Origin of the sequence: Allobosea sp., assembly GCF_035999205.1 — a bacterium.
Classification (GTDB): Bacteria; Pseudomonadota; Alphaproteobacteria; order Rhizobiales; family Beijerinckiaceae; genus Allobosea.
Window position 1 is genome coordinate 1 of record NZ_DASYHA010000019.1, and the last position, 109,996, is coordinate 109,996.

The following is a 109,996-nucleotide window of genomic DNA, read 5'->3' on the forward strand; positions in this document are numbered from 1 at the left end:
ATGTTGTAGGCGCCTGACCAGGCAAAGAGCAGCCCTGCCGCCGCGAAAACCAGGAGGGCCGCAGCGACGGTCAGCGCGAGCTTGCCGGGCGTCGCCAACGTCCAGCCGGCGATCCGCCTAGCCCGCGCGAGCGGAGACATCTGGACGGGTCCGGGCTCCATCGAGCCGGTTGACCATGCGTGCGGCCAGCGCGACGCCGACCACTAGGTAGCTCATGGGACAAGCGGTCACCATCAGCAACCCGGCGAGCTGCTGGTCATCCAGACTCGACGGTCCGGTGGTGCACAGCGCCAAGGCGAGACCGGGCAGGCTGTAAAGATCGCGTGGCGCGAAGATCAGCAACGCACCTAGCAGGCAGGCGAGCTTCCCGGTCAGGAGTAGCGACCCAAGCACGCTCCAGCCGCCGCTGCGGGCGGCGCCGATGATCGCATGCCAAAACCACACCGCTCCGCCAGCGAGCAGCGCCATCAATCCGATCTGGGCCAGCGTCGAAGCGGCCGCGAGTTGCTGGAGCGTCGGCGTATGCCAGGCCCAAAGAACGACCAGCTGCACTGTCGCGGCGGTCAGAAGGGAGCCGCGCCGCCTGGCGCGAGGCTGCGGCAGAGCCAGCGCCAGGATCGGAGAAAATATGTTCATCACGGCGAGATGCTGCAGCATCTGCAGCGACAGCGGACCAAGGCTGAGCAAGGGCACGCTCGCAAGTCCCGCGACCGCGAGCACGCCGCTACCGACTAGCACGGCCAGGGTGACGTCCTGCGCGCTGTCTGAGATCTGCGGATTACGCAAGCGAAGCTCTCCCCAGCATCGACAACCGGGAGCCGACGCGATGGTTCCCCCTTCGCGTTTGATCGAGGTCGCCGCGAACCTCTGCGCGACCGCCACGTTGCCCCTCACACAACCCCAGCCTGGATACGGAGGCCTGTATGACGCGCTCCCACTAGCTTGCTCTCCTCGTCGGCGCCGCCGTCTCGGCGCTGGCTCTCGCCTCCTGCAGCGACAAGCCAATGCCCGAGGAGGCAGGGTATGGTCCGAATCCGACGCTGCCGGAGCCGAAATCCTCGTGGCTTCCGACAATCAGGGTCGCCAAGGCGGTGGGCTGGAGGGAGGGCGAAAAGCCCACTCCGCTTGCCGGCGGGCAGGTCTCCGCCTTCGCCACCGGCCTGCAGCATCCGCGCTGGCTCTACGAATTGCCCAACGGCGACATCCTCGTCGCCGAAAGCGACGCGCCGCCCAAGCCGGAGGAGAAGAAAGGTGGCGTCCGCGCCTGGGTGCAGGGACTCTTCATGCAGCGCGCCGGGTCCCGGACCGCTAGCGCCAACCGCATTAGCCTGCTGCGGGACGCGGATGGCGACGGCGTCGCAGAGATGAAGAGTGTCTATCTTGAAAACCTGACCTCGCCCTTTGGCATGGCGCTCGTCGGCGACCAGCTCTACATCGCCAACGCCGATGCGGTGGTGCGTGTGCGCTATGTCGCTGGCGAGACGAAGAACACCGCCAAGCCTGTCAAGGTCGCGGAGTTGCCGGCGGGTCGCAATCACCACTGGACCAAGAGCCTCGTGGCCAATGCGGACGGCTCGCGTCTGTATGTCGGCGTCGGCTCCAATTCCAACGTTGCCGAGAACGGCATGGCGGAAGAGGAGAACCGCGCGGCGGTGCTCGAGATCGATCCGCAGAGTGGCGCGACTCGGCTCTTCGCGAGTGGTCTACGAAATCCGGTCGGCATAGACTGGAATCCAGTCACGAAGGAACTCTGGGTCGCGGTCAACGAGCGCGACGAGATCGGCGATGACCTGGTGCCGGACTACATGACCTCGGTCAAACGCGAAGGATTTTATGGCTGGCCCTACAGCTATTACGGCCAGACTGTCGACAAGCGCGTGGATCCGCCGCGGCCCGACCTCGTCGCGAAGGCAATGAAGCCGGACTATGCGCTGGGCTCCCATACCGCGTCTCTCGGGCTCACCTTCGCCAAGGAAGGCCAGCTAGGCCCGCGCTACGTAGGCGGTGCCTTCATCGGTCAGCACGGATCCTGGAACCGGGCTAGTCCGGTCGGATATCGCGTGATCTTCGTGCGGTTCGAGGAGGGTAAGCCGACGGGCCTGCCGCAGCCGATTCTCACTGGTTTCCTAAACGACCAAGGCGAGGCGCGCGGCCGCCCTGTCGGCGTCCTCGTCGACCGCCGTAACGGCGTCCTCGTCGCCGACGACGTCGGCAACGCGGTCTGGCGGGTCATTCTACCATCGGGCTGAGCGGTCGGCAGCGGACCAGCACACTGCCGGATGAACGTTATCCTTGCCGACACCGATCTCGGCAGAACGGGCTCGGCACATGCGTTGCTATAGTCGAGCGGTGTTCCCGCCTGTTGGACGAAGCGCGCATCAGTCACCACCTCAGCTAGCGAAAGTAACAGCGATGCGCCTGTCGACACGCTCCTATCGCTTCGACACAAGCGGTGTCATGGACTGTGACATGGAGGACAGCGGCGGCCTTGTCCGTCTGACCTACGGGATCGAACGCACGCTCAGCTAGAACGAAATCGCGCACTTTAGGTGATCCTGCGGATCGTTTTCGAGTTTCGCGTGTTGTGCCCTCGCGCGCAGTTCGGCGTGAGGAGCAAAAATCATGACAGTTCGGCAGACAGCCATATCCGTTGCAGCTCTCCTTGTGATGGCGGCGCCAGCCCTGGCGCAGTCACGCTCGCTTGGCCCATCGACCGGGACGGTGAGGATTGAGCAGGTGCAGGCGGGCTTCATCGCATCGGGTGAGGTCGGCGGCGGAACCCTGAAATTCGCTGGCCGATCCTACCCGATCACGGTCGGCGGGCTTGGTGTGGGGTCGATCGGAGCGTCAAAAACTGCCGCGTCCGGCACCGTCTACGGACTCAAGAATGTGTCGGACTTTCCGGGCGCTTATCTCCAGCTCAAGGAGGGATGGGCAGTCGGAAATCAGGGCCGTGGCTATACCTGGCTGCGCAATGACAAAGGCGTGACATTGCGCCTGACCACGCGACGGCAGGGCCTTCAATTGTCGCTTGGCGCAGACGGCGTGCTCATCGGCTTTAAACAATAGCCTGAGCGGCGTTTGACGGGCGACGCCCGGTTCCGGCGCGCTTCACCGAAAGGAGACCACCCATGACCGTTGAGGAACGCCGTGCGATGATCTCTGCGGCCATAGGGTGCGTTCTGTTCGGGTTGTATTGGTGGTTTCGATGAACGCCCCCCACCTTACTTTGTTGCACGCGCATAGTACCGCGCGTCGCGCTCGGGTTGGTCGCACTGGTGATGTGGCCGAGTGTCAGGTGCCTAGGCCGATCCCTTGGCCTCCAATGCCGCACGCTGTTTCACCAGGTCGTCCAACGCCGCCTGCTGCTCGCTGAGCAGCGACGAGATCCGCTCCTCAGAAGCAGCGCCAACAGATGCCGTTGCCCGCTCCATCAGTTCCGAGATGTTGCGCCGGGCGAGCGCTATGCGATCGTCGAGTTCCTGCAGGGTGGCTTCGCTAGGCATCTGCCTCTCCGTCCGTCACTTGTTGATGAGCGTCTATCCTACTGCTTCGCTACTTTCGTCTGCCGACCTGATCCTTGCCTGCATCTTCCGCCAAGCTCTTCTTGAGCGCTTCGAATAGGTTGACGACGTTCCCATCTTTGGCGGCGGCCGGAGAAGGCGATTTGGCTCGGCGCGCGCCTTTCCGCTTGGAAGCGATGAGCTTGAGCAAATGCTCCTGGACTGGATCCTTGACCATTGCAGGAGACCAGTCTTTCGACTTCGCTTTGATGAAGCTCTGCGCCAGTTCGACCAGCGCGGTCTCCGGCTTCAGCTCGTCGATGCCACCAAAGTAGGCCGTTTCGTCACGCACCTCGTCGCCGTAGCGCAGAGTCCAAAGTACGATGCCGTTGTCTCGCGCCTCTAACATGACTGCGCGTTCGCGGCGGCCTAGCACTAGTCTGGATACGCCAACTACCTTACTCGCGGCCATGGCGTCACGGATGACGCAAAAGGCCTCCTCGCCGACCTCGTCATTGGGCGTCAGGTAGTAGGGACTATCGAGATAGACCCACGGGATCGAATCTCTCGTAACGAACATTTCGATGTCGATGGTGCGGACGGATTCGAGCGCGACAGACTCCAGATCCTCGTCGTCAATCAGGACAAACCGCTCCGGCTCGGACTCGTAGCCCTTGGCGATGTCTTCGTCGCCGACAGGCTTGCCGCTATCTGCATCGACGTACCGACTGACAACTCGATTGCCGGTCTCGCGATTGAGCGTGTGGAAGCGCACCTTCTCGCTTTCCGATGTCGCAGGCGCCAGTGCGACGGGACAGGTCACCAAGGATAGCTTGAGATAACCCTTCCAATAGGGACGGGGTGCCATGACGCAACTCTCTGCAACGCAACGAACTGGCGACTCAACGCCGCCAACGACTTCCCGTTCCGTGACCTTGGAACCCATTCGCAGCACGAGGATTGAATCGCCGGGCGTTGCGTTACGGAGCTTGGGCTAATGTCAATTCGGGCGAACTGGAAGGGCTTCCTCAGGTTCGGCGAAATCAGTTGCCCCGTCGCACTCTACACGGGCGCGAGCACATCTGAACGGGTCAGCTTCCAAACGATCAACCGAGCCACGGGACATCGTGTGAAGCGCGAGTTTGTCGATCCCGAAACGGGAAGGGTCGTCGACCGTGACCACCAGATCAGAGGCTTCGAGATCGACACGGACCAATATGTCCAGCTGGAGCCGGAAGAGGTCGCGCAGGCGGTTCCAGAGGCAGACAAGAAACTCTCCGTCTCCGCCTTCATCTCATGCGCTGATATCGACACGGTCTACTTCGATCGCCCCTACTATCTCGCTCCATCGTCGACAGTGGGGCAGGAAGCTTTCGCTGTCATCCGTGAGGCTCTGCGAGCCAGCAAGGTCGCGGCACTCGCGCATGCGGTCCTATTCCGGCGCTATCGTTCACTGATGATCCGGTCCGAGGGTTTCGGTCTCGTCGCCCACACCTTGAATTTTGACTACGAGGTACGATCGGCTGCGGAGGCCTTTGCCGACATTCCAAAGCTCAAGATCAAGGGTGAGATGCTCGATCTCGCTCAACACATCATACGGACCAAAATCGGGAAGTTCGATGCCGCTTCGTTCGACGACCGTTACGAGTCGGCGCTTTCCGACCTGATTAGGGCCAAGATGGCAGGCAAGACGATCAAGCTCACAAAGAAGGCAGCCTCGCCAAAGCCTACGGATCTCATGGCGGCGCTGCGCGCAAGCATTGGCTCAACGCCGCCTCCACCGAAGCCACGTAGTGCGAAGAAGGCCGCCTGATGCGACGATCGCGAATTCAAAGATCACACATCGGCAGAGGCTGGCCTCAAGCTGAGGGAAATGTCCGCTTTCGACCCTTAACGGACTTTTGCCGAGCCGCAGCTATAGCTCCATTGGAGTGGGGCTTGGGTGGCCATGAAAGTCATTGCAGACAACAGGATCGTGTACGACCTGTGGTTCAAGCGAGAGTACTCATACCGAGCGGAAACCGAACTTCATATTGGTGTCTACGAGACCAAATCTCATGCGAGAGCAGCCATCAAACGCCTGAAAAGCAAGCCAGGATTCTGCGAGTTTCCAGAGGGATTCGCCATCGAAGAGCGAAGGCTCGGTATGACGAGTTGGCAGTACGGCTTCATTACCAAGTTCGAGCCGAGGATTGCTGCCGACTATCGACCCATTCCATTCGATCTGCCTGCATTTGACGTGTTTACGGCCCCAGACGAGCCACCAGCGAATGACCGCTAACGACCCATAGCCGACCTATCGGCCACCGCCGTCACTCGTCTTCGCGCCCAACTCTGCGCCGGCGCTCCTCGCGCTTTGGTTCAGCCGGCAACATCTCCGACTTGCCGCCGTCGATGACGGTCAGCCCCGTCATGGATGGCGGCAGATCGGGCGGCCGCGGGGACAACAGGTCCGGGCAATAGCCGCCGCAGCGATGCCCGTACTTCTGCGGCTTGCGGGCGGGGTTGTGCGGATCCCAGGGGCAGCCGCCGATGAAGACCCGCAAAAGCCGACCGAGCAAGGCATCAGAGCCATACTTCGCCGCGAGCACAGCAAGGCGCGCGTCGCCACCGCGTTCGCAGACATGGCAGCGGAAGCGGATCACCACATAGGGATAGTCGCGCAGCGATGTGTCGACGGTGGGTAGCCTCGGCTTGCTCACGGTTCATCGTCGACCGCCATGGGCCGGGCACCTGCGGAGAAGAAACCGCGCAGGAAGCCCCGTGAGGTTGAGCGATCGGCATCCTCCATCAGCACGGTCAGGTCGTGCAGGAGAGCCCTGATCGCGGCACGCTCGGAGCCATGCTCGGCGACCAGATCATTGATCTCGGCCTCGATTTCAAGCTCTGGCGACAGGTCGTCGGCCTGCTGAGCGGCTGGCTGCGCGGACATCTATTGCGTTCCCTGAAATGAGAACATAATGAGAACAAACAGCAGCCCGGAGTCAAGCCATGGCGACCGTCGACACCTTCTTCCTCCAGCCCTTCAAGACCCACCGCAAGCGACTGGTGCCCGGCCAGCGCGTCCCGGCAAAGACGAAGCATCATGCGCTCAATGAAGGCGAGCGCATGGGCCGCACGGCCGAGGGCGTCGCAGTCGTCCATGTAACCGCCGACGACGAAACCGGTGAGGTCAGCGCCCTCGACGTGCTCGCGCGGCACGGCGCGATCCCGGAGGAATTCGAAGAGCAGATCCGGGCGCTGTGAAGCGGACTTCGCGAAGAACCTACAATGCGGACGGGGCCGAGGCCCGGCCGGCAACGGTCGGAGGAGAGCGCGCCCTCGGCTATCGCCGCGCCGAGATCTGGTGCAGCCGCTGCAATCACCGTGGCGAGGTGAGCACCGACGGCATGCCTGACGAACTGCCCATTCCCGACATCTGCCTGCGCTATCGCTGCTCGCGCTGCGGCGGGAAAAAAGCTGCTGTCTAGAATGAGCATCGACGAGTTCTACGATGTCCTCCAGGCGAAAACAGAATGAGCCACGGCGAGGGAAGGCCGAAATCCTGAGGAACCGGTCTGGACGGGCATGGTTGAGCGGCGCGGAGGACCGCCATGCAGATCAAGACCGAAGACGAGTATCAGGTTGCGCAGGACCGGATCGCCGAGCTCGCCGGCTGACTTGAGGACACCCGCGAGCAGCAGGAACTGGTCAAGCTCGAACTGGCCGGCCGTGGCTTCGCCAAAGCGAGACCCAGGGCCGCAGCAAAGCATCGCCGCCCTGCGCTACGAATTCAGCTTCTGGTCGTGAATGAAGTCGACTTCCTCAGTCGCTGGGTCGGCTGGGTCGGGCAACTCGAAAGCGCGACACTCAACCAACGGGATTTTCAGCCACGCGCCGGACGCCTCGAGACCCTTAGCCTCCGCGTCTTTGACCAGAGCCGAGATCAGGCTGTCGGCTTCTTCAGCGACCATCGCGATATGCGCATTGACGCCAACGACATCATCATCGCCGGGCTCCTTCATTGACCTGATGCACGTAACCTCGGCCAGACGGCTAGCGAACCCGCGCGCCAGACATGCGATGGGATCGACCGACTCAGTCCAGCCGTGGAGCGAGCTATACGCGCGGTATGAAACGCGATCTGCGTCCGGCGCGAGCCCGGCACGAGCGAGCTTGGAGCGCAGTTCCGCAACCTCGTACGAGAGCCGGTAGATCGCTCTTTCAGCGCTGGTCTCGATTGTTGCCGCCTCCTCAGGGACATCCAAATCGAAGGATGGCTGCCGGGGATCCTCTCGCCGCGGCAAGCGGCTCCTGACGACGTGGGCCGAAGGTCCGGATCTCAGGTAGCGCTGAGCACACATGACACAACTCCTACTCGACGGAGTCGGAAACGGAACCATGGGCGAATCGTTCCGCGTGGGTCATGGATCGCCAACGGCCCAACCGAGAGATCAGCATGCCCTTCCCACCCGACAACCCGCCTCGCGTCTTCTCGGTCCTCGCCGGCCGGGAGGTCAGCACCTGGTCGGAGGAATGGCAGCATGAGTGCGAGGTGCGCTTTCTCGCGGGCCTGCCACTCACAAAGCGCAACCAGGTTCTCGACGGGGTGAAGGACGAATTGCGCGGGATCAGGAACATCCGCGGCGACGCGGCGGTTGTGAGACTGCGGGCCGAGATCGATCGCTACGCGACACTGGCCAATCACTGAAACAAAATGGCCCTGCTCGCGAGACAGGGCCAAGTTTGGCAACGCAGCCGGTCCGTTTCCGACTGGTCCCCGGGGGTTGAATCCCGGGGACCTCTACCAACGTCAAGCTGCGAGAAAAGTTGCGGCGCCGCCTATAACAACACCGTGAACGAATAAGGCCCGCGCTGCTCTCCCAGCGAGGCGGGCCAGTGCGAAACACCAGCGGTCCCCGAGGGCTCGACCTTCTGGCTTGCCGCCGAGGCGTGCCGGTCTCGGCGAATCCGGTTAAACGCGCGACTTCCCTCATGGTTGCGGCAGCCGGTCACCTGCGAAGAAGCGATCGACTGCTCGTCCGCCAAGCGGCAGGCTTGGGTCTTCCCGCCAGAGCTCAAGAATGATTGCGGCAAGGCGCGACCTTGCCCTCTTCTGCGCCACCCGACCGATCGTATGGACGCTGTTCACGCCGATCCAGGCTGCATCGAATGCGTTGGCAAGCTTGGCGAGTTCATGCGGTTCAGCAACGATCGAACGAAACGGCATAGCCCTATTATCTCACGGCCGGGGAGACAAAGGCGCAGCCCCACTGAAGCGTGACCGGACCCGCCGCGGTTGGCGGCCGGAAGGACGCCCCCGCGCAGTCACCGAACCTCGCCGCATTCGGTGACTACTAGCCAACGCGCTGCCGGGCTTAGGGTTCAACTCGTCTCTGCTTGAGCTCAACTTCGTCCAATGCCGACGCCGTAGAGGTCGCAACCAGATAGGCGAGTCTGGTGCGCTCCGTCGGTCTTCCGGGATGGCGTCTTTGAGTTCACGCCAAGCGGCTTCGATCACGGCGAAGGCCGGCGCTAGATCCACTGGTTCCTTCATGGACGAAAAGGGCATGCCCTCCCTGAAGATTGACGACGATTGCCAAAAATCCAGGTTCAAGTTACTCCATCACAAACCGAAAATGGGCCGGCCCCGCCGAAGCGAGACCGGCTCGTGTCGCGCGCTGATCAGGGATCGATATGCTCGGGCATGGCCTTGAGTTCATCTTTGGTCCAGGTCGTGACAGCATGAACGCCGCCACTCTCGTCGCGCATGAATTCGAGCTGATTTAAGGGCACTGCGACCGGCTTTGCCCCGATACCAAGGAAACCTCCGACATCCACCACGATCAGACTAGTCGGTCCGACCCCGTGCACGTGCGACACCGAGCCTATCGTTTCGTCGCCCGGCCCATAGATCGTCGCCCCATTGAGGATGTCCGCTGTCAGCTCGGTGCTGGATAGCCGGATATGCCTGGAATGGTCCATGATGCGTTCCCTTCGTCTGTAAGCCTAAGGAACGTGCGGAGAACCAAGCCGTTCCCGTTGCCGAATGCAAAAGGCCCGGCCGCGCCTGAGCGGGACCGGGCAAGTCTGCCATCCGACCGCTGTCACACGCCGGCCGATCGTCGGGGGAGGTGAGAAATCCCGGCGACGCCTGATCAACATTACGAAAGTTGGATTGGTTCGATCGTCAAGTTCAGAGCTTGTCGATCAGCTTCGCGAACCGAATGAGCGATACTTGATGTTTGATCTTTGAAGGTTGAGCCAACTCTGCCCTGATCGATCTCAACGCCGCAGCGGCGAGCGTGTGCTGCTCCGCGTTCGACGATCCAGACTTTGCAACCAGATCGGCAATAGCCCGCATTTTGCCCAGATCGCCCGTTGCGCAACAGGCTCGCACTTTCAGTTCAGAGGCCGGCATTTCGTCATCTCACATACGCGATGGCACCAACTTTTACCTACCGCCCAACCGGAGCGGCCGGTAAATCCGCGGTCCGCATCGGTTGGGGGTAGCTTGTGCGGCACGCCGGCCATTGGGTGGAACTGACGGGCCGCGCGGCGCAGGCAAGCCCGCGCTGGGTAATAACTGCACTTCCCGCGAGCTGTTCCCACGACCGGAACAGCACTGCAACAAAAGGGTCCGGCCCTTCTGCGCCGGCGTGCGCGTGTCCTTCGGGTAACCCTGGGTGTCGACGCCGCCGACATAGGCGACGCCGAGAGTGCCGGTGTTGTGGTTGGCGACATCCGAACCGCCCTTGGCCTCCGGACGCCCGGGCCTGACTATTCCGTCAAGCATAACGGCCCAGTGATAGCCGATATCCTTCCAGCCCTGGCCGATGTGCCAGCCGCGGATTGTCTCGACCGAGACGTCCCTGCTCTCGGGTGTCGCCGTGCAATGGATGATGATCTCGTCAATTCCGAACGCCTGGATCACTGTCCTCGTCTTCGGGCAGGCAACGCCGTCGATCGTCAGCGAATAGCCGAGCGAAAGCAGCGCGGCTTGCACCTCGCTAGTATTCATGTTGGCATGTCCTACGGGGGTCGAACGGCCGTGACAGCGGCCTGTGCGGTGGAGTGTCAGATGCTGAACATCAGCAGTGACATAGGCGCCTGGCTTCGCTCTGCGTTCGCAGTTGCGCTGGCGTCGTTCCTGGCAAGTGCGGCCGCGAATGCAAACCCGATCGTCTGCAAGCTCTGCGGTTCAACGTCCATCAGTATCCGTCATTGGCCGCATGAGCATGCGATCGTTCGTTGCGGCCGATGCGGCGATAAGTACGCAACGCTTGGGCAAATGCGCGACCGTTTGGCTACGGCCGAAAAGCGCCCTCGCCAGCGTTTTGACAACGACAACTATCGCGTTCCACTAGAGTGGTAGGCACCTACAGACCCAACTGCGCAACACCCGACCGGCCTCGCAGTTCCGTCACAACAGGGCACTATCTCTGGTTTGGACTCGCCCAGCGAGGCATTTGCCAGTCAGCCAACCGACATTGGCGAGAGGGACTTTGAAACTGGAACAAATCATCTAATCAATAATAGAAAATGCTTTTTCCATCCGACATACACCAACAAAAATATCAACTCGGCTGCCTCGCGAACGTCTGTAAATGTCTTTGCGCCGTCTTGGAAAGATTGTCGTACCTTCGGGCATCCGTTTAATCGCCCCGTCATCCAACCTATTCATAGCTCGTGCTCCACCCACGTCTCGCCAAGATTCTAAGCAGAAGGTGACGGGCTGCGTGCGTGGGGTGTTTCGGCCAAGATTGCAAAGATTCCGCCCGAGACCCGAACGGCATTAGACCGGCTGCACTTTACTCTCTCTTGTCTGGAACGAATGGCGCTGCAGGCGGTTGCTCTCTGTGGCGACGACGCAGCAGGCCCAGCTCTATGACGATCGAAACCCGCGAACAGTATCAAGCCGCGATCGAACGCTTGCGAGAGCTTGGCGATACGCCGACTGCTGGTCCGGACCAAGATGAGTTCTTCGACATAAGCGCAGCGATGGTCGAGTACGAAACTCGCGGCCATCCCGCGCTCCAGAACGGAGATGAGTGATGCTGATCGAGAAAAAGGTCATCGTCCGCTGTCCCGATGATTACGAACGAGGCTTGGATCGCATAGCCGAGCTCGGAACGCCGCCGGAAGGCTCAGCAGAGGAGGAAGAACTCTTCGCGCTGATCGAGGCCACAGAAAAGTGGGACGCCCGGCACGATAGAGACGACTGGGAGTAGACGCCTCAAGAAAATAGGCGTCCGCCTAAGGTCCGTGAGGAACCAGTTTCCCAACGGCGCAGTTACCCCGGCATCTGCGCTCAAGCGCGTCTGTGAATGGGGGCTGTCATGGACAGTATTATCTATCTTGTCGGTCTGGTGGTGGTCATCATGGCCATCCTGTCCTTCCTCGGCCTGCGGTAAGGAATCTCGTCATGTCACTCGGTTCAACCGACGTTGTTGTCGTCGCCCCGCCCAGCACTCAGGCTCAATCCGGTTCGTATCTCGAATGGAGCCCAATCCTTGGTGGAGCCGTCCTGTCCGCGGCCATATCAACGATCATGGCGGCCTTTGGCTCGGCCATCGGTCTATCGCTCGTCTCAGTCGATACGTCGCGATCCACCAGCATAACTGCGCTGGCGATTGCCGGCGCGCTGTGGGCACTCTGGATCACCATTTCAGCCTGCGGCGCGGGTGGCTATTTGGCCGGTCGGATGCGCAAGCCCCTGGCGGATTCCAGTGCGACTGAGCGCCATGTGCGCGATGGCGCTCATGGCATTGTGGTCTGGGCGGTCGGCGCACTTCTGGTCGCCTTCCTTACGTCGTCCTCGCTTGTCGGGGCGGCGAAGACTGCAGCGACCGGGGCTGCTGTTGCGGCTGGTGGAGCAGGCGCTTTGATCAGCCAGCAAGCCGATCCCTTGGCTTCTGCCGTCGACTCCGTCATGCGGGCCAATGGCACGGAGCCTGTTACGCAGGGCGAGCGCGACGAGGTTTCGCGCATCCTGGTTCGCAGCCTGGCGAATGGCAGTCTCGATGCTGCTGATCGCGGATACATCGCCTCACGGATGGCAGCTCGCATGAACATCCCGCAGGCCGAAGCTGAGAAGCGGATCGACGATGCTTACGCCCGGCTGAGCCAGGCCAAAGAGAGTGCCAAGCAGGCAGCCGAGAAAGCACGGAAAGCTGGCGTCCTTGTCGCGTTCATGACGGCGGCCGTGCTGTTGGTCGGGGCTGCTGCTGCGTATCTCGCGGCCATGCTGGGCGGCCGTCACCGAGACGAAGAGATCGACTTCTTTGCTCGCTAAATGATGGAACCAGTTGATCGGCAATTTTGTTATCAGCACGGCGCCCACCCTCCTCCCAACGCCGGGTGCCTGCCTGCTCTCCATTGGATCGCGTTGCCACGGATGTACTGGCCGCAGCCAATCGGAGAGCGCGCGAAATTCCCGGTAGCCCGGACCCTAAAAGTCCTGACCTTGGTCAGAGGCCCGTCGCCAGCGTGCGGCGGGCTCATCGTTTGGAGTGTCGATGCCCGAGGCCGCGTCTCACAGCATCCGCGATCTGCAACTCCTGCTCGGCGCCCTCCGGGCCGCCGCCGGAGATGCAGTAGCCGCGCTCGATACGGAGCCAGACGGTCCCGCGTCTGATGGGTTCCACGAGGCGAACCAACGGGTTCTTGTTCTCGCTCGTGAGCTTGCGGCCGTGCAGGACGGTGGGGAGAAGTGAGGTTTGAAACGGCTGTTCATTCCTGTTTCCAGGCTTGACCGACTTATCGTTCGGGGAGTCACGAACAGTGTCGACTCGCGCCCCGTCGCATCAGCGAACACCGTCGGATGGCTTTGCGATGCAAGGGTGCTGTTGACCATCGGAGCGGTCTGGTGGGCGGTCGAGCGGAGAAGTAGTCGGAGAAGAAGGCCTGCCACCCGCTTCACCACCACAATTTTGATCACGACGGCGCTACATCACGCGATCAAGCGCATGGTTGCTCAACCAAGACCCGACCGTGGCGCCGACAACCCATCCACGCTCCGCACTGGCCGGCCCTTTGACGCAATGCCTTCCGGTCATGCGATGCACGCCGGGGCCGTTGCGTCACTTATCTCAACCGAGCTGAGCCCCTCGAAGGGAGTGTGGACGGCGGCGGCGGTGATGGCCGCGACGCGGGTTTTGGCCTTGGCGCACTGGCCATCAGGTGTGCTGGTGGGCTTCACGTTGGGGGCTGTCGCGGCGATGTGCACGCGATAGCTTGCCGGCTTCGTCACGATCCGTGCGACGAAGCCGGTTTAGCCCTAGCGCCGCTCAGGCTGCCTTGCGGTCGTGAAGACCTTCTTGGACTTCCTCGATAATCTTCGCGACGAAAGCCGGCAGGTTATCGGGCTTGCGTGAGGTGACGACTCCCTTGTCCGCGACGACCTCTGCGTCCTGCCAGTTCGCCCCGGCGTTGATCAAATCGTGCTTGATCGTCTTGTAAGAGGTGAACTTGCGCCCCTTTGCAATCCCGGTATCGATCAGAAGCCAAGGCGCATGGCAGACTGCGGCTACGACCTCACCCTGATTGAAGAACTCCTTGATCAACTTCAGCGCCGCTTCGTTGCCGCGCAGGGTATCCGGATTCATCTGTCCGCCAGGAAGGACAATTGCATCGTATTCGGATGCGTCGACCTGATCGAGCGCCTTGTCGACCTTGGTCGAGCGCCCCCAATCCTTGTTGTCCCATCCCTTGATTTCGCCGCTCTCCGGAGAAGCCACGTGAACAGTGGCGCCGGCCGCCTTCAGCTTCGCATGAGGCACCTCCAATTCGGATTGCTCGAAGCCGTTGGTGGCGAGGATGAGGATGTTCTTGCCTTGCCTGCGAGCTGGCTCATTGCGGCTCTCCTATTGTGGAACGGTATGGAGACCAACAGAACAGGAAGCGATGCGTTCCGATCTTTCGCTTGCTCACACGGGCGGCAAAACGCCGCTTGCTCACCAATCGGCACCGCGTAGAGCCAGCGCAGCCAGAACGCCCACTCTGATCGCCTCGAGGCCGCGGGAGAAGACGTCAACCTGGGAACAGTAGTCCCTTTTTCGCGTTGATCTCCGCCGGAGATTGATCCGGTCGCATCAGTTCGCTGGTCGCGTCAACGAGATAGGAAATTCCATGCGTCTAACAACCCTCACCCTCGCTGCTACACTGCTCTCGGCGGCAACAGCCTTTGCTCAGAGCGCGCCCACGCTTGCCCAGGCGCCCGAGTTCACTGCGGTGAACCAGGCCTCGGCACTTGGAAGCAGCCTCAAAGGCCTGAACGTGAAGAACGCTGGCGATGAGACGGTGGGAGAAATCGAGGACTTGGTCGTCGTCGGGAATAACCTCGCTTCTTACATCCTTTCGGTCGGCGGATTCCTCGGGATGGGCACCCACTATGTCGCCGTCTCGCCCGGCTCCATCGCCATCACGTGGAACGAGTCGGACAAGAAGTGGCATGCCCGGATCAATGCGACCAAAGATCAGCTCAAGGCTGCTCCTCAGTTCAAATATGAAGGCCGATTTGCGAAGTAGTCGCGAACGCGCGCTGCCCGCTTCCTTCCCGACTTTGATATTGGCCCCCGCTCTCATGGGGGCCATTTCGCGCGTGGAACAACGAAGCGGTTGCGAAGTCTCTCTAAGTGGGCGCGGTGAGCGCCGCCCCAAACGGAGGGCATACGATGAGCACTTCCCACGATACCGATATTCAGGCGACCAACGCACGCGCGGCTCAGCAAGGCGAGGTGGAGGGTGGGGACGCCATTCGGCCTATGCGGGCCGACAAACACTCTTCCCTCAATCCAGCTGTCGAAACACCAATCGAAGGGCGTCAGGGCTTCTTGGGTAGGCCTGTCCTAGCGGTGCTCGTCGGCGGCTTATTTCTCGTTGGCGTCGCTTGGCTCATCGTGCATTACGCGGTGCCCTGAGATGATCAGAGCTACGCTCGCTAGTCTCGCGGGGACGCTAATTGCGAGGGATGTGGCGAAGGGCAACATACCTGAGAGCCTCTCGGTGCCGTTGACGTTGTTGGCAGCAAGGCTGCCCGCGCCGGCACTGATAGCGGGCGCAATCGGTTATGGCCTTTATCGTTTGAACGTTGAGGGGCGAGCCCAGCGCGCGAAGGATTTCACGCCCAAACGGAGGGCGAAGGTCGCAGTCAAATCTACAATTCGGAAAAGCAGATACGACCGGAAGCGCGCATGACTATCACGACCGAGACCGAATATCAGGCCGCGCAGGAACGCATGGCGGAACTGGCAGAATGCCTTGACGACAGCCCCGAGGAGCAGGAGCTTATCAGCCTCGAACTGGCCGCCGCGGTCTGGGAATCGAAGAAGCAGGTCGGCTAGCCCGCGACGGGATCACCTGAACATAGAAAATGCGCGGCCTCGCCAAAGCGAAACCGCGCCAACACACTGCCTGACTTGTGGTTCAGTTGCTGTGGTCGCGTTCCCGGAACCGAAGCAGGATATTCCGCTTGAGGTCATTTTCGTCCAGCGCGAGGGGCGTAAAGCTGGCAACGAGGTAAGCTAACCTGGTGCGTTCTGCCTCCCAGCGGTCTTCCGGAATGCTGTCCTTTAGATCACTCCATGCGGCTTCGATCACAGCGAAGGCCCGCGCCAGATCCACCGGATCCTTCAATGATGAAAAGGGCATTGCCCCCTCCCCAAGATTGACACGACGCGCAAGAATTTAGGAGCGGCATGCGATGTCGCAAGGGTACCTGGGACCGGAAAAGGACCTCCGGCTCTCGAAGGAACGACGGCCCGAGTGGAGGGAAGAAAACGCCGAAGGAGGGTGCTTTCGTCGATGCGGCGCGTTGTGCAGGGCTGAGCGACAGCGTTGGAGCGTCAGATGCGGCGATCCGGGCTCGCCGTCGGGCGGGCGCCTGACTTTGACAGTTGGACGTAGTCGAACAGACCCATTGTCTACGAGCGCGGCTCGTGTGAATGCTGCCAGCATGGCTCCGCTGGAATTCGTGCGTCATGGCTCGTGAGGTTAGACGCAGCGTTCCAACGCGGCTGATCATGCTCGCCCTATTCGCGATCATTGTTGTTCCGGGCGTGCTTTTCTCAGCCCTCCTGCTGGCTCGTTTCGCCGAGTCCGAGCGCGGGCGATACCGTCAGGAAGCGCTGGAAGTTGCCCACACTGCCGCGGCCGCCGTCGACCAGCATCTGCGTGGCTGGCAAGCCACGTTGCAGACCTTAGGAACCTCGGAAGCCCTTCAGGACGGCAATCTGGAGGCCTTCTATCGCCAAGCCACGGCCGTGAAAGCCTTCATTGGCGTAGATGTCGGCCTGCGCGAGCTTTCCGGACAGCAATTGGTCAATACGCGCCGCCCTTGGGGTACGCCGTTGCCACTCACGCCACTCCCTGGTGACGATGAGGTCATTGCGGGCAGGCGACCGGTCGTCTCCAATGTGTTCCAGGGGGCCCTGGCGCAGCAACCTCTGGTCGCCGTTATCGTACCGATCCTGGTCAGCGGTGTTCCTCGATATCTCCTGCACGTCAGCGCGGAGACCAATCTGGTCGCCGATGTCGTTCGGCCGATCGCCACTCGTGATTGGCTCGTTGCGATCGGCGATCGAGCCGGGGTCTATGTCACCCGCTCCGAGGAGCATGCCCGGTTTTCTGGGCAACCAGGTGTCCCGGCCTTCCTTGCTCAGGCTACGGGATCCGACGGTGTCTTCGTCGGGCGGAGCGCCACCGGAGCTGAGGTTCTGGTCGGCTACGCTCGCTCGGAGCTGTCTGGCTGGCTTGTGGCGGCCAACATCCGTCAGACCGTCATAGAGCGGCCTTTGTGGAGGGCAATTGTCCTTCTGCTAGCAGGCGGGGTTGCGTCACTGTTGCTCAGCTCGCTCGCGGCGCTCTTTCTCTGGCGGATGGTCGCCACCCCACTCAGATCGCTGACAATGGCGAGCGTGAATATGGGGCGTTCACTCGAACCTCTGACGATACCGACCCGCTTGCGTGAATTCATAACACTTCGAGACGCCCTATCCGATGCCTCCCAACAGCTGGCTGCGAGGAATGCCGTGCTTGAGGAGAAAGTTCGGGAACGAACTGCCGAACTCATGGAGGCGCACGGCAAGGTTAAGGCTGAGGCCGAGGAGCGGCACCGGGTTGAGGCAATGCTTGCTCAGGCGCAGAAAATGGAGGCCGTCGGTAATCTGACCGGTGGCGTTGCGCACGATTTCAACAATCTGCTTCAAGTCATCGGCGGCAACCTCGAACTCGTCGGCCGCGAGGCCGAGCTGTCGGACAAGGCTCGCGCTCGCTTGCAGAATGCGATGACCGGCGTAAGCCGTGGGGCACAGCTTGCGTCTCAGCTCCTGGCATTCGGGCGCCGACAAGCGCTCATGCCGAGGGTGATCAACGTGGGCCGCCTGCTTCGCGGCATGGATGACCTGCTACGGCGCTCGCTCGGGGAGGCCATCGAGATTGAGACGATTATCGCAGGAGGGCTGTGGAATACCTTGGCTGATCCGACCAACGTCGAGAACGCACTGCTTAATCTCGCGATCAATGCACGCGACGCGATGGAAGGCACTGGCAAGCTCACCATTGAGGCAGGTAACGCGTACCTCGACGAAGCCTATGCTCGCGCCAACACCGAGGTTGCGGCTGGGCAGTACGTGGCGATCAGTGTGACGGATACCGGCTCGGGGATGGCCCCGGAGATTCTGTCGAAGGTGTTCGAGCCGTTCTTTTCGACCAAGCCGCAGGGCAAGGGAACGGGTCTTGGACTGTCGATGGTGTATGGCTTCGTGAAGCAATCCGGCGGGCATGTAAAAATCTATAGCGAGCCCGAACACGGGACGACGGTGCGCCTCTATTTGCCGCGGTCGCAAATGGCCGAAGATGTCATCATGGAGAGATCGAGCGGTCCGGTGACAGGCGGCCACGAGACGATCCTAGTCGTCGAGGATGATGCTGCGGTTCGCGATACGGTCGTCAGTCTACTGATGGAGCTGGGCTATCAAGTGCTGACGGCGGAAGATGCCGCCCGTGCTCTGGCTGTGATCGAGAGCGGCATCGCGATTGACATGCTCTTCACTGACGTTGTCATGCCTGGCACTTTAAAAAGCCCAGAATTGGCACGCAAGGCGAAGCAACGCCTGCCGAATCTGAGCGTCCTCTTCACCTCCGGGTATACTGAGAACTCGATCGTCCACGGCGGGCAGCTCGATAAAGGGGTTAGCCTCCTATCAAAGCCTTACACGCGCGACGCTCTAGCACGTAAAGTCCGCGAGGTCCTTCAGAACGGGAGCCCTGCTGCGACATCTGACGCCGTCGACGATTCTACGGAACGTCGCTTGACCGTGCTGCTCGTTGAAGACGACGCTCTAATCAGAATGGATTCGGCAGACTTGATCGGTGCCATGGGGCACGTTGTTGTCGAGGCCGGGAGCGCGCGAGAAGCGATGCAGATTGCCGCGACGCAGGAGATCGACCGCCTGGTAACCGATGTCGGACTACCGGATTTCAGCGGGATCGAATTGGCGAGGCGCCTCCGCGAGACACAACCTAACTTGCCTGTCGTGTTCGCTACAGGACGGGGGCAATTGCCGGGCGTGACTCTCGACAATCGCACGAAGGTTGTGGTCAAGCCCTATCAATCGGCGGACCTCGAACGCGCCCTGGCCTAGTTGCATGGTCGGATCGCGCCGCTGTTTTGCCGGCGCTCTTGTCGATCTAGGGCTTCTAGGACCTCCCGGCGGCGCGTGGAACCGGTCATCCGCGCATCGGTTGTTCGTGCACGGCAGTTGAAGGAGGACCGAACATGCCCCGCATGGACAATCCCGCAGTGGCCAGTTTGAAAATCGAACAGCGAGCGCAGCGGCAGGCTGCCCGTCGAAAAGGAGCCGACGGCGAACTCAGCGATGCTCTCAAAGCGACGTTCCCGGCAAGCGATCCTGTTGCAGCGCAAGCCCCTGTGACGGCAGGAGGTGCGCCGACGGATTACATCTATTGGATGGGAGAGGAAGCAGAAGAGCTCAAAGAGATGGCCGGGGAAGGCTTTGGTAACCTGGAGCAGTTGCTGTCCGATGAAATCCGCGCACGTCCGTTGAGGGCGATTGCATGGGCTGCTGCAGCGGGCGCAATCGTTGGCTTTTTTGCAGCCCGATAGATAGTGGGACCAGTCGCGCTCTCATTTTCGTGTTTGCGACCGGTTAGGCGCTCGACGCGCTCCATTCCCGCATCAGGATGAGATACGGCGCGGGCAATGTTGACCTGGCGAACACCCGAGCGCCAAAATCGGGGGCCGTTGTGATCCCTGCAATGCACGAGCGCGCGCTTAATCGGATCCGTCCGGAAGCGGGCACGACGATCACGGTTTCAATCGCGCCGCTTTGAGAAAAGATGGGAGTGAACAGATTAGCGGCCGCTGCGTTTGCGAACTGGAGTGAAGAGAAAATCCAGTCCGGGAGCGTGGCATGCGGTTCTCCGTCAACGGGGCGTCTATCGAGATCGATGTCGATCCTCGAACATCCCTGCTTGATCTTCTACGCGATCATCTCGGCCTGACCGGCTCGAAGAAAGGCTGCAATCAAGGCGCCTGCGGAGCCTGCACCGTGCTGGCCGACGGGCAGCGCATCAATTCTTGCCTCGCCTTGGCAGTGCAGTATCAAGACCGCGATATCACCACGATAGAGGGGCTCGGCGAGCTCGATGCGCTCGCTCCGCTCCAGCAGGCTTTCATCGAGCATGACGGCTTCCAATGCGGCTATTGCACGCCCGGCCAGATCTGCTCGGCGGTCGCGATGGACGAAGAGCTGAGACGCGGCTTGCCAAGCCATGTCACCCAGGATCTCGGCGCCGACGCGATCGAGCCCAATCGAGACGAGCTACGCGAGCGCATGAGTGGCAATCTCTGCCGCTGCGGCGCCCATAACGGCATCATCGACGCCATCAAATCCGTCTTTGGGGAGGCCGCGCGATGAACCCGTTCAGCTACGAGCGTGCCGTGGACGTAGCCGATGCGGTGCGCCGCGGAGCCGTGCCCGCGGCCAAATATCTCGGTGGCGGCACCAATCTTGTCGACTTGATGCGCGAGACAATCGAGCGGCCGCAGAGGCTCGTCGACGTGACCGGACTCTCGACGGAGATCGCGGAGGATGACGATGGCGGGCTCGTTATCGGCGCGGCCGCTCGCAATACGGCTTTGGCCGAACATCGTCTCGTGCGCAGGCGTTACCCCATGCTCGCGCGCGCGATCCTGTCGGGAGCGAGCGCGCAGATTCGAAACATGGCGACTGTGGGAGGCAATCTGCTTCAGCGCACACGCTGTAGCTACTTTTACGACGATGACGGCTCACGCTGTAACAAGCGCGAGCCCGGCGCGGGCTGCGAAGCCATCGGCGGCTTCAGCCGCAACCATGCCATCCTCGGCGCTTCCTCATCTTGCATCGCGACCCATCCTTCGGACATGGCCGTCGCCCTGGTGGCCCTCGATGCCGTGGTGCATCTGAACAGCACCAAGGGGGAACGCAACGTTCGGCTGACCGAATTCTATCGGTTGCCAGGCGAGCGGCCCGATCTGGAGACGCAGCTCCAACCCGGCGAGTTGATCACCAGCATCACGCTGCCCGCTTCGTCGCTCGCAGCGCGATCCAACTACCGCAAGGTGCGCGACCGGGCGAGCTACGCCTTCGCTCTCGTCTCGGTCGCCGCAGCGCTCTCGGTCGAGGATGGCCGGGTTTCGGATGTGCGGATCGCCCTTGGCGGGGTGGCCCATAAGCCCTGGCGAGCCCGGAAGGCCGAAGAAGCTTTGCGCGGCGCGCGCGCCGATGCGGCCGCCTTTTCCGTCGCGGCTGAAGCCGAACTCGCCGGGGCAGAGCCGGTGAGGGACAACGGCTTCAAGATCGAACTTATGCGCCGCACGATGGTCGCGACACTCGAGAAGCTGGCAGGAGACCTCGCATGAGCATCATCGAAGACGCCAAGCAGCTTGCCCAGGGCGTGGCGCAGGCCGCTATGGCCAAGGCCGTCGCGCTCGCGCCCGATAGCTGGATCCCCGGCGGCGAGCCAGACCCGATGATCGAGCACCGCCACGGACTTATTGGCAAGCCTATCTCGCGGCTCGACGGTCCGCTCAAGGTCACCGGTAGCGCGCCCTTTGCGGCGGAATTCCCGATGCACGGAATGGTGTATGCGGCCATCGCCTATAGCACCGTCGCGAAGGGCCGGATTGCAACCCTAGACACCACCGCGGCCGAGGCCTCATCGGGCGTCGTCCTGGTCATGACGCATCGCACTGCTCCGAGACTGAAGCCAACACCGCTGTTCATGTCGGCGGCGAAAGCCGCGGGCGGTGATAATCTGCCGGTAATGCAGGACGAGCGCATCCATTGGAACGGCCAGCCGCTCGCCGTCGTGCTCGCCGAGACGCAGGAAGAGGCCGATCACGCCATATCGCTGATCCGCGTCACCTATGAATCCGAAGCGGCAGAAACCGATTTTGCACAGGCGGAGGCGCGCGGCACGCGGACGGCAGCGTTCATGGGCCAGCCGCTGCACGACGCCAAGGGCGATGCCGAGGTGGCCCTCGCCGAGGCGCCGGTCAAGGTTGATGCGGTCTATACGACGCCACGCCATAATCATAACCCGATTGAGCTCCACGCCGTCACGCTAGCCTGGCAAGGCGAGACGCTTCGCGTTCACGACACCCAGCAGATGGTTGCCCATGCGGCCTGGACGCTGGCGCAGGTTTTCGAACTCTCCGAGGAGCAGGTTGTCGTGACCTCACCCTTCGTCGGCGGGGGCTTCGGCAGCAAGACCCTCTGGCAGCATCATATCCTCGCCGCCGCGGCGGGGAAGCTGGTCGGCCGGCCGGTGCGCCTCGTCCTGTCACGCGAGGGCGTCTACCGCGTCGTCGGCGGCCGTTCGCCAACAAAACAGCGGGTGGCGCTCGGCTCTGACCCCCACGGCAGGCTGACCGCCCTCATCCATAGCGGCGTGACGGCGAAGACACCGCATAACGGTATGCCCGAGCCCTTCATCCTGCCGACGCGCAGCGCCTATGCCTCGGAGACGATCCTGCTCGACGTGCAGCAGGTTGAGCTCGACATGCTGGGCAACACCTTCATGCGCGCGCCAGGCGAGGCCGTTGGCACCTTCGCACTCGAATGCGCGCTGGACGAACTCGCCCACGAACTCGGGATCGACCCAGTCGAATTGCGCATCCGCAACGAGCCGAAGGAGGACCCAACCTCGGGCCTGCCCTTCTCGGCGCGCCATATCGTAGAGGCGTGGCAGGCAGGCGCCGAGCGCTTCGGCTGGAGCCGGCGCAACCCCCAGCCCGGCGCGGTGCGAGACGGCGAATGGCTCGTCGGCATGGGCTGCGCGACCGGCACCTATCCCTATTATCGCATGCCCGGCGGCGCCGCACGGCTGACGCTGACGCGCGACGGCCAAGCGATCGTCGACATTGCCGCCCACGAGATGGGTATGGGCACGGCCACGGTGCAGACGCAGGTCACAGCTGAAAGGCTCGGCCTGCCGATGGAAAAGATCCGCTTCAACTACGGTGATTCCACGCTGCCAGGTGTGGTGATGGCTGGCGGATCTCAGCAGACCGCCGCGATCGGCGCGTCCATGATCGCGGTCTACAATAAGCTGGTCGCTGAGCTCCTGACGCTCGCCGGCAATGACTCGCCGCTGGCCGGATTGAAGGCGGAGGACGTTGGCGCCCGCAATGCGGGCTTATGCAAGCGCGACGCGCCCGAACGCTTTGAAACTTACGCCTCGATCCTAAGCCGCGCTCAACGCGAAGCCCTCACGGTGGAAGCGGCGCCACCGCAGCCACTCGAAATCATGCACTGGTCGATGCACAGCCACGCCGCGATGTTCTGCGAGGTCCGGGTCAACGCTGTCACGGGCGAACCGCGGGTCTCTCGCTTCCTCGGCTCCTTCGATTGCGGCCGCATCCTCAATCCGAAAACCGCCGCGAGCCAGTTCCGAGGCGGCATCATCATGGGGATGGGGCTCGCCCTGATGGAGGAGACCCAGTTCGACGAGCGTAACGGGCGCGTCATGAACCCGAGCCTCGCCGAATATCACGTGCCTGTTCATCTCGACGTGCCGGAGATCGACGTGATTTGGACCGACATCCCCGATCCGCACACACCGATGGGCGCGCGCGGCGTTGGTGAGATCGGCATCACCGGAACCGGCGCGGCGGTCGCCAACGCGATCTTCAACGCCACCGGCAAGCGCGTGCGGGATCTGCCGATCACCCTCGATAAGCTGATGTGATCCGCTGCCCCGACCTCCCGCAACGCCAGTTCAAGGACATCCAGCCATGCCGCAGTCAGCTCCGCCCATCGCCCCGCTCAGATACCATGTGGCTGTCGAGCAACCGGAAGACGGCGAGGCCACAACGGCCGAGGAATTGCTCGCAACCCTCCGTTCGATCAGCGAGACGACATATGAGAACGGTGGGCGTCCGCTCCGCAGCGTGCATGCGAAGAGCCACGCACTTCTCCATGGTGAGATCGAGATTCTGCCGGGTCTACCGCCAGTGCTCGCGCAAGGCCTTTTTGCGACGCCTGCGACTTATCCGGTGGTCATGCGAGTTTCGACCATTCCCGGCGACGTGCTCGACGACAATGTCTCGCTGCCGCGCGGCTTGGCCCTGAAGATCATCGGCGTGCCTGGAGAGCGGCTGAGCGGCTCGGAAGACGAGACGACGCAGGACTTCCTGATGGTCAATGGGCCGGTTTTCGCGACGCCGACCGGGAAAGCCTTTCTGAAGAACCTGAAGCTAGTCGCGGCCACGACTGATAAGCTCGAGGGCGCCAAGAAGGTCGTCTCCACGGTTTTGCAGAGCGTTGAGAGCTTGATCGAGGCGGGTGGGTCAAAGAGCGCCACGTTGGTCGCATTGGGTGGGCATCCGGAAACAAATCCGCTTGGCGAAACCTACCACACGCAGGCCCCGCTGCTTTACGGCGACTACATCGCCAAGTTCGCGCTCTTTCCCGTGTCGCCGGAACTCGCGGCTTTGACGAATGCCCAGGTTGATCTCGCCGATAAGCCGGATGGGCTTCGCCAGGCAGCCAACGAGTTTTTCAGAGACAATGGCGCGGTATGGGAATTACGAGCCCAGCTCTGCACCGATCTCGAAACAATGCCGGTCGAGGACTCGACGGTGCAATGGTCCGAAGAGAAAAGCCCGTTCATCACCGTGGCGCGTGTGATCGTCGAGCCGCAGGAGGCCTGGAGTGAGGCAAAGTCGAAAGCATTCGACGATGGGCTTTCCTTCGCGCCTTGGCATGGTCTTGCCGCCCATCGTCCGCTCGGATCGATCATGAGGCTGCGCAAACCCGCCTACAGGATGTCCGCTCGGTTCCGAGCCGAGCGAGACGGTTGCCCGATAATGGAACCGAAGCGGCGCGAGGACATTCCCGGCTGATGCCGCGCCCGCTGAAAAGAAGGTTGCCCGATCACCACGATCGCAAAGGCGATGCAGGTCTGCGTCTGCGCTGTCATGCGCGCCGCTGCGGAACTGTTTTTGTGGGCTCTGAACATCTCCCCGGGCAGATCGCTGCGTCGGATCATAAATGGGCGCCGAGGGGCGTGTGATCAAAGCTCAGACAGCGTGAATATCTTCGAGCGTCGCCCGGAACTCGGCGACGAAACCTGTCGGCGGATAGCTTTTCTCAACGCCGCCCTTACCGACCAGGCCAAGCCGAATGAGGCGGGTTCCGAAGCTCTTGACCTCCGGTTCCGAGATAACGGGCCCGTCGCGCTCCTCCCAGTTCATAATCATAGTGGGATCGCCGCCGTCCTCGACACGCCATGACAGGAGTACCCTACCGTTTGGAGCGGACAGGGCTCCGTATTTAGCCGCGTTCGTCGCGAGTTCGTGCAGCAAAAGCGAAATCGACAGCGTGGCGCGCGGGCCGAGCTCGATGTCTGGACCGTCCGATTCGATGCGCCCCTCGGTATCGTGGAGGTTGAGAAGTAGGCGAACGATCCTGCGGAGCGGAGCTGCCGTCCAGTTCTCCTGCATCAACTGGTCATGCGCCGTCCCAAGGGCAGCGATCCGACGTGCCAGCGCCTCGACGGCGTCCTGTTCGGTGACGCCCTTCAGAGTCTGGCTGGCGATGGCCTGGACCATTGCCAGCGTGTTTTTCATTCGGTGTACAATTTCCTTGTTCAGGATCGTCTGCTGCGCCTGAGCCTCGTCGCGCTCGCGCAGTACCCGCCGTAACTCCAGCTGCCGCATCACCTGCCGTGCCAACACACGCAAGGTCGTTTCCTGGAGCGGGCTGAGCGGCCGCGCCTTGAAGTCGAGCACGCAGACCGTGCCAATCGGATACCCGTCAGCCGTCTTGAGTAGCGCGCCGGCATAAAACCGCAGACCAGGCTCGCCCGTTACAAGCGGATTGCAGTCGAAGCGGGGGTCCTTCGTAGCGTCTTGAACGACCAGGAAGTCTTCCTCGAGTATCGCCTTGGCACAAAAGGACGAGTCGAGCGGCGTCTCACGAACGCCCAGTCCCACCTCGGCTTTGAAGAACTGCCGGCCGTCGGCAATGAGATTGACCACGGCGATGGGCGTCTCGCAGATTTTCGAGGCGAGTTCCGCAATCTCGTCGAAGTCACTCTCGCGCGGAGTATCCAGCATGTCGTAAGAGAAAAGCGCTTCAAGGCGCGCTACCTCCTTCACATCTTGCGCCACAATCCCTTGCCTCACCCGCCACCTGTCTTGGCGGCAACGTTAGCAGGCGAAATCGATACTGCCGACTGGTAATGCGCTGGCGATCTGCCGCGACGGTCCGGGGAAGTTTTTTTTCGGAAACAGAATCCGCGATTGGCCGCGTTTCGATTGAACTCTTTGGCGGTATCTCGGTTGGCTCTCCAAGCATAGGAGGATGCCATGAGCGCCAAGGCAAAAATGATCCATGAAGACGGCCTGCCGGGCAATGAGCACGAACTTGACCCCAAGCCGGCCTGGCAGCCTCGGTATCCTGGCTCGGGGCGCTTGCACGGCCGGGTTGCCCTGATCACTGGTGCCGACAGTGGCATCGGCCGGGCGGTCGCTGCACTCTATGCGCGCGAGGGGGCGGACATCGCGATCGTCTATCTTTCTGAACATGAGGATGCCAAGCAAACGATCGGCATCGTCGAGCAGGAAGGACGCCGCGCCATCGCGATTGCCGGCGATGTCGGTGACAAGACCTTTTGCGAGGGCGCGATCGATTCGACGATTGCTGAATTCGGCCGTCTGGATATCCTCGTAAACAATGCCGGCGAGCAACATCCAGACCAGGACATTCGCGACATTACCGAGGCCCAACTGCGGCGGACGTTTCAAACAAACATATTCGGCATGTTCTTCATGACTCAGGCAGCTCGCCCGCATCTGAAGAAGGGCGCCGCGATTGTGAATTGCACGTCCATCACGAGCTATCAGGGCTCACCTGAATTGCTGGATTACAGCTCTACAAAGGGCGCCATCACATCGTTCACCCGCGCGCTCTCCGAAAATCTCATCGGTGATGGCATTCGCGTCAATGCGGTCGCGCCGGGTCCGATCTGGACGCCGCTCAATCCGATGGGCGGCGCCAGCCCGGAGAAGCTGAAGCATTTCGGGGAAGGCACGCCGATGAAGCGCCCTGGGCAGCCGAACGAGGTCGCGCCGAGCTTCTTGTTCCTAGCCTGTGAAGATGCCAGCTATATCTCGGGTCAGGTGCTACATCCGAACGGCGGAACGATCGTCAACGGCTAAATCTGGAAGGGCAACGTCCGTCCTGTTCGGTTTCGACCGCGACGGGGGCTAGCGCATAGCAAATGACATTCACGGGCGGCGTTGGCATAGCTATGCTCGCGCGCCCGCGATTGATGGCAAAGCGAGACCGGACGACCTGCTCGATGACCATCCCACCGCTATCTGTCACGGGCGAAGCAGCCAGGTTCGAAAAGCTCCGTAACCTCGACATTCTTGACACCGCGCCGGAACCAGCCTTCGATGGGCTGGTGTCGATCGCGAGGACGGTCTGCAACACGCCGACCGCGTTGATCAGCCTGGTCGACAAGGACGGGCAGTGGTTCAAGGCACGCAGCGGCTTCGAGCCCTGTGAGACGAACCTCGACAGTTCCGTCTGCGCGCATGCTCTTCGGCACGGTTCGACGCTGATCATCCCCGATCTGTCGCTCGATCTCAGAACCGCCGCCAATCCGCTCGTCACCGATAACCCAGGTATCCGCTTTTACGCCGGGGCTCTGCTGAAGACGTCGGACGGCCATGCCATCGGCACGCTTTGCGTCATCGATACCGAACCTCGCCCGAAAGGCTTGAACGCGGCTCAGGTCAAAGTTCTGGAGGGCCTTGCCGATCAGGCCGTTGCACTGATCGAAATGCGGATCGGCTCGCTTTACCGGGAGGCGAGCAACGCCCTTGAACGGGAGAGCGCGGAACGGTCGCAAGCGGCGACTGAAGCGGGGCGGGTCGGCATCTTCGACATCGATCTCGCGACGAACGAGATCACGCCCTCCGCAGAGATGTGCCGGATCTTCGGCGTCGAACCCGCACCAGCTTACGATGCGGGCGTCTTCGAAAAACTTCTGATCCCGGACGACCAGGGCAAGCAATCGAACCGAGACGATCGAACAGCTGGCGTCAGCCAGCTTATGACCGAGTACCGCATCAAACGCGCACATGACGGCGCACTGCGCTGGATCGCCCGTCGCGGTGGCTTCATCACCGGCGCAGACGGCTCTCCGCTTCGCTTCACAGGGACGGTGTCGGACATCACCGAGCGCAAGCTCGCCGAACTGCGTCAGCAGGTGTTGATCGATCTCGGCGAGATGATCCGGGAGGCTGAAAGCGTCTCCGAAATTGTCGGCGAGGCAGCGCGGATGCTCGGCGAGAATTTGAGCGTGAGCCGGGTGGGCTATGCGGCGATCGACATCCCCGCCGACTTGTTCGACGTTCAGTCGGATTGGTGCGCTCCGGGCATAGAGAGTCTCGTCGGCCACCACAGCCTCGCGGCGTTTCATGGCACGGCCAAGTTCCTGCGCACGGGGCAACCTTTGGTCGTGTCAAACATTGCGGCCGCGCATTGGCTGCGCGGCGACAGCGAGGGCTACGCTGTCATCGGCACCAACGCCAAGATCAAGATCCCGCTGATGCGGCGAGCTCAGCTGATCGGCTGCTTTTTCGTCCATCACGAGACGGCCCGGACCTGGACGCCGGCGGAGGTCGCGTTCGTCGAAGCGGTTGCCGAGCGTGTCTACGCCGGTGTCGCCAGAATCCGGGCGGAGGAGGAGCAGGCGCTTCTCAATCAGGAGCTCAGCCATCGCCTGAAGAACACGCTCGCCATGGTTGCCGCCATCGCCAAGCAGACCTTGCGTGGTGTCACAGAGAAGGAAGCGGTCGAGGCCTTCCACGCCCGGCTGCTCGCTCTGGCCAGCGCCCATGACGTCCTGCTCCAAAACAGCTGGTCTTCAGCGCGCATCCGCACCGTCATCGAGAGCGGTCTCGCGCTGCATGCTAAGTCGGAGCGCATTTCGGCCATTGGACCTGACGTCAAGCTTGGTCCCAAGGCAGCTCTTTCGCTATCGATGCTGCTGCATGAGCTCGCGACCAACGCGATCAAGTACGGCGCCCTCTCGGTGCCCGAAGGCAAGATCGAGATTGCTTGGTCGGTCGAGCGCGAGACCAGCGAGGCGATGCTGCGACTGATATGGCGCGAGATCGGCGGTCCGCCCGCGATTTCACCTGAGCGCAAGGGTTTCGGGTCGCGGCTGATTTCGTCCGGCCTGGTCGGAACCGGCAAGGCAGAGCTCAGTTACGATTCAACTGGGCTGGTGGGGACTTTCCTGGCTCCGTTGAGTCTGCTTACCCAGCATTGAGGCGCCCCATGGCTACCGCGCAGGTCCCCGCCAGACAGATCGTCCTCGTGGTCGAGGACGAGCCAATTCTGATGATGGACGCGGTCGATCTGATTGAACAGGCCGGCTTCGAAGCAGTCGAGGCCACGAATGCTGACGAGGCTATCAAAATCCTGCTTTCGCGCCCTGATATCCACATCCTGTTCACAGACATCGACATGCCTGGATCCATGGACGGCGTGAAGCTTGCCCAGATTGCTCGCGACCGCTGGCCGCCGATTGAAATCATCATCGTCTCGGGACACCGCACCGTGCACGAGGACGACATGCCGGATCGCGGCCTGTTCTTTGCCAAGCCGTATAGCCCTCGGGCGGTCAAGGCCGCATTGCAAAGTTTTGTGGCATAATGGACTTAGAACCACCGTCACTGGTCAAGGCGAAATGCGCCAGTCTCGGACGTTGGCTCGCGGTCCGGAACCGGACGTTGTCGACCACTCTCTGCGGCCCGGGTTTCCAACAATGACATAAACACGCCACGCGAAAGGAGCATGATCGATCCTGCAGTTGTCTCCATGCCTCGTTTGGAAATGACCGCTAGCGGCGCGTATTGACGCCGCCAGGTGGAGACACTCGATGATCACCGGAAAAGGCTCGCTCCTGCTGCGCCGCGCGGGCAGGATTGCCGTCGACTACCAGTTCGGCGGTGACTACGACGACACTCGGACAGGCTACCTGCTCTGTGACACCACCGAAATAGATCCATCTGCACTTTGGGGGCGTCTGACGTTGCAATGCGAAGACGGAGCCGAGGTTGTCTTTGCGGTCGTAAATTTCAGCGACCGCCATTTGGCTGTTATCGGCCGGGTACTGCCTCCAGACGACTTGGCCGCCGCTTGAGCATAAGAGGACTGTAAGCGAGCCCAGCGTGATCCGTTTGGCCAAACGCCTCTGCTTGCGACCTGCGCTTGCTTCGCCCGCTGACGTCTCGGGTATTGTCGCGCCACAAGCTGATGTCGCCGCCTATCCCGAGAGCGGACGCCTGCGGCTCTGACGCGAGATGTCGCCTCCAGAACCTCCTACGCTAGCGGAGTTTGGCGATACCGATGCCGTCGAGCTTTGCACGATCCTTTATGGACTCTTCGCTGCGGGTCATTGCTTTCGCAATCGCCTTCAGGGCCATGCCCTTTCCAGCAAGCAATTTCAGTTTCTGGAGCTCCTCAGAGGTCCAGGGTTGGCGGTGCCGTTCAAATCGCTCGGTCACAATCCGCTCCTGCAGCGTGCTCGCACTTGATGATCTGATCTATAACAGTACCGCGATGAAATTGACCGAATTGTACCGAGGTCAACCACCGGGTCGCGCCAGGAGCAGAATTTGGGTGCTTGCCGGGGACCGAACCTTCGCAAACGTTGGTCCAACCTCGAACGCCGCCTTCCGGGTGACCAAACTCCACGGTCAACGCATCCGCGCAGCGAAAAAATGCCGCATTGCAATGCCGCGGAAGGATCAATTTTCCAGTGAGTAGTTTCGCAGGCGCGCCTTGGCCCTGCCTGATTGCGCTATGGCGGTAGAGCGCCCCAGACCAGCCATCGGACATTTAAGAATGACGTCGATGTCTACCAAAATGCGCGTCGCCGTCATGGTGGCGATCTTCATCCTGACGACACCCGCCACGGCTCAAAAAATCACGACTGAAGGCATTGCCCGATCAGCCAGCCTCTACGCCGCAATCTTGGAGTTCTGTCCGCCAACTCAGCGCGTCAATATCGAGTTGGCGACCAAGGCGGCGAAAGCGATGACCGACGCGGCCAATGAGGTACTCGGGCCGGAAGCCGGTCGAATTGCGCTCGATAGCGAGCTGAAGCGAAGGTTCGACGAAGTTCGCGGGCAAGGCGCTGTGGTTTGGTGCGCTAACCAGATCAGGCAACCTGCCAATGCGCGACTTTTCGATCTGATGCCTCGGTGATGGCTGGGCGGCGCCACTTCCTGACATTGGGATATTGCCGGAAAGCGGACCGTCCGATTGCTGAGGCCGAGTGGCCACTCTCGGTCCACAGCCGACGCTGGAAGGATCCACGTTCAGCTTCTTCGCAAAGCACCGTTGGCCATTCGGGAGGAGCGGGCTCGACCTAGGTTGCTCCCGGGGGGCAGCAAGGCGCGCCTTCGTGTCGATCCTATGGTCCGTTAGATGTCCAGGCTGAAGCGGTTATAGCGCAACGCTTTGATAAAGTTGTGCAGCTATTTCTGCGCTGGGAAGGGCGATTGGCTGGACAATAGCGATGCGGATCGTGTCAGGCGATGAAGGGGACTCCGGGACCGTTCAGCTCTCGGAAATTCTCGGAGCCTTGAGTCACGCTCTCGACCTTACGGAGGGCCAGCCCGTCGGGCATTGCGTACGGGCTACATGGATCGGCTTTCACGTCGGCCGCAAAGTGTCCCTGCCCGAACTACAGCTCTGGGAACTCTACCACACGGTGATGCTGAAGGATCTCGGCTGCTCCAGTAATGCGGCGCGCATCTGCGAACTCTATCTTTCGGACGACCTCAGCTTCAAGCGCGACTTCAAGACGGTTAGCGACAGTCTGCCGAAGGTGCTCGGCTTCGTATTCTCCCATACCGGCCTAAAGTCGGGACTAGCCGAACGCTTTCGCGCGGTGCTCAACATCCTTCAGAATGGCGGGGCCATCGTCCAAGACCTGATCCAGACACGCTGTCAGCGCGGCGCTGAGATCGCTCGACAACTGCGCTTTCCGGCGAGCGTTTGCGAAGCCATCCACGCCCTCGACGAACACTGGGACGGCGGTGGACGGCCCGACCGTGTCGCCGGCCCAGCGATCCCCCTCTATGCCCGCGTGGCGCTCCTCGCGCAGGTCGTGGATGTGTTTCACGCGACAGCGGGCCCCGCGGCCGCCATCGCGGAGGTGCGAGCGCGCTCGGGTACATGGTTCGATCCTCAAATCGTCGCCTCCTTCGAGGCGGCCGCGGCCGAGCCCGGATTCTGGGAGACCTTGGCCTCGGAAGGCATCGAGGAAGCTGTCTTCAAGCTGGCACCACCCAGCCCGATCGTCGTCGACGAGGACTATCTCGACGACATCGCCCGTGCGTTTGCTCAGATCATTGATGCCAAAAGCCCCTTCACCTCCGGCCACTCCGAGCGGGTCGCGGTCTACGCAGACATGATCGCGGCCGAGCTCGAATTTACCTCGGAACGTCGTCGCTGGCTTAAGCGAGCTGCCCTCCTGCACGATGTCGGAAAGCTGGGTGTCTCCAACACGATCCTCGACAAGAACGCGAAGCTGGATGATGCGGAGTGGTGGGCAATGCGCAACCATGCCGCGTTATCAGAGACAATTCTGGCCCGCGTGCCTGCGTTCCGCGAGATGGCCGTGATCGGCGGCAGTCATCATGAGCGTCTGGACGGAAAGGGCTATCCGCGTGGCTTGATGGGCGATGCGATAGCGCCCGAGACACGTATCGTCTCCGTGGCCGATGTGTTCGACGCGCTGACTGCCGATCGGCCTTATCGCGCGGCGATGCCGTTGGATCGCGCACTTGGTATTATGCGGGCGGATGTCGGCACGGCTTTCGATCCGACCTGCTTCTCTGGAGCGGGCATTGGCCGCGATCGAGGGAAATCTCGCTCGCGCAGCTTAAACTGCGCCACAAACCCCACAGGCTACTCCCCGCATCGCGCCAAGGAGTGGATGCAGATCCATGCCGACGGGCCAAGCGTATAGATTGCGATGTCTCCCCGGCCTCAGGCGACTATGACGACCGGAATTGCCCGACGCACGATCCTACCGCTACTCGCCGGGCTTACGTTGCCTGGCTGCGCAGCCCTACGCCCCGGCGGCGTGAACGAAGGCGCGCGTGATGTGGCTTATGGTCCGCATCCCCGACAGCGGATGGACATCTATGTTCCGTCCGGCGGCGGGAACGCGCAAAAGCCGGTGGTCTTCTTCATCTATGGCGGCTCATGGGCCAACGGGGCCAAGGAAACCTATTCGTTTGTCGGAGACGCGCTTTCTGCACGTGGCTTCGTCACGGTGATCGCGGATTACCGCTTGGTGCCCGAGGTCCGCTTCCCGGTCTTCATCGAGGATGGCGCGCTGGCGCTGCGCTTCGTGCGCGACAACATCGCCCGCTCCGGTGGAGAGCCGCGAGCGCTGCACGTGATGGGGCATTCGGCCGGCGCCTACAACGCGATGATGCTGACATTGGATCAGCGCTACCTTGCCGCTGTCGGAATGCGTGCAAGCGATATCCGATCCACTGTCGGTCTCTCCGGTCCTTACGATTTTCTGCCCTTCGACATCGACGTGACGAAGGCGGCGTTTGGAGCCGCTCGCGACCCCGCCCGGACGCAGCCGATCAATTTCGCACGTCGCGACGCGCCGCCGATCTTTCTGGCAACAGGATCGGAGGACACGACTGTTCTGCCGCGGAACAGCGAGCGCTTGGCGCAGGCTCTAAAGAGTGCAGGTGCCAAGTCGGTCTCGCTGAAGATCTATCCGGGACTAGGCCACGCCGGCACAGCGACCGCGCTTTCAAGGCTATTGCAGTGGCAGGCGCCCACGCTCGACGATGTCGTTGCGTTCTTGAAGGCGGCATAGCGAAATTCAAGCTATCTGTGTGCGCCAGGAGCGGAAGTTGGCGGGTGGCCTGAAAGCGGACCCACACAGCGATGCGCGCAATGAGTTTCCGAGCGCCAGCGATCCCGCCCCTTCGGACAACAAAATTTACACGGATGAGCGCGCGAAAGCAGCTTGTTTAGGCACAAATATTAATAATTGGTTAAAATATCGCCTTGCTTGCACCGCGCAATGCAGGCACCGTGCAATTGTTGCGATGCAGCATGATGGTCTATCTCGATGCCTGACGTCTTTTCTCTGATTGACTGGGGCAAGACATGTTTCATTCTAAACCCAGTAGTTTTGAGAACGCAAAACGCGTTGCTTTTGATATTCTAAAATCGAATTCTGATAGAATTAATACTCTGCGTCGATCAGCGTTTGAAAATTTACGTCGAGATAATTATTCCAGCATACTGAAGGCATTCAGCTTAGTTGTGGCAGGAATTCTATCTATCCTGATGCTGACTGCCGCGCTGCCGCCAGTTATCGCTGACCAATCCGATCGGGCAGTGATCAATGCCCCGATTTCTTTGCTGACCGCACCTATCTCCGGCACGATCGACTCGATACGCGTTCGCGCGGGTGAGGAGTTGCAGAGTGGCGCTGTCGTCGCCACGATCTCGAATTCGCGAGTCGATCGCACCACGCTGATCCAGCTTGAAAGCAAGATGGCGGAGACGCGCGAACGCAGCCTCGCCGCTCAGCGAAAATATCAATCCAACCTCGCCTATCTGGCGACGCTCGATCGGGCCATCGCGTCCGAGAAGGAGCAACTGACCAACATATTCAATCAGCAGATCATCGAGCTGAAAGCCAAACTATCGGCTTCGATCTCATCGGGACTGGAGAAAAAATCGGTTGTCGATCGCCAGACCGAGCTGGTCGCCCGGAACATCGCGAGCGCGCAGGTGCTGAAGCCCAGCGAGCAGCAATACCGAGCAGCCCTGTTCCAGAAGGATGCCGAGACCGCGAAGCTGAACCAGAAGATGATCCAACTGGAAGCGCTGTCCAAGAGCATCTTCGTCGGCGACGAACTGGTCGGCTTGGCAACTCTTGCGCAGAAGACACGCGACGTCGGATTCGATGCCGAGCGATTGAAGATCGAGCATACCGAACTGGAAGCCAGCCTCGTGGACCAGCAAAAACTGCTGGATGCAGAGCGGACGCGCCTTGCAAGCCTGTCCGGCATGTCGGTCGCGGCGCAGAGCAGCGGGGAAATCCTCGCCGTCGGAGCAACTGTCGGCCGCCACGTCAATGCCGGCGACGCGCTGGCCTCGGTCGTGAGCTGCGAGGATGCGTTCGTCGTGGCCATTTTCTCCTATCGCCAGGCGCAGAATCTCGGTGTCGGGAACCGGTTGCGCATTGAGGGAGATCGCCTTGGCAGGCGCTTTGGAACAGTGCGCGAGGTCTTGCCGAAGACCAGCGAGAAGACGGACCAGCAATATGCGGTGCCGTTCCCGCAGACCGAGCGTCGCGAACTCTATGTGCTGATCGCGCCCGATCCCGTCGAGAGCCAGCCCTCGGAGCGGCCCGGGCGCTCGGTCGCGACGGCCTGCAATGTCGGACAGTGGGTCACGGTGACACGCGTGAACGGATGGGTGCCGTCCACCTCTGTGGTCTGGCGGTCGCTTTCCAATGCGATCGGCGGCATCTTCGGTGGAGGCCAAGCCGTGGCCGCGCCGGTATCACGCACCAAGGCTAAAGACTAAGGCCATGCTCCGTTGGGCCGCGCTGGCGACTGTCCTGACGTTGGCGACCCTGACGATGACTGCCGAGGCGCAGGAGGATCGCCACGCGCTCGGCAAGCCGATCTGCCGGTCACTCGCCTCAGCGGTCGATGCCGCCTCTAAGGACGGTCAGCCCGTCTTTCTGGCTAGCTACCAGCCCGGGCCGTTCGAAGGCGCAGTGCCACTGCCGCTGCGAAGCTCAGCCTTTTCCTACGACAATGCGCTTGCCGTCATTGCGCTGGTCTCCTGCGGTGCGCTCGATCAGGCTCGCCGCATCGGCGAGGCGTTCGTCCATGCCATCGACCACGATCGCGGCTTTCGCGATGGACGGATCCGCAATGCCTACCGGGCGGGCATCGTGCAACCGGTCGTGCTGCTTCCAGGCTGGTGGGAGCCTGCGATCAAGGGCTGGGCGGAAGATGGCTATCAAAACGGCACGGCTACTGGAAACGTCGCTTGGGTCGCGCTGGCGCTCCTGACGCTGGCAGACACGACCGACGATGCGCGTTACCTGGCGGCAACAGGAACGCTGATGAATTGGGTCAAGGCTCACGCGGCGGGCACGGCTGGGGCGGGGGTTGCCGGCGGTGTCGATGGGTTCGATCCCGTGCAGACGCGGCTGGCCTGGAAATCTACAGAGCACAATCTCGACGTCTACGCGGTGACGCTCTGGTATGGCCGCGCCACGGGCGACCAGCGCTTCGCCGGTCTGATGCGCTCATCGCGAGCGTTCCTGGACGAGGCCTTTCTGGAGCAGCCCGGCTGCTTTGCGCTTGGCCGGGAGCCGGACGGGCGCATGAACGGGTCGGTTCGCGTCGCGCTGGATACGCAGCTCTGGCCGGTCCTTGCGGTCCCGGACGGCCCACCGGCCTGGCGGCGGGCGCTGGCCTGCGCCGAGACGCGCATGGCGGTCGCCGGCGGGTTCGACTTCAACGAGGACCGAGACGGCCTTTGGGTCGAGGGAACAGCACAGGCCGCCCTGACCTACCAGGTCGTCGGGCAGCAGAAGAGTGCCGACGAGCTGTTGAATGGCCTCGCTGCCGAGCTCGCACCCTCCGGCTGGCTCTATGCGACGCGGGAGGAGCGGCTGACGACGGGGCTGAGGATCGGGCCGGGCAGCACGCTCGAGGACTTCTTCTATTTCCGGCGGCCTCACTTGGGAGCCACGGCCTGGGCGGCGCTGGCCGCGAACCGCTGGAATCCCTTCATCTCGCGGCGGTTCGGGTAGATCGATGTTTGAGGCCCCCAGCGACGTCGTCACGGTCCTGATCTTCGATCTCGGAGTCATTCTCGGATTTTATCTGCTGTGCCTCCTGCTCAAGCCCGAGCGGATGCTCGACCGCATCCTGTTCTCGACGGTTACGGCAGGGTTGATCGTGATCTATACGATCTGGCGCTGGACCGACACGCTGCCCGAGGCCGGCACGGCAGTCGAGCGCCTGTGGCCGACCATCTTCTTCGCCTGCGAGTTCATCGCGATCCTCTACACGCTTCTGTCCATCATGATCCTGCTGCGGCGAATCGATCGTTCTCCGGAAGCCGACGTCGCGCTCGAACTCCGAAACTCGCTTAACCGCTGGCCGGCGGTCGACATCTTCATCTGCACCTATAATGAGCCGATCGAGGTTCTCGAGAAATCGATCCTGCTGGCCTTAGCGATCGATTACGAACCCAAGACCGTCTGGGTTCTCGACGATACGCGTCGCCCATGGGTCGAGCAGCTGTGTGCGGAGGTCGACGCTCGCTATCTGAAGCGCGCGAACAACCACGGTGCCAAGGCCGGCAACCTGAACAATGCCCTGCGCGCCACATCCCTCGAGACCGACGCGCCGCTCATTCTCGTCCTCGACGCCGATTTCGCGCCGCAGCCGAACATCCTCAAGCGGATGGTGGGGCTGCTCCACGATCCGCAGGCCGCGGTCGTCCAGACCCCGCAGTTCTTCTACAATGCCGACCCGATCCAGCATAATCTGATGGTGCAACGCAGCTGGGTCGATGATCAGCGCATCTTCTTCGACGTTTTCCAGCCCGCGAAGGATGCCTGGGGCTGTGCCTTCTGCGTCGGCACCTCGTTTCTGGTGCGGCGCGACCGGCTGGAGCTGATCGGCGGCTTTCCCGACGAGGCGATCTGTGAAGACCTCAATCTGAGCTACACATTGATGCGAAAAGGCTATCGCACGCATTGGCTCAACGAGCGCCTCAGTGTAGGGCTGTCGGCGGAAGGCCTGCCGGAATACATCTCCCAGCGGATGCGCTGGTGCCTTGGCACCGTCCAGGTGGCGCTGCTGAAGGACGGGCCGATCTTCGGGACCGGATACAGCTTCATCCAGCGTCTGCAGTTCGTGCATGGGCTGCTGAACTGGTTCTGTAAGCCGTTCATCGTGCTGATGCTGATCGCCCCGGCGATCTACTGGTTCGTGGGCTTGCCGGCGTTCGAGGCTGATTACCTGACCTTCCTACGCTACGGCCTTCCGGCGTTGATCTCGTTATGGGCTTACAACGGCTGGGTCTCCCGAGCCCGGACGTTGCCGATATTCATGGAGGTGACGCATACGATCACCGCTCTGGCGATCACCGTCACCCTCGTCTCGGCGATGATCCGACCCTTCGGGCGGCCATTCAAGGTTACGGACAAGGGCGGCGATCGCTCGCTAATGGTCGTCCGCTGGAAGATGGCTGCGGTCTTCGGCAGCATGACGCTGCTGTCGGCGACCAGCGTCGTCTGGGCCTATATCAGCCCTTACTCATCGAGCGAGATCTCTCCAATCGATTTCTTCAATCTGTTATGGGCGGGCTTCTCGATGTTCATGACATTCGTCGCATTCCTCATCTGCTTCGAACTGCCCCGAGAGGAAGAGCGCTTCGTGATCGAGGCCGGCAGCTTCATCTGGCACGACGGACGATTCAGCGCATGCACGATCATCGATCTGTCGACGCGCCGTGCGCGGCTGCGCTTTGACGGCGAGAGCGATGGAATCAAGACGGCGATCCGCTTTCGGATTCTCATTCCAGATATCGGCTGGGTCGCAGCCTCGGCGCGCGGCGGGGCGGGCGACATCCGCGAGTTCGTGCTGCATCCGGAGCCTAACGAGCATCGTCAGCTGGTGGTCCAGCTGTTCTCTGGCCCAAGGACCAATATTGCCGCGACGGCTGACATCAACGGCGCGTTCAGCGGGCTTTACAGGCGGGCTTTCGGCATTCGCCAGAGCTGAGTTTGTCGGCCACGGCTTCAATGCCTGACGCGAAGTGAAGATGCAGGACGTCTTCGACCTGACGGTTTGAAATGTGCGGCGATCGTCACGGAACCACTTTACAAGCAGCGCGGCTCGCCGGGAGCCGTCCATCAGATGATGGCCCATGGCTGCCTGTACCCGCTTCAATGAACGCCTGATCAATTCACTTTCGAAGAAGCGCCGCATATTGGCACAAAGCCCGATGCGGCACTCGATTCCGATCACCGTCGGTTTTGGCGCGCGATGGCAAGGCCCGTCCCCGGGAATTGGCGCGAATTGACTAGGCGACAGCGGCAACCCCCCTGTGCCCGCCGGGCTTCATGGAAGAGTGCGATTTTGAAGAGTGTGGTTTTCGTGGCGCGGTCGAAGGGGCGGAAATGCGGCGCGTCTGGATCGTGTGGAACGCCTGCACCACGGCCGGGGCGCCATATGCAAACATTCGGTTCGTGCCGGGAATCCACCCAAGCCGGTCATTCTCAGAGCGGCGGATGCTGGAGGTCGCGGTGCGCCACTAGCCGACATTGGCTCGCCGCCCGAAACCGGACATTCCAAACTTGCAGGCTGAATGGCCATCTCGACCATTTGCGGTCGCTCAGCGTGTCCACTTCCGGAACAAATTGGACGCTGACCTCGTCCGCTTGTTGGTGGCTCGCTACCGGTGGAGTTCACGAATGTACGCATCGAAGCCATGGCCATCAGCTGGCCTCTCCGTGGTTTCGATGGCCGGCGTTCTCTGGCGCGCCATTTCGCGCAGGTCCCGCGCGGACTGCCCGTATTGGAGCTTGAAGGCGCGGGCGAAGTGATCGCCGCGCGAGAACCCGAAATCCGAGGCCACATCAAGGATGCGTCGCGTCTCCCTCGGGTCGGACAGCGCTGTCTTGATGCGGTCCAGCCGCCTGACCTGAATGTAGCGCTGCACACCGCCCTCATGGTCGAACACCCTGTAAAGCGTCCTACGGGACACGCCCACAGCACTGCAGATCGCGTCCGGCGTCAGCTCTTCCGAGCCGAGGTGCGCGTCGATAAAGCGTTTCGCGCGGCACAGCACGAGCAATTCCAACCCGGGACGAGCAGCTTCGATGTTGGCGAGCGAGGGAGCCAGGCAGGCTGCCAGCATCTCGCAGGTAGCGTTGCTGAGAGCCTTTTCCTCTCCTCTTGGCAGGTTCGGCAGCCTCCGCGCCAGCAGATCAATGTAGTCGGCGAGCAGGGCCGCATAGGGGCCAGAAGGTGCACGCCCGTGCAGAGCTCCGATGTTGGGGAGGCGGTCATCGAGCAGTGATCGGGGCAAGAAGAGCGCGACCAGATCGGAGGTCGGTTCGTCGCTGACAAGTTCGCAGGAGAGATCGAGCACGGAGACCTGCCCTGCAGCTCCCTCGAATTCGCCCAGCGCCGTCTGCGCTCGCCAGCCGCCCGTCCGATACAGGTTCAGGACGATGTGATCCATGCCGTCACGGCGAACCCGCGCAGCAGATCTGAGATACCGCTGCTCGCCGAGCCTTGCGTCGGTGACGACCATGTCGCCGAGCTGAAAGGCCCGCACATCTGCGGCAAAGGGTTGGCTACTGTCTTCGACGGGCCGTTCCACATCGAAGACCACGGCGATGCTCTCGCGCCATTCCTCGAACTGCCGGGTCGAGAATTCACTGCTGTCGATGGTCGAAGACTTCACAGCAATCTCCCGGCATGACGCAAAATCGCGGGCGGTTGGCACGCTGAGTCAACTTTTTGGCACGGACGTGGTCTTGCGGCCGGGTGTGGCGTCGTTAGGCTCCCACGCGATCAGCTTACCTTGCGACATATCGAACCGCTCCGCTCTGAACAGAGGGCTGCCATGTCGATCACGCTTGATGCAGTCCAGCCGCTGACGCGCATCGAGGCGTGGGTGGCCCGCAACCATCCCGACCGCCTGCCGATCTTTCGCCCGGCAGCCGCGGCGGCTACGGTGGAACGGATCGAGAGCAAGCTCGGGAGACTGCTGCCACCGGATGTGCGGGCTCTCTATGCCGCGCATGACGGCCAGCCGGAAGGGGCGCCGGCCCTCTATCTCAACCAGCGCTGGCTACCGCTCGATCTCGTCGCGGTGGCCTGGGAAGATCTCTGCCTGCGCTACGACAATTCGGACGCTCTGCGCCTGGTCGCGAACGGCAATGGCCGGTCAGCCCTCAAGGCGGTGGCATGGTCCTCTGATTGGTTGCCGCTCTTTGGCGCACCGCGCGGCGACCATTACTGCATCGACCTGCGCCTGGAGCGCCCCGAGCGTTACGGCCAGATCATCTGGTTTCTCTACGACCGGCCGGAACGCACGGTCGTCGCACCAAGCCTTTCTCACTTCCTGTCGCGCGTCGCGACCGGCCTCGATGCCGGCGGTTGGCATCTGGACGCCGGTTACGACGGGTTGAGCGACTGATGAATGTCGGCCGGGTTACAAAAGGAGACCACGATGAAGTTGAAGACAAGCTTGCTCGCTGTGGCCGCGATGGCTTCAGTTCTTTCGATCTCCCCCGTCATGGCCCAGGACGCGTCGCCCCTGGTCAAGCAGCTCAACAACGGCAACTGGCTGCCCCAGGCGGAAGCCGAAACGTTGCGTGACGAGCTGTTCTACCAGCGCGCGGTCCATGCCTACATCACCATGCTGCCCGCGCTGAACACCATCGGCATGCGCGACGGCTCGGAGGCGGCCTTCGGCAAGGGCTACAACGTCCTGCCGATGTGGAAGGACCGGATGGACTCGCGCACCTGGGTGCCGACGCCCAATGGCGACGTCATCTATTCGATGAGCTATCTCGACCTGAAGGAGACCGGCCCGCTCGTCGTCGCGGCTCCGCCGAACATCATCGGCATGTTCACCGACTTCTTCCAGCGCACCATCACCGATGTCGGCCTGATAGGGCCGGATCGGGCGCGCGGCGGGCTCTATCTCCTGCTGCCCCCGGATTATGACGGCGAGATCCCGCAGGGTTATTTCCCCTTCAAGTCGAAGACCTACAACGTCTTCCTGTTCTTCCGATCGGTCATGGGCAAGGGGCCGACCGCACCGGACCCCAAGGCTGCGGTCGCGCTCGCCGAGCAGACGCGCATCTACCCGCTTTGGGCGATGGAGAAGGACGTCAAGCCGATGCAGCTCCCGAACGCCAGCGGCAAGCGCATCCATATGATGTACCCGGTCGACAACAGCTACTGGACCAAGCTTAAGGCGTTCGTAGACTACGAGCCGGTTTCGGCGATCGACCCTGAACTACGCGGGGTGCTGGCCTCGATCGGCATCGTCAAGGGCCAGCCCTTCAGCCCGACCACGAAGCAGCAGGATCTTCTGAAGAAGGCAGTCGAGACCGCGCCGAAGATGATCCTGGCCGAGCGCCAGCTCGGCCGGCCGGACGGGCGCGACCTCTATTACAAGGACCGGCAGTATTTGAACTCGTGGGCCGGCGCCACGGCCGAGTGGATGCAGGATAGCTATCTCGACGTGACGCAGCGTGCGAGCTTCTTCCAGGTCGCCTATTCCTCGGCCTCCGCGATGGTCATGCGCACGCTCGGCGCGGGTTCCAAGTATCCCTTCGCGCTGAAGGATTCGAAGGGCGAGTTCCTGAACGGCTCGAACAGCTACAAGCTACGTCTGCCGCCGGATGCACCCGCGGCGCTGTTCTGGGCCGTCACGCTTTACAACGTCACCGACGGGACGATGGTCGAGACGCCGCAGCTCATGCCATCGATCAACAGCCTGAACGAAGCGGTGGCAAAGAACGCCGACGGCTCGGTCGATCTCTGGTTCGGACCGTCAAAGCCCGCCAATGCGCCGGACACGAACTTCATCCAGACCGTCAATGGCCGGAATTTCCTGGCCATGGTCCGCCTCTACGGCACCGGCGTCTCGTTCTTCGACCAGAGCTGGAAGCCCGACGACGTCGTGAAGCTGAATTGATCGCCGACATCACAGGGGCTCGAGGTAACGCTCCCGAGCCCCTTTCTTGACGGCAAGATTGGAGTGTCTCGATGAAAATCTTCGATGATCTGACCACCACGCGCCGCGACGCTATGAAGGGCAGCCTTGGTGCTGCGTCTTTGGCCGCGATGGGAACCGGCGTCGCCGTTCCTGTGGCAATCACGATGGCGTCCGTCGCCGCCACGACCGATGCGGCGCAGGCGCAGCCTGCTTCCGGCGGAGCAGCGAGCCTGACGCAGCCTGCGACGAACATCGACATGCACCCTGGCTATGCGCGCGCATCCGCGCAGATGGCCTATCTCTGGGGCTGGCCGATGGTGAACATGATCAATCGGCGCAACCGGATCACGCAGGCGCCGTACCCGGGACTGGTCGGCGGCATTCTGCCGGCGGCGCCGCGCGGCCAGATCGGCATGCTGCACGATTACATCGAGCCGTCCGAGACCTTCGTGACCTGTCCCAATCAGGATGTCGTCTATGGCCTCGGCTTCTTCGATCTCGACGAGGAGCCCGTCGTCATCCAGGTGCCGAACTTCGGCAACCGCTTCTGGGTCTATGCGCTTTACGACCAGCGCACCGACCAGTTCGGTCGGCTCGGCAAACCTTACGGGACCAAGCCCGGCTTCTATCTGCTGGTCGGCCCGAAGTGGAAGGGCCGCAAGCCGGCCGGCATAACCGAGGTCGTTCGCAGCTCGACCCGCCTCGCCAATGCCATTCCGCGCATCTTCCAGGACGATACGCCCGAGGACAGGCGTGCGATCCAGTCGGTCATCAACCAGGTTCTGGTCTATCCGCTCAAGGACTTCACCGGCAAGATGAAGACGATCGAGTGGGCGAAGGTGACGAATATCCCAGCCCCGCCGCAGGACGCCAGCAGCGGCGAAACGAAATGGGTCGTGCCGGAGAAGTTCTTCGACCAGTTCGGCGAGGTGCTCGACAATGTCGATCCGCTACCCGGCGAGGAGGCGATGTATGGCCAGTTCCGCCTGCTGATGACCTTGGCGGCGAAGGATCCGGAGCTGAAGAAGCTCCTCGTCGAGACGGCGGTGGAGTCGGAGGAGAAGATCATCCATCCGTTCTTCCTCTGGAAGAACAACGGCCACGCGGCCGGCAACGGTTGGAACCGCTCCACCAACAACGCCCAATGGGGCATCGATTACTACAACCGGACCGGCACGTCGAAATCGAACATGTTCGACAACCGTCCGAACGAAACGCAGTATTTCTACACCGATTTCGACGGTGCGGGGGGCCAACTCACCGGCGGCACTAGTTACGAGATCACCTTCCCAGCCGGACAGGAGCCACCGGTCAACGGCTTCTGGTCGCTGACGCTCTACAACGACAAGCACCTTTTCCACGCGAACCCGCTCAAGCGCTACTCGCTCGGCACCAAGAACAAGAACCTGAAGCGCAATGCCGACGGTTCACTAACGCTTTATGCAGGCGCGAAATCTCCCGGAGGCGACAAGGAGACCAACTGGATTCCTGCTCCGGATGGAACTTTCTCGCTCTACATCCGCGCCTATTGGGGCAAGCAGGGCATCCTCGACGGCTCGTGGAAGCCGCCGGTCATCAGGAAAACGGGCTAAGGAGCATCCGACGGGCGCCCTGCCGGATTCTCTTGGCAAGGCGTCCGCTTCCGGGCAGTGAACTGATGTCCGCTTCCGACCCAATCCAAGTCCTTGCGATTGGATTTCGGCCACTCGTCGGCCCTGCGCCAATTGCTGACGTTGGGCCATTGCGGGGAAGCGGACATTCCGAATTCTGGCCCATCTCCGGCTTCGACGCTGTTGGTGTCCCGGCTATTTGACGCCAAGGCGTCGGAAAGTCACCTTGACGCCATCTAAGGAACTGAAAGCCGCTGAAAGTCAGATCCGGAGGGCGTGATGCTTAGGTCAATCATAGCGGCCTTTCTGTCGTTTCCGATGGCAGTATCCGCTCAAACCTCACAGCTCAGCGACCAGGAGATCAGCGACGCTTACATCTACCTGCTCGGCCGTCTCCTTGTGACGCGCCAGCAGCAGCTCGATTTCCAGAGTGGCTTCAAGTGGAACGAGCTTGTGCATCAGAAGCCCGGCGCGGTCGATTGGCCCAACCCCAACCTCGACGTGGCCTATTCCGAGGCGTGGGTCGCCGTCGACGACAAGAGCTGCACTGTCGTTTCGGTGCCAAAGGTGGAGAAACGCTACTTCACGGTCCAGGTTCTGAACGGCTGGGGCGAAACGCTCACCAATATCAACGAGCGCCTCTTTCCGACGCGGCCATCGGGCGAATTCGCCCTTTGCCTGCGAGGCGCCAAGGCCGAGATTCCCGCCGATGCCGTCCGCATCGATCTTCCCGTCAGGCTTGCGCGCATCCTGGCACGGGTTGAGCTGGGCGATGACTGGACCCAGGCGGTCGCCTTGCAGAACCAGTTCAAACTTCGGGCGACCGGCAGTCCGGCGCTGCCGGACATTCCGAAGACGCCGATCTTCGAGCTCCAGCAATTTCCCGGCGTCGAGGCCTTCGATGCGGCGGCGGTCGCTCTCGATAGCGAGCCGGACATCAATACTGGCCTGGAGCCGATGCGAGAGAAGGTCCGGGCGATCGCCAAGCTGGCCAGCGCCCCGGGCGAACGCTCGCGCATCGATCAGGTCATCCGTACCAAGGCGTTCGCTGACTTCGGTGCTGCAGGTGCCCGGATCGGCCACGGAACCATTCAAAATCACTGGGCTCGTCCGGGCGTCGTTGGCGAATACGGCATCGATTATCTGACACGGACTCTCGTCAATTACGGAGGCATCTGGGCCAACATCAAGCCGGAAGTCCTCTATTACCGCTCCAACACCGATGCCTCCGGTGCCCAGCTCAATGGCGACAATGTCTACACGCTCACCTTCCCGAAGGAGGGACTACCGGCCAAATTCGCGAATTATTTCTGGTCGGTGATCGCGGTCGACGGGGAGCGCTTCCGGGTTCTGCCCAACGCCAAGAACCGCTTTCTTCTCAACCGCGAGACCAAGCCGGAACTGAATGCCGACGGTTCGCTGACGCTGTACTTCGCCGATCAGAAGCCGGCCGACGCGCCCGACGGGAACTGGCTGCCGACGCCGAAAGGGTCGGTGTACCGCCTGACGTTCCGCTACTACGGCCCGACCGAAGGCGTGGCGAACGGCACCTATTATCCGCCAGCCTTGGTCAAACGCTGACTATAGCGCAGAGTCCATCATGGCCACGCGCCGTCTCGCCATCGCCCTGATCGCTCATGCCGCCTTTGCGTCGGTGAACGGAGCTCTGGACGCTATTCCTGCGATCAAAACGTAAGGATCCGCAAACATGGCAAGAACAGCTATCTTGGTCGCGAGCGGCACGGTCCTGGCGTTCTTCGCGGCTCAGGCTCTGGCCCAGACTACGGTCCAGCCTTCACCCGCGTGGACGCTCGCCCTGCCATCCGGACCGGATGCCCGCGTCAAGATTACCGAGCCATATGCCCGGATGGTCGCCCGCGACGCCTATTTCTGGGCCTGGCCCATGGTCAACATCTACAATCGGCGTCTCGCTTTCAAAGCGGCGCCCGAAGTCGGACTGATGAATGGCGTGCTGCCCTTCGCGCCTCTCAACAGCCTGGCCATGCTGCATGACTATGTCGAAGCACAGCAGCGCTGGGTCGCTTGCCCCAATCAGGACGTCGCCTATGGCGGCGGTATCGCGGCCTTGGACGAGACACCCGTAGTGATCCAGGTGCCGGACTTCGGCTCGCGCTTCTGGGTCTACCAGATCGTCGATCTGCGCACGGATGGTTTCGCCGAGATCGGCGCCATGTACGGAACCAAGCCGGGCTTCTACCTGCTCGTCGGTCCGAACTGGAAGGGCGAGGTACCGAAGGGCGTATCGCAGGTGTTCCGCGCCAAGACGAGCACCGGCTTCGTCGTGCCCCGTGTCTTCATGGACGACAGCGCGGAAGACCGGCAGGCGATCCAGCCGGTGCTGTCGGGCATCGACATGTATCCGCTCGCCCAGTTCGACGGAAAGATGAAGGAGCGCGACTGGCGCAAGCTCCCGACGTTGAAGTCGCCGACCGGGGACGATGGCGCGAACGAGACCAGATGGGTCTTCCCCGACAAGTTCTTCGACGAATTGCCGGCCGTTCTCGCCGATGCACCGCCCCTTCCAGGAGAAGAAGCGCGCTACGCCCAAATCCGCGCCGTCCTGGAAGCGGCCAGGGCGAACCCGGCGATCAAGGCCGCCCTGGCTGACGAAGCCGCGAAGGCCGAGAAGGAGCTGATCGACCCGCTCCTCCAGTTCCGCAATTGGGGCCTCCAGGTCGGGAACAACTGGAGCACGACCGCCAACAATGCCACCTTCGGGACTGACTATTTCTCACGCACGGCGGTGGCGAAATCGAACATCCTGGTCAACGCGCCCCGGGAAACAAAGTACTTCTACCAGGACCTCGATGGTGCGGGCGCACGGCTCAATGGCGCCGGCCGCTACACGGTCACTTTTCCAAAGGGCCAGACGCCTCCGGTCGATGGGTTCTGGTCGCTAACCCTCTACGACGCGCAACACTTCTTCGTGCCCAACGACATGAAGCGCTACTCGCTCGGGACCAAGAACAAGACGCTGAAGTACAACGACGATGGGTCATTGACGCTGCATGTGCAGGCCGAGCCGCCCGCGGAGGCGCTCCGGACGAACTGGCTTCCGGCGCCGAAGGGCGATTTCACGCTCTATCTGCGTGCCTACTGGCCCAAGACGCCCGTCGTTGACGGAAGCTGGGTGCCACCCGCCGTGCAGAAGGCAATGTAATCGATCTCGGCGGTCTGAACGCCGCCAAGCGCCACAAGCTGACTCTCAGCCTCTGCCCGAAAGCAGACCTAAAGCTCGGCCGCACGAGCTCCGCTTACGCCGCGCTACCCAAGCGGTCCAGCAACCATGCGATCCCCCCATCCGCAATTGCAGCGTTAGGCGCGACCGCATTGAGCCGAAAGCGGGGCAGAGGCAGTGGCGCGTCCAGGCTCACCACACCAAAGCGCGGGCCGTGGAGTGCAGCAAACCGCCTCGGTATCGCCGAGATCAGGTCACCCTCGGCAAGCGTGGCGAGCGCGAACATGAAATTCGGAACGGTCAGCGCGGTCCTGCGGGAGCGCCCGATTCTGGCGAGAGCCTCGTCGACGAAACCATACGGGTCGCCACTCAGCGAGACCACGAGGTGCTGTGCCTGACAGTATCGTTCCAGCGTGGGCTCTTCGGCGAATGGGTTTCCTCCACGCATTGCGATCACGAAGTCCTCTTCATAGAGGAGTTGCTGATGGAAGCGGGCCGGAATGCCATCGCTGGGTATGATGGCGATGTCCAGGGACCGCGTTTCCAGATCGACGAAAGCCTCCCGCCAGGCTCGATCCGGAGTGGTTTCCCCCTGCAAAGGCAGCAGCTGACGCACACTGATCTCGAGCCCGGGCGCGTCCTCGCGCAGGCTTTGCAGCAGAGGCGGCAGAAAGACCGCCGAGACGCCGTCAGGCGCGCCGATGCTGAAGCGGCGCGTCGATGTCGCTGGATCGAAGGGTGCGGCCGTCGAAACGATGGCGCGCACGCGCGCTAGCACATCCGCGATCGATGCCGAGAGTTCGACCGCCCGGTCGGTTGGGACAACGCCCTTCGGCGTTCTGATGAAAAGCGGATCATTGAGCAGACGGCGCAGTCGACCTAGCCCGTGGCTGACAGCGGATGGGGAGAGGCTGAGCTGTTCAGCCGATCGACCCACATGGCCCTGATCGAACACCGTTTCGAACAGGATCAGCAGGTTGAGATCGATACGCGAAAGGTCAATCTGATTCAGCATCTAGCTGAAATCATATCATTGGATTCATTGTCTTCAAGCTGCGAGCCTCCTTGCTGAAGCCTGAGCAGTTTTGGCTTTCGAACAGAACCGGCAGGAGAATCCCATGCAAAGCACCCGACGCGGACTTGTCTTTTCGGCCGGCGCCGCCGGGCTTCCATGTCTTCTGGCCGGGGCAGCCCGATCGGAAGGGAACGCTTCAATCGACGCTGCGGTGACGGATCTGGTGCAGCGATCGGAAGAGGCGAACGCTGCGCTGTTGCGTGGCGATGTCGGTGCCTACCGGGCGCTGATCACGCTCTCGGACGATTTCACGTTGATGTCCCCCTTCGGCGGCAAGCCGTCTCGCGGACGGGACATCACCGACGAGACCTGGAATGCGATCAGCCGGTTCTTCAGGAACGGCAAGCTCAAGCAGCAGGTCATCCAGGCCTACGGTTCGGCCGACATGGTGGTCCTTGCTCTGATCGAGCATGCATACGCCGAGGTCGGTGGCTTGCCTGCGCAGGACTGGCCGTTGCGCGTCACCCTGGTCTATCGACGAGAAGACGCCGAATGGCGGCTGGCCCATCGTCATGCTGACCCGCTTGTTCCACCAATCGCGTTGGAGCGAGCGGCGGCTCTCGCGCGAGGCAGTTGAGACCGCCAAGACGGTTCATGGGCCGCCTGCGCCAGTTGCGGACATTGTCATCGCGCCCGTGCCATGAGTCAGAGCGACGGGCGGCTTGGTTCCCCAAAGGCCAATAGCGGCACCGCTTAACGCAGATAGGGTGACAGGCTTTGGAGATACCCATGACTCCAGAGCAGTTACGCGGACTGGAACGGCTGCAGCTCCGCTGGCCGGAGCGGCGCTACGCTCTTGCTACCGTCAGCGAACCGTTATTGCTGGAGCTCTGCGCAGACTATGAAGCCGCCTCCGTCGCAATGGCTCTCTGGGCACAAAAGCCGGGACTGAGAGATCTTGGCGTTGTCGAAGAGTACCGGCGCCTTCTCAAGGAACTCGAAGACGAACTAGAAGCTGCGCTGGCGCCAAAATGACCGGGACCTTGGATAGCGTGGTGCGTCGGCGACGTCAGCCAACGACCCTTGGGGGGCGTTGGCTGACAGGTGAATATGGCACGGCGGATGCCCGCCGTGCCAAGTGTCATAGGTCTGTTTGCTCCGAGAGGAGAAGCGCATCGTCAACCTCGATGCCGAGGTAGCGTACGGTGCTTTCCAGCTTTGTATGGCCGAGCAAAAGCTGACAGGCGCGCAGATTGCCGGTGCGCTTATAGATCAGCGCGACCTTCGTTCGGCGGAGACTGTGAGTTCCGTAGAGTGCCGGATCCAAACCGATTAGAGCCACCCAGGTGTCGAGGAGACGACCATACTGGCGCGTGGTGATATGGTCGCCAGGTCGGCTGCGGCTCGGGAAGAGCCAGTCATCCTCGCGAGAACCTCGCTTTCTAAGCCAGGCGTTAAGAGCTTCCCGGGCTGAGTCCGTCAGTTCAAATGGTACCGGCCGTCCGGTCTTCTGTTGAACGATCGCGGTTCGGAGGCGAACAGTGCCTCCGAGGACAACGTCTCCGACCCGAAGGCGAACAAGATCGCAACCGCGCAGCTTGCTGTCGATTGCCAAATTGAACATGGCGAGATCGCGAGTACGCCCTTCATGCTGAAGCCGCGTCCGCAAGGCCCAGATGTGCTTTGGCTTCAGAGGTGGTTTCGGTCCGATGATGCGCCCGAGGTTCCAAGCCTGATGGGGTAGTTGGTTCTGCGCTTGGATATCCATGGCAGATCCCCCTCTTGGGATGCCGCATCCACGAATACTCTATCAAAGACGGGTGATGCTCTCACGCCTCTTGGCCGAAACCGCAGCGAGGAGCGCGCCCTGCGCCATAAGTCGACATAGGTGCTTGTCCCAAAAGCAGACATCGAGTGCCGCTCGGTGGCTCGATTGAAGCGGTCGGCCGTGGATAGTGGTAGCTAGAGTATCTTTGCGAATGATAGATCGGCGACCTGGAATTAGTTCTGTCAGATAACCAGACGTTGAAGGTGCGCTTAATGCTGCGCAGTCGCCGAAAGCCTCAATACCGATCCTAGTCGAAATCGAGAACCGCAGGATCTCCCCGTCATCGCTGAGCGTCGGAGCTTCCATAGAAATCAGTCCGCTTCCGAACATCCTGAACGATCTTGTCGGCGAGGTTTTGCGCGGCCGGGGACAGGTTCTGTTTGCGTAGCGTTATCATTGCCATACTGCGCGTGATGCGCGGCTCCGTCAGATCCAAAACAGCCGTCGCGCTGAGAGTGGTTTTTTTCAGCCGCGACGCCGGCTGTACGGCGACTCCCAGGCCCGCTTCCGCCATGGCGATAACCGTCTCGGCCTGGATGAACTGGTAGCGCGTCGATATCTCCAGGCCCTGCTTCTGCAAGGCATCCTCGAGGAGCCTGCGGACTGCCGTGGCCTGGGTCTGCACAAGCATCGGAAGCCGCGACAATTCGGCGAGGGTGATGCTGTCGCGGGGGCGATCGAGAAAGTGATGTGGTACCAAGGCCTGGAGGGGCTCGACCATCACGGTCGTGAAATCGAATGTGGCGTCTTCGTCCTCGGGGCCAACAGCGAAGTCGACTTCCTTGTTCCGCAGCGCCTCGTAGAGGTCCCGCGATGTCAACTCCCTAACCGTGACGGCTATGCCCGGATAGGTCCGCACGAACTCGGTCAGCACCGGCGGCAGGTGGATCGATGCCATATGCGACGAGCAGGCCAAGGATAGCTGGCCCCGCTTGGCATCGCTCTCCTCACGGATGCGCCGCAGACCGAGATTGATCTCGTAGAAGGCCTTCCGCGCGCTGTCGCGGAGATGGCTCCCTTCCACGGTGAGCTTCACGCTGCGAGTCGTCCGCTCGAAAAGCGGGACACCCAGTTGCGCCTCGATCTGCATGATTTGGGCGCAGACCGCCGAATGGGAGCGGTTGAGCGTCTCTGCCGCAGCCCGGAAGCTGCCCTTTTCGGCGACCACCAGGAAAGTCTGGAGAACCTTCATGTTGATGCTGCCGATGACGTCCATTGCGCCGGTCTCCCGCTGGTTAGAAAACCCAACCAATCTGTAGGATTTTGCGAATTGTATTACCAGATGGGAGCGCTACCCTTCTAGGGTCGCGAAGCGATTTTCGGATGAAGCTGGCCCGAACAAGTGGCTCAGCACGCCCGGCCGGGGAGAAGACGATGGGATCGAGGACAATCGGCAGGGATCGCCGGGCAGCAACTGCACTCGGGCACGGAAGCTCCTGGCGGAGTTCCGGGACCTACGGCAAGCGAACGGCCGCACCCGCCAGTTACTGAGCGGCTACTCCAGACCGACATCGCCAATCGGCCGGATCGATTTCCGGATCGCACCCTCCTGTCACAAGTCACGCGGACATCGCCGTCATGGTCTACCATCATCTCTATTCGAAGTTCGCCAAGCAGGACCATGTCCGGGCCGGCGTCATCGGCGCGGGGGCCTATGGCACCGCTATCGTCACCCAGGACCCCCATACGCCGCTTCTCAGCGTTGTTGCGGTTGCCGACATTTCATTGGATGCGGCCAAGGGCGCCTATCTGAAGGCCGGCTTCGAGCCCTCGATCATCGCTTATGCCGACAGTGTCGAGACAGCGGACGACGCGATCCGGGCCGGCAAGCGGATCTACACGGACAAGCCGCTGCTCGTGACCGAGCTGTCCGCGGTCGACATCGTCTGCGAAAGCACAGGAATTCCCGAGGCGAGCGCCGTCTACGCGCTGAAGGCGATCGAGAACCGCAAACACGTCGCCATGATAACCAAGGATTGTGACGTCACCGTCGGTCCGATCCTCAAGAAGCTCGCCCGAGAAGCGGGGGTCGTCTACACGCCGGTCGATGGCGACCAGCATGGGCTGTTCATCCAGCTGTACGAATGGGCCAAGTCGGTCGGTCTGACGGTCATCAGCGGGGGCAAGGCGACGGATGGAGAATTCATCTACGACGCCGAAACGGGCGTCGCGCGCATCGTCACCGACAAGCCGATCCACGCCCCCTACCAAGCGTCGATCACGATCGATCCCGCAGATCGCAAATACCTCGAGATGATCCCGGCAGGTTGCGCGCCGGAATATGTGGCGCGACGGGCGACGATTCTCGGCGGGTTGCCGCAGCCCGGCTCGTATGATCTTTGCGAGATGACGATCGCCGCCAATTATACCGGCCTGTCGCCGGCGCTCGACACGCTCGTTCACGCGCCCCTGCGCATCACCGAGATTCCGGTCGCCTATTGCGAGCAGGCCCATGGCGGATTGTTCGACCGCTCTGGCAAGATCGACCTCGCCACCTGCCTGCGAGCCCCTGCGGAATCGGGCCTCGGCGGCGGCGTTTTCCTGGTCGTGCGCTGCGACAACGCCTATTCCAACCACATCCTCGCGACGAAGGGCCAGATCGCCAATTACGACGACACCGCTGCCGTTATCTACCGGCCCTATCATTTGTGCGGCGTCGAGACCTCGACCTCGATCCTGATGGCCGGACTCTTGGGCATCGATACCGGCTCGGACGACTATTTGCCGCGCTACGATCTGGTGAAAATCGCAGCCCGCGACATTCAGGCCGGCGAGGTCTTCGGCAACGACCACAGCCCGCAGCTGACCGCGCGCATCGTGCCGGCCCAACCGGTCGCGCTCGGCAACGCAGCGTGCTCGCATCTGCTCACCGGCAACCGTGCCTCCGTGGATATCCCGGCTGGGACCCTCGTCACCTACGACATGGTAGAAGAGCCCACCGACTCCTTACTCTGGAGCCTGAGGCGGCAGCAGGACCAGGTTTTCCTGATGCAGAAGCGAGCCGCCGCTGCCCCCCATTTGGAGAAGGCGTGATGGCGGCTGCGCCGCGGATCGTTTTGTATCACGCGACATCCGTCGCGATCGAACCCGTGCTGGGGGCGATGGCGCGGCTGTGGCCGAGCGCCGAGCCGGTGAACCTGCTGGACGACAGCCTGCCCGTCGACCGCGCGAAGGACGGGGTCAATCTGTCCGAGGACTTGACGGAGCGCTTCGTCGAGTTCGGCCGCTATGCCCACCGGATCGGCGCGGACGGCATTCTCGTGACCTGCTCGGCCTTCGGGCCGGCGATCGAACGCATGGCGGAGGCGCTTCCCATCCCGGTGGTGAAGCCCAACGAGGCCATGTTCCGCCAAGCCATTGCCAGCGGCGCCCGCATCGGGATGCTGGCGACCTTCGCGCCGGCACTCTCGACGATGTGCGACGAATTCGACGCCTTCGTTTCGCAGGCACGAGCGGCGGCAACCCTCGATACGATCGTCGTGGCTGACGCCATCGATCTTCTGAGGGCAGGAGACGCCGACGGTCACAATCGGCTGGTCGCGGACCGTGCGCCCGAACTGGGAGGGCACGACGCCATCATGCTCGCCCAATTCTCGACCTCGCACGCGGCGGACGCGGTGCGCGCGGCCGTAGCGGTTCCGGTACTGACGGCGCCGGACGCTGCCGTGGCCCGGATGCGGGAGCTCGTCTCAGGCGGGTGACGCCTTGCCAAATATCCCGCTGCCGGACTTCGTGCGATCAGTGCGGACGCCGGGAGCGACCCAGGCTCGATCCGAGCCCATCAATCAAAGCCCCCGATAAAGGTGGGTTGCAACCGTGGAGGAAAACAGATGCTGAGCTTCTTGAAGACGAGCTGCGCTGCGATTGCGTTTGCCACCCTGGCGGCGACGTCTGCGCTCGCCCAGGCGACGACTACGACCTATCCGGCAGGCTACTCGGATATCGTGGCCGCCGCGAAGAAGGAGGGTAAGGTCATTGTTTATTCTCCGACCGATTCCGGGCCGGCAAACGCCCTGATCAAGGCATTCGAGACGAAGTATCCGGGCGTCAAGGTCGACTATAACGATCTCTCGAACACGGCGATCTACAACCGCGTCGTGAGCGAGTTCGCTGCCCGCCAGGTCGGCGGCGATGTCGTCTGGTCGGTGGGGCTGGACCTGCAGGTGCGCCTGGTCGAGGACGGGCTTGCCGAGCGTTACGCTTCGCCCGAGGCATCGCACGTGCCGGGTTTCGCGAAGTACAAGGATTCCGCCTACCTGACATCGATCGAGCCGGGCGTGATCCTCTACAACAAGCGCCTAGTGCCTGCAGCTCTCGTTCCGAAGAACCTGACGGAGCTGACCAAGCTCCTGAAGGACCATAAGGACGTATTTCAGGGCAAGGTCGCGAGCTGGGATCCCGAAAAGTCCGGGCAGGGCTATGTCGCAATGAAGGACGACATGCGCCATAATCCCGGCTTCTGGCCGTTGATGTCGGCCTTCGGCGAGGCCGGCGGCAAGATCTACTCGAACTCCGGACAGATGCGCGAGAAGGTCGTCTCCGGCGAGGAGATCATCGCCTTCTACGTCAACGGCGCCTATGCGGCCGAATGGGTCAAGGCTAACCCGACATTGGGGATCATCTACTCCGACGATCGCACCAGCGCCGTATCGCGGGCCGCGCTGATCGCCAGGAACGCGCCGCATCCCAACGCGGCCAAGCTCCTGATCGACTTCATGCTGTCGGCGGAAGGGCAGAAGGTCATGGGCCAGGCAGGCCTTCCTTCGGTTCGCAGCGACGTCGACGGTGTGCCCAACTTCAAGAGCCTGAACGAGCTCGCCAATGGCAAGCTGCAGCCGATCGCGCTGGACGCGACACTGCTCGACAATCTCGACAAGACCAAGCGTGCCGACTTCTTCTCTCGCTGGAAGCAGGCGATGCGCCGCTGAACGCCGCCATCATGTGACGCGGAGAAGGGCTTTTTAATGCGTGCCGATGGCGAGGCCTTGGTTTTTCGCAGGACAACGATCGGCCTGCTCGGAGTGCTGGTTCTCTCTCCCGTCGGGCTGATCATCTATCAGAGCTTCCTCGATGGGCCGTTTTTCTTCCCTACGACGGGGTTCAGCCTCTCGGCATTCGGCTATGTCTTCTCCGATCCCGATTTCTATCGGGCCTTGTGGACGACGGCGGTCTTCGCCGTCGGCCTGGTTGCCATCGCGGTTCCGCTGGGGGCGGCGCTCGCCTTTCTTTTAACGCGGACCGACATCAAGGGGCGGAGCTGGATCGAGCCCGTGGTGCTGGTGCCGATGTTCCTGTCGGCGCTGGTGCTCGGCTTCGGCTACACGGTCTCGGTCGGCCCTTCCGGCTTCGTTTCGCTCGCGGTGCAGGACGTGCTGGGTTTCGTGCCCTGGAACATCTACGGGCTGCCTTCGCTGATTATCATCGGCGGCTTGAGCCACGTGCCCTACGTCTATCTCTACGTCTCGTCGGCGATGCGGAATCTCCCGGCCGATCTCGAGGAGGCGGCGCGCACCATGGGCGCAAGCCTGCCCAGGATCGCGATGGAGGTGACGTTGCCGCTGGTGCTGCCAGCGCTCGTCTACAGCGCGGCGTTGAACTTCCTGCTTGCCTTCGAAAGCTTCGGGCTGCCGCTCGTGCTCGCCGATCCCAGCGGCGTGCTCGTCCTGACAACCTATCTCTACAAGCTCACGACGCTGCTGGGCGTGCCGTCCTATCATCTGATGGCGGCTGTCGCCGTGCTGCTGCTCATCGTCACCCTGCCGCTCGTCGCGATCCAGCGTCGCCTGCTCGACCGTTCGCGCCGCTATGCGACGGTCGGTGGCAAGGGCGGCAGGCCGACACGGGTCAAGCTCGGGACCGCCGGGCAGATCGTCGCTCTCGCCGCGATCGGCCTGTGGCTGGTGGTATCGGTACTGCTCCCGATCAGCGGGATCGCGGTCCGCGCCTTCGTCGACTCGTGGGGGCAGGGCGTCGACCTGCTGGAACATCTGACGCTCGCGAATTTCCAACAGCTGTTCAAGATTTCGAGCCTGTCGCGCGGCTTGGTCAACACGGCGCTGATCGCGGTGTTCGGGGGAGCGATCGCTGTTGCCATCTATCTCGTCGTCGCGCTGGCCGGGCATCGCAACGCGAGCTTCGCGGCTGTGGCGCTCGACTACATGGTCCTCCTGCCGCGGGCCCTGCCGGGGCTGGTCATCGGTCTCGCCTTCTTCTGGCTCTTTCTGTTCGTGCCATTCCTCTCGCCGCTGCGCGCAACGCTGGTCAGCCTGCTCATCGCCTATGTGGTGGTCGGCCTGTCCTATGGCTTGCGGATGATCCAGAGCACGCTGCTTCAGGTCTCGCCGGAGCTCGAGGAATCGGCCCGCACCAGCGGCGCGAGCCTGCGTCGCAGCTGGACCGAGATCGTGATCCCGATCGTCCGGCCCGGCCTCTTCGGCGCCTGGGCGATGATCATGATCATCTTCCTGCGCGAATACGCGACGGGCGTCTATCTCATGACCAGCGGCACCGAAGTCATCGGCTCGCTGATCGTCTCCCTTCTGGCCAGCGGCGACCTCGCCACCATCGCGGCCTTGTCCCTCATCAGCGTCACGTTCACGGCCCTCGGCCTGGCTGTCGCGTTCCGCTTCGGAGCCTATGGCAAATGACGGATCTTCACGTCGAGAACATCGAGCTGAGCCTCGGCTCGGTCCCCGTCCTCAAGGGCGCGAGCTTCGAAGGCCGTCGCGGCGAGATCGTGGCGTTGCTGGGCGCTTCGGGCAGCGGCAAGACCACGCTGCTGCGGTCGATTGCGGGGCTCGAACATCCGTCGAAGGGGCGGATCGTCATCGGCGGCAAGCCTGTGCTCGATGTTGACCGGCGCCTGAGCCTGCCGCCCGAACAGCGCGACATCGGCCTCGTGTTCCAGTCCTATGCGCTGTGGCCGCATCGGACCGTCGCCGAAAACGTCGCCTTCGGGCTTAAGCTGCGCGGCGTCGCGCCGGCGGAGATCGGCCGGCGCGTCACAGAGATGTTGGGCCGGCTCGGGCTGGGGCATCTCGGCGAGCGCTATCCTTTCCAGCTCTCGGGCGGTCAGCAGCAACGAGTCGCGATCTGCCGCGCGCTGGTCTATGAACCGCGCGCCATCCTGCTCGACGAGCCCCTGTCGAACCTCGATGCGAAGCTGCGAGACGAGGCCCGCTACTTCATCCGCAGGCTGATCCTCGATCTCGAGCTCTGCGCGGTCATCGTGACCCATGACCAGAGCGAGGCCTTGGCGATGTCCGACAAGGTGATCCTGCTCAAGGACGGCGCCATTCTCCAAGAGGGGACACCGATCGACATCTACGAGAACCCGCGCGACCGTTACGTCGCTGAATTCCTTGGCTCGAACAACCTGCTTCACGGTGAGGCTCGTGAGCAGCCGGACGGCACAACGACGATCCACGGGGGCGGCTGGCAACTGACGGGAACCAGACAAGATGGGGCCGCTTCCCGTGACGCGGTCGCAGTGATCCGCGTCGACAAGGTACGGATGGCTGATGGCCCGGGCAGGAACCGTGTCCCGGTCGAGCTCGAAGCCAGCATCTATCTCGGCCAGCACTGGGAATACCGAATGTCGCTGGGGGGAGCGTCAATGCGCGGATTCGGCACGCGATCTCTTACCTCAGGGCCGGCGTGGTGCGAGTTCCCGCCCGAGTGCGTGTGGATATTCGGCGCCTCGAAGTCGGCTTGATGGAAGCCGCCTTCGCTGCGACGACGCGCAGATCGCTGCCGCCTCACCTAACGCGGGAGTGGCGCCATTTGCCGACATTCGGTGCATGCCAGAAGCGGCCTTTCGACGGCCCCCTCATTTGCTGCTGTTCTCGTCCTGCGCGGCGAACACGTTGTGCGCGTAGGCGTCAAGAATCTGCTCCGAGCGAGCCAATCTCTCTTTCGCTTCCTCAGCGCGCGGGGCGCCATAGAAATCGAGCTTCTGGATCTTGGCGATCCACGTCCTGAACTTGCCCAGCTCCTGCTCGTTCTCTTCGAGCTCCGCGAAGGTGAAGTGTTTGACGCGCGTTTCCTCGGCGATCTCCACCTCCAAAGCGATGCACTTGTCGATGAACTCCTTGTACTCGTCATCGCGATCGGCATTGAAGCGCGCGACGATCTTGTCCTGCTGTTTCTGATCGAGCCCGACGGTCGCGAGCAGGAGGGCTTCGCCTTCGGCCTCGGCGATCTCGTTCTCAAGCATTTTCAAGCGTCGCAGATGGTCGTCGGTCTTGGGCAGGAGGCAGACGCCGCCCTGCAGGTAGATCGCGCCCATCCCCTTCAGCTTGCGCCAGATCGAGACGCGCTTGCGCGCCGGCTCGGCAGGGACCTTGTAGGTCAGCAGCAACCATTCGAGAGAAGCCATCATACCTCTTGATTGTTACGGCCGTTACATTTTAATGTGCGGCGCATAAGCTCCACGTTATGCGACTGTGACATTCTTCGATGTCGAGAGCTAGCGGTGCCTGCGTTTGATCTCTCATCGGAAAGGGCCGAGGCGTCATGCTCCCATCCACGATATCGTGGGCGACGGCCGCTCCCGCCGTCTCCGCCGCCTTCCTCGCCTCGCTCGTCGAGGTCGTCGAAGCCTTCACCATCGTCCTCGCTGTAGCCACGGTGCGGGGCCTGCGGCCCGCATTGACCGGTGCGGTCGCCGGGCTCGGCCTGCTCGCGGTGCTCGTGTTCACGTTTGGGCCTCTGCTGGATCGCATTCCACTGCAGGCTCTCCAGCTCATCATCGGCGTGCTCCTTCTCCTGTTCGGATTGCGGTGGCTGCGAAAGGCAATCCTGCGGAGCGCGGGCGTCATCGCCCTGCACGACGAGGCACTGGCCTTCGCCAGGGAAGCGTCGGAGCTGCGCGGTGCAGCCGCCCGGGACGAGCGGCATCTCGACTGGATCGCCGGTCTCGCCGCCTTCAAGGCGATCGTTCTGGAGGGGATCGAAGTCGTCTTCGTCGTCATCGCGGTCGGCGCCGGGCGGGGCCTGCTCTGGCCGGCAGCGCTCGGCGCAGTCGCGGCTTGCGCGCTCGTCCTCGCGATCGGCATGCTCCTGCGCAGCCCTTTGTCCCGCGTCCCGGAGAACACGCTGAAGTTCGGCGTCGGCGTCATGCTGTCGGGGTTCGGCGTCTATTGGACGGGCGAAGGTCTGGGCGTGACCTGGCCCGGCCATGATTTCGCGATCCTCGGTCTGGTCGCCTTCTTTCTCACGTTCGGATTGGCGCTGGTTCCGATCGCCCGCGCGCCCGTCAATTCCTGAGCATTCTGAAAGGACCAGCCTCATGAACATCTTCCGTCTGATCGTAAGCGAGTTCATCGGCATGTTTGTCGATGACGAATTCCTTGCCGTCTCCATCCTCGCGGTCGTCGCCGCCTGCGGCCTCGTGGTCTGGTCGTTCCATGCCGGATCGCTGGCGGTCGCACTTCTGCTCGTGATCGGAATAGCGGGCGTGTTGATGTCCAGTGTCGTGAAGGGCGCGGCGAAGTGACGAGCTCCGCGACGCGGTCCGCCTGCATGGGCGTGGTCGCAGCCATCGCGATCGCAGCCTTCGCTGGTCTCGCCTTCGCCATGCAGAGCGGCGCGATCCTCGGCCTGGACGACGCGATCACAGCCCTGTTTCGCGTGGCAGGGCAGCCGGCGCAACCGATCGGTCCGGCATGGGTCCAGGAAATGGGACGGGACGTGACCGCATTGGGAAGCCTCGTCTTCCTCGGCTTCGTGGTGGCTGCCGCATTGGGTTATCTGGCGCTGACCGGTTATATGTCTGAGGCGAGAGAGCTCCTGCTGTCGGGGGCCGTCGCTACCGTCGCCGCGTTCGGGCTGAAGCTCGTCTTCGAGCGGACGCGGCCGGACATCGTGCATCTGGCCCGAACCTTCACATCCAGCTTTCCGAGCGGTCACGCGACCCTGTCGGTCGCCATCTTCTCGACGCTCGCACTCATCGTCTCGCGCCATCAGCGATCCGGCGCGGCGCGGGGCTATATCTGCGCGGTCACGACCATCCTGATCGCGGCGGTCGGAATCAGCCGGGTCTATCTCGGCGTCCATTACCCCAGCGACGTGCTCGCCGGGTGGGCGCTCGGGCTCCTCAGCTCGATCGCGAGCGCGTCGATTGCCGGAGCGCGAAGTCCGATCAGAGCCGACGCCTGAAACCATATGTAACACTGCGGGCGCCCGCAGAAGCGTATACCGCGAGGCGGCCTCAAGCCCGCGTGACCGACCCGAAACCGGGCCACGTCGTAGACATCAAACAGCGTTGGAGCGGTGCGATGGACCGCAGAGCCTTTCTGAGCGGCGGCGCCGCGGTGATCCTGGGAGCGGCTCAGGCGCGCGCCCAGATGAAGATGGACGCAATGCCGGGAATGGCCGGCATGAGCCACGGCAACCCGACTGGACCGGCGACTGCAGCAAAGCTGCCAGAGGGCCGACCGCTCGCCGACCTGCCCCGGCTCAAGAACGCATCCACCGAGGCAGGGCTGTTCAAGGCGAGCATCTCCGCCGCTCCCGGCGAGGCGACCTTTCTCGACGGCGTACGGACGCCCGTTCTGAGCTACAACTCCGCCGGCCCGGGCCTGTTGATCGAGGCGACCGAAGGGGATTGGGTCGAGATCGATTTCCAGAACCGGATACCCGGCGAGATCAGCACGATCCATTGGCACGGTCTGCCCGTGCCGGCCGATCAGGACGGCAATCCGATGGACCCGGTCGCCTCGGGCGCCAGCCGGCTCTATCGCTTCCCATTGTCGGCCGGGAGCGCCGGAACCTACTGGTACCATCCGCATCCGCACGAGCTGACGGCAGAGCAGGTCTATCGTGGCCTGGGCGGCGCGTTCATCGTGAAGCCGCGGATCGATCCGGTGCCGGCTGCCTTCGGCGATACACCGCTCTTCTTCACCGATCTGCGCATCGATGCGGACGGAAAGATGCCGGCGAGCACGATGGCTGACATGATGAATGGCCGCGTCGGCGATCATGTGCTCGTCAATGGCGGCAAGAAGCCGGTCCTGTCGCTCGCAGCGGGGACGCACCGCCGCTTCCGGCTCTTCAATGCGACGAACGCGCGCTACCTGCGGCTGTACTTCTCCGATCTGGAAATGACCTTGGTCGGGACCGATGGCGGGCTGCTCGAAACTCCGTTGACCGGCTTACGTGAACTGCTTCTCGGCCCGGCCGAGCGCGCGGACATCGTCGTTTCGTTTCCCCGGCAGGGCAACTACGAACTCGCAACGCTGGATTACGACCGCGGTTGGATGGGGCCCGGCAAACCCGTGAGCCGCGCCCAAAGCTTACTGACGGTTAAGGTGGAGCCGGGTACCGCGGGGCCCACGCCGCAGCTTCCGGAGAGTCTACGGTCGATCGAGGGGCTCGGAACGCCGAAAGTCCGGCGCAGCTTCGTCTTCGGCGAGAACATGCGGATGTCGAGGAGCGGGATGAAGATGGAGTTCATGATCAACGGCCGCGCCTTCGACATGAAGCGGATCGACGTGATCGCGAAGCAGGGCGAGACGGAATCATGGGAAATCCGCAACCCGACCGATATGGATCATCCATTCCATGTGCATGGCACGCAGTTTCAGGTCGTCGAGATCGAGAAAGCCGGCCAGATCACACCGGCCGCGTATCGCGCCTGGAAGGACACGATCAACGTGGCGCGGGGCGAGACGGTTCGGATCCTGCTCCGACAGGACCAGCTCGGCCCGCGCATGTATCATTGCCACATCCTCGAGCATGAACAGCTCGGCATGATGGGGGTTCTCGATGTCCGAGCCTAGAACAGTTGTTTGTTGGCAGGGATGATGATGGGAGCGGCCTCCGCAGTACGCTCGATAGCCGATGGATAGCACCGGCCAGACGCCGTCGCGGGAGTCCCATGTTCTGGTCGTCGACGACGATCCGCAACTTCGCCTGCTGGTTTCCCGCCTGTTGCGCGCTAGCGGCTATCGCGTCACCGGCGCTGCGAATGGCGATGAGATGCATGCGGCGATGGCCTCGAACGCGTTCGACCTCGTGGTACTAGACGTCATGCTGCCCGGCGCTTCGGGTTTCGATCTCTGTCGCGAATTGCGACGCGGATCGGCCGTACCCGTGATCATGCTGACCGCACGCGGCAGCGAGGCCGACCGGGTCGAAGGTCTCGATCTCGGCGCGGACGATTATCTGGCAAAGCCCTTCAGTCCGCGCGAGCTCGTCGCGCGGATCAACGCCGTCATGCGCCGGGTGCGCGCAGATGGGGCGCCCAATGCCCTGACGCCCGCGCGCGCCTTCCGCTTCTCGGGCTGGACGCTGGATGTCGCGCGGCGCGAGCTGACCGATCCGCAAGGGAGCATCGTCGACCTCAGCACCGGCGAGTTCGACATGCTGCGCGCCTTCGTAGAGGCTGCCGGCAAGGTGCTTGGCCGCGATCTGCTGCTCGATCTCGCGAAGAACCGCGTCGCGACGGGCTACGACCGGGTCATCGATGTGCAGATCAGCCGGTTGCGCAAAAAGATCGAGCGCGATGAAGCATCCGAGCCGATGATCCGCACCATCCGTGGAACCGGCTACATGTTCATGCCGACCGTCGAGCGCATCTCTTGAAGTCGCGGTTCGACACGATCCAATTGCGGACCGTCGCCGTGCTGCTGTTCGGCCTCGGCCTCTTTCACCTCGCCTCGCTTTGGACCTACCAAGTCGGCCTGCGCTCGGAACTCGACCTGAACAACGAGAGCCGGCTTGCGGAGCGGCTCGTCTCCATCAAGCGCGCTGTTCTCGCACTCCCGGCGACAGAGCGGGAGGCCATCGCACATTCCCTGTCGGACGGGGCCGTAGAGGTGCACTGGAGTTCCGTGAGCCTGGCCTCTTCCAGCAGACAGGCCGACCCGTCAATCGGCGCTCTGAGGGATCGTCTCCTGTCGCTGGAGCCCGAGCTCGCGGGGCAGCAGTTGATCGTCTCGGCTCCACCAGCGACCGGCGGGGGCATCGATCCACACCGGATCGACGTGTCGATCCACGGCGCGGACGAAGGCTGGCTCAACATCAGTGTCACCCGCCTGGCCGGACCGCACGGGACCATGCATGGCGTGATCTGGTCGACCACGCTGATGGGCCTCGGGGTTGTGCTGATCGCGATCCTCATGGTGCGCTGGCTTACCCGGCCGCTTCGCGTTCTTGGTGTAGCCGCCAAGCGCAGCTACTCAGGTGCGGAGCCGGTCGAGGTTGCGCTGGATGGTCCGCGCGAGATCCGGGAGCTGGCACTCGCATTCAACGATATGCAGCGACGGATCAAACGGCTCGTCGATGACCGAACGCAGACGCTGGCGGCGGTATCGCACGATCTCAAAACGCCACTGACGCGGTTGCGACTGCGCGCTGCCGAGCTCGGGCCTCATTCCAGCGCCGACGATATCGAGGCCGATCTCGACGAGATGGAAGCCATGCTCGATGCCAGCCTGATGTTCCTCAAAGGAGAACAGGTCGACGAGCCCTCCCGCACGATCGACCTGCCGGCGCTTCTCCAGACGATCCGCGATGACCTGATTGATGCGGGCCATGACGTATCGTTGAGCGCACCGGCGTGCCTGCCGTTCAACGGCAGGCACCTCCCGCTCAAGCGGGCCTTCACCAATCTGATCTGGAATGCAGTGCGTTATGGCTCGCGGGCGCGCATGGCGCTGATTGCCGAAGACGTGGCGGTGATCCTGACGATCGACGACGACGGGCCGGGGATCGCGGCGAACGAAATCGAGTCCGTCTTTGCCCCGTTCAAGCGGCTCGACACATCGCGCAACCGCGAGACCGGCGGTGTCGGCCTTGGGCTGACGATCGCGCGCACCGTGATCCGGGGGCATGGCGGCGAGGTCAGCCTCGAAAATCGGGCGGGCGGAGGCTTGCGCGCGATCGTTCGCCTGCCACGGCCACTGTGATGCCAAGCACGTCGCTCGGATCGTCTCGCTGTAACGCGATGTAACACCGCCCCGGCGCCGGCTCCGATAGGGTGATTCTCGTGATCTCACCCTCTTCGGAAGAGCCTTCGCGATGCTTTCACTGCGCTTTCCAATCCCCGTTCGGCCGTCCCGGGCCTTCCGCGCCGGCGCGATGACCGTCGGGTTGGCGATCGCAGGCGGCTGCACAGTGCTCCCCAGAACGGAGGTAGGAGAGGCGCCGTCGAACCCTGGAGCGCGCGTGCCGCCGGTCACCTATCGCCCGGTGACGGCCGGCACCCGGACCTTCCGCCCGGTCGAGCCCAAAGGTTGGGAAGACCTCAACCGCGAAGTCGCGCCGAAGGGAAACTGAGATGCGTTTTCCCTCATCGACCTCGCGTCTCAGGCGCGTCCTCCCGGCTGCCGCGTTGACGGCTGCACTCGGCGGATGCGCGGGTTTTTCTCCGGATGGCGGGATGCAGACCGCGCAATCCCTCGCCTTGACCGAGTTGGGCAAGGATGTCGTCAAGGTGACAGACGAGACGACCGCTCTGACCAGCCGGGACCGCGTCGCTTCGCTCCTGAAAGGCTCGATGTCGGCTGACTCCGCCGTCCAGATCGCGCTCCTCAACAATCGGGGCCTGCAGGCCGCCTATAACGATCTCGGCCTTGCCGAGGCGCAGATGGTCGCGGCCAGTCTGCCGCCCAATCCGCGCTTCGCCATCTCCCGTCTGAGTGGACGTTTCGAGACAGAGATCGAGCGACAGGTCGTCGGCAGTCTGTTCGCGCTGGCGACCCTGCCCGCGCGCGCCGAGATCGCCGTTGACACCTTCCGCAGCGCGCAGCTCAAGGCGGCGGAGGCCACGTTCCGTCTTGCCGCCGATGCGAGGCGCCAGTTCTATCGTTCTGTCGCTGCGATCGAACAGGTCGGATATCTGCAACAGGCCGTGGCCTCTTCCGAGGCGAGCTCGGAGCTGATCAAGCGCCTGGGCGAGTCCGGCGGCATGAACAAGCTCGAACAGGCCCGCGAGCATGCCCTCTACGCGGAAGCAACGGCGCAACTGGCAAAGGCGCGGCTTCAGGAGAAGATCGAACGCGAGAAGCTCTCGCGGGTCCTTGGGCTCTGGGGCAAGGATGCGAACGTTCGCTTGCCCTCGCGCCTGCCAGCCATGCCGGGCCGCATTCAGACGGCCCGCGACCTGGAGGGAACGGCGATGCGCAAGCGCGTCGATCTCCAGATCGCGCGGGCCGATCTCGACATCCTCGCCAAGAAACTCGGGCTGACCCAGGCGACGCGCTTCGTCAACGACGTCGATCTGCTGGGTCGAACGACCTATGACCGCGCCCGCAACGTTACCATCGGCGCCGATGGGCACAGCGAGGTGGAACGGGAGAGCAAGCGCAAGCGGACGCTGGAGGTCGAGTTCGAGATCCCGCTATTCGACTTCGGGCAGTCGAAGGTCGCGGCCGCCGAGCAGACCTATCTCGCCGCCGCCAATCGGCTGGCCGAGAAAGCGGTCAATGCGCGCTCCGAAGTGCGCGAGGCCTATCTCGGCTACCGCGGCTCACACGAGATCGCGCGGCATTACCAGACGCAGATCCTGCCCCTGCGCAAGACGATCCAGGACGAATCCCTGCTGCAGTACAGCGGCATGTTGATCGACGTGACGACGCTGATCGTCGACGCCCGAGCGCGCATTCTCAGCAACGCCCAGGCCGTCGACGCGAAGCGCGATTTCTGGATCGCCACGGTCGATCTGAAGCACGCCACCATTGGCGGCGGAGTCGGCGGTGGCGGTGCCGGCGGAGCGACTGTGGCATCCGCCGGCGCTGCCGAAGCGGGCGGGCATTGAGCCGACGAGGAGACCAAACGATGACGCTATCCCGCAGGAATTTCGTCGGCGCGTCCGGCTTCGCCGTCGCGGCGGCCGGTCTCGTCAGCGGCCGCGCCCAGGCCGCGAGCCTTCCCGAGGCTGCCTCGACCCGCAGCGCGGAGACGCAGGTTCCTAAGGCACCGACGACCGGCGTCGACTACCAGCCGGTGGTGACGCTGAACGGCTGGTCTCTGCCATGGCGCATGAACGGTGACTGGAAGGAGTTCCACCTCGTCGCCGAGCCGGTGATCCGGGAGATCGCACCCGGCATGAAGGCCCATCTCTGGGGCTATAATGGCCAATCGCCCGGCCCGACGATCGAGGCCGTCGAGGGGGACAAGGTCCGCATCTTCGTCACGAACAAGTTGCCGGAGAACACGGCGGTGCACTGGCATGGTCAGCGCCTTCCGAACGGCATGGACGGCGTCGGCGGACTCAACCAGCCGCACATCCCGCCGGGAAAAACCTTCGTCTACGAGTTCGAGATGCGCCGCTCCGGCACCTTCATGTACCACCCGCATTCCGACGAGATGGTCCAGATGGCGATGGGCATGATGGGCTTCCTCGTGGTCCATCCCAAGGACCCCGCCTTCCGCCGCGTCGACCGCGACTTCGTCTTCCTCCTCAACGCCTTCGACATCGAGGCCGGCTCCTATGTGCCGAAGGTGAACACGATGCTCGATTTCAACCTGTGGACCTGGAACAGCCGGGCCTTCCCCGGCATCGATCCCTTCGTCGTCGCTAAGAACGACAAGGTCCGGATTCGCTTCGGCAACCTGACCATGACCAACCACCCGATCCACATGCACGGCTACGAGTTCAAAGTTTCGTGCACCGACGGGGGCTGGGTCGATCCGGCTGCTGCATGGCCAGAGGTCTCGATCGATTGCGCGGTCGGCCAGATGCGTGCCTTCGACTTCGTCGCCGACGAGCCCGGTGACTGGGCGATCCATTGCCACAAGTCGCACCACACGATGAACGCCATGGGTCATTCGGTGAAGACCTATATCGGCGTCAACAAAAAGGACCTCGCCAAGCGCATCGCCAAGATCGCGCCCGGCTACATGCCGATGGGCTCCAACGGCATGGGCGAGATGGGCTCGATGGAGATGCAGGGGCCCGACAACACGCTGCCGATGATGACCGGCTACGCCCAGTTCGGCCCCGTCGAGATGGGCGGCATGTTCTCCGTCGTGAAGGTGCGCGAAGGCCTGAGCGCCGGCGACTACAAAGACCCCGGCTGGTTCAAGAATCCCGAGGGCACTGTCGCCTACGAGTACAAGGGCGAGAAGCTCGCCGAGGCGCCGCGAATAAGCGGGCCAGACAGCAAGCGCGATTCACTCGACTGGTCAGTCAAGGACCCGCGCAAGCCGCGCCTCGGCGCCAACGGCAAACCGCTGCCCGTAAAGGCGGGCGGCCATTCCAATCACTGACGATCTCCCTGAGGAGGACAATCAAATGCGTAGCAGAATGATCGGCCTGAGCCTGGTGCTGGCCCTGGCTCTTCCAACGACCGCGGCTATTGCTGGCCCCGGCGCCGCCGGGCATGGCCACGGCGACGAGACGGCCTATGGCAAGCCGGGCGACCCGAAGAAGCCGGCCCGCCTCGTCCAGGTCGTGATGAGCGAAAGGGACGGCAAAATGTCCTTCATTCCCGATCGCATCGAGGTGCGGCGTGGCGAACAGATCAAGCTGGCGCTCCGCAACAATGGCGAGCTCGACCATGAGCTCGTGCTCGCGACGCTGGAGGAGAACCTCAAGCACGCAATCGAGATGCAGAAGAACCCCGACATGGAGCATGACGATCCCAACGCCAAGCGCCTGATGCCGAAGAAGACGGGCGAGATCGTCTGGCAGTTCACCAAGGCCGGCGAGTTCGACTTCTCCTGCCTCATCCCGGGGCATCGCGAAGCCGGCATGACCGGCAAGATCATCGTCAAGTGACGATGTCAGACAGATTCTCAAGGAAGGACATCGACATGCGCATGCCGCTCATCGCCCTCAGCCTCGCGAGCCTGCTCGCCCTGCCGGCCGTCGCACAGGAAACGCCGCTCGTTGCCGGCACGGTCAAGAAGATCGACACGGCCCAGGGCAAGCTGACCCTCGACCACGGCCCGATCAAGAACCTCGACATGGACAGCATGACGATGGTGTTCAAAGCCGGCGACGCCGCCATGCTCAAGACGATCAAGCCGGGAGACAAGGTCAAGTTCACTGCGGACCGCGTCAACGGCCAGCTCACCGTGACCAAGATCCAGAAATGAGGATTTGGCGCCCGTGCGGCATGGCAGTCGTCATTCTGACCTCGACGGCGGCCTTGGCGCGCGACGCCGATCTTCAGTCGGCATTGCTCGCGGCCGGCTGTCCGGTCGCGACGATCAGCACCGTGTCGAAATCGGCCGAAGGCGCCCTCTACGCCGCGAACTGCTTTTCGACCTCTCACCGGATCGTCGCGGTCTTCTGCTCGAAGACCGCGTGCACAGTGACGTCCAAGCCCGCGTCCTGAGCAGTACGAAGACGATGGTGGCTCCCGCTCGCACGGTTTGTTGCATTCGGTAACAGGCGGACCTTCGCTGGCTCTCACCCGTTGCTCCATCATGGCCGCAGGCGCCACGGAGGACACCGCGATGCGCTACCTACGTTTCCTGGCGATGATCGCGGTTTCGACCGCGATCATGTTCTGTCTGACCTACGTCAACAGTGATGCGTTCGACCATGTCTGGTTCAGTCAGACGAGGCTCTGGATGGCGCTCGTCATGGGGGCATCGATGGCTGTCGTGATGCTCGGTTTCATGACGTCGATGTACCGGAATCGAACCGCGAACATCACGATCATGGTCGGTGCCGTCATCCTCTTCGCCGGCGCCGTGTGGGCCGTGCGCAGCCAGCGGACGGTCGGCGATGTCGCCTACATGAAGGCCATGATCCCCCATCATTCGATCGCGCTTCTCACCAGCGAACGCGCGCAGATCGAGGATCCGCGCGTCCGGCAGCTCGCCGACGGCATAATCGCGACCCAGCGCAAGGAGATCGCGGAGATGACCTCGTTGATCGGCGACCTGGAACGCAAGGCGCGGTGACGCCCGCATACGGAGGATCGGCTCATGCCGTCTGCTGAACTCTACCGGATGGTCACGCCCGAGCATGTCTGCCCTTATGGCCTCAAGGCGCTCGACCTGCTGAAACGGAAAGGCTTCTCCGTCGAGGACCACCCGCTGCGCTCGCGCGAGGAGACCGACGCATTCAAGCGCAGCCACGATGTGAAGACCACACCCCAGGTCTTCATCGATGGCGCTCGGATCGGTGGATATGACGATCTGCGGCGCCATTTCGGCTTGGCTGTCGCCGATCCCGATGTCCCGTCTTACCGGCCCGTCATCGCCGTCTTTACTGTCGCGCTTCTGATAGCCCTTGCGGCTCAGTGGGCCGCCTTCGGCACGCTCGCCTTCGGCCGCTCGCTCGAATGGTTCATCGCGACCAGCATGTGCCTGCTTGCGATGCTGAAGCTCCAGGATGTCGAGACCTTCTCGACGATGTTCCTGAACTACGACCTGCTGGCCCGGCGCTGGGTGCCTTACGGCTACATCTACCCTTATGCGGAGCTCGCCGCCGGCGTGCTGATGCTGGCAGGTCTGGCGACGTGGTTCTCGGCGCCACTTGCCACGATCATCGGCACGATCGGCGCCATTTCGGTCATCAAGGCGGTCTATGTCGATGGGCGAGAGCTGAAATGCGCCTGCGTCGGCGGCTCCAGCAAGGTGCCCCTCGGGTTCGTCTCGTTGACTGAAAACCTGATGATGGTCTTCATGGCGCTTTGGATGGGCTTCCATCTGCTTTGAGGGCCGCGCCGCATCGCGCTTCGTTGGCTTCCGCTGGCACCGGCCATCTGCCAGGATGGCCTGATCCGATGGGGATGGGGTTGCCCCCGAAACCACCTGCGAAGGCTGATGACTCCTACCGCGCGCAATAAGCGGTGGGATTGCGTCCAGCGCAGCCTGCCGCAAGGTGGGCTTCCGGCCCGCTTCCAATCTGAGGGGGCCGACACATGTCGCTCGTGACCTATTTGATCATCATGCTCGGCGGCGCGCTCGGAACGCTCGCACGCTATCTCCTGTCGCTCTGGGCTCTGCCGATCAGCCGCGATCTCCCCTGGGGCACGATCCTGATCAACGTATCCGGCTCCTTTCTGATTGGCCTCTTCGGAACGCTAACGCTGGCGAGCGGACGATTTCCCGTTTCCGAGAATCTTCGTCTGTTCGTGATGATCGGCATCTGCGGCGGCTTCACCACCTTCTCGTCCTTCAGCCTCCAGACGCTCGACCTGCTACGCTCCGGTGCCGTCATTCGTGCGTCGCTTAACATCACGCTGTCCGTTGTCCTCTGCGTGGGTGCCGTGGCGCTCGGCCATGTCGTCGCCGAGAGGTTCGCCGGCGCCGAAGTCGCGATCGCTCAGGCCGCCATCGAAGAAGAAGGCTGACCGAGCCTGCCTCAATCCAAGGAGCCCAACCATGCACACGAGATATACATTGACGCGTCGCCGGCTTCTCGTCGGCATGGCGCATGCGGCGCTCGCGGCCTCCGCGATCACGGAAGCCGCTGCGGCCACAGAAGGTTTGCCCCGAGTAACCGTGACGCGCGATCCGAACTGCGGATGTTGCATCGCCTGGGTCGAGCACATGAGGGCCTCGGGCTTTGCAGTCGAAGTGGTCGAGATCGACGATGTCGTGCCGCTGAAGGTGAAGCTCGGAGTGCCTGAAGCTTTGATGTCCTGCCACACATCCCAAGTTGGCAGCTATGTCATTGAAGGCCATGTCCCGGCCGATGCCGTGAAGCGATTGCTCGCAGAACATCCCGACGCCGCAGGCATCGCCGTCGCGGGCATGCCGATTGGCTCACCCGGCATGGAGATCAAAGGCGAGGCGCCGAGGCCATACGAGGTCGTTATCTTTGCCAGCGGTCGGCAGAACGTATTCGCACGCTACCGAGGGATATTTCGGATCTGAGCAAGCAGTGATGCACCATCAGCGACCATCGGTGGCGCGCCAGCCGCGCGTCGAGCCAACCTGCCAAGAACCGGACCTTCCGAACGTCGGCTGTGGGCCAGCTTGGACCGTTGCGTCGCCATGCCAGCTAGAGTGCCGTAAAGCAGACGCTCCAGATGTCAGTGGCCGCCATCGGCTTCTCGACTGGCAGCCTCAGCAGGCTGCCTTGAAGCAGGCACCAGGCGACGGCTAGGGGCTATTGCAAGCCCGCCGCTCGGACGTGACTCATTGGCTGTGGTTAAAAACCAAAATCGCATCAACGACAAATGCCCGATGATGAAATAGAGCGTCTGTGCGTGTTTGACCGGTGTCCCTCAGTCTGAATTTTAAAGTCAGCATATTTACGCCCTCGATTCGGAGGTAAGCTCACGGGAAGCCTGAGCGACTACGTCGAGAACGTGATGAGCACTGCGAATTTCTGCGGCTCGGAAATCAGGAGAAAAAATGACAGAAGCCAACGACGATCTCATCAGCTTGGTTGCCGACATCGTGTCAGCCTACGTTTCGAACAACAGCGTTCCGGCGGCGGACCTGCCTGTGTTGATTGCGACCACTCACGCGGCGATTGTCAATCTCGGTTCGCCGGCGGCCGCCCCTGTAGAGGAGAAGCCGGTACCGGCGATTGCGATCAAGAAATCGATCACGCCTGAGTATCTGGTCTGCCTCGAGGACGGGAAGAAGTTCAAGTCGCTCAAGCGGCACCTGCGAACCGCGTACGACATGACCCCGGAGCAGTATCGCCAGAAGTGGGCTCTGCCAGCGGACTACCCGATGGTTGCGCCTGCGTATGCTGAAGCGCGATCGAACCTCGCAAAGAAGATGGGCTTGGGTCAGCAGCGTCGTAAAGGCGTGACTGGAAAGCGCCAAAGAGCGGCGGCTCAAGTTTGATCTGATTGGCCGAGGCCCTGGCTCCGCCGGGGCCTTTTCTTATCTAAGCCTCGGGGGCGACTGGAGGGCTCGCGATCTGGGAGGGGCAGTAGTCCATCACGCCGCGATAGCTTCCCCGCCAGCCTTTTGACGCGAGACAACGTTTCCATTTGTTCCCGGCTGCTTTTGATGCCGAGCCTCTTGTAGGCCCCGCGCCGTCGAATGCGGGAAAAGGTGCGTACCTCTGCATATTCCTCCTACCGCGAGCGCCTCGTAGACGATCTCGCGAACGCAGATCTGCATCGGCTTTGCTTCAGATGGCCTGGGCAAGGATCTCTTCCGCGTCCTGCATCCGCCTGCGTTCCAAGGAGTCCACTCGCTGGCCAAACGGACGGCGATGTGGCCGCCGCCCCGCTTGGTGACAATCTGGATGCGCCACAGTGACAGTTTACGCCACTGAGTGACAAACTGTCTGCATCTCGACAGGAACCACCACGCCGTGGGCTCGCCTTGACTTAACGTCGCGCTTCCGGCATGAGAATGAACGTTCATTCTCACTGTTCTAAGGTTCGGCGTGTCATCTCACCTGGCCCCCGTTGCGCCCGAGCGCCCTCCATCCGAGCGTCAGACGCGTATCCTGGATGCGGCTGAGCGGGTCTTCGCGCGCGCTGGCTTCCATGCCGCGACGATGCAGGACGTCGCCAGCGAAGCCGGCATGAGCCCGGGCAATCTCTACCGCTACTTCGCCTCCAAGGATGCCATCATCGCAGGCATGGCCGAGCGCGACCGGACCCTGATCGCGGCCGACTTTGCCGATCTCGACCCGGCCAAGGGCAGCGTGCTCGACCAGCTCGAGACGCTCGGGCGCAAGCATCTGGTCGAGGAGCCGCGCGAGAAATCGGTCATCTGCATGCAGATCTGGGCCGAAGCGGCCCGCAACCCGCAGATGGCGCAGATGTGCGCCGCGATCGACGGCACCGTCGTCGGCGGGCTGGGCTACGCCATCGCCGGCGCCAAGGCCAGCGGCGAGCTACCGGCTAATCTCGACGATGCGCGTTTCCTCCAGGCGGTCTTCATGATGGCGGACGGCTTCTTCTGCCGCCGCGCCACCGACCCGTCGTTCGACCCGGCGATGGCGGCCGAGACTCTGTTCAGAGCCATGCGCGGCCTAGCGCAGGTGCTCGTTCTGCCGTCGGGGCAGGGAGCGACGCCATGACGGCTTCCCCGCCCAATCTCGAAAATGCCCGGTCCGAAAACGCAAAGACGCCAAAGGCGATGATCATGATCCGTTCGACTGCTCCCCTGGTCGCCGCCCTGGCGCTGCTGGCGACCGCCGGCACGGAGCCGGTTCTGGCGCAGGCGAAGGCGAATATCCCGGCGCAGGCCTTGCCCGCCGGGGGGCCCTCGGTCACGGTCACCACGGCCAAGGTCTCGGAAATCGTCCAGAGTGTCGTCGTTTCGGGCTCGATGGTCGCGCGCGACGAAGTCATGGTGCAGCCCGAGGTCGACGGCCTCGCAATCGTCGCGGTGCTGGCCGAGGAGGGCGACCGCGTCGCCGCGGGGCAGGTTCTGGCGCGGCTCTCGCGCACCACGCTCGAGGTCCAGAAGGCGCAGAACGACGCCCAGATCGCGCGTGCGGAAGCAGCCGTTGCCCAGGCCAACGCGCAGATCGTCGAGGCCGAGGCCAATGTCGTGCAGGCGAACAACGCCTTCGACCGGACCAAGGCCCTGCGCGACAGCGGCAATGCCAGCATCGAGGCGTTCGACCAGCGCGATGCCGCGGCGCGCTCGGCCCGCGCCCGGGTCAACTCCGCGAAACAGGCGCTCGCGATCACGAGCGCCGACCTCGCTTTGGCGAAGGCGCAGGGGCGCGACATCGAGGTCAAGCTCGGCCGCACCGAGATCAAGGCGCCGCAGGGCGGCATCGTCAGCCGCCGCAGCGCCAAGCTCGGAGCGATGGCGCCAATGGCTTCGACCGAGCCGCTGTTCCGCATCATCGCCGACGGAGCCGTTGAACTCGAGGCAGAGGTGGCCGAGGTCGAGCTGCCGGGCTTGAAAGTCGGCCAGCCCGTAGCGGTGACGCCGGCCGGCGCGACGCAAGCGCTGGCGGGCACGATCCGCCTGATCGCGCCCGAGGTCGACAAGGCCTCGCGGCTGGGTCGGGTGCGCGTCGCGCTGACAGGCAATCCACCGGTCGCGCTGGGCTCGTTTGCGCGCGGCGTCATCGAGACCGGGCGCAAGACCGTCGTGACCTTGCCGCTCTCGGCCATCACCTATGCGCGCTCCGGCGCGACCGTGCAGAGCGTTACGGACGGCAAGGTGACGACGAAGCGGGTCGAGCTCGGCCTCGCCGGAGCTGGCCGGGCCGAGATCGTCTCGGGCATCTCCGAGGGCGAGACCGTGGTCGCGCGCGCCGGCACCTTCGTGCGCGACGGCGACGTGATCACGCCGGTCGCGACGAACTGACGGGGACGTAACTCGTGAACGTCAATTTCTCCGCCTGGTCGATCCGCAAGCCGGTTCCGGCGATCCTGCTCTTCGTCGTGCTCTGCGTGCTCGGGCTGCTCTCGTTCTCGAAGCTGCCGGTGACGCGCTTCCCGAATATCGACGTGCCGCTGGTCTCGGTGACGATCACCCAGTCCGGCGCGGCGCCCTCCGAGCTGGAAAGCCAGGTCAGCAAGCGCGTCGAGGATGCGGTCGCCAACATCACCGGCGTCAAGCATGTGATGTCGACGCTGACCGACGGCTCCTCGGCGACGGTGATCGAGTTCCGGCTCGAGACCAACACCGACCGCGCGGTCAACGACGTCAAGGACGCGATCGCCAAAATCCGTGCCGACCTGCCGCGCACCATCGACGAGCCGGTGATCCAGCGCATCGACGTCGAGGGCCAGTCGATCCTGACCTATGGCGCCTCCTCGGCCGGCATGACGCTGGAACAGCTGTCCTGGCATGTCGACGACGTCGTCGCGCGCGAATTGCAGGGGCTGAAGGGCGTCGGCCGGGTCGAGCGCTATGGCGGCGTCGATCGCGAGATCAGGATCTCGCTCGACCCTGACCGGCTGCTCGCGCTCGGCACCACGGCGGGCGAGGTCAACCGCCAGATCCGCGCCACCAATGTCGATCTCGCCGGCGGGCGCGGCGAGGTCGGCGGGCAGGAGCAGGCGATCCGCACGCTCGCCGGCGCGCGCACCGTCGCCGAGCTCGCCGAGACCAAGATCACCCTGACCGGAGGCCGCGAGGTCCGACTTAAGGAACTCGGCCGCGTGGAGGATTCCAATTCGGAGCCGCGCGCCTTCGGCCGGCTGGACAAGAGCCCGGTGGTCTCTTTCGCGGTGTTCCGCTCGAAGGGGTCCAGCGAGCTCTCGGTCAAGGACGTCGTCGCAGCCCGCATCGCCGATCTCAACAAGCGCTTCCCCGACATCACGCTGAAGCCGATCGACGACGCCGTCGCCTACACCCATGGCAACTACAAGGCGGCCATGGAGACGCTGATGGAGGGCGCTGCGCTCGCCGTCATCGTCGTCTTCCTGTTCCTGCGGAACTGGCGCGCGACGCTGATCACCGCCATCGCCCTGCCGCTTTCTGCGATCCCGACCTTCTGGGCGATGGAGCTGATGGGCTTCTCGCTCAACCTCGTCAGCCTGCTCGGCATCACGCTGGTCACCGGCATCCTGGTCGACGATGCGATCGTCGAGATCGAGAACATCGTCCGGCACATGAAGATGGGGAAGTCGCCGTATCGTGCGGCGATGGAGGCGGCCGACGAAATCGGGCTCGCGGTCATCGCGATCACGCTGACCATCGTCGCGATCTTCGCGCCGGTCTCGTTCATGGGCGGCGTCGCCGGGCAGTACTTCCGCCAGTTCGGGCTGACGGTCGCTGTCGCGGTGCTGTTCTCGCTCCTTGTCGCGCGCCTGATCACGCCGATGATGGCGGCCTATCTGATGCGGCCGGTCGACCATGCCGATCCCAAGGACGGGGTCATCATGCGCGGCTATGTCGGTCTGCTGAAGGCGACCACGGCCTCGCGCCGCGTCCCGCTGCTGCCGCGCTTCGACGGAACCGGGCGCTGGCGCTCGCTCTCCTTCAACATGTCGTATCTGACGCTGGTTCTCGGATTCGCCTTCCTCTGGGGTTCGATCCACGCCACATCGCTGCTGCCGACCGGCTTCATCCCGGACGAGGACACCTCGCGCGTGGTGGCGTCCGTCGAGCTGCCGCCGGGCTCGACGCTGGAGGACACCCGCATCACCACCGACAAGCTGGTCGATGCGCTGAAGACGATCCCCGAAGTGACGCAGGTCTTCGTGCTCGGCGGCGCCTCGCCGACCGGCCAGCGCGAGGTCCGGCGTGCCGCCGTGACCATCAAGCTGCTGCCGAAGGCCGAGCGCCAGGCGCGCCAGAAGGATCTCAAGGTCGTCATCGCCGACAAGCTCGCCAGCGTGCCGGATGTGCGCGCCTGGTATGTCAACGAGCGCGGCGAGCGCGAGATGGCCTTCTCGATCCTGTCCAAGGACGGGGCGGCGCTGGACGAGGCCGTGGCCCGCATCGAAACCCGGATGCGCAAGGTCGACGGCTATCTCAACGTCGCGACCTCGGGTTCGCTGTCGCGGCCGGAGCTGACGGTCAAGCCCAAGCTCGAGGCGGCCGCGAGCCTCGGCGTCACGCCAGAGGCGATCTCGGAGGCGGTCCGGGTCGCGACCATCGGCGATGTCGGCGCCAATCTCGCCAAGTTCAATGCCGGCGACCGGCTGGTGCCGATCCGCGTCCAGCTCGACGAGGCGGCGCGTGCCGACATCCGCAACATTGCGGCCTTGCGCGTTACCAATGTCAACGGCGTCTCCGTGCCGCTCACAGCCGTCGCCGAGATCGGGTTCGGCGAGGGGCCGAGCTCGATCGACCGCTATGACCGCGTGCGCCGCGCCGCGATCGGCGCTGACCTGAAGCGCGGATTTGAGCTCGGCACGGCGCAGGAGACCTTCAACCAGATCGTCAAGGAGGTCGGCCTGCCGAACGGCGTCTGGATCGCTGCCACCGGCGATGCCGAGATTCAGGGCGAGGTCGTGGACGGGTTCGTCCAGGCGATGACGACCGGGCTGATGCTGGTCTTTGCCGTGCTGATCCTGCTCTTCGGCTCGGTCTTCCAGCCGATCACGATCCTGCTCTCGCTGCCGCTCTCCTTTGGCGGCGTGGTGATCGCGCTCCTGGCGACGCACAACCCGGTCTCGATGCCGGTCTATATCGGCCTCTTGATGCTGATGGGCATCGTCACCAAGAACGCGATCATGCTGGTCGATTTCGCCGTCGAGGAGGAGGGGCGTGGCAAGGACCGCCGCACCGCCCTGCTCGAGGCCGGCCGCAAGCGCGCGCGGCCGATCGTGATGACCACCATCGCCATGGCGGCGGGCATGCTGCCTTCGGCCTATGGCGTCGGCGATGGCGGCGAGTTTCGCTCGCCGATGGCGATCGCGGTGATCGGCGGCCTGATCGTCTCGACCGTGCTCTCGCTCGTCTTCGTGCCGTCCTTCTATGCGGTGATGGACGACCTCTCGAAGCTGACGGGGCGGATCTTCGGGCGCTTCTTCAGCAAGGCCGAGGATGAGAGCCTGTGGGAGGCGATCCACGAGCACGACGCCCACCAGACGCCGGGCGAGGCGAGCGGCAAGGTGATGGGCAAGCTGCCGCCGCCGCGCCTGGCGGCCGAGTGAAGACTCAAAGCGACAGGGCAGCGGGTGGCGCTACGAGCCTCCCGCTGGCGCGAAAAAGCAGAGCAGATCGCCGGCATCGTTGATGCACAGATGCCATTTCCCGTCCGGGGAGAGGCGCGCCTTCCGATAGGCGATCTCAAGGACGAGCGGATGGCGGCGATCCCGCGACCAGATCGGATGCTGGCCCGGCACTACCGTGACGATGAAGCCGGACGCGTTCGCCTTGACGGCTTTGGGGTCGAGCTGCGCGCAATCGGCGCCGGAACAGCATTCGAACGGGTAGTCCCAACCGCTCGGGGCCTCGTGGGGGCACGTTTCCGTCGCTTCGGCCGTCAGCACCAACGCCAAAGCGATCGAGGCAAGAGCGCGCATGGGCCTCTCCTCGCGTCAATATGCCTTGCCGGAGGCCGCGGACGAAGCGCGCTCGGGGCGGCGAGGCTCCATTGCGTGGAGGGTGATCCTACTCCCGATCCGCAAAGGCTGACAGGGATAGCGAGATCATCGAGGAGAGCGAATCCATTCTCGGACCGTGAAGGCTTCGACGCTCTGTAGGAGCCCTCACGCTCAGGTGTCTGGGCCTGCGCCAAGGCGCCATCAGCGGACACTTCGCTGCAAGTCATGAAGCTGCTGTCCGAGGATGTCAGGAATGTGGCTACTCCCCCCGTCTCCGCCGGATCGCCCATGCGGCCGGGCGGCGTCGTCGCTGCGAGCCGGCGAAGGCCTCCTCGCCCACGACATCGAGCGCCAGCTCATTTCGGAGCGGTTCGGGAGGCAGCACATTGATCCGGATGCCGGTGCCCCTCAGGTCCAGTGCTCAGCTGAGCGCGCACATTGCGGATCGCGGCGCAGGAGGCGAGCCTCGTCCTGAAGGCGTATCAGGCTGCGACGCAGACGGGCGATCTCGCCCTGCGGGGCGGGGCCGGCGTATCGGTAGTCGAACCTGGCGGGCATGGAGCGCTCCTGAGCTGGAGCGCTCTATCTTCCGGGCCTTTCAGTCAGCGGGGATAACCCGCTATCGCCATGCACTCACAGCGACGGCGATATGGTCGGGGTTCCTCCGCCCGATGGTGTCGCGGGCTGCTGGTTGCGGCGGCCCAGCATTTCGCCGCGCGACTTGACGATCTGGGCGACGACGACGTCCTGGACGCTCTGTGCGGCGGCGCGGCGAACCGCCTCGCGATCGACGGGGCGGCTGGCGTCATGCTCCTGGAGTTCGATGATCGCCTGGGCGAGGGCATCGACATCGGCCCTGCAGAAGATCATCGCGGCCTTGGCGACGACCTCCGCCTTCTCGTCGGTCGCCAGCATCGGGCCGCCCTCGCGGCCGATGCAGGTCAGCATGCGCGTGCGGATGAGGTCGCGGGTCTTTTCGAGCACCGCCCGCTTCTCGGCCTTGGCCTGCGTCTCCGCCTCGGAGGGCTTCGCGGCGTTCTGGCCCGCGGCCGGATTGACCGGCCCGCGGATGCTGGCGCTCTGCTTGGCGCATTCGACCAAAGCGGGCAGCATCTCGCCGGTCGAGGTCAGGGCGAAGGTCAGGCGCTGGTCGTTGGCGACCAGCTCGAGATAGCGGCCATGACGGAAGGCGTTGATCAGCTGCGACTCTGCCGGCATCGGAATCGCGATGAGGCTCGACGTCTTGACGTCGGCCGTGACGTCGATGCGCGCGCTGCGGTCGAAGACGAGCTGCAGGTTCAGGCGCGCGCCGGGCTTCAGCTTCCAGTTCGGATGCGCGAAGCCGATCAGCCATTTGAAGTCGCCGGTGATCGAGGTGAACATCCGGGTGCCGTTGCGATAGCCGGCATTGACGGCGCAATGCGAGAAGGCGCCGGTCGCATCGTTGGTGTAGGCGCCGCCCTTCCAGTTGCCGACGACGATCTCGCCATAAGGCCCTGCGGCCTGCGCCGCCGGGGAGAGCAGCACTGTCAGAGCCAGGAGAAGTCCGCGCACCATGCTTCCCTTCAGCCGTTGCAAGGCGGCAAGGATGAAGTCTTGCGGCGCCAATCGCAATCCCGCCATGGTGAGCGAGCTTGCCGGGCGGGTCCGGAGCGGTCTTCCGTGGCTCGGCGCGTCAGATCTAAGGGGACGACATGATGGCCAAGGTGATCGTCTGGAATCTCGTCACACTGGACGGATTCTTCGAAGGGCCGACCAAGTGGGATCTCGCTTTCCACAACGAGGTATGGTGCGACGAACTCGCCGATCTGAGCAAGGATTTCGGAGACAAGGCGGGGCTGCTCGTCTTCGGCCGCATCACCTATGAGGGGATGAAGGCCTATTGGACGACGGCGGCGGACGAGCAAGACGAGATCAAGGCCTTCATGAACGGGCTGCCCAAGCTCGTCGCCTCGCGCAGCCTGACGACGTCCGACTGGAACAACACCGAGGTCACGGCCGACATCGCCGGCGAGATCACGCGGCGCAAGGCGGCGCTGGCCAAGGACATCTATGTCTTCGGCAGCGCCGAGCTGACGGATTCGCTGCTGCAGGCCGGGCTCGTCGACGAGATCAGGCTCTGCCTCGCGCCGCTCACGCTCGGGGCCGGCACGCCCTTCTTCAAGCCAGGTTCGCCGGCGCGCAAATTCGCGTTGATGCAGTCGCGCCCGCTCCGCAACGGCGCAGTGATCCTGAGCTATGCCGTTCCGGCTTGAGGCTCAGCCCTCGAGGCTCAACCCTTCCGCACCATCAGCACGGCCGCCAGGATCGCGACGCCGCCGAAGGCCTGCGCGGGCGAGGGCTGCTCGCCGAACAGGGCCCATGCGGCGAGCACGCTGACCATGGCCGGCCAGACCATCACCAGCGAGGCGGCGCTGGCGCCGTAATGGCCGAGCGACAGCGTGATCAGGCCCTGGCCCAGCGCATGCGAGACGAGGCCGAGCGCGATCACCGCGAGCCAGCCCTGCAGGCTCGCCGGCATGATCGTCTCGCCCAGCGCCAGGGCGGTGACGAGGCAGAAGACGGCGCAGATCGCGCTCGAAATCAGGCTGATCCGGCCGGCCGCGGCGCGGTCGCGGGCCCGGCGCACGGCAAGGATGTAGGCGGCATATGAGACGGCGGCCCCGATCGCGAGGCTGTCTCCGAACAGGCCGCCCGGCGCGGGGACGGCGGAGCCTGCGAATTTCGGAAGGACGAGCATCACCGCGCCGCCCAGCGCCAGCGCCAACGCGCCGAGGATGCGTCGGCTCGGGCGCTCGGCGAAGAGTAGCCAGGCGCCCAGCACCACCACCACCGGCGAGAGATTGCCGAGCAGCGAGGCGTTGGCGATGGTCGTGAAGGCGAGCGAGGCATTGTAGAGCACGACGTCGACGCCGAAGGCGAGGCCGGCCAGCGCGATCGGCAGCAGGGAGCTGGCGGTTGCCGACGGGCGGCCCGGGCGGCGCTGCTCCAGCCCCATCCAGAGACCGAGCACCGGCAGGGCGAAGGCCATGCGCCAGAAGCCGGCAGCGGCCGGCCCGACATCGGCAAAGCGCACGAAAACGCCGGAGAAGCCGATGCAGGTCGCACCCAGGAGCAGCGCGAGGAACATCGCCAGCGCAGGGGCGGCTGGGGTGGGCAGGGCAGCCGACGGGGACAAGGCGGGGGCGGACATGACGTGCCTTCGGGCATTTCGGTTTCTTGATCGGGCTTGATCTACGCCGCTTCCTTCAATCGGAAAAACGGATTATTCTGATTTAACCATTCTTAAAACCGATCGATAGGAGCTGTGCCATGTCCGCGCATTTCGATCTCGCCGCGCTCGACATGCTGGTCGCGGTCGTCGAAAGCGGCGGCTTCACGGCGGCGAGTGCCCGGCTCGGGCGGACGCAGTCGGCGATTTCGGTCCGGATTCAGGATCTGGAGGCGCAGCTCGGCCACAGGTTGCTGGAGCGTTCGCGCCGCGGCGTGGTGCCGACCCATGCCGGCGAGCGGCTGATCGCCCATGCCAGGCGGCTGCTCGCGATCCAGCGCGAGGCACTCGACGATCTCGGCGGCAGCAGCGCCTCGGGTCGGCTGCGGATCGGCATTCCCGACGATTATGTCGACGCCTTCCTGCGCCCGCTGATCGCGCGCTTTGCGGCCGAGCATCCCAAGGTCGAGCTCGAGCTGCATTGCGACCTGTCGAAGCGGATCGAGCCAGCGGTGGCGGCCGGCGAGTTCGATCTGGCCGTTGTGACGCAGGATCCGAAGCGCCCGGTCGGTGAGGTGGTCAGGCGCGAACCCGTCGTCTGGATCGCGGCGCGCGGACATCGGCCGGAACTGCAGGAAACGCTGCCGCTCGCCCTGTTCTCGGAGGGCTGTCGGGTGCGACCGCGGCTGCTCGCGGCGATGAACGATGCCGGCAAGGACTACCGCCTCGTCTTCTCCTGCTCGCACACCTCCGGCATGCTCTCGGCCGTCGAGGCCGGGTTTTGCGTGACGGCCGTGACCGAGAGCGCCGTGCCTCCCAGCATGCGGCGGCTCGGGCCGGCGGAGGGCCTGCCGGCGCTGTTCGAGCTCTCGGTGGGGCTGATCATGGGGCCGCAACCGGGGCTGGCGGCGCGGCGCTTCGCCGATGCGCTGCGCGAGGAGATGGCGGCGCCAAGGCTCGCGGCGTGACGCGCCGCATTGCCCTTTCGCACTGCGATCACTACTGAGAAGCCATGAAATTCCTCGACCAGGCCAAGATCTATGTGAAGGCGGGAGATGGCGGCGCCGGCTGCGTCTCGTTTCGCCGTGAAAAGTTCATCGAGTTCGGCGGGCCCAATGGCGGCGACGGCGGACGCGGCGGCGATGTCGTGATCGAATGCGTGCAGGGCCTCAACACGCTGATCGACTTCCGTTTCCAGCAGCATTTCAAGGCCAAGATCGGCGGCCACGGCATGGGCGCCGATCGGCACGGGGCCAATGGCGAAGCCAAGGTGCTCAAGGTGCCGCCGGGCACGCAGATCTTCGACGAGGACGGCGAGACGCTGGTCGCTGACCTGACCGAGCCCGGCCAGCGCTTCGTGCTGTGCAAGGGCGGCAATGGCGGCTTCGGCAATGCCTATTTCAAAACCTCGACCAACCAGGCGCCGCGCCACGCCAATCCCGGGCTGCCGGGCGAGGAGCGCTGGGTCTGGCTGCGCTTGAAGCTGATTGCCGATGCCGGGCTGGTCGGACTGCCGAATGCGGGCAAATCGACATTTCTCGCGACCGTCACGGCCGCCAAGCCGAAGATCGCCGATTATCCCTTCACCACCCTGCATCCGGGGCTCGGCGTCGTGCGGGTCGATGGGCGCGAGATGGTTTTGGCGGATATTCCGGGCCTGATCGAAGGTGCGCATGAGGGCCATGGCCTCGGCGACCGCTTCCTCGGCCATGTCGAGCGCTGCCGCGTGCTGCTGCATCTCGTCGAGGGCACGAGCGAACATGCCGGCAAGGCCTACAAGACCGTTCGCGCCGAGCTGGAAGCCTATGGCGAAGGGCTCGACGAGAAGCCCGAGATCGTGGCGCTGTCGAAGGTCGACGCGCTCTCGCCCGAACTGCTCAAGGAGCAGGTCGCCCGGTTGAAGCGGGCGGCCAAGCGCATGCCGATCGTGCTGTCCTCCGCTTCGGGCGAGGGGGTGGAGGCAGCGCTGCGGGCGCTGTTCCGCGTGGTCGAGGAGGCCCGCAAGGAAGAGGCGAGCGAGAACGCTCCCGTCGAGGAGACCGGCTGGCGGCCCTAGATCGCCGCGCGTCCTATCGGACGCGATGACGGTGATCTATCTCAATGTTATCGCACCGGACCGAAAAGTGGATTCCACTTTTCGGTCCGGTGCGATAGCCGCCGACGGGCGCCGTCCTGTCAGCGCGTCGCGCGGACGACGCTCGGCGCGGTGAGCGCGCCGGCGGCGCCACCCACCACCGCACCGACGGGCCCGGCGACCAGCGCGCCCGTGCCTGCGCCAGCTGCCGCGCCGCCGATGCGCTGCTGGGTGGTAGAGCAGGCGCCGAGCGCGATCGTGCCCGCGACGAGCAGGCCCAGGGTCGAAATCTTCATCTGTGAATTCCTACTGTGATGTGCGTGGCCGACGAGTGGTGGCGGCCAAAGTCGAGGCAGGCATCGGAGCCGATCTCGGTCCGGCGGTCGCTTTAGCAGCTTTTTCCTGGATCGCGAGCGCCTTGCACCCTTGCGATCTTCGGAAAAATCCGTATACAGCCGGCATCGCATCAGCCGCACCATCCGCGTGGTCGATGTGGGCCGGTCTCCGGTTCGCGTCGCTGAGCGTAATTTGGCTGAGTTCGTTTTTTGACCGGTTCGTCCATCTGGGGCGGATCGATGGAGTTGAGACCATGAAGATCCGCAATTCGCTGAAGTCGCTGCGCGCCCGTCATCGCGACAACCAGCTCGTGCGCCGCAAAGGCCGCGTCTACATCATCAACAAGGTCCAGAAGCGCTTCAAGGCGCGCCAGGGCTGAGGTTGCGGCGGCCTCTGACGGCCGCCTCCTCGCTCGGTGGACGACGATCAAGCGGGGCGCCTGCGGGCGCGCCCGCTTTTTTGCGTTGGCGCGCTCTTCTCCGAGACGTGATCTGCCGGCGAATTGACCTGCCGGCTCACGTGGCTAAACTTGCTGGCATGATGATCGCGCGCCTGCTTTCCATCGTTTTCCTGCTGGCTCTCGGCATGGCCATCCCTGCTGGTCTGACGCAGCGGGCGCTGGCTCAGGCGCCGGACGGTGGCGCGCAGCGGCCGGGCGCGGTGGCTCCCTCCGATAAGGACGACAACCCTGCTGCGACGTCGCCGGCGCCCTCGCGCGGGCCGGCCGCGACATTGGAGCGGCTGTTCGAGCGGCTTGCCGCCGCCAAGACGCCGGAAGAGGCCAAGGGCATCGCGAACCTGATCCAGCGCCGCTGGGCGCGCTCGGGCTCCGCCACTGCCGATCTGCTGATGACGCGCGCCCAGACGGCGATGAAGGCCAAGCAGCTCGAACTGGCGATCGAACTGCTCGACCGCGTCATCACCCTGGAGCCGGACTGGGCCGAGGGCTGGAACCAGCGCGCCAACGCGCTCTTCCTCGCCGGCGACCCGATCCGCTCGATGCTCGACATCGGCGAGACGTTGAAGCGCGAACCGCGGCATTACGGCGCGATGATGGGGCTCGGCACGATCCTGCGCCAGCAGGGCGACGACAAGCGTGCCATGGTCGCCTATCGCCGCGCGCTTGAGATCTATCCGCAGCTCGAGGCGGTCAAGAGCGCGGTCGATTCGCTCAAGATCGATGTCGACGGGCGCGACGCCTGAGATCTTCACAGAACCAAAACGGCCCTGGCTGCGTATCCGTGGCATGCTGACCCGTGCGCTCCTCGTCCTCGTTCTCGTCGTTGCAGGGCTGGTATTGTGGTCCGAATGGCTCGGCGCGCAGGCTGCGCGGGCTCATCCACCAACGGGGCATTTCGTCGTCGTTGCCGGCGGGCGGCTGCACTATCGCGAGGTCCGGCCCAGCGCCGAGGCGCGTGGCACCGTCGTCCTGGTCCATGGCGCCTCCTCCGATCATGCCGACCTGCTGGCGACGCTGGGCCCCGATCTCGGCCATTACCGCGTCGTCGCGATCGACCGACCGGGGCAGGGCTGGAGCGACCGGATCGCGGGCGATGCCATGGCCGATCCGGCGCGGCAGGCCGAGGCCCTGATGCAGGCCCTCGATCAGATCGTGCCCGAGCGCTTCGTGCTGGTAGCGCATTCGCTGGGCGGGGCCGCTGCGACCCGGATCGCGCTCGACCGGCCGGAGCGCCTGCGCGGGCTGGTGCTGCTCGGGGCCGTGACGCATCCCTGGCCGGGCGGCATCGCCTGGTATCACCATGTCACGGCCTGGCCGGTGGTCGGCCCGGTCTTCACGCGGTTGGTCGGCGTGCCGGGTGCGCGGACGCTGCTGCAGGCGGGGGCGGAGAGCGTCTTCGCGCCGCGCCCGGTGACGCGGGGCTACCTCGAAGCGGGCGAGATCTCGCTCCTGCTCCGGCCGGCTGCCTTCCGCGCCAATTCGCAGGACATTGCGGCGGCCTTCGACTTCGTCAGCGGGCAGGCTTCGCGCTACCGCGACCTGAAGATGCCGGTGGTGGCGATCACCGGCGACAGCGACGCCATCGTCTCACCGATCATTCACTCGGCTGCGATCGCCCGGCAGGCGCCGCAGGGACGCTTCGTGCTGCTTCCGGGCGTCGGCCACATGCCCCACCATGCGGCGCCCGAGATCGTGGTCGAGGCGATCGACCAGATCGTCGGGCCCAGGTCTGGGCTGGCGCTGAACTAGCGCCGAGGCTGCTCGTCACGCCTTCTCGACATGTTCCTTCGCCACGAAGGCGATGCGGACCATGTTGGTGGCGCCGGGCGTCCCGAAGGGCACGCCCGCCACGACGATGATGCGGTCGCCGAGCTTGGCGAAATCCTCGCGCACGGCGAACTTGCAGGCGCGCGAGGCCATGTCGTCGATGTCGCTGGCGTCCTTCGTCACCACCGCATGAACGCCCCAGACCAGGGTCAGGCGGCGCGCCGTGGCGCGGTTCGGCGTGAGCGCGAGCACGGTCGAGTTGGGCCGCTCGCGGGCGAGGCGGAAGGCGGTCGAGCCGGAGGAAGTCCAGGCGGCAATGACCTTGAGGTTCAGCGTGTCGGCGATCTCATGCGAGGCCTTGGCGATGGCGTCGGCGCCGGTCTCCTCGGGCTCGGCGCGCTGCGCTTCCAGGATCGAGCGGTAGATCGACTCGCTTTCGACCTCCTCGGCGATGCGGTTCATCATCGCCACCGCCTCGATCGGGAACTGGCCGGCGGCGCTCTCGGCCGAGAGCATCACCGCGTCGGCCCCCTCGAAGACGGCGGTAGCGACGTCGGAGACTTCGGCGCGCGTCGGCACCGGGCTGGTGATCATGCTCTCCAGCATCTGCGTTGCGACGATGACGGGCTTGCCCTTGCGGCGGCTGAGGCGGGTGATGCGCTTCTGTGTGCCCGGCACCTTCTCCAGCGGCATCTCAACGCCAAGATCGCCGCGCGCCACCATGATCGAATCCGAGGCGTCGATGATTTCCTCCAGGCGGCCCAGCGCCTGCGGCTTCTCGATCTTGGCCATGGTAAGGGCGCGCCCGCGCACGATCTTGCGCAGATCGGCCATGTCCTCGGGCCGCTGCACGAAGGAGAGCGCGATCCAGTCGACGCCGGCCTCGGCTGCAGCCTCGGCATCGGAACGGTCCTTCTCGGTCATGGCCGAGACGGCGATGGTGGTGTCGGGCAGGCTGACGCCCTTGCGCGAGGCCAGCCGGCCGCCGACGACGACGCGCGTCACCGCCTGCTTCTCGTTCGCCTTCTCGACCACGAGGCGCAGCTTGCCGTCGTCGAGGATCAGGGTGTGGCCCGGCTCCAGCGCGGTCAGGATCTCGGGATGAGGCAGGTGGACGCGCTTGACGGTGCCCGGCGTGGGATCGGCGTCGAGGATGAAGCGGGCGCCGTTCTCCAGAACCACCGCGCCGTCGCCGCCAAAGGCGCCGACGCGCAGCTTCGGGCCCTGAAGGTCGGCAAGGATGCCGACCGGGCGGCGGAACTGCGTCTCCAGCGCCCGCAGCATCGCCACCCGCTCGGGCAGGCTCTCGCGCTGGGTGTGGCTCATATTGATGCGGAAGACGTCGACGCCGGCCTCGAACAGTTTCGCGCACATCTCCGGGGTCGAGGAGGCTGGACCCAGCGTGGCGATGATCTTGATGCGGCGCTCGCGCTTCATGTGGATGTCCCTCAGGGCCGCGCGGGCGCGCTGCCGGTGGTGTCGGTCAGCTGGATCGTCCAGCTCTTCTGTTCGCCCGTGTCGACCTCGAAGAAGCCGGCGCGGTCATAGCCACGGGCCAGACAGTCTTCTATCCCGCGAATGGTGAATTCCTTGTTGCGGGTACACATCACGGATTTGCCGGTCCACTCGCCGCCGCGGTCGTAGTCGATGGCGTGGACATAGTAGAAGCGTGCGGCCAGCGTGCCGCGCAGCAGCGTCTCGCAGGCACGGGGGCCGATGTTCCACCAGCCTTCGGTGGTCCAGCCCTGCGCGTCGCGGTAGCCGATGGCGACACCGACACGGCTGCCGGTGGTGTTGCACATGCGCAGATCTGCCCAGGCCGGGGCCGCTCCGGCAAGCAGGCCGCCTGCCAGCAGGGTGAGGCCGAGGATCGATCTTTGGGTCCGGTTCATCGTTCAGGGTTCGATCAGGATGACGCGGCAGTCGTTGACGTTGGTCAGGGTCGGGCCGGTCTGGAGGAGGTCGCCCAGCTTCTCGAAGAAGCCGGTCGAGTCGTTGTCGTCCAGGGATCGGGCAGGAAAGAGGCCGAGCGCGGCGGCACGCGACAAAGTCGTCTCGTCGATGACCGCACCGGCGGGATCGGTCGCCTCGCCGCCTCCGCCATCGGTGCCGTCGGTATCGCCGGAAAGCGCAACGATGCCCGGTTCGCCGCCGAGCGCGATCGCCAGGGCCAGGGCGTATTCCTGGTTCGGGCCGCCTCGGCCCCTGCCGCGCAGGGTCACGGTCAATTCTCCGCCGGAGAGTATCGCGGCACGCTTGCCTGCCCGCTTGAGCGAAAGCGCGAGTTCGGCGTGGTGGGCAGCAACGTCGCGGGCCTCGCCCTCGAGATCGGGGCCGAGATCATGGACCTCGTAGCCGGCCGCAACCGCCGCAGCATGGGCCGCGGCGATGGCGTCGGCCGGTCGGGCGATGATGCGGAACTCTGAACGGGCGAAGGCATCATGGCCGGGCTTGGGCGTCTCGCTGGCGTCGTCCCCGAGCAGGTCCTTGGCCGCGACCGGGAGATCGAGACCGTAGCGCGCGACGATTGCGCGGGCCTGTTCCATCGTGGTCGGGTCGGGCACGGTCGGGCCCGAAGCGATAGCGGTCGGCTCGTCATTGGGGACGTCCGAGACCGCGAGCGTCAGCAGCCGCGCCGGCGCCGCGGCGAGCGCGAGCCGGCCGCCCTTGATCCGCGAGAGCCGCTTGCGGACGATGTTCATCTCGCCGATCGGTGCGCCGGAGCGCAGCAGGGCCTTGTTCACCGCCTGCTTCTCGGCGAGCGTCAGCGCTCCTGCCGGGGCGACCCAATTGGCCGAGCCGCCACCAGAGAGCAGCACCAGCACGAGGTCATCGGCCGTCGCCGAGGCTGCGAGAGCGAGCGCGCGGGTGGCGCTGTCGATGCTGCCCTGGTCCGGCACGGGATGGCCGGCCGCGACCATCGGGATGTGGCGGGTCTTCGTTTCGTAGCCATGGCGCGCAACGGCGTGGCCGATCAGGCGTTCGGCCGGAAAACCTGAATCGAGATAATGTGCCTCGGCCAGCGCCGTCATGCTGCCTGCCGCCTTGCCTGCGGCGAGCAGGATCAGGCGGCCGGCCGCCGGCGGCTCGGGCAGATGCTCCGGCAGGCAACCGGCTGGATGGGCGCGGGACACGGCGGCATCGAAGATCGCGCGAGCGTCGGTACGCAGTCGATCGGCCAGGTTGCGGTCAGCAAGGTCGTTGGATCGCTGCAAGGCCGCCCCGTTCCGCCCGGTTTCTGCGGTCGATCGGATCGACCTTCGTTGCTGATTCTTTTAAGTCGGGAGGCGGCCGGCGTCATCAGGCTTTTGGCGATATAGTCATACTTTTTATGGTGCTGCGGCGGCGTGTAGCTGAGCCCGCGCAAGCCGCCGTCGGGGGTACGCGACTGTTGAGAGATCGCGGCCGCCTTTCGCTTGCGGCTTGACGGCAGGGGGCGTGCGATGCGAACCCCTCCGGCCAAATCCCCCCGTCATCGAGAAGGACATCAGATGGACGATCCGGTTGCTGGTGACCAGCTGAAGAGCATCGTCGAGCGCATCGAGCGTCTCGAGGAAGAGAAGAAGACCATCGCCGACGACATCAAGGAGGTCTATGCCGAGGCCAAGGGCAACGGCTTCGACGTCAAGGTGCTGCGCAAGGTCATCGCCATCCGCAAGCGCGACGCCAATGAGCGCGCCGAGGAGGAGGCGATCCTCGACCTCTATCTCCAGGCCGTCGGCGAGAGCGCCTGAGCGAACTGCCGTTTCGGACACCAAAACGCCCGCTCCGATTCCTTCGGAGCGGGCGTTTTCCGTTCGCGGCCTGCTGAAGCCAGCGGCGATCCGGGCGCGCCTCTTCGGCGGAACATGAAGTCGCAAGGCATTGTCCCCAGGGACAATAGCGCGACCATCCCATTCAGGCGCCATCTGCCAAATCCGATCGATGGGCACGAGACGGCCACGGCCGGCAGTCGCGCCTCGAGCCGGGAATGCGTTCTGAAAGCGCTGCTGATGGAGGAAGGAATGAAGCTCCCAGTCCTGTTGGCGGCCGTTGCCGCTACCATGGTCATGGCAATCCCCGAAGATGCTCAGGCGGTGGTCTACTGTCAGTATGTCGGCTACCCGACCGGCTGCGTCGCGAGGGCGGGCGTGGTGTTGCGCCCACGGCCGGTGGCACGCGCCGCCGTGGCAACGCCTGGGGTCGGCGCGCCGGGCGTCGGCGTGCGTCCGGGAACGCCGATGAACCGCGGCGGTCCGGTCAATCGTGCTGGGCGCCGCTGACGCGATTGCCTTCCGCCTGCCGCAGCTTTGACGGGTCCTCGAAGCTCGCCCACCCTCGCCGGCGGACCTCATTCGCGGCTCGCCGTGATCGCGTCTGTGCCGATGCTGGAAACCGGTTTGCGGTCAGGCCAGGGAGGCCGCCGTCATGTGGGTCCTGATGTACGTCTTCTCCTACTCCGTCAGCCCGATCGCCACGAGCGATCGGGCCGAATGGCGGCTTCTGCCGACTGTGGTTTTCCAGGAGTTCACCAGCGAGGACCGATGCAGGTCAGCGAAGACAAAGCTGGAGGACAGCCTGAGGGAAGCCGGGACACGGCTCAAAAGCGCGCTCGACGAACTTCAACTCGTTGGCAAGGCCGGGCCCAGGGAGATCATCGTCGCCTACAATGTGGAGTGCCTGCCGAAATAGGGTCGAGCGCAGCCCTGCCGGCCTCGTGACGGGTGGAGAAGAGACATGCTGCAGATCGATCTGATGGAAGACGATGGCATCGTGACGCTGGCGCCTCACGGGCCCCTCGGGAAGGCGGACTTCGAGCGCCTGTCCGGTATTGTCGACCCTTACATCAAGGCCAAGGGGTCGCTGAAAGGCCTGATGGTCGATGCAGCTTCATTTCCAGGTTGGGAAGGTATCGGCGCGCTGGTTTCCCATCTGGAATTCGTGATGGGCCATCACAACAAGGTCGAGCGCGTCGCCGTTGTTTCGGACAGCGAGCTCTTGAAGATCGCTCCCCAGGTCGCAAAGCACTTCGTAGCGGCCGAGATCCAGCGGTTTCCAGCCGATGAGAAGACGCAGGCGCTGGCCTGGTTGAAGCGAAGCCCGACGTGAGCCGTGGAAAAGCCCGTAGCGAGGGTTGAACGCCTGCTCCCGGGCCGGATCGATGGGGCCGAAGGCCAGGCGTGCGCGCGGGACAGCAAGACGCCCGCCCCGGGAGACCGGAGCGGACGCTTTTCGTGGCAGATGCTGATCAGGCAGCGATCTTGGCGAGTTCAGCCACGGCGTCGTTGATCGCCTGCTCGCGCGCCTCGGGGCCATAGCCCAGCTTCTCGGCGCGGATGACGGTCACGTCGGTGATGCCCATGAAGCCGAGCAGGGTGCGCAGATGCGGCTCCTGCGAATCCATCGCCTGGGCCGGGCCCGAGCTGTAGAGGCCGCCGCGGCTGAGGACGACGACGGCGCGCTTGCCGGTCACCAGCCCTTCCGGGCCCGCCTCGCTGTACTTGAAGGTCAGCCCGGCGCGCAGCACGTAGTCGAACCAGGTCTTCAATGTCGAGGGGATGCCGAAATTGTACATTGGCGCGCCGATGACCACGGTGTCGGCCGCCTTCAGTTCGGCGATCAGAGCGTCCGAGAAGGCGCGGGCCTCGACCTGCGCGGCCGTGGCCGTCTGGCCGGCGCGCAGTGCGGCGGTCGTCTCGACGTTGAGATGGGGCACGGGGTTGGCGTCGAGGTCGCGCTCGACGACCTGGAGCGACGGGTTCTTGGCCCGCAGCTGTTCGACGGTGGAGGCGACCAGCTGGCGCGAGACCGAGTCCGGGCCCGAAGCGCTGCTGTTAAGGACGAGAACGGAAGCCATGATGATGATCCTGTCAGGCTGGTTGAATACGATGCGGGCAAGATAGGGGTTCGCTATACGCAACGTAACGGCTATAATCGGCACTAGACTGTTGCTTCAGGAGGAACGACATGTCCGAGCTGGACGACATCCGAAGCTTCATCGCCGTGGTCGAAAGCGGCGGCTTCGGGCGCGCTGCCGACCACCTCGGCCTTGCCAAGTCGGTGGTCAGCCGCCGAATTGCGCGGCTTGAGGCCGATCTCGGCACGCGCCTGCTGAGCCGGACCACGCGCGGCGTGGCGGCGACCGAGGCGGGTCTCGAATTCAAGACGCGCGGCGAGCGCATTTTGTCCGATCTTGTCGCGGCGCGGGAATCCGTCGCCCAGGCCTCGGGCGTCGCCGGCCGCCTGCGCCTGTCGATGCCGCTCACATTCGGCAACCGTCATGTCGCGCCTGTTCTCGGCGAGCTCGCCTCCCGCCACCCTCGGCTGGAAATCGACGTCGAGGCCAGCGACCGCTATGTCGACCTGATCGGCGAACGCTTCGACGCGGCGATCCGGATCGGGACGCTCAAGGATTCCAGCCTCGTCGCGCGCAGGATCGCGCCCGTCCACGGCATCGTTGCGGCGAGCCCGGACTATCTGGCGTGGAAGGGCCGGCCCGCCACTCCGCTCGACCTCACGGAGCATGAGTGCCTGACTTACACCGGCACCCACTCCCCTGACTGGACGTTCCGGATGGGCAAGCGCCGCGTTGCGATCAGGGCAACCGGCCGGCTGCGCTCCGACAGCGGCGAGACGTTGCTGGAATGGGCGAAGGCTGGGCTCGGCATCGCGCAACTGCCGACCTTCATTGCCAGCGATGCGATCCGTGCTGGTGAGCTCGTGCCCCTGCTGTGGGAGTATCCGATGCAGGAGCACGCGCTTTACGTAGTCAGGCCGCCCGGAGCCTATGTGCCGGGCAAGGTCAGGGTGCTGATCGATTTGCTGGTGGAGCGCTTCGGCGGCACGCCGTACTGGGATCCCTGCCAGATCGCGGCGCGGGAGCGCGGTGTCACGCTCGGTTTCACGCCTGGATTCGAAGCCGAGGCCGAGACGCAGCCCCAGGCCGAAGCGCATCAACCGGCGTGATCTGCAACATCACGCGATTTGGCGTGGCTTTGCGGGCGGTTGCCGGCAATCTCCCCTCAGATCGCAATGGAGGTGAATGATGCTGCTCGTCGGAATGCTGGATAGCCCCTATGTCCGCCGTGCGGCGATCACCGGCACGCTCCTTGGGCTCGAATTCGAGCATCGCTCGGTTTCTGTCTTCCGGCACATGGAAGCGTTCCGGGCGATCAACCCGCTGGTGAAGGCGCCGAGCCTCGTTGCCGATGATGGCACGGTGATCAGCGAGTCCCTGCTGATCATCCAGCATTTCGAGGATGTCGCCGGACGCTCGCTGCGACCGGTCGAGGGCAGCGCGCGGACGCGCGACCTCGGTCTCACCGGCATCGGCATCGTCGCCGCCGACAAGGCAGTCTCGGTCGAATACGAGCGCAAGCGGCCGGAAGCCCAGCGCTACGGGCCCTGGCAGGAGCGCATCGTCGCCCAGCTCCATACCGCGCTCGACCTGCTCGACGCGGCGGCCAGGCGGGGCGAGTTGACGGCCGGCCCTGAGCTGCTGCCCTGCGACATCGCGGCGGCGATCGCCTGGGGCTTCTGCCGCTTCGTGATCCCGGAATTCGTCCCCGAGGAGCGCTGGCCGGCATTGGCGGCGCAGGCGCAGGCCTGCGAGGTTCTCGACGTGTTCAAGGCCTGGCCGATCGACCGCGAATAGACCGGCCGGCGCGCCGCCCGGCTGTTCACGCTGCCCAAAATTGGCGCAGGCCTTGGTGCTCCGGCTCTTGCAATCCCGCCGCAAAGCGCCATTTTGCGGCCCAGTCAGGGAAGAATCGCCTCCTGGGGTAGCGCACGTCCAGCGCTGTTAGCAGGAGATGAAAATTGGCTCGTTCCAAGAAGGCCGGCATGATGACCGGCCAAGGCGAAGTCCGCCGGCTCTGGCCCGCGGAGCGCGATCTGTTCAAGGCGCATCTGCTGAGGCTCGACGACGTCACGCGTCGCGAGCGTTTCGGCACCGTCGTCAATGACGACTTCCTCGAAAACTACGCCGTCACCACCTTCGGTGTCGGCGGGTTGGTCTACGCCTATATCGAGGACGGGCAGGTGCGCGGCGCCGCCGAATTGCGTGGGCTCGAGGACATCGTTGCCCAGACCGGCGAGGCAGCCTTCAGCGTCGAGCGCGAGTGGCGCCGGCGCGGCATCGGCGGTACGCTGTTCGAGCGCCTGATCACTGCATCGCGCAATCGCGGCATCCGCACGCTCTACATGACATGCCTGCCGGAGAACGCCGCCATGCGGCGGCTGGCCCGACGCTTCGAGGCCGATCTTGCGGGCGGCTATGCCGATGTCGAGGGCGTGATCTCGACCGGCGGCCCGACGCCCTTCACGATCCTCGACGAGGCCTTCGACACCGCGCGCGGCTTTGCGGCGATGGCCTTGTCGATGCAGCGCCGCTTCTGGCGCCCGGCCTTCTTCGGGCGCTCGATGGGGGCGTGAGGAGGCTCCACACTGTCATTCCGGCTGCGCGGAGCCCGGGATGACGGTGCGAGACAGGCTTACCGGCTGAGGCTCAAGCCGGCGCCCGATTTCGTGATGGCACCGTCCATCGCGCCGCCGCCGCTGGTGCGCAGCCGCGCCACCACGGTGCCGCCTTGCTGGTAGAGGTAGACCTCGCCGTCGCGATAGTCCCAGGCCGTGACCTTCTGCAGGTCGCGATTGGCACAGCCCGCGGCGTTGGCGCGGTAGAGGTCGAGCGCAGGCGAGCTCGAAAGCTGCACCTTGCAGGAACTGCCCGTGGCTTCCCTCGCCGTCCAGCTGCCGATGACGCCATCGCGAGAGGAGACGGCGGGGCGGGCAGTGCTCGAGCCGGCCCCGAGCGTGGGGATCTGGCCGCTGCCGCCGCGCAGCGTCGGAACCTCGCTGGGCTGCGGCGCCGTGGCGGGGGGCGTCTGCTGCGGCATGCCCGGCGCGGTGGGGCTGTAGTAAGGGTCCCCCGGCGGAGGCAAGGCGCCGGGCTGTGCGGAGGCGACGGGATAGCCCCCCGGCGGTGGCAGCGGCTCGGAGGTGATCGGTGCCGAGCTGATCGGCGGCGCCGGCGGCAGGCTCGGCTGGCCATAGGCGGTGCCCGGGCCGCCGCCGAAGCGCTGCGAACCGGCGCAAGCGGTAAGCGCCAGCAGCGGCAGCAGGCCGGCTGCCTTCAGGGTCATGGCCATGGTCGTCTTCGTCTTGGTCATGAGGCGTCGGTTCCGATCGATCACGCGGTGCGAGCCTCCGGTCGAGAGGCCGATGGCTGTTGAATTCTAGACGATCCCAGTGAACGTGACATGAGCATGATCACGACTCGCGTGCATAGCCCAGCTGGTTTCGCTTGCGAAGCCGGCGCAAGCGATCTGGCCTGGTGGGAGGCCGCGAGTCATAGTCCGATAAGCCTGCAGGAGATGCCGATGACTTCGCCGAGACCGGATGCGCCCGCCCTCACGCCGCTCGCGCCGGCTTCGATCGCCAAGCCTTTCGCGCGCTACAGCCACGGTATTGCGGTTCCGGCGGGTTACAGGCTGGTGGCGTGCTCGGGGCAGCTCGGCGTCGCCGCCGACGGCTCGATCCCCGAGGATGCGCGCGGGCAGGCCGATCTCTGCTTCGCCAACATCGCCGCGATTCTGGCCGAGGCGGGGATGAAGCTCTCCGACATCGTCAGGCTCAACGCCTATGTCACCGACCGTGCCCATATGAAGGGCTACATGGAATCGCGCGACGCCCATGTCGCGACGCCGCCTCCGGCCTCGACATTGATGATCGTCTCCGGCTTCACGCTGCCGGAATTCAAGGTCGAGATCGAGGTGCTCGCGGCGGCGCCGTGAGATCGGTTTTCGAGGTCACGCAGCCCTGATGGTTCCCCGCAGCGTCATCCTGGGCGGCCGAAGGTCGACCCGGGATCCATCACAGGGCACGAAGGAGGCCTATGCCCGGAGCTGCGCGGCTTCGCCGCTTGTCCAGGATGACGCGGTGTTTCGCGCGCCTCCAGCGTGCCCTCAGCCTGCCTTGCGCTTGTTCTGGCGGTTCTCGATCAGGTCGTCGACGACGGCCGGATCGGCCAGCGTCGAGGTGTCGCCGAGCGCGCCGAACTCGTCCTCGGCGATCTTGCGCAGGATGCGGCGCATGATCTTGCCGGAGCGCGTCTTCGGCAGTCCCGGCGCGAACTGGATCAGGTCCGGTGAAGCGATCGGGCCGATCTCCTTGCGGACATAGGCGACGAGGTCCTTGCGCAGCGCCTCGCTCGGCTTCTCGCCGGTCATCAGGGTGACATAGGCATAGATGCCCTGGCCCTTGATGTCGTGCGGATAGCCGACGACCGCCGCCTCCGAGACGGAAGGATGCGCGACCAGCGCCGATTCGACCTCGGCCGTACCCATACGATGGCCGGAGACGTTGATGACGTCGTCGACGCGGCCGGTGATCCAGTAATAGCCGTCGGCATCGCGCCGGCAGCCGTCGCCGGTGAAGTACTTGTTCGGATAGGTGGCGAAATAGGTCTCCTCGAAGCGCTTGTGGTCGCCATAGACCGTGCGCATCTGGCCGGGCCAGCTCTCGGCGATGACGAGGTTGCCCTCGCAGGCGCCTTCCAGGACCTTGCCCTCGGCATCGACGATCTCGGGCTTGACGCCGAAGAAGGGCCGCGTCGCCGAGCCTGGCTTGAGCTTGGTGGCGCCCGGCAGCGGCGTGATCAGGATGCCGCCGGTCTCGGTCTGCCACCAGGTGTCGACGATCGGGCAGCGGCGGTCGCCGACGACGCGGTGATACCACTCCCAAGCTTCCGGATTGATCGGCTCGCCGACCGAGCCGAGCAGGCGCAGCGACTTGCGCTTGGTCTTCTTCACCGGCTCCTCGCCGGCGCCCATCAGCGAGCGGATCGCGGTCGGCGCGGTGTAGAAGGTGTTGACCTTGTGCTTGTCGATGACCTCCCAAAAGCGCGAGATCGTCGGATAGGTCGGGATGCCCTCGAACATCAGCGTGGTCGCGCCGTTGGCGAGCGGCCCATAGAGGATGTAGCTGTGGCCGGTCACCCAGCCGACATCGGCCGTGCACCAGTAGATGTCGCCGTCATGGTAGTCGAAGACGTACTGATGGGTGATCGAGGTGTAGACGAGGTAGCCGGCGGTGGTGTGCAGCACGCCCTTGGGCTTGCCGGTCGAACCGGATGTGTAGAGCAGGAAGAGCGGGTCCTCCGCCTTCATCTCGGCGGGCGGGCAATGCCCCGAAGCCTTGGCGGCCTCGTCATGGTACCAGACGTCGCGGCCATCCTGCATGGTGACCTGGCCGCCGGTGCGCTTGACGACGATGACCGTCCCGATGCCGCCCTTCACCTTGGCGTCGGCAGCGTCGACATTCTTCTTGAGCGGCACGGAGCGGCCGCCACGCAGGCCCTCATCGGCGGTGATGACGATCTTGGAATCGGAATCCTCGATGCGGCTCGCCAGCGAATCCGGCGAGAAGCCGCCAAACACCACCGAATGGATCGCGCCGATGCGGGCGCAGGCCAGCATGGCGTAGGCAGCCTCCGGGATCATCGGCAGGTAGATGGTGACGCGGTCGCCCTTCTTGACGCCCTGGGCCTTCAGGACGTTCGCGAACTTGCAGACCTCGGTGTAGAGCTGCCCATAGGTGATCTTCTTCGACTCGCTGGGATCGTCGCCTTCCCAGATGATCGCGGTCTGCTTGGCGCGCGTCGCGAGATGCCGGTCGACGCAGTTATAGGCGACGTTGGTCGTGCCGTCCTCGAACCATTTGATCGAGACCTTGCCGGGCTTGTAGCTGGCGTTGCGGACCTTGGTGTAGGGCCTGAACCAGTCGATCCGCTTGCCCTGCTCGCCCCAGAACTTGTCGGGGTCCTTGATCGAGGCCGCATACATCTTCTTGTACTTGGCGTCGTTCAGCCAGGCCTTCTTGGCCCAGGCGGCGGGCACGTCATAGATGATCTCGGTCATATTGGGCGTCTCCCCAGACTTGGGCCGTCCCCTTCGGGGCGTCTGTTTCGTATTTTCTGGAGCCGGCCTGCACGGCGGCGTGCTTCAGTCCGCGTCCTTCGAATTGGCGGCATCATAAGGAGCGAACGCCGCGCGGCAAGCCGCCGGACATCGCACTTTCGTGGCAGAGCGACGGGGCGCATCCCTGCCGCGCAGGCCATCAATCCCCGGCGTACCGGACGTTGTGCTAAGATGCTTTCGCTGGAGGGCGGGCATGGCGCGCAACATCTGCATCTTTTCGGATGGGACCGGCCAGGCCGGCGGCGCCAACCCGATCAACTGGACGAGCATCTACCGCCTGTTCATGGCGACGCGCGAGGTCGATCCCCAGGGACAGATCTGCTTTTACGATCCGGGTCTCGGCGCCAATCCGGACGCTGGCGAACAGCGCAGCCTGTTCCGTCGCTTCAAGGACGCACTCGCCCAGGCCACGGGCTACGGCATCACCGACAACATCATCGATTGCTACGCCGCGCTGTTGGTCAGCCATGAGCCGGGCGATCGCATCTTCGTGTTCGGTTTCAGCCGGGGCGCCTATACGGTCCGCAGCCTCGGCGGGGTGCTTGGACTCTGTGGTGTGCCGACGGGCCTGCCGAAGGTGGCGCATTGGGACGATTTCGCCGCCGCGATCGTCGATCCCGTCGTGCGCAAGCTCGCGACGCAGGCCGTCAGCGATGTCTACATGGTCAAGGATGCGGCAGAGCGGGCGCGAGCAGCCGAAGCCTTTCGGCAGGAGCACGGCTCGAGCCCGAATCCGCCCTTCTTCGTCGGCGTCTGGGATACGGTCCGCGCCCTCGGCCTGCCGGCGATCGGCAGTTTGCCGGGACGGCACAAATTCCACGATCCCGTGCTCAACCGGCAGGTCGCCCATGGTCGCCAGGCCCTGGCGATCGATGAGAACCGCGAGGTCTTCGCGCCAGAACTCTGGGACGAGACGCAGGCGCCGCCGGGGCAGATCAGGCAACTCTGGTTCGCCGGGGTCCATACCGACGTCGGCGGTGGCTACGGGCTGCAGATGGGGCTGTCGGACCTGGCGCTGTCCTGGATGATCGACGAGGCCCGCGCGACGGCGCATCCGCTCGAGGTCGAGCCGGGTCTCCTCTCGGAACTGCGGCCCGATCCGCAGGGCCTGCAGCACGACGAGCGGGCGACCTCCTGGCTGCCCTGGCGGGAAGGGACCCGGGAGCATTTCGTCGGGAACCGCTTCCAGCCGCTGCCGGCGGCGATGGCGACCGCGGTCGAGCCACGCCTTCAGGCTGCGGCAGTCCCGATCCTGAAGACGACGGCACCTTATCGGCCGCGAGCCTTGCGCGTGCACGCGCCCTTCGCGTCCTATTACCGGAACTGACGGCGGGAGACGGTCCGCTTCAAAGCCCGCCGAGCTTGCAGACGATGTCCCATTCCTCGTCGGTCACGGGCTGGACGGAGAGCCGGAACGAGGTGACCAGCGACATCTTAGCCAGCTTCGGTTCGGCCTTGACCTGCGCCAGCGTGACCGGCTTCGCCAGCGGCTTCAGCGCCTTGAAGTCGACCAGCACCCAGGGCTCGCCCGGGATCCAGTTGTAGGCTTCCTTGATGACTTCGACGATGCCGACGACCTCGAGGCCCTCGTTCGAATGATAGAAGAAGACCTGCTCGCCCTGCTTCATCGCCATCAGGTTGAGCTTGGCGGTGTGGTTCTTGACGCCGTCCCAATGGGTGCCCTTCGCGCCCGCCGCGACCTGCTGTTCCCAGGACCATTTCGAGGGTTCGGATTTGACGAGCCAGTGGGCCATGGGGATCTCAGGTGTAGCAGGGGCGGGTGGTGTTGGTGGGATAGCGAATTCGCGCGGGCCTGCCTACCGGCTAGTCCCCGTCAGCCTCGCCTTCGGCCAGCGGTACTGGCGGCTTCGAGGCCTCGGGGCCCTGTTCGTTCCAGAAGCGCACCATCTCGCGGGTCAGGGCGGCGTAGTCCTTCGGCTCGAGCTCGACCCGGACCTCGGCCTCGCCGAAGGGCAGGATCAGCACGAAGCGATGCGTCCCTTCCGCGCGACGGCGGCGATGCTGGATCACGGGCTCCGCGATGCGCCCGGCGAGTGGCACGGGCTGGCTCTCGGCGACCAGCTCGGAGCCCGTGGTCTTGCGCACCTCGGCGATGCCGCGCGCCACGCGCTTCGTCAGGTCGGACCAATCGTTTGCCATGGCTTCCTCCCTCTACAGTTCCGATCGCAGCGGACGCGCAAGCAGGCCCGCGACCGCATCGCGCACGGCGCTCTCGCCGGCGATGATGGCGGAAACCGCTTCCGCGATCGGCATCTCGACGTGGCGGGTCCGCGCCATCTGCGCCAGGATCGAGGCGGTGAAGGCGCCCTCGGCGAGCTTGCCGCCAGCGGCCTCCGCAACGCTCCTGCCCTGGCCCAGCGCCAGTCCGAAGGCGAAGTTGCGCGACTGAGCCGAGGCGCAGCTCAGCACGACATCGCCGAGCCCGGACAACCCCATCAGCGTCTCGCCCTGCGCGCCGTGGGCCTCGCCGAAGCGGCGCAATTCGGCGAAGCCGCGCGCCACCAGGGCGGCGCGCGCGCTCTCACCATAACCGAGCCCGATCGCGATGCCGGCGGCGATGGCGAGCACGTTCTTGGCTGCGCCGCCGATCTCGACGCCGCGCGGATCGGCGCTGTGATAGATCCGGAAGGCCGGCGAGCTCAGCGCCTCGGCGAGCGCCTGCGCCAGATCGGGGTCCTCGGCCGCGAGCGTCACTGCCGTTGGCAGCCCCTGCCCGATATCGGCAGCGAAACTCGGGCCGGACAGGATCGCCGGCCGCGCGCCCGGAAAGGCCTCGGCGATGACCTGCGTCGTGAACAGCCCGGTCTTCTGCTCGATGCCCTTGGCGGCCGAGATCACCGGTCTCCCGGTTGGCAGGACCCGTGCCAGCCCTTCGCAAACCTGCCGCAGGCTCTGCGTCGGCACGGTCACCAGCAGGGCGTCCGCCGTGGCCAGCGTCTGCAGCGAAGCGGTCGGCGCAACCGTTTCGGGCAGCTTCACCTCCGGCAGGCGAGGGGCGGTCCGCGTCTCGGCGATCGCTGCGACGGCTGCCGCATCCCTCGCCCAAAGCAGCACGTTGCGGCCGGCGCGCGCGGCGGCCAGGGCGAGCGCCGCGCCGTAGGCGCCGGCGCCGACGACGCCGATGGTGGCGATATCGCCGGTTTCGGTCATCCGGCGGCGCTGTCTGTCGCCGGCGCCGGATGCCGCGGCTTGAGCTCGTCGAGCGGCCAGCGCGGTCGGGCGAGGGCGCTCATGTCGTCGAGCATGCTGAGCCGCAGCCGTTCCAACCCGGCCCAGGCGATCATCGCGCCATTGTCACCGCAGAGCGCCTGGGGCGGGGCGACCATCGGCAGGCCTGCCTCGGTCGCGAGCCTCGTCAGTCCGCGCCGGATCGGCTGGTTGGCGGCGACGCCGCCGGCGACCACCAGCGTCGTCGGCGTGATGCCGGCGGCATGGGAGGCGCGCAGGCCCGCGCGGGTACGGTCGACGAGCACGTCGACGATCGCCGCCTGGAAGGAGGCGCAGAGATCGGCGACGTCTCGATCCGAGAGCGGTGCGATGCGCTCGGCGACCAGCCTGACAGCGGTCTTGAGGCCCGACAGCGAGAAGTCGGGGTTGGGCCTGCCCTGCATCGGGCGCGGGAAATCGAAACGCTCGGGGTCGCCCTTCGCGGCCTCGCGCTCGACCGAAGGGCCGCCGGGATAGGGCAGGCCGAGCATCTTGGCGATCTTGTCGAAGGCCTCGCCGACGGCGTCGTCGATGGTGCCGCCGAGCTTGAGATAATCGCCGACGCCGCGCACTGCGAGAAGCTGCGTGTGCCCACCCGAGACCAGCAGCAGCAGATAGGGGAAGGAGAGGTTGTCGGTCAGCCGCGCCGTCAGGGCATGGGCCTCGAGATGGTTGATCGCGATGAAGGGTTTGCCGGTCACCAGGGCGATCGCCTTGGCTGTGGTCAGCCCGACCATGACGCCGCCGACGAGGCCGGGACCGGCCGCGGCCGCGACCGCGTCGATCTCGCCAGGCTTCACGCCCGCGCTCTCGAAGGCGCGCTCGACGATGCGGTCGATCGCCTCGACATGGGCGCGAGCGGCGATCTCGGGCACGACGCCGCCATAGGCGGCATGGGCCGCGATCTGGCTCAGGATCTCGTTCGACAGGATCTTGGTCTCGCCGGATCGCTCGACCGACACGATGGCGGCCGCGGTCTCGTCACAGGTCGTCTCTATCCCCAGAACGCGCATGATCGGTCGACAAGGTCTCGGGAGCGGTGAATCTGGCAAAGGCCGGCGGAATGGCCCGGCACGCTCGCGCCGGGATCTCCCTCGTATAGTGTGCGAGTGCGCAGAAGGCCAAGGGGGCGGTTGTCGGTCACTCCGGCAGTGCCAGGCTCGGCCCCGGTCGTCGCGGCGGGGCTGGTTTTCGAAACGGACGATAAAGCGATTCTTCGTCCTGCGCGTTGTTCGGAAGATGTACCGCCTTGCGCGATGGCACGGCAGGCGGGATTGATGCGCCACGGCCCGTACGACGCCAAGGCGCGCACAGCGACAAGGCCCGCTCGGCGAAAGGAGACCGCATGCGCATTTTCGTGTTCCGCCCACCGGCCGATGCCGAGCGCACCGCCACTGCCATCCGTGCGCATGGGCATGAGCCGGTGCTGGCGCCGCTGTTTGCGGTTGCGCGGCTCCCGGCGCCCGCCCCCGAGGGGCCGTTTGCCGCAATCGCGCTGACTAGCGGTAACGCCGTTCCGGCCTTGGCCGACCTGCTGCCGGTCTGGCGGGATCTGCCGGTCTTCGCCGTGGGGGCGCGCACGGCCGGCAAGGTGCGCGAGGCCGGATTCGAGGATGCGCGCAGTGCCAACGGCAATCGCGACGACATGGTCGCCCTGATCCGGGACAATCTGAAGGCGCCGGCGCGCCTCCTGCTGATCGTCGGGCGCGACCGCCACGAGGATGTCGCCGACAAGCTCGCCGCTGCCGGCTTCGAGGTCGTGACCTGGGTCGCCTATGCGGCCGAGGCGATCGCAGCCTTTCCGGAACAGGCGCGGGAGGTGCTGCGGCAGGGCGGTGTCGACGGCGCCCTGCATTATTCGGCGCGCGGCGTGCGGACCTGCCTGGAGCTGGCGCGCGCCGCCGGCGTGGTCGATCCACTGCTCGACCTCACCCATGTCGCGCTGTCGGCGGATGTCGCCGCGCCGCTGATCTCGGCCGGGGCCAGCACGGTTCTGGTCGCCGAGCATCCGGAGGAGGCCGCGCTGCTGGCGGCGCTGGACCAAGTGTCCGCTCGCAATCGCGCCGGCGGGGATGTTACAGAAGAGACGGTCGCGCCGTCGGGCGTCGAGACGGATAAGGACGCGATGAACGATCCCGAGACGCCGAGCGGTTCTGCCGATGCCAAGCCCGGCCCTGGTGACAAGCCCGGCAGCAAGGCGCGCAGCCGGTCGGGCCGAACGCCGCCGACGATCGAGCTAACGGCACAGGTCGAGGCCGAGACCAGGCCGGAGGTGAAGCCCGAGCCCGAAACCGCCGCGTCGCCGGCCGTGGCCGATGTTGCGCCGGAGGCGGCGCTGCCGACCGAGGCCTTGCCACAGGAGTTCAGCGGGACGACCGGCAGGAACGCTCCCGACGACGAGCCGGCGGTCGCCGCATCGCTGCCGCCCGAGCCCGCCCGCTCGCGCCTGCCGGCGCTCGCATTGGCCGGCTTCGTTGGCGGCGTGGTCGGAGCCGGCCTCGTCATGCTGGCATTGGGCCGCACCACGCCCGCTGTAACGGCCGAGCAGGTCGCCGCGCTGCAAAGCCGTCTCGACGCGCTGCAGAGCGGGGCGGCGGAACTCGAGCGCAAGGCGGCAGCGGCGTCCGATGCAGCGGCCAAGGCCGGTGCGGCAGCTCAGGCCGCAACCGCTCGTGCCAGCGAGGTGGCTGCCGCGCAGGCTCCCGACGCGGCTGCAATCGCGAGTCTGAACACCCAGGCGCAGCGCGCCGAAGCGGCGGCCAGCACCGCCCGCCAGATGCTTGAGCAGGCTTCCGCGCGGATCGGCAATGTCGAGACGCTGGCCAAGGCCGCGGCTGCACCGAGCCCGCAGGCGCTGGCTGCCGCGCGTATCGTGCTGGCCGAGCGCGTCCAGTCGGCGCTGGCCTCCGGCCAGCCCTTTGCGGGTGATGTCGCGGCCCTGGCCAAGGGCGGCGGTTCGCCCGAGCAGCTTGCCGCGCTGAACGCCGTCGCGGCGTCCGGCGCGCCGACGAAGGAGGCGCTGCTGACGCAATTGCGCGGCCATCGCGCCATGTTCGCACGCGAACTCATGCCCGCTTCGGCCGGCTGGCAGGACCGGCTGCTCGGGCTGGCGAGCCGTATCGTCAGCATCCGACCGGTCGGCGACACCGGCGCCAATGATCCCGCGACGCTGCCGATGCGGCTCGACAATGCACTCGCCAAGGGCGATGTCGTCGCGGCTGCGGCGTTGTGGGCGCAACTGCCCGAGCCGGCGCGGCGCGCCAGCGCCGATTTCGGCAGCGCCTTGCAGAAGCGGGCGGCGGCGGATGCGGCGATTGCGAAAATCGCGCAGGATGCAGTGGCCGCGCTCGGCGTGGCCGGCTGACGGAGGATAGGGGTTCATGGTTCGCGTTCTGCTCTATCTCGCCGTCTTCGCCGCCCTGGCCGTGGGCGCCGTCTGGCTCGCCGACAGGCCGGGCGAGGTTTCGGTGCTCTGGCAGGGCTACCGCATCGAGACCAGCGTCGCGATCGGCGCCATCGGTGTGGTCGTTCTGGCGCTGCTGGCGATGCTGGCCTGGGGGCTGGTCCGCTTCATCTTCGGCCTCCCGTCGGCCTTCAGCTTCGCCTCGCGGGCCCGGCGCCGGGCCCGCGGCTTCGAGGCGGTGTCGCGCGGCATGGTCGCGATCGGTGCGGGCGATCCGATTGCCGCCGGCCGCCACGCCGTCGATGCGCGCCGCTATGCCGGCGACGAGCCGCTGACGTTGCTGCTGGAGGCGCAGGCCGCCCAGCTCTCGGGCGATCGCGGCCGGGCGGAAGCCGCCTTCAAGACGATGCTCGACAAGCCGGAGACGCGCGTGCTCGGCCTGCGCGGGCTGTTCGTCGAGGCCAAGCGCCGGGGCGACATGGCGGCGGCGCGCGCCTTTGCCGACGACGCCGTGCGCCGCTCGCCTTCGCTGGCCTGGGCCAATGATGCGCTGCTCGATTTCCACACCAATGCCGGCGACTGGCAGGCGGCGCGCACCGCGGTCGAGCGCCGTGCCGCGCTCAGGCTCGCCGAGAAGGCCGAGGCCAAGCGGCAGCGGGCGGTCCTGCTCGCGGCCGAAGCGCTTGAGGCGCAAAATGGCGAGCCGGAGAAGGCGCTGGCGGCAGCCCTCGAAGCGGTCAAGCTTGCGCCCGGTCTGACACCGGCAGCTGCCCTTGCCGGCCGCATGCTGGCCGAGCGTGGCGACGTCCGCAAGGCGGCCAAGCTGCTGGAGACCGCCTGGAAGGAAGTCTCTCATCCCGACATCGCCGCCGCCTATCTCGATGTCCGCCCCGGCGACAGCGCCCAGGACCGGCTGGCGCGGGCGGTGACGCTTTCGAAGCTTCGTCCGTCCGATCCCGAAGGCGTTCTGGCGCTGGTTGGCGCAGCGATCCATGCCCGCGACTTCCAGAAGGCGCGCGACGCGCTGAAGCCGCTCCTTGCCGGCGGCGCCTCGGTGCGCGCCTGCCTGTTGATGGCCGAGCTTGAGGAGGCCGAGCACGGCTCCGCCGGCCGCGTCCGCGAATGGCTGTCGCGGGCGACGCGCGCGCCCCGCGACGCGGCCTGGGTCGCCGACGGACTGGTCTCCGACACATGGATGCCGGTCTCGCCGATCTCGGGGCGGCTCGACGCCTTCGTCTGGACGGTGCCACCGGCGACGCTCGGCAGCCATGCGCCCGTGCTGGACGACGTGCTGGCGGACCTCGACACCTCGCCGCCGCTGATCGAGGCCAGGGCCGAGACCGTCGAGCCGGAGCCCGTCAAGTCAGCGGCGGTTGCAGCACCGCCGCCATCGCCCGCTCCGGCCGCGGAACCGCAGCCGGAAGCCAAGGCCGCTGCCAGCCCTGCGCCGGCGCAGGCCACCGTGACCACTGCCCCGGAGCCGGCTCCCGAGCCGAAGCCGGAGGCGAAGAAGGTCGTGGCCGAGCCGGCTGCGGCGGCAACTCCCGATGCCAGGCCGAAGCCTGTGATCTTCCCGGTCGCGCATGCGCCGGATGATCCTGGGCCCGAGGAAGCGCAGGTCGTCGAGGAGAAGAAGGGCAAGTTCCGGCTGTTCGGCTGAGGCAAGCTGGCGCGGCCGAAGCGAAAGCGCGTGCGGATCGAGCCGGCGCAGCCTATAGCGTCGGTCATGACATCCGAACCGAACCTCGAAGCGACGCCGGCAGAGGCCGGCGTCACCCTGCATGTCGCGGCCGAGCAGGCGGGCGAACGTCTCGACAAGGCGCTTGCGATGCTGGCCGGCGAGATCTCGCGGGCGCGGCTGCAGCAGGTCATCAAGGAAGGCGGCGTGAGCCTGAACGGCGCGATCGTCAGCGACGGCAAGCGCAAGGTCGCCGAGGGCGACGCCATCTCGCTGGTGATGCCGGCGGCTCGCCCGCCCGATCCGGTCGGCCAAGACATTCCGCTCGACGTGGTCTACGAGGACGACCATCTCATCGTCATCGACAAGCCGGCCGGTCTCGTCGTCCATCCTGCGGGCGGACACGAGGACGGCACGCTGGTGAATGCGCTCATCGCCCATTGCGGCGAGAGCCTTTCAGGCATCGGCGGGGTTCGCCGGCCCGGCATCGTGCACCGGCTCGACAAGGATACGAGCGGGCTGCTCGTCGTCGCCAAGAACGACCGCGCGCATCAGAAGCTCGCCAAGCAGTTCGCCGATCATGGCCGCACAGGGCCCTTGCAGCGTGCCTATCTCGCGATCGTCTGGGGGGCGCCGCGGCTGCGCGAGGGCACGATCGACGCGCCGATCGAGCGCTCGAGCCGCAACCGCGAGAAGATGACGGTCGTGAAGGAAGGCCGTGGTCGCGAGGCGATCACGCATATCACGCTGGTCGAGCGTTACCCGCCGCTGCTGAAGGGCCTCGATGAGACCGAGCCGTTGGCGAGCCTCGTTGAATGCCGGCTGGAGACCGGCCGCACCCACCAGATCCGCGTGCATATGAGCCATATCGGGCATCCGCTGCTCGGAGACCAGCTCTACGGCTCGGGCTTCACCACCAAGGCCAGCCGCCTGCCTGAGGCAGCCCGGGAGGCGCTGACGTCACTGGGGCGGCAGGCGCTGCATGCAGCGGTGCTTGGCTTCGAGCATCCCGCGACCGGCGAGGAAATGCTGTTCGAGTCGGATCCGCCGGATGATTTTGCAAATTTGCAAGCAATGCTCGCGAAGCTGTGAGCCAATCTGGCTTCGCTGCCACCTTTCCGCCAAGCTCGCTTGGCATATAGTGGGGGTCGGATGCGGATGGCCAAGGGGGCGCCGCAAATGTTCGACTCAGCTGAACCCGTGGTCGGGTTCACGCGTTAGGTCTGAACATGACATCCGAGCCTGCGCGAAGGTTGATCGCGCGGTGGGTCTGCCGCGAAGCGGGGGCCCGGTTAGGAGACCGAGCATGGCGAGTGCTTCGCTGCCCGTCCTGTCCGCAGAGGGCGGACTTTCACGTTACCTCGACGAAATCCGCAAGTTCCCGATGCTGGAGCCGAACGAGGAGTTCATGCTGGCCAAGCGTTGGCGCGAGCATGGCGACCGCGACGCGGCGCACAAGCTCGTGACGTCACACCTGCGGCTCGTCGCCAAGATCGCCATGGGCTATCGCGGCTACGGCCTGCCGATCGGCGAGGTCGTATCCGAAGGCAATGTCGGCCTGATGCAGGCCGTCAAGCGCTTCGAGCCCGACAAGGGCTTCCGCCTCGCCACCTATGCGATGTGGTGGATCAAGGCGTCGATTCAAGAGTACATCCTGCGTTCCTGGTCGCTGGTGAAGATGGGCACCACCGCCAACCAGAAGAAGCTGTTCTTCAACCTGCGCAAGGCCAAGAGCAAGATCTCGGCTCTCGGCGAGGGCGATCTGCGCCCCGATCAGGTCAAGCAGATCGCGACCAAGCTCGGCGTCAACGAGCAGGACGTCGTCGACATGAACCGCCGCCTCGGCGGCGACGCCTCGCTGAACACGCCGTTGCGCGAGGATGGCGAGGGCGAATGGCAGGATTGGCTGGTCGACGACAGCGAGAGCCAGGAGCGACGGCTCGCGGATTCCGAGGAAGCCGACAACCGTCATGCGGCGTTGCGTGAGGCGCTCGGCGTTCTGAACCCGCGCGAGCGGCGCATCTTCGAGGCGCGCCGCCTCGCCGACGATCCGATCACGCTCGAACAGCTCTCCGAGGAGTTCGGCGTATCGCGCGAGCGTGTCCGCCAGATCGAGGTGCGCGCCTTCGAGAAGGTGCAGGACGCTGTGAAGAAGGCGCTGGTGCGGATCGAGGCGCCGCGCGCGGCCCTGCCGGCGGCCTGACAGCCTCTTTCAGCCAATATCGTTCAGGGGCGCGGATTCCGCGCCCCTTTTTTGTTGCTGTTGTTCCCGCCTGTCGTGGGAACTCTGCCCTCATCCCGGCGCTCCGCTTCGCCGCTTGTCCGGGATGACAGGTTCTCCGCCCTGTCCGGGCGATATCAGTACAGCACCGGCAGCGGCTGTACGGGCAGGCGGATCGGGCCAAGATAGACGCGGCCCTCGCGCAGGACGATCGGCGGCAGGGCGTTGAGGCCGGGCGCGGCGCCCGGCAGTTGCGCGCTCAGGCGCCCGCCGAGCAGGCCGCCGAGGCCGGCCGCGATGCCGCCCACGGGAATCCCGGCGATCTGGCGGATGCCGGCGAGCGAGGCCTGGACCTGGCCGGCCGGGCGATGGGTCTGGTCGATCAGGAACTGGCCCGTCGCCTCGATGCGGGCCGGGCCCTTGACCGAGACCAGCTTGGTGACCTCGATCTGGCCGCCGGCCGTGCGCCAGGCTTCGAGGGCGTCCGGGTTGAGTCCGATGCGGAAAGCCTGGCTCTGGGTCAGGGTCGCCTGGATGTCGACATCGCCGGGTTCGCTCGTGCCAAGGAGCGCGTCGAGAGCAGGCAGGACCGATCCCTTGGCCGTGATGGCGAGATCGACCGCCTGGTCGGCGGAAGGGCGGGCCGGGTTGCGGCGCAGATGGGCCTGCAACTCCGTCGCCTGCCAGCTTTCGGGCTCGAGCCCAGGCGCCGTCAGTGTCGCCCTAGGGGCAGCCACGACCAGCGAGATTCGCTCCGGATCGCCGGCGCTATGCGTCAGGCTGGCGTCGAGCTGCGTCCAGGCCAGTTCGAACTTGCGGCCCTCGGGCAGGGTCGCCTGCAGGGGGCCGGCGATCTGGGCGATGACGAGGTTGGGGGTGTAGATTTGGCCGACGGCCAGGGCTGGCCCCGTCTGGACGCGCACGGCCTCGCCCCAGCGGGCGGAGGTCAGCGAAAGCGCACCGCAGCGCAGTTCGACGCGGAAGGGGAAGCCCGTGACGGAGCGATCGGCGCAGGTCCAGCTTCGCCCCAGGCCGGCTTCCTTCGCCAGCGCCGTATCGACGGCGTCGACGACCCGGCCGCGGACCACGAACCAGAAGGCGGTCCAGCCGGCGGCGAGGAGGGCGAGCAGCACGAAGGGCGCATGGAGCCAGAAGCGGCTGCTGCGTCGCCCAGAAGTGGTAGCGGTCATGCGGTAGCGATCCATTGCGGAGAAGCGGCGAGATTGTTAGCTCCCGCAGGGCAGGAGCGCCAGCCAAGGGCATGGCGCAGGCGACAGCGGACATCAACCAAGCCGGCGCGGCCAAATTAAGGGGCGCGCCGCGGTCGGGAGCGACATGACCTCGCAATTCGGCGCAACGGAACTCTGG

116 protein-coding genes and 1 riboswitch (1 of these 117 cut by a window edge) are annotated in these 109,996 nt (G+C 64.4%); of the genes, 81 read left to right on the forward strand and 35 right to left on the reverse strand.

Annotation, left to right across the window (positions count from 1 at the left end; genetic code table 11):
* Positions 1–117: 117 nt before the first annotated feature.
* Positions 118–882, reverse strand: a complete 765-nt coding sequence (locus tag VGN82_RS08045) for a cytochrome c oxidase assembly protein (protein WP_327526494.1) — start codon at positions 880–882, stop codon at positions 118–120.
* Between the two features lie 92 nt (positions 883–974).
* Here VGN82_RS08045 and VGN82_RS08050 point away from each other — a divergent pair, with 92 nt between their 5' ends.
* The gene (locus tag VGN82_RS08050) at positions 975–2,249 is read left to right on the forward strand and encodes a PQQ-dependent sugar dehydrogenase (RefSeq protein WP_327526945.1); all 1,275 of its coding nucleotides are present in this window, start codon (positions 975–977) and stop codon (positions 2,247–2,249) included.
* 373 nt (positions 2,250–2,622) lie between these two features.
* A complete protein-coding gene (locus VGN82_RS08055; protein ID WP_327526495.1) occupies positions 2,623–3,069 on the forward strand; it encodes a hypothetical protein in 447 nt (148 codons plus the stop codon).
* 233 nt (positions 3,070–3,302) lie between these two features.
* Here VGN82_RS08055 and VGN82_RS08060 read toward each other — a convergent pair whose 3' ends face one another.
* Positions 3,303–3,506, reverse strand: a complete 204-nt coding sequence (locus VGN82_RS08060; RefSeq protein WP_327526496.1) for an SPX domain-containing protein — start codon at positions 3,504–3,506, stop codon at positions 3,303–3,305.
* Between the two features lie 49 nt (positions 3,507–3,555).
* Positions 3,556–4,371, reverse strand: a complete 816-nt coding sequence (ku, locus tag VGN82_RS08065) for a non-homologous end joining protein Ku (RefSeq protein WP_327526497.1) — start codon at positions 4,369–4,371, stop codon at positions 3,556–3,558.
* Positions 4,372–4,500: 129 nt separating this feature from the next.
* On the opposite strand from ku (VGN82_RS08065), the gene ku (VGN82_RS08070) reads away from it, so the two are divergent.
* Positions 4,501–5,316, forward strand: coding sequence for a non-homologous end joining protein Ku (gene ku, locus VGN82_RS08070; RefSeq protein WP_327526498.1), 816 nt, complete (start codon positions 4,501–4,503; stop codon positions 5,314–5,316).
* Between the two features lie 129 nt (positions 5,317–5,445).
* Positions 5,446–5,784 (forward strand): hypothetical protein, encoded by a 339-nt coding sequence (locus VGN82_RS08075; protein ID WP_327526499.1) that lies wholly within the window; start codon positions 5,446–5,448, stop codon positions 5,782–5,784.
* 31 nt (positions 5,785–5,815) lie between these two features.
* Here the strand turns inward: VGN82_RS08075 and VGN82_RS08080 are convergent, their stop codons facing one another.
* On the reverse strand, positions 5,816–6,205 hold the full coding sequence (locus VGN82_RS08080; protein WP_327526500.1) for a hypothetical protein: 390 nt from the start codon (positions 6,203–6,205) through the stop codon (positions 5,816–5,818).
* Positions 6,202–6,435, reverse strand: a complete 234-nt coding sequence (locus VGN82_RS08085) for a hypothetical protein (protein WP_327526501.1) — start codon at positions 6,433–6,435, stop codon at positions 6,202–6,204. The genes VGN82_RS08080 and VGN82_RS08085 overlap by 4 nt, the downstream gene beginning before the upstream one ends.
* Before the next feature lie 59 nt (positions 6,436–6,494).
* Here VGN82_RS08085 and VGN82_RS08090 point away from each other — a divergent pair, with 59 nt between their 5' ends.
* Positions 6,495–6,749 carry a hypothetical protein gene (locus VGN82_RS08090; RefSeq protein ID WP_327526502.1) on the forward strand — a complete coding sequence of 85 codons (255 nt, stop codon included), beginning with the start codon at positions 6,495–6,497 and terminating at the stop codon, positions 6,747–6,749.
* Between the two features lie 518 nt (positions 6,750–7,267).
* On the opposite strand, the gene VGN82_RS08095 is transcribed toward VGN82_RS08090, so the two are convergent.
* The gene (locus tag VGN82_RS08095) at positions 7,268–7,846 is read right to left on the reverse strand and encodes a hypothetical protein (protein WP_327526503.1); all 579 of its coding nucleotides are present in this window, start codon (positions 7,844–7,846) and stop codon (positions 7,268–7,270) included.
* A gap of 95 nt (positions 7,847–7,941) precedes the next feature.
* Between VGN82_RS08095 and VGN82_RS08100 the strand changes: the two genes are divergently transcribed.
* Positions 7,942–8,193, forward strand: coding sequence for a DUF7696 family protein (locus VGN82_RS08100; protein ID WP_327526504.1), 252 nt, complete (start codon positions 7,942–7,944; stop codon positions 8,191–8,193).
* Between the two features lie 282 nt (positions 8,194–8,475).
* Here the strand turns inward: VGN82_RS08100 and VGN82_RS08105 are convergent, their stop codons facing one another.
* From VGN82_RS08105 to VGN82_RS08120, 4 genes are all read right to left on the reverse strand, one after another.
* The gene (locus tag VGN82_RS08105; RefSeq protein ID WP_327526505.1) at positions 8,476–8,712 is read right to left on the reverse strand and encodes a hypothetical protein; all 237 of its coding nucleotides are present in this window, start codon (positions 8,710–8,712) and stop codon (positions 8,476–8,478) included.
* A gap of 455 nt (positions 8,713–9,167) precedes the next feature.
* Positions 9,168–9,467 (reverse strand): PRC-barrel domain containing protein, encoded by a 300-nt coding sequence (locus VGN82_RS08110; protein ID WP_327526506.1) that lies wholly within the window; start codon positions 9,465–9,467, stop codon positions 9,168–9,170.
* 211 nt (positions 9,468–9,678) lie between these two features.
* The gene (locus VGN82_RS08115) at positions 9,679–9,903 is read right to left on the reverse strand and encodes a hypothetical protein (RefSeq protein WP_327526507.1); all 225 of its coding nucleotides are present in this window, start codon (positions 9,901–9,903) and stop codon (positions 9,679–9,681) included.
* Positions 9,904–9,936: 33 nt separating this feature from the next.
* Positions 9,937–10,503 carry a peptidoglycan recognition protein family protein gene (locus tag VGN82_RS08120; protein WP_327526508.1) on the reverse strand — a complete coding sequence of 189 codons (567 nt, stop codon included), beginning with the start codon at positions 10,501–10,503 and terminating at the stop codon, positions 9,937–9,939.
* Between the two features lie 60 nt (positions 10,504–10,563).
* Between VGN82_RS08120 and VGN82_RS08125 the strand changes: the two genes are divergently transcribed.
* The 5 genes from VGN82_RS08125 (at position 10,564) to VGN82_RS26455 (ending at position 13,717) form a co-directional block, all read left to right on the forward strand.
* Positions 10,564–10,857, forward strand: coding sequence for a hypothetical protein (locus tag VGN82_RS08125; protein WP_327526509.1), 294 nt, complete (start codon positions 10,564–10,566; stop codon positions 10,855–10,857).
* A 512-nt stretch (positions 10,858–11,369) separates the two neighbouring features.
* Positions 11,370–11,537: a hypothetical protein gene (locus tag VGN82_RS08130; protein ID WP_327526510.1), complete on the forward strand. Its 168-nt coding sequence runs from the start codon at positions 11,370–11,372 to the stop codon at positions 11,535–11,537.
* A complete protein-coding gene (locus tag VGN82_RS08135; protein ID WP_327526511.1) occupies positions 11,537–11,713 on the forward strand; it encodes a hypothetical protein in 177 nt (58 codons plus the stop codon). Before VGN82_RS08130 ends, VGN82_RS08135 begins: the two co-directional genes overlap by 1 nt.
* A gap of 194 nt (positions 11,714–11,907) precedes the next feature.
* Positions 11,908–12,777, forward strand: coding sequence for a hypothetical protein (locus VGN82_RS08140; RefSeq protein ID WP_327526512.1), 870 nt, complete (start codon positions 11,908–11,910; stop codon positions 12,775–12,777).
* Positions 12,778–13,324: 547 nt separating this feature from the next.
* Complete coding sequence (locus VGN82_RS26455; protein WP_414644233.1) at positions 13,325–13,717, forward strand: phosphatase PAP2 family protein; 393 nt, start codon at positions 13,325–13,327, stop codon at positions 13,715–13,717.
* 54 nt (positions 13,718–13,771) lie between these two features.
* Here VGN82_RS26455 and VGN82_RS08145 read toward each other — a convergent pair whose 3' ends face one another.
* Positions 13,772–14,308, reverse strand: a complete 537-nt coding sequence (locus tag VGN82_RS08145; protein ID WP_327526946.1) for a type 1 glutamine amidotransferase domain-containing protein — start codon at positions 14,306–14,308, stop codon at positions 13,772–13,774.
* Between the two features lie 304 nt (positions 14,309–14,612).
* Here VGN82_RS08145 and VGN82_RS08150 point away from each other — a divergent pair, with 304 nt between their 5' ends.
* The 3 genes from VGN82_RS08150 to VGN82_RS08160 all read left to right on the forward strand — a co-directional run bounded on the left by VGN82_RS08150 (position 14,613) and on the right by VGN82_RS08160 (position 15,826).
* Positions 14,613–15,011: a PRC-barrel domain-containing protein gene (locus VGN82_RS08150; protein ID WP_327526513.1), complete on the forward strand. Its 399-nt coding sequence runs from the start codon at positions 14,613–14,615 to the stop codon at positions 15,009–15,011.
* A gap of 146 nt (positions 15,012–15,157) precedes the next feature.
* Positions 15,158–15,403 (forward strand): hypothetical protein, encoded by a 246-nt coding sequence (locus VGN82_RS08155; protein WP_327526514.1) that lies wholly within the window; start codon positions 15,158–15,160, stop codon positions 15,401–15,403.
* A gap of 273 nt (positions 15,404–15,676) precedes the next feature.
* Positions 15,677–15,826: a hypothetical protein gene (locus tag VGN82_RS08160; protein ID WP_327526515.1), complete on the forward strand. Its 150-nt coding sequence runs from the start codon at positions 15,677–15,679 to the stop codon at positions 15,824–15,826.
* Positions 15,827–15,908: 82 nt separating this feature from the next.
* On the opposite strand, the gene VGN82_RS08165 is transcribed toward VGN82_RS08160, so the two are convergent.
* Positions 15,909–16,133, reverse strand: a complete 225-nt coding sequence (locus tag VGN82_RS08165; RefSeq protein ID WP_327526516.1) for a hypothetical protein — start codon at positions 16,131–16,133, stop codon at positions 15,909–15,911.
* Positions 16,134–16,504: 371 nt separating this feature from the next.
* Between VGN82_RS08165 and VGN82_RS08170 the strand changes: the two genes are divergently transcribed.
* The 6 genes from VGN82_RS08170 to VGN82_RS08195 all read left to right on the forward strand — a co-directional run bounded on the left by VGN82_RS08170 (position 16,505) and on the right by VGN82_RS08195 (position 24,891).
* Positions 16,505–19,126 (forward strand): response regulator, encoded by a 2,622-nt coding sequence (locus tag VGN82_RS08170; protein WP_327526517.1) that lies wholly within the window; start codon positions 16,505–16,507, stop codon positions 19,124–19,126.
* Between the two features lie 134 nt (positions 19,127–19,260).
* Positions 19,261–19,608, forward strand: coding sequence for a hypothetical protein (locus VGN82_RS08175; RefSeq protein ID WP_327526518.1), 348 nt, complete (start codon positions 19,261–19,263; stop codon positions 19,606–19,608).
* Positions 19,609–19,915: 307 nt separating this feature from the next.
* Entirely contained in the window at positions 19,916–20,422 is a 507-nt protein-coding gene (locus tag VGN82_RS08180; protein ID WP_327526519.1) for a 2Fe-2S iron-sulfur cluster-binding protein, read from the forward strand.
* Positions 20,419–21,405 carry an FAD binding domain-containing protein gene (locus tag VGN82_RS08185; RefSeq protein WP_327526520.1) on the forward strand — a complete coding sequence of 329 codons (987 nt, stop codon included), beginning with the start codon at positions 20,419–20,421 and terminating at the stop codon, positions 21,403–21,405. Before VGN82_RS08180 ends, VGN82_RS08185 begins: the two co-directional genes overlap by 4 nt.
* 50 nt (positions 21,406–21,455) lie before the next feature.
* Positions 21,456–23,735: a xanthine dehydrogenase family protein molybdopterin-binding subunit gene (locus tag VGN82_RS08190; protein WP_327526947.1), complete on the forward strand. Its 2,280-nt coding sequence runs from the start codon at positions 21,456–21,458 to the stop codon at positions 23,733–23,735.
* Between the two features lie 46 nt (positions 23,736–23,781).
* On the forward strand, positions 23,782–24,891 hold the full coding sequence (locus VGN82_RS08195; protein WP_327526521.1) for a catalase family protein: 1,110 nt from the start codon (positions 23,782–23,784) through the stop codon (positions 24,889–24,891).
* A gap of 177 nt (positions 24,892–25,068) precedes the next feature.
* Here the strand turns inward: VGN82_RS08195 and VGN82_RS08200 are convergent, their stop codons facing one another.
* Positions 25,069–26,106, reverse strand: a complete 1,038-nt coding sequence (locus tag VGN82_RS08200; RefSeq protein ID WP_414644256.1) for an HWE histidine kinase domain-containing protein — start codon at positions 26,104–26,106, stop codon at positions 25,069–25,071.
* A gap of 252 nt (positions 26,107–26,358) precedes the next feature.
* On the opposite strand from VGN82_RS08200, the gene VGN82_RS08205 reads away from it, so the two are divergent.
* The 4 genes from VGN82_RS08205 (at position 26,359) to VGN82_RS08220 (ending at position 30,212) form a co-directional block, all read left to right on the forward strand.
* The gene (locus tag VGN82_RS08205) at positions 26,359–27,210 is read left to right on the forward strand and encodes an SDR family oxidoreductase (protein WP_327526523.1); all 852 of its coding nucleotides are present in this window, start codon (positions 26,359–26,361) and stop codon (positions 27,208–27,210) included.
* 143 nt (positions 27,211–27,353) lie between these two features.
* Complete coding sequence (locus VGN82_RS08210) at positions 27,354–29,336, forward strand: GAF domain-containing protein (RefSeq protein WP_327526524.1); 1,983 nt, start codon at positions 27,354–27,356, stop codon at positions 29,334–29,336.
* An 8-nt stretch (positions 29,337–29,344) separates the two neighbouring features.
* On the forward strand, positions 29,345–29,722 hold the full coding sequence (locus VGN82_RS08215) for a response regulator (protein ID WP_327526525.1): 378 nt from the start codon (positions 29,345–29,347) through the stop codon (positions 29,720–29,722).
* A gap of 226 nt (positions 29,723–29,948) precedes the next feature.
* Positions 29,949–30,212, forward strand: a complete 264-nt coding sequence (locus VGN82_RS08220) for a S1 domain-containing protein (RefSeq protein WP_327526526.1) — start codon at positions 29,949–29,951, stop codon at positions 30,210–30,212.
* Between the two features lie 184 nt (positions 30,213–30,396).
* Here VGN82_RS08220 and VGN82_RS08225 read toward each other — a convergent pair whose 3' ends face one another.
* On the reverse strand, positions 30,397–30,576 hold the full coding sequence (locus tag VGN82_RS08225) for a hypothetical protein (RefSeq protein ID WP_206734954.1): 180 nt from the start codon (positions 30,574–30,576) through the stop codon (positions 30,397–30,399).
* Between the two features lie 349 nt (positions 30,577–30,925).
* On the opposite strand from VGN82_RS08225, the gene VGN82_RS08230 reads away from it, so the two are divergent.
* From VGN82_RS08230 to VGN82_RS08255, 6 genes are all read left to right on the forward strand, one after another.
* The gene (locus tag VGN82_RS08230; RefSeq protein WP_327526527.1) at positions 30,926–31,279 is read left to right on the forward strand and encodes a hypothetical protein; all 354 of its coding nucleotides are present in this window, start codon (positions 30,926–30,928) and stop codon (positions 31,277–31,279) included.
* Positions 31,280–31,592: 313 nt separating this feature from the next.
* On the forward strand, positions 31,593–33,050 hold the full coding sequence (locus VGN82_RS08235) for an HD-GYP domain-containing protein (RefSeq protein ID WP_414644234.1): 1,458 nt from the start codon (positions 31,593–31,595) through the stop codon (positions 33,048–33,050).
* A 117-nt stretch (positions 33,051–33,167) separates the two neighbouring features.
* Complete coding sequence (locus VGN82_RS08240; protein ID WP_327526528.1) at positions 33,168–33,926, forward strand: alpha/beta hydrolase; 759 nt, start codon at positions 33,168–33,170, stop codon at positions 33,924–33,926.
* A 479-nt stretch (positions 33,927–34,405) separates the two neighbouring features.
* Positions 34,406–35,656: an HlyD family secretion protein gene (locus VGN82_RS08245; RefSeq protein ID WP_327526529.1), complete on the forward strand. Its 1,251-nt coding sequence runs from the start codon at positions 34,406–34,408 to the stop codon at positions 35,654–35,656.
* A 4-nt stretch (positions 35,657–35,660) separates the two neighbouring features.
* Positions 35,661–36,902, forward strand: coding sequence for a hypothetical protein (locus VGN82_RS08250; RefSeq protein ID WP_327526530.1), 1,242 nt, complete (start codon positions 35,661–35,663; stop codon positions 36,900–36,902).
* Between the two features lie 4 nt (positions 36,903–36,906).
* Entirely contained in the window at positions 36,907–38,886 is a 1,980-nt protein-coding gene (locus VGN82_RS08255) for a glycosyltransferase family 2 protein (RefSeq protein WP_327526531.1), read from the forward strand.
* Between the two features lie 673 nt (positions 38,887–39,559).
* Here the strand turns inward: VGN82_RS08255 and VGN82_RS08260 are convergent.
* Positions 39,560–40,576 (reverse strand): helix-turn-helix domain-containing protein, encoded by a 1,017-nt coding sequence (locus VGN82_RS08260; RefSeq protein WP_327526532.1) that lies wholly within the window; start codon positions 40,574–40,576, stop codon positions 39,560–39,562.
* Between the two features lie 162 nt (positions 40,577–40,738).
* On the opposite strand from VGN82_RS08260, the gene VGN82_RS08265 reads away from it, so the two are divergent.
* The 5 genes from VGN82_RS08265 to VGN82_RS08285 all read left to right on the forward strand — a co-directional run bounded on the left by VGN82_RS08265 (position 40,739) and on the right by VGN82_RS08285 (position 47,638).
* On the forward strand, positions 40,739–41,314 hold the full coding sequence (locus VGN82_RS08265) for an SMI1/KNR4 family protein (protein ID WP_327526533.1): 576 nt from the start codon (positions 40,739–40,741) through the stop codon (positions 41,312–41,314).
* A gap of 33 nt (positions 41,315–41,347) precedes the next feature.
* Positions 41,348–42,826 (forward strand): DUF1254 domain-containing protein, encoded by a 1,479-nt coding sequence (locus VGN82_RS08270; RefSeq protein ID WP_327526534.1) that lies wholly within the window; start codon positions 41,348–41,350, stop codon positions 42,824–42,826.
* A gap of 71 nt (positions 42,827–42,897) precedes the next feature.
* On the forward strand, positions 42,898–44,439 hold the full coding sequence (locus VGN82_RS08275; protein ID WP_327526535.1) for a DUF1254 domain-containing protein: 1,542 nt from the start codon (positions 42,898–42,900) through the stop codon (positions 44,437–44,439).
* 297 nt (positions 44,440–44,736) lie between these two features.
* Positions 44,737–46,038, forward strand: a complete 1,302-nt coding sequence (locus VGN82_RS08280) for a DUF1214 domain-containing protein (protein ID WP_327526536.1) — start codon at positions 44,737–44,739, stop codon at positions 46,036–46,038.
* Between the two features lie 127 nt (positions 46,039–46,165).
* On the forward strand, positions 46,166–47,638 hold the full coding sequence (locus VGN82_RS08285; RefSeq protein ID WP_327526537.1) for a DUF1254 domain-containing protein: 1,473 nt from the start codon (positions 46,166–46,168) through the stop codon (positions 47,636–47,638).
* 94 nt (positions 47,639–47,732) lie between these two features.
* On the opposite strand, the gene VGN82_RS08290 is transcribed toward VGN82_RS08285, so the two are convergent.
* On the reverse strand, positions 47,733–48,671 hold the full coding sequence (locus VGN82_RS08290) for a LysR family transcriptional regulator (RefSeq protein WP_327526538.1): 939 nt from the start codon (positions 48,669–48,671) through the stop codon (positions 47,733–47,735).
* A gap of 70 nt (positions 48,672–48,741) precedes the next feature.
* Between VGN82_RS08290 and VGN82_RS08295 the strand changes: the two genes are divergently transcribed.
* Positions 48,742–49,308, forward strand: a complete 567-nt coding sequence (locus VGN82_RS08295) for a YybH family protein (RefSeq protein WP_327526539.1) — start codon at positions 48,742–48,744, stop codon at positions 49,306–49,308.
* A 152-nt stretch (positions 49,309–49,460) separates the two neighbouring features.
* On the forward strand, positions 49,461–49,706 hold the full coding sequence (locus tag VGN82_RS08300) for a hypothetical protein (RefSeq protein WP_327526540.1): 246 nt from the start codon (positions 49,461–49,463) through the stop codon (positions 49,704–49,706).
* 106 nt (positions 49,707–49,812) lie between these two features.
* On the opposite strand, the gene VGN82_RS08305 is transcribed toward VGN82_RS08300, so the two are convergent.
* The gene (locus VGN82_RS08305) at positions 49,813–50,439 is read right to left on the reverse strand and encodes a tyrosine-type recombinase/integrase (protein WP_327526541.1); all 627 of its coding nucleotides are present in this window, start codon (positions 50,437–50,439) and stop codon (positions 49,813–49,815) included.
* A gap of 340 nt (positions 50,440–50,779) precedes the next feature.
* Positions 50,780–51,715 (reverse strand): LysR family transcriptional regulator, encoded by a 936-nt coding sequence (locus VGN82_RS08310; protein ID WP_327526542.1) that lies wholly within the window; start codon positions 51,713–51,715, stop codon positions 50,780–50,782.
* A gap of 362 nt (positions 51,716–52,077) precedes the next feature.
* On the opposite strand from VGN82_RS08310, the gene VGN82_RS08315 reads away from it, so the two are divergent.
* From VGN82_RS08315 to VGN82_RS08335, 5 genes are all read left to right on the forward strand, one after another.
* On the forward strand, positions 52,078–53,532 hold the full coding sequence (locus VGN82_RS08315) for an NAD(P)H-dependent oxidoreductase (RefSeq protein WP_327526543.1): 1,455 nt from the start codon (positions 52,078–52,080) through the stop codon (positions 53,530–53,532).
* Complete coding sequence (locus VGN82_RS08320; RefSeq protein WP_327526544.1) at positions 53,532–54,200, forward strand: aspartate/glutamate racemase family protein; 669 nt, start codon at positions 53,532–53,534, stop codon at positions 54,198–54,200. Before VGN82_RS08315 ends, VGN82_RS08320 begins: the two co-directional genes overlap by 1 nt.
* A gap of 129 nt (positions 54,201–54,329) precedes the next feature.
* On the forward strand, positions 54,330–55,427 hold the full coding sequence (locus tag VGN82_RS08325) for an ABC transporter substrate-binding protein (protein ID WP_327526545.1): 1,098 nt from the start codon (positions 54,330–54,332) through the stop codon (positions 55,425–55,427).
* A gap of 36 nt (positions 55,428–55,463) precedes the next feature.
* On the forward strand, positions 55,464–57,146 hold the full coding sequence (locus VGN82_RS08330; RefSeq protein ID WP_327526546.1) for an ABC transporter permease: 1,683 nt from the start codon (positions 55,464–55,466) through the stop codon (positions 57,144–57,146).
* A complete protein-coding gene (locus VGN82_RS08335) occupies positions 57,143–58,213 on the forward strand; it encodes an ABC transporter ATP-binding protein (RefSeq protein ID WP_327526547.1) in 1,071 nt (356 codons plus the stop codon). Before VGN82_RS08330 ends, VGN82_RS08335 begins: the two co-directional genes overlap by 4 nt.
* Positions 58,214–58,327: 114 nt before the next feature.
* On the opposite strand, the gene VGN82_RS08340 is transcribed toward VGN82_RS08335, so the two are convergent.
* The gene (locus tag VGN82_RS08340; RefSeq protein ID WP_327526548.1) at positions 58,328–58,876 is read right to left on the reverse strand and encodes a Chromate resistance protein ChrB; all 549 of its coding nucleotides are present in this window, start codon (positions 58,874–58,876) and stop codon (positions 58,328–58,330) included.
* Between the two features lie 137 nt (positions 58,877–59,013).
* On the opposite strand from VGN82_RS08340, the gene VGN82_RS08345 reads away from it, so the two are divergent.
* The 19 genes from VGN82_RS08345 (at position 59,014) to VGN82_RS08435 (ending at position 77,900) form a co-directional block, all read left to right on the forward strand.
* A complete protein-coding gene (locus tag VGN82_RS08345) occupies positions 59,014–59,766 on the forward strand; it encodes a COG4280 domain-containing protein (RefSeq protein WP_327526549.1) in 753 nt (250 codons plus the stop codon).
* Between the two features lie 22 nt (positions 59,767–59,788).
* Positions 59,789–59,995, forward strand: coding sequence for a hypothetical protein (locus VGN82_RS08350; protein ID WP_327526550.1), 207 nt, complete (start codon positions 59,789–59,791; stop codon positions 59,993–59,995).
* A gap of 80 nt (positions 59,996–60,075) precedes the next feature.
* The gene (locus VGN82_RS08355) at positions 60,076–60,657 is read left to right on the forward strand and encodes a phosphatase PAP2 family protein (RefSeq protein WP_327526551.1); all 582 of its coding nucleotides are present in this window, start codon (positions 60,076–60,078) and stop codon (positions 60,655–60,657) included.
* Positions 60,658–60,776: 119 nt separating this feature from the next.
* Complete coding sequence (locus tag VGN82_RS08360; RefSeq protein WP_327526552.1) at positions 60,777–62,279, forward strand: multicopper oxidase family protein; 1,503 nt, start codon at positions 60,777–60,779, stop codon at positions 62,277–62,279.
* 61 nt (positions 62,280–62,340) lie between these two features.
* Positions 62,341–63,084, forward strand: coding sequence for a response regulator transcription factor (locus VGN82_RS08365; protein WP_327526553.1), 744 nt, complete (start codon positions 62,341–62,343; stop codon positions 63,082–63,084).
* The gene (locus tag VGN82_RS08370) at positions 63,081–64,409 is read left to right on the forward strand and encodes an ATP-binding protein (RefSeq protein ID WP_327526554.1); all 1,329 of its coding nucleotides are present in this window, start codon (positions 63,081–63,083) and stop codon (positions 64,407–64,409) included. Before VGN82_RS08365 ends, VGN82_RS08370 begins: the two co-directional genes overlap by 4 nt.
* Positions 64,410–64,882: 473 nt before the next feature.
* Positions 64,883–66,259, forward strand: coding sequence for a TolC family protein (locus tag VGN82_RS08375; RefSeq protein ID WP_327526555.1), 1,377 nt, complete (start codon positions 64,883–64,885; stop codon positions 66,257–66,259).
* A gap of 20 nt (positions 66,260–66,279) precedes the next feature.
* Positions 66,280–67,713 (forward strand): multicopper oxidase family protein, encoded by a 1,434-nt coding sequence (locus VGN82_RS08380; RefSeq protein ID WP_327526556.1) that lies wholly within the window; start codon positions 66,280–66,282, stop codon positions 67,711–67,713.
* Between the two features lie 25 nt (positions 67,714–67,738).
* A complete protein-coding gene (locus tag VGN82_RS08385; protein WP_327526557.1) occupies positions 67,739–68,224 on the forward strand; it encodes a cupredoxin domain-containing protein in 486 nt (161 codons plus the stop codon).
* 35 nt (positions 68,225–68,259) lie between these two features.
* On the forward strand, positions 68,260–68,544 hold the full coding sequence (locus tag VGN82_RS08390) for a copper-binding protein (RefSeq protein WP_327526558.1): 285 nt from the start codon (positions 68,260–68,262) through the stop codon (positions 68,542–68,544).
* 53 nt (positions 68,545–68,597) lie between these two features.
* The gene (locus VGN82_RS08395; protein ID WP_327526559.1) at positions 68,598–68,786 is read left to right on the forward strand and encodes a hypothetical protein; all 189 of its coding nucleotides are present in this window, start codon (positions 68,598–68,600) and stop codon (positions 68,784–68,786) included.
* A 121-nt stretch (positions 68,787–68,907) separates the two neighbouring features.
* Entirely contained in the window at positions 68,908–69,360 is a 453-nt protein-coding gene (locus tag VGN82_RS08400) for a DUF305 domain-containing protein (RefSeq protein ID WP_327526560.1), read from the forward strand.
* Positions 69,361–69,384: 24 nt separating this feature from the next.
* Positions 69,385–70,119, forward strand: a complete 735-nt coding sequence (locus VGN82_RS08405) for a glutaredoxin (protein ID WP_327526561.1) — start codon at positions 69,385–69,387, stop codon at positions 70,117–70,119.
* Between the two features lie 61 nt (positions 70,120–70,180).
* A riboswitch (Fluoride riboswitch) is annotated at positions 70,181–70,244 on the forward strand.
* Positions 70,245–70,325: 81 nt separating this feature from the next.
* Positions 70,326–70,757 carry a fluoride efflux transporter CrcB gene (crcB, locus tag VGN82_RS08410; RefSeq protein WP_327526562.1) on the forward strand — a complete coding sequence of 144 codons (432 nt, stop codon included), beginning with the start codon at positions 70,326–70,328 and terminating at the stop codon, positions 70,755–70,757.
* Between the two features lie 31 nt (positions 70,758–70,788).
* The gene (locus VGN82_RS08415) at positions 70,789–71,283 is read left to right on the forward strand and encodes a DUF411 domain-containing protein (protein WP_414644236.1); all 495 of its coding nucleotides are present in this window, start codon (positions 70,789–70,791) and stop codon (positions 71,281–71,283) included.
* Positions 71,284–71,766: 483 nt separating this feature from the next.
* Entirely contained in the window at positions 71,767–72,210 is a 444-nt protein-coding gene (locus VGN82_RS08420; RefSeq protein WP_327526563.1) for a Ros/MucR family transcriptional regulator, read from the forward strand.
* Between the two features lie 553 nt (positions 72,211–72,763).
* Positions 72,764–73,405, forward strand: coding sequence for a TetR/AcrR family transcriptional regulator (locus VGN82_RS08425; RefSeq protein WP_327526564.1), 642 nt, complete (start codon positions 72,764–72,766; stop codon positions 73,403–73,405).
* A 65-nt stretch (positions 73,406–73,470) separates the two neighbouring features.
* Positions 73,471–74,655 carry an efflux RND transporter periplasmic adaptor subunit gene (locus VGN82_RS08430; RefSeq protein WP_327526565.1) on the forward strand — a complete coding sequence of 395 codons (1,185 nt, stop codon included), beginning with the start codon at positions 73,471–73,473 and terminating at the stop codon, positions 74,653–74,655.
* A gap of 14 nt (positions 74,656–74,669) precedes the next feature.
* The gene (locus VGN82_RS08435) at positions 74,670–77,900 is read left to right on the forward strand and encodes an efflux RND transporter permease subunit (RefSeq protein WP_327526566.1); all 3,231 of its coding nucleotides are present in this window, start codon (positions 74,670–74,672) and stop codon (positions 77,898–77,900) included.
* Positions 77,901–77,930: 30 nt separating this feature from the next.
* On the opposite strand, the gene VGN82_RS08440 is transcribed toward VGN82_RS08435, so the two are convergent.
* The 3 genes from VGN82_RS08440 to VGN82_RS08450 form a co-directional block, all read right to left on the reverse strand.
* Positions 77,931–78,272, reverse strand: a complete 342-nt coding sequence (locus VGN82_RS08440; RefSeq protein WP_327526567.1) for a hypothetical protein — start codon at positions 78,270–78,272, stop codon at positions 77,931–77,933.
* A 429-nt stretch (positions 78,273–78,701) separates the two neighbouring features.
* The gene (locus VGN82_RS08445) at positions 78,702–78,851 is read right to left on the reverse strand and encodes a hypothetical protein (protein ID WP_327526568.1); all 150 of its coding nucleotides are present in this window, start codon (positions 78,849–78,851) and stop codon (positions 78,702–78,704) included.
* A gap of 75 nt (positions 78,852–78,926) precedes the next feature.
* A complete protein-coding gene (locus VGN82_RS08450) occupies positions 78,927–79,847 on the reverse strand; it encodes a hypothetical protein (protein WP_327526569.1) in 921 nt (306 codons plus the stop codon).
* A 143-nt stretch (positions 79,848–79,990) separates the two neighbouring features.
* Between VGN82_RS08450 and VGN82_RS08455 the strand changes: the two genes are divergently transcribed.
* Positions 79,991–80,548 carry a dihydrofolate reductase family protein gene (locus VGN82_RS08455; RefSeq protein ID WP_327526570.1) on the forward strand — a complete coding sequence of 186 codons (558 nt, stop codon included), beginning with the start codon at positions 79,991–79,993 and terminating at the stop codon, positions 80,546–80,548.
* Between the two features lie 17 nt (positions 80,549–80,565).
* Here VGN82_RS08455 and VGN82_RS08460 read toward each other — a convergent pair whose 3' ends face one another.
* Positions 80,566–81,486 (reverse strand): DMT family transporter, encoded by a 921-nt coding sequence (locus VGN82_RS08460; protein WP_327526571.1) that lies wholly within the window; start codon positions 81,484–81,486, stop codon positions 80,566–80,568.
* Between the two features lie 119 nt (positions 81,487–81,605).
* Here VGN82_RS08460 and VGN82_RS08465 point away from each other — a divergent pair, with 119 nt between their 5' ends.
* Positions 81,606–82,472 (forward strand): LysR family transcriptional regulator, encoded by an 867-nt coding sequence (locus tag VGN82_RS08465; protein WP_327526572.1) that lies wholly within the window; start codon positions 81,606–81,608, stop codon positions 82,470–82,472.
* Positions 82,473–82,516: 44 nt separating this feature from the next.
* Complete coding sequence (obgE, locus tag VGN82_RS08470; protein WP_327526573.1) at positions 82,517–83,560, forward strand: GTPase ObgE; 1,044 nt, start codon at positions 82,517–82,519, stop codon at positions 83,558–83,560.
* A gap of 119 nt (positions 83,561–83,679) precedes the next feature.
* Here the strand turns inward: obgE and VGN82_RS08475 are convergent, their stop codons facing one another.
* On the reverse strand, positions 83,680–83,874 hold the full coding sequence (locus VGN82_RS08475; RefSeq protein ID WP_327526574.1) for a hypothetical protein: 195 nt from the start codon (positions 83,872–83,874) through the stop codon (positions 83,680–83,682).
* 293 nt (positions 83,875–84,167) lie between these two features.
* Here VGN82_RS08475 and ykgO point away from each other — a divergent pair, with 293 nt between their 5' ends.
* From ykgO to VGN82_RS08490, 3 genes are all read left to right on the forward strand, one after another.
* Positions 84,168–84,293 (forward strand): type B 50S ribosomal protein L36, encoded by a 126-nt coding sequence (gene ykgO, locus VGN82_RS08480; RefSeq protein ID WP_038363015.1) that lies wholly within the window; start codon positions 84,168–84,170, stop codon positions 84,291–84,293.
* Positions 84,294–84,433: 140 nt separating this feature from the next.
* Entirely contained in the window at positions 84,434–85,117 is a 684-nt protein-coding gene (locus tag VGN82_RS08485) for a tetratricopeptide repeat protein (RefSeq protein ID WP_327526575.1), read from the forward strand.
* 43 nt (positions 85,118–85,160) lie between these two features.
* Positions 85,161–86,123 (forward strand): alpha/beta fold hydrolase, encoded by a 963-nt coding sequence (locus VGN82_RS08490; RefSeq protein ID WP_327526576.1) that lies wholly within the window; start codon positions 85,161–85,163, stop codon positions 86,121–86,123.
* Positions 86,124–86,138: 15 nt separating this feature from the next.
* On the opposite strand, the gene pyk is transcribed toward VGN82_RS08490, so the two are convergent.
* The 3 genes from pyk to VGN82_RS08505 are packed head-to-tail and all read right to left on the reverse strand — an operon-like array spanning position 86,139 to position 89,323.
* Positions 86,139–87,578 carry a pyruvate kinase gene (gene pyk, locus VGN82_RS08495; protein WP_327526577.1) on the reverse strand — a complete coding sequence of 480 codons (1,440 nt, stop codon included), beginning with the start codon at positions 87,576–87,578 and terminating at the stop codon, positions 86,139–86,141.
* Between the two features lie 11 nt (positions 87,579–87,589).
* The gene (locus VGN82_RS08500) at positions 87,590–88,033 is read right to left on the reverse strand and encodes a DUF1036 domain-containing protein (RefSeq protein WP_327526578.1); all 444 of its coding nucleotides are present in this window, start codon (positions 88,031–88,033) and stop codon (positions 87,590–87,592) included.
* Positions 88,034–88,036: 3 nt separating this feature from the next.
* Positions 88,037–89,323: a glycerate kinase type-2 family protein gene (locus VGN82_RS08505; protein WP_327526949.1), complete on the reverse strand. Its 1,287-nt coding sequence runs from the start codon at positions 89,321–89,323 to the stop codon at positions 88,037–88,039.
* Between the two features lie 309 nt (positions 89,324–89,632).
* On the opposite strand from VGN82_RS08505, the gene VGN82_RS08510 reads away from it, so the two are divergent.
* From VGN82_RS08510 to VGN82_RS08525, 4 genes are all read left to right on the forward strand, one after another.
* Positions 89,633–89,875, forward strand: a complete 243-nt coding sequence (locus VGN82_RS08510; protein WP_327526579.1) for a DUF2312 domain-containing protein — start codon at positions 89,633–89,635, stop codon at positions 89,873–89,875.
* A gap of 270 nt (positions 89,876–90,145) precedes the next feature.
* Positions 90,146–90,403, forward strand: coding sequence for a hypothetical protein (locus VGN82_RS08515; RefSeq protein WP_414644237.1), 258 nt, complete (start codon positions 90,146–90,148; stop codon positions 90,401–90,403).
* Positions 90,404–90,548: 145 nt separating this feature from the next.
* Complete coding sequence (locus VGN82_RS08520) at positions 90,549–90,812, forward strand: hypothetical protein (protein WP_327526580.1); 264 nt, start codon at positions 90,549–90,551, stop codon at positions 90,810–90,812.
* A 45-nt stretch (positions 90,813–90,857) separates the two neighbouring features.
* The gene (locus tag VGN82_RS08525; RefSeq protein WP_327526581.1) at positions 90,858–91,229 is read left to right on the forward strand and encodes a SpoIIAA family protein; all 372 of its coding nucleotides are present in this window, start codon (positions 90,858–90,860) and stop codon (positions 91,227–91,229) included.
* Positions 91,230–91,368: 139 nt separating this feature from the next.
* On the opposite strand, the gene VGN82_RS08530 is transcribed toward VGN82_RS08525, so the two are convergent.
* Positions 91,369–91,977 (reverse strand): FMN-dependent NADH-azoreductase, encoded by a 609-nt coding sequence (locus VGN82_RS08530; RefSeq protein ID WP_327526582.1) that lies wholly within the window; start codon positions 91,975–91,977, stop codon positions 91,369–91,371.
* A 110-nt stretch (positions 91,978–92,087) separates the two neighbouring features.
* On the opposite strand from VGN82_RS08530, the gene VGN82_RS08535 reads away from it, so the two are divergent.
* From VGN82_RS08535 to VGN82_RS08545, 3 genes are all read left to right on the forward strand, one after another.
* A complete protein-coding gene (locus VGN82_RS08535; protein ID WP_327526583.1) occupies positions 92,088–93,086 on the forward strand; it encodes a LysR family transcriptional regulator in 999 nt (332 codons plus the stop codon).
* Positions 93,087–93,165: 79 nt separating this feature from the next.
* Positions 93,166–93,774 carry a glutathione S-transferase family protein gene (locus VGN82_RS08540; protein WP_327526584.1) on the forward strand — a complete coding sequence of 203 codons (609 nt, stop codon included), beginning with the start codon at positions 93,166–93,168 and terminating at the stop codon, positions 93,772–93,774.
* Between the two features lie 164 nt (positions 93,775–93,938).
* Positions 93,939–94,553, forward strand: coding sequence for a GNAT family N-acetyltransferase (locus VGN82_RS08545; RefSeq protein ID WP_327526585.1), 615 nt, complete (start codon positions 93,939–93,941; stop codon positions 94,551–94,553).
* Positions 94,554–94,612: 59 nt separating this feature from the next.
* On the opposite strand, the gene VGN82_RS08550 is transcribed toward VGN82_RS08545, so the two are convergent.
* On the reverse strand, positions 94,613–95,290 hold the full coding sequence (locus VGN82_RS08550) for an AprI/Inh family metalloprotease inhibitor (protein ID WP_327526586.1): 678 nt from the start codon (positions 95,288–95,290) through the stop codon (positions 94,613–94,615).
* Between the two features lie 210 nt (positions 95,291–95,500).
* On the opposite strand from VGN82_RS08550, the gene VGN82_RS08555 reads away from it, so the two are divergent.
* Positions 95,501–95,914 carry a RidA family protein gene (locus VGN82_RS08555; RefSeq protein WP_327526587.1) on the forward strand — a complete coding sequence of 138 codons (414 nt, stop codon included), beginning with the start codon at positions 95,501–95,503 and terminating at the stop codon, positions 95,912–95,914.
* Positions 95,915–96,085: 171 nt separating this feature from the next.
* Here the strand turns inward: VGN82_RS08555 and acs are convergent, their stop codons facing one another.
* Complete coding sequence (acs, locus tag VGN82_RS08560; protein WP_327526588.1) at positions 96,086–98,038, reverse strand: acetate--CoA ligase; 1,953 nt, start codon at positions 98,036–98,038, stop codon at positions 96,086–96,088.
* 253 nt (positions 98,039–98,291) lie between these two features.
* Between acs and VGN82_RS08565 the strand changes: the two genes are divergently transcribed.
* Positions 98,292–99,425, forward strand: coding sequence for a DUF2235 domain-containing protein (locus VGN82_RS08565; RefSeq protein ID WP_327526589.1), 1,134 nt, complete (start codon positions 98,292–98,294; stop codon positions 99,423–99,425).
* A 19-nt stretch (positions 99,426–99,444) separates the two neighbouring features.
* Here VGN82_RS08565 and VGN82_RS08570 read toward each other — a convergent pair whose 3' ends face one another.
* The 4 genes from VGN82_RS08570 to tsaD form a co-directional block, all read right to left on the reverse strand.
* On the reverse strand, positions 99,445–99,852 hold the full coding sequence (locus VGN82_RS08570) for an EVE domain-containing protein (RefSeq protein WP_327526590.1): 408 nt from the start codon (positions 99,850–99,852) through the stop codon (positions 99,445–99,447).
* A 70-nt stretch (positions 99,853–99,922) separates the two neighbouring features.
* Positions 99,923–100,258 (reverse strand): hypothetical protein, encoded by a 336-nt coding sequence (locus VGN82_RS08575; protein WP_327526591.1) that lies wholly within the window; start codon positions 100,256–100,258, stop codon positions 99,923–99,925.
* Between the two features lie 12 nt (positions 100,259–100,270).
* Positions 100,271–101,269 (reverse strand): NAD(P)H-dependent glycerol-3-phosphate dehydrogenase, encoded by a 999-nt coding sequence (locus VGN82_RS08580; RefSeq protein ID WP_327526592.1) that lies wholly within the window; start codon positions 101,267–101,269, stop codon positions 100,271–100,273.
* On the reverse strand, positions 101,266–102,339 hold the full coding sequence (tsaD, locus tag VGN82_RS08585) for a tRNA (adenosine(37)-N6)-threonylcarbamoyltransferase complex transferase subunit TsaD (RefSeq protein ID WP_327526593.1): 1,074 nt from the start codon (positions 102,337–102,339) through the stop codon (positions 101,266–101,268). The genes VGN82_RS08580 and tsaD overlap by 4 nt, the downstream gene beginning before the upstream one ends.
* Positions 102,340–102,671: 332 nt before the next feature.
* On the opposite strand from tsaD, the gene VGN82_RS08590 reads away from it, so the two are divergent.
* From VGN82_RS08590 to rpoH, 4 genes are all read left to right on the forward strand, one after another.
* Positions 102,672–104,690 carry a uroporphyrinogen-III synthase gene (locus VGN82_RS08590; protein WP_327526594.1) on the forward strand — a complete coding sequence of 673 codons (2,019 nt, stop codon included), beginning with the start codon at positions 102,672–102,674 and terminating at the stop codon, positions 104,688–104,690.
* Between the two features lie 16 nt (positions 104,691–104,706).
* On the forward strand, positions 104,707–106,389 hold the full coding sequence (locus VGN82_RS08595; protein WP_327526595.1) for a heme biosynthesis protein HemY: 1,683 nt from the start codon (positions 104,707–104,709) through the stop codon (positions 106,387–106,389).
* A 66-nt stretch (positions 106,390–106,455) separates the two neighbouring features.
* Positions 106,456–107,499 carry an RluA family pseudouridine synthase gene (locus VGN82_RS08600; RefSeq protein ID WP_327526596.1) on the forward strand — a complete coding sequence of 348 codons (1,044 nt, stop codon included), beginning with the start codon at positions 106,456–106,458 and terminating at the stop codon, positions 107,497–107,499.
* Between the two features lie 214 nt (positions 107,500–107,713).
* Complete coding sequence (rpoH, locus tag VGN82_RS08605; protein WP_327526597.1) at positions 107,714–108,610, forward strand: RNA polymerase sigma factor RpoH; 897 nt, start codon at positions 107,714–107,716, stop codon at positions 108,608–108,610.
* A gap of 155 nt (positions 108,611–108,765) precedes the next feature.
* On the opposite strand, the gene VGN82_RS08610 is transcribed toward rpoH, so the two are convergent.
* A complete protein-coding gene (locus VGN82_RS08610; protein WP_327526598.1) occupies positions 108,766–109,818 on the reverse strand; it encodes a DUF2125 domain-containing protein in 1,053 nt (350 codons plus the stop codon).
* 145 nt (positions 109,819–109,963) lie between these two features.
* Between VGN82_RS08610 and VGN82_RS08615 the strand changes: the two genes are divergently transcribed.
* On the forward strand, positions 109,964–109,996 hold the beginning of the coding sequence (locus VGN82_RS08615; RefSeq protein ID WP_327526599.1) for a gamma-glutamylcyclotransferase. Its footprint extends 528 nt past the window's final position; 33 of the gene's 561 nt are visible here — the first part of the coding sequence; it begins with the start codon at positions 109,964–109,966; its stop codon lies off the right edge, out of view.

Bases quoted from the DNA above. Each gene is read 5' to 3' on its own strand.
- VGN82_RS08055 (WP_327526495.1), top strand. From the start codon at position 2,623: ATGACAGTTCGGCAGACAGCCATATCCGTTGCAGCTCTCCTTGTGATG.
- VGN82_RS08060 (WP_327526496.1), bottom strand. From the start codon at position 3,506: ATGCCTAGCGAAGCCACCCTGCAGGAACTCGACGATCGCATAGCGCTC.
- ku (WP_327526497.1), bottom strand. From the start codon at position 4,371: ATGGCACCCCGTCCCTATTGGAAGGGTTATCTCAAGCTATCCTTGGTG.
- ku (WP_327526498.1), top strand. From the start codon at position 4,501: ATGTCAATTCGGGCGAACTGGAAGGGCTTCCTCAGGTTCGGCGAAATC.
- VGN82_RS08085 (WP_327526501.1), bottom strand. From the start codon at position 6,435: ATGTCCGCGCAGCCAGCCGCTCAGCAGGCCGACGACCTGTCGCCAGAG.
- VGN82_RS08090 (WP_327526502.1), top strand. From the start codon at position 6,495: ATGGCGACCGTCGACACCTTCTTCCTCCAGCCCTTCAAGACCCACCGC.
- VGN82_RS08095 (WP_327526503.1), bottom strand. From the start codon at position 7,846: ATGTGTGCTCAGCGCTACCTGAGATCCGGACCTTCGGCCCACGTCGTC.
- VGN82_RS08100 (WP_327526504.1), top strand. From the start codon at position 7,942: ATGCCCTTCCCACCCGACAACCCGCCTCGCGTCTTCTCGGTCCTCGCC.
- VGN82_RS08105 (WP_327526505.1), bottom strand. From the start codon at position 8,712: ATGCCGTTTCGTTCGATCGTTGCTGAACCGCATGAACTCGCCAAGCTT.
- VGN82_RS08110 (WP_327526506.1), bottom strand. From the start codon at position 9,467: ATGGACCATTCCAGGCATATCCGGCTATCCAGCACCGAGCTGACAGCG.
- VGN82_RS08115 (WP_327526507.1), bottom strand. From the start codon at position 9,903: ATGCCGGCCTCTGAACTGAAAGTGCGAGCCTGTTGCGCAACGGGCGAT.
- VGN82_RS08120 (WP_327526508.1), bottom strand. From the start codon at position 10,503: ATGAATACTAGCGAGGTGCAAGCCGCGCTGCTTTCGCTCGGCTATTCG.
- VGN82_RS08125 (WP_327526509.1), top strand. From the start codon at position 10,564: ATGCTGAACATCAGCAGTGACATAGGCGCCTGGCTTCGCTCTGCGTTC.
- VGN82_RS08130 (WP_327526510.1), top strand. From the start codon at position 11,370: ATGACGATCGAAACCCGCGAACAGTATCAAGCCGCGATCGAACGCTTG.
- VGN82_RS08135 (WP_327526511.1), top strand. From the start codon at position 11,537: ATGCTGATCGAGAAAAAGGTCATCGTCCGCTGTCCCGATGATTACGAA.
- VGN82_RS08140 (WP_327526512.1), top strand. From the start codon at position 11,908: ATGTCACTCGGTTCAACCGACGTTGTTGTCGTCGCCCCGCCCAGCACT.
- VGN82_RS08150 (WP_327526513.1), top strand. From the start codon at position 14,613: ATGCGTCTAACAACCCTCACCCTCGCTGCTACACTGCTCTCGGCGGCA.
- VGN82_RS08155 (WP_327526514.1), top strand. From the start codon at position 15,158: ATGAGCACTTCCCACGATACCGATATTCAGGCGACCAACGCACGCGCG.
- VGN82_RS08160 (WP_327526515.1), top strand. From the start codon at position 15,677: ATGACTATCACGACCGAGACCGAATATCAGGCCGCGCAGGAACGCATG.
- VGN82_RS08165 (WP_327526516.1), bottom strand. From the start codon at position 16,133: ATGCCCTTTTCATCATTGAAGGATCCGGTGGATCTGGCGCGGGCCTTC.
- VGN82_RS08170 (WP_327526517.1), top strand. From the start codon at position 16,505: ATGCTCGCCCTATTCGCGATCATTGTTGTTCCGGGCGTGCTTTTCTCA.
- VGN82_RS08175 (WP_327526518.1), top strand. From the start codon at position 19,261: ATGCCCCGCATGGACAATCCCGCAGTGGCCAGTTTGAAAATCGAACAG.
- VGN82_RS08180 (WP_327526519.1), top strand. From the start codon at position 19,916: ATGCGGTTCTCCGTCAACGGGGCGTCTATCGAGATCGATGTCGATCCT.
- VGN82_RS08185 (WP_327526520.1), top strand. From the start codon at position 20,419: ATGAACCCGTTCAGCTACGAGCGTGCCGTGGACGTAGCCGATGCGGTG.
- VGN82_RS08190 (WP_327526947.1), top strand. From the start codon at position 21,456: ATGGCCAAGGCCGTCGCGCTCGCGCCCGATAGCTGGATCCCCGGCGGC.
- VGN82_RS08195 (WP_327526521.1), top strand. From the start codon at position 23,782: ATGCCGCAGTCAGCTCCGCCCATCGCCCCGCTCAGATACCATGTGGCT.
- VGN82_RS08200 (WP_414644256.1), bottom strand. From the start codon at position 26,106: ATGCTGGATACTCCGCGCGAGAGTGACTTCGACGAGATTGCGGAACTC.
- VGN82_RS08205 (WP_327526523.1), top strand. From the start codon at position 26,359: ATGAGCGCCAAGGCAAAAATGATCCATGAAGACGGCCTGCCGGGCAAT.
- VGN82_RS08210 (WP_327526524.1), top strand. From the start codon at position 27,354: ATGACCATCCCACCGCTATCTGTCACGGGCGAAGCAGCCAGGTTCGAA.
- VGN82_RS08215 (WP_327526525.1), top strand. From the start codon at position 29,345: ATGGCTACCGCGCAGGTCCCCGCCAGACAGATCGTCCTCGTGGTCGAG.
- VGN82_RS08220 (WP_327526526.1), top strand. From the start codon at position 29,949: ATGATCACCGGAAAAGGCTCGCTCCTGCTGCGCCGCGCGGGCAGGATT.
- VGN82_RS08230 (WP_327526527.1), top strand. From the start codon at position 30,926: ATGTCTACCAAAATGCGCGTCGCCGTCATGGTGGCGATCTTCATCCTG.
- VGN82_RS08235 (WP_414644234.1), top strand. From the start codon at position 31,593: ATGCGGATCGTGTCAGGCGATGAAGGGGACTCCGGGACCGTTCAGCTC.
- VGN82_RS08245 (WP_327526529.1), top strand. From the start codon at position 34,406: ATGCTGACTGCCGCGCTGCCGCCAGTTATCGCTGACCAATCCGATCGG.
- VGN82_RS08250 (WP_327526530.1), top strand. From the start codon at position 35,661: ATGCTCCGTTGGGCCGCGCTGGCGACTGTCCTGACGTTGGCGACCCTG.
- VGN82_RS08255 (WP_327526531.1), top strand. From the start codon at position 36,907: ATGTTTGAGGCCCCCAGCGACGTCGTCACGGTCCTGATCTTCGATCTC.
- VGN82_RS08265 (WP_327526533.1), top strand. From the start codon at position 40,739: ATGTCGATCACGCTTGATGCAGTCCAGCCGCTGACGCGCATCGAGGCG.
- VGN82_RS08270 (WP_327526534.1), top strand. From the start codon at position 41,348: ATGAAGTTGAAGACAAGCTTGCTCGCTGTGGCCGCGATGGCTTCAGTT.
- VGN82_RS08275 (WP_327526535.1), top strand. From the start codon at position 42,898: ATGAAAATCTTCGATGATCTGACCACCACGCGCCGCGACGCTATGAAG.
- VGN82_RS08280 (WP_327526536.1), top strand. From the start codon at position 44,737: ATGCTTAGGTCAATCATAGCGGCCTTTCTGTCGTTTCCGATGGCAGTA.
- VGN82_RS08285 (WP_327526537.1), top strand. From the start codon at position 46,166: ATGGCAAGAACAGCTATCTTGGTCGCGAGCGGCACGGTCCTGGCGTTC.
- VGN82_RS08290 (WP_327526538.1), bottom strand. From the start codon at position 48,671: ATGCTGAATCAGATTGACCTTTCGCGTATCGATCTCAACCTGCTGATC.
- VGN82_RS08300 (WP_327526540.1), top strand. From the start codon at position 49,461: ATGACTCCAGAGCAGTTACGCGGACTGGAACGGCTGCAGCTCCGCTGG.
- VGN82_RS08305 (WP_327526541.1), bottom strand. From the start codon at position 50,439: ATGGATATCCAAGCGCAGAACCAACTACCCCATCAGGCTTGGAACCTC.
- VGN82_RS08310 (WP_327526542.1), bottom strand. From the start codon at position 51,715: ATGGACGTCATCGGCAGCATCAACATGAAGGTTCTCCAGACTTTCCTG.
- VGN82_RS08315 (WP_327526543.1), top strand. From the start codon at position 52,078: ATGGTCTACCATCATCTCTATTCGAAGTTCGCCAAGCAGGACCATGTC.
- VGN82_RS08320 (WP_327526544.1), top strand. From the start codon at position 53,532: ATGGCGGCTGCGCCGCGGATCGTTTTGTATCACGCGACATCCGTCGCG.
- VGN82_RS08325 (WP_327526545.1), top strand. From the start codon at position 54,330: ATGCTGAGCTTCTTGAAGACGAGCTGCGCTGCGATTGCGTTTGCCACC.
- VGN82_RS08330 (WP_327526546.1), top strand. From the start codon at position 55,464: ATGCGTGCCGATGGCGAGGCCTTGGTTTTTCGCAGGACAACGATCGGC.
- VGN82_RS08335 (WP_327526547.1), top strand. From the start codon at position 57,143: ATGACGGATCTTCACGTCGAGAACATCGAGCTGAGCCTCGGCTCGGTC.
- VGN82_RS08340 (WP_327526548.1), bottom strand. From the start codon at position 58,876: ATGGCTTCTCTCGAATGGTTGCTGCTGACCTACAAGGTCCCTGCCGAG.
- VGN82_RS08345 (WP_327526549.1), top strand. From the start codon at position 59,014: ATGCTCCCATCCACGATATCGTGGGCGACGGCCGCTCCCGCCGTCTCC.
- VGN82_RS08350 (WP_327526550.1), top strand. From the start codon at position 59,789: ATGAACATCTTCCGTCTGATCGTAAGCGAGTTCATCGGCATGTTTGTC.
- VGN82_RS08355 (WP_327526551.1), top strand. From the start codon at position 60,076: ATGCAGAGCGGCGCGATCCTCGGCCTGGACGACGCGATCACAGCCCTG.
- VGN82_RS08360 (WP_327526552.1), top strand. From the start codon at position 60,777: ATGGACCGCAGAGCCTTTCTGAGCGGCGGCGCCGCGGTGATCCTGGGA.
- VGN82_RS08365 (WP_327526553.1), top strand. From the start codon at position 62,341: ATGGATAGCACCGGCCAGACGCCGTCGCGGGAGTCCCATGTTCTGGTC.
- VGN82_RS08375 (WP_327526555.1), top strand. From the start codon at position 64,883: ATGCAGACCGCGCAATCCCTCGCCTTGACCGAGTTGGGCAAGGATGTC.
- VGN82_RS08380 (WP_327526556.1), top strand. From the start codon at position 66,280: ATGACGCTATCCCGCAGGAATTTCGTCGGCGCGTCCGGCTTCGCCGTC.
- VGN82_RS08385 (WP_327526557.1), top strand. From the start codon at position 67,739: ATGCGTAGCAGAATGATCGGCCTGAGCCTGGTGCTGGCCCTGGCTCTT.
- VGN82_RS08390 (WP_327526558.1), top strand. From the start codon at position 68,260: ATGCGCATGCCGCTCATCGCCCTCAGCCTCGCGAGCCTGCTCGCCCTG.
- VGN82_RS08400 (WP_327526560.1), top strand. From the start codon at position 68,908: ATGCGCTACCTACGTTTCCTGGCGATGATCGCGGTTTCGACCGCGATC.
- VGN82_RS08405 (WP_327526561.1), top strand. From the start codon at position 69,385: ATGCCGTCTGCTGAACTCTACCGGATGGTCACGCCCGAGCATGTCTGC.
- crcB (WP_327526562.1), top strand. From the start codon at position 70,326: ATGTCGCTCGTGACCTATTTGATCATCATGCTCGGCGGCGCGCTCGGA.
- VGN82_RS08415 (WP_414644236.1), top strand. From the start codon at position 70,789: ATGCACACGAGATATACATTGACGCGTCGCCGGCTTCTCGTCGGCATG.
- VGN82_RS08420 (WP_327526563.1), top strand. From the start codon at position 71,767: ATGACAGAAGCCAACGACGATCTCATCAGCTTGGTTGCCGACATCGTG.
- VGN82_RS08430 (WP_327526565.1), top strand. From the start codon at position 73,471: ATGATCCGTTCGACTGCTCCCCTGGTCGCCGCCCTGGCGCTGCTGGCG.
- VGN82_RS08440 (WP_327526567.1), bottom strand. From the start codon at position 78,272: ATGCGCGCTCTTGCCTCGATCGCTTTGGCGTTGGTGCTGACGGCCGAA.
- VGN82_RS08445 (WP_327526568.1), bottom strand. From the start codon at position 78,851: ATGCCCGCCAGGTTCGACTACCGATACGCCGGCCCCGCCCCGCAGGGC.
- VGN82_RS08455 (WP_327526570.1), top strand. From the start codon at position 79,991: ATGGCCAAGGTGATCGTCTGGAATCTCGTCACACTGGACGGATTCTTC.
- VGN82_RS08460 (WP_327526571.1), bottom strand. From the start codon at position 81,486: ATGTCCGCCCCCGCCTTGTCCCCGTCGGCTGCCCTGCCCACCCCAGCC.
- VGN82_RS08465 (WP_327526572.1), top strand. From the start codon at position 81,606: ATGTCCGCGCATTTCGATCTCGCCGCGCTCGACATGCTGGTCGCGGTC.
- obgE (WP_327526573.1), top strand. From the start codon at position 82,517: ATGAAATTCCTCGACCAGGCCAAGATCTATGTGAAGGCGGGAGATGGC.
- VGN82_RS08475 (WP_327526574.1), bottom strand. From the start codon at position 83,874: ATGAAGATTTCGACCCTGGGCCTGCTCGTCGCGGGCACGATCGCGCTC.
- ykgO (WP_038363015.1), top strand. From the start codon at position 84,168: ATGAAGATCCGCAATTCGCTGAAGTCGCTGCGCGCCCGTCATCGCGAC.
- VGN82_RS08490 (WP_327526576.1), top strand. From the start codon at position 85,161: ATGCTGACCCGTGCGCTCCTCGTCCTCGTTCTCGTCGTTGCAGGGCTG.
- pyk (WP_327526577.1), bottom strand. From the start codon at position 87,578: ATGAAGCGCGAGCGCCGCATCAAGATCATCGCCACGCTGGGTCCAGCC.
- VGN82_RS08500 (WP_327526578.1), bottom strand. From the start codon at position 88,033: ATGAACCGGACCCAAAGATCGATCCTCGGCCTCACCCTGCTGGCAGGC.
- VGN82_RS08510 (WP_327526579.1), top strand. From the start codon at position 89,633: ATGGACGATCCGGTTGCTGGTGACCAGCTGAAGAGCATCGTCGAGCGC.
- VGN82_RS08515 (WP_414644237.1), top strand. From the start codon at position 90,146: ATGAAGCTCCCAGTCCTGTTGGCGGCCGTTGCCGCTACCATGGTCATG.
- VGN82_RS08520 (WP_327526580.1), top strand. From the start codon at position 90,549: ATGTGGGTCCTGATGTACGTCTTCTCCTACTCCGTCAGCCCGATCGCC.
- VGN82_RS08525 (WP_327526581.1), top strand. From the start codon at position 90,858: ATGCTGCAGATCGATCTGATGGAAGACGATGGCATCGTGACGCTGGCG.
- VGN82_RS08530 (WP_327526582.1), bottom strand. From the start codon at position 91,977: ATGGCTTCCGTTCTCGTCCTTAACAGCAGCGCTTCGGGCCCGGACTCG.
- VGN82_RS08535 (WP_327526583.1), top strand. From the start codon at position 92,088: ATGTCCGAGCTGGACGACATCCGAAGCTTCATCGCCGTGGTCGAAAGC.
- VGN82_RS08540 (WP_327526584.1), top strand. From the start codon at position 93,166: ATGCTGCTCGTCGGAATGCTGGATAGCCCCTATGTCCGCCGTGCGGCG.
- VGN82_RS08550 (WP_327526586.1), bottom strand. From the start codon at position 95,290: ATGACCAAGACGAAGACGACCATGGCCATGACCCTGAAGGCAGCCGGC.
- VGN82_RS08555 (WP_327526587.1), top strand. From the start codon at position 95,501: ATGACTTCGCCGAGACCGGATGCGCCCGCCCTCACGCCGCTCGCGCCG.
- acs (WP_327526588.1), bottom strand. From the start codon at position 98,038: ATGACCGAGATCATCTATGACGTGCCCGCCGCCTGGGCCAAGAAGGCC.
- VGN82_RS08565 (WP_327526589.1), top strand. From the start codon at position 98,292: ATGGCGCGCAACATCTGCATCTTTTCGGATGGGACCGGCCAGGCCGGC.
- VGN82_RS08570 (WP_327526590.1), bottom strand. From the start codon at position 99,852: ATGGCCCACTGGCTCGTCAAATCCGAACCCTCGAAATGGTCCTGGGAA.
- VGN82_RS08575 (WP_327526591.1), bottom strand. From the start codon at position 100,258: ATGGCAAACGATTGGTCCGACCTGACGAAGCGCGTGGCGCGCGGCATC.
- VGN82_RS08580 (WP_327526592.1), bottom strand. From the start codon at position 101,269: ATGACCGAAACCGGCGATATCGCCACCATCGGCGTCGTCGGCGCCGGC.
- tsaD (WP_327526593.1), bottom strand. From the start codon at position 102,339: ATGCGCGTTCTGGGGATAGAGACGACCTGTGACGAGACCGCGGCCGCC.
- VGN82_RS08590 (WP_327526594.1), top strand. From the start codon at position 102,672: ATGCGCATTTTCGTGTTCCGCCCACCGGCCGATGCCGAGCGCACCGCC.
- VGN82_RS08595 (WP_327526595.1), top strand. From the start codon at position 104,707: ATGGTTCGCGTTCTGCTCTATCTCGCCGTCTTCGCCGCCCTGGCCGTG.
- VGN82_RS08600 (WP_327526596.1), top strand. From the start codon at position 106,456: ATGACATCCGAACCGAACCTCGAAGCGACGCCGGCAGAGGCCGGCGTC.
- rpoH (WP_327526597.1), top strand. From the start codon at position 107,714: ATGGCGAGTGCTTCGCTGCCCGTCCTGTCCGCAGAGGGCGGACTTTCA.
- VGN82_RS08610 (WP_327526598.1), bottom strand. From the start codon at position 109,818: ATGACCGCTACCACTTCTGGGCGACGCAGCAGCCGCTTCTGGCTCCAT.